This window comes from Burkholderia sp. BCC1996 (genome assembly GCF_905339955.1).
GTDB lineage: Bacteria > Pseudomonadota > Gammaproteobacteria > Burkholderiales > Burkholderiaceae > Burkholderia.
Window position 1 is genome coordinate 112,850 of the sequence record NZ_CAJPHM010000014.1, and the last position, 94,959, is coordinate 207,808.

Below are 94,959 nucleotides of genomic sequence, written 5' to 3' on the forward strand. Positions count from 1 at the left end.
CGACGACGAAAGGACACCCGCCATGGAATACCGCACGCTCGGCCGCTCCGGCCTCAAGGTTCCCGCGCTGAGCTTCGGCGCAGGCACGTTCGGCGGCACCGGCCCGTTGTTCGGCGCCTGGGGCAACACGGACGTCGACGAAGCGCGCCGGCTGGTCGACATCTGCCTCGAGGCCGGCGTCAACCTGTTCGACACCGCCGACGTGTACTCGGACGGCGCATCCGAGCGCGTGCTCGGCGCCGCGATCCACGGCCGGCGCGACCAGGTACTGATCTCGACCAAGACGGGCCTGCCGACCGGCGATGGCCCGAACGACGCCGGCACGTCGCGCGCACGGCTGATCCGCGCGGTCGACGACGCGCTGCGCCGCCTCGATACCGACTACATCGATCTGCTGCAGCTCCATGCGTTCGACGCGGCCACGCCGGTCGAGGAAGTGATGTCGACGCTGGACGATCTCGTGCGCGCGGGCAAGCTGCGCTACATCGGCGTGTCGAATTTCGCGGGCTGGCAGATCATGAAATCGCTCGCGGTTGCCGACCGGCACGGCTGGTCGCGCTACGTCGCGAATCAGGTCTACTACTCGCTGGTCGGCCGCGACTACGAGTGGGCCCTGATGCCGCTCGGCGCGGACCAGGGCCTCGGCGCGCTGGTGTGGAGCCCGCTCGGCTGGGGCCGGCTCACCGGCAAGATCCGCCGCCACGCGCCGCTGCCCGAACGCAGCCGCCTGCACGACACGGCCGGCTTCGGGCCGCCGGTCGACGACGAACGGCTGTACGACGTGGTCGATGCACTCGACGCGATCGCCGAGGAAACCGGCAGGACCGTGCCGCAGATCGCGTTGAACTGGCTGCTGCAGCGCCCGACCGTGTCGTCGGTGATCATCGGCGCGCGCAACGAGGAACAGTTGCGCCAGAACCTCGGTGCGGTCGGCTGGTCGCTGACCGATGCGCAGGTCGCGAAACTCGATGCGGCGAGTGCGATCGAAGCGCCGTATCCGTACTTCCCGTATCGCCGGCAGGACGCGTTCGCGCGGCTCAATCCGCCGATGCGCGGGTAAGCGGAGCAGCGGACCGTCGCGCTCCGATGCAATGACGCGATGACGTGGCGACGTGGCGACATAGCGACGTGGCGACATAGCGACGTAGCGACGTAGCGACGTAGCGGCCTAGTGACATAGCGGCGTAACGGCATAACGGCGTAGCGACGTAGCGACGACACGGCACAACGACCGTCACCGCGCGGCCAGCACGCGGTCGATCATCTCGCCGATCCGCCGCGCGAGCCCGTCCATCCGCTCGGCCGGCACGCCGCCGTAGCCGAGCACGAGCCCGTTGTAACCCGCCGCGGTGCCCGGCAGGCAGAACGACGACAGCGGCCGCAGGATCAGCCCGTGCGCCTGCGCGACGCGGCTCAGTTCCGTGTCGGCCACCGGCACGTCGAGCCGCGCGGACAGATGCATGCCGCCTGCACCGCCCGACACCGTCAGCCGCGTATGCAGCCGCCGCGCCAGCGCGTCGTGCAGCGCGTCGCGCCGCTCGGCATACACGCGGCGCATGCGCCGCAGATGCCGCGTGAAATGCCCGGCGTCGATGAAATCCGCGAGCGCGCGCTGCTCGACGGCGCGGCCCTGCAGCATCAGCGCGCCCGCCGCGTCGCGCAGCGGCTGCGCAAGCGCGGGCGGCACGACCATGAAGCCGAGCCGCAACGCCGGAAACATCACCTTGCTGAAAGTACCGAGGTAGATCACCGGCGCGTCGTCGGCGAGCCCCTGCACGGCCGCGTGCGGCGTGCCGTGGTGACGGAACTCGCTGTCGTAGTCGTCCTCGACGATCCATGCGCCGGCCGCGCGCGCCTGCGCGACGAGCGCGAGCCGCCGTTCGAGGCTCATCACCGCGCCGAGCGGATATTGGTGCGACGGCGTGATGTAGACGAGCTTCGGCGGACGAGCGCGCCAGTCGTCCGGATGCGGCGCGAGCCCCTGCGCATCGACGCCGATCGGCTCGACGCGAAGGTCGGCCGCGAGAAACGCGTTGCGCGCACCGTGGTAGCCGGGATTCTCGATCCATGCGACATCGCCCGCGTCGGCCAGCGCGCGGGCGCACAGGTCGAGCGCGCCCTGCGTGCCGTCGGTGACGATCACCTGCGCGGCGTCGCAGCGCACACCGCGCGACGCGCGCAGATAGCCGGCAATCGCATCGCGCAGCACCGCGTCGCCTTCCGCGGACTGATAGCCGAGCTGCGCCGGCCCCGCCGAGCGCCATGCGCGCTCGACGCAGCGCCGCCACTGCGCGAGCGGGAAGGCATCGACGGCCGGCACGCCCGGCATGAACGGCAGCGATTCGTCGAGGCCGCTCGTCGCGCGCTCGGCCTGCGCGGCGCGCCGCGACAGCGCCGCCGTAGCGCCGGCGGGCGCCGCGGCGGCGACCTGCGACCCGCGCAGCCCCATCCGGGCGACCACCGTGCCCTGCCGCGTGCCGGCCACGAACCCTTCCGATGCGAGCCGCTCGTACGCGTACAGCACCGAATTGCGCGCGATGCCGAGCTCGTCGGCCAGCGTGCGCGATGCGGCAAGCCGCGTGCCCTCGGCGATCCGGCCGCTCAGGATCGCGTCGCGCAGGCACGCGTACAGCCGCTGCTGCTGCGACATCCGCGTGGCCGCGTGCGGCCCCGCTTCGCGCTCGAAGGTCGACAGCAGCAACGCGTAATCCATCGTGGCTCCAGATTGTGTGGATGTCATGGGTCTACACATGGTGCCACGAACTTTCTATCGTAGAGGTCTGCGCGCGTTTCCGGTCGTGCCGGCAACGCTTCACTCCATCCATCCTCGAAAGGTTCGCGACCATGAACGCTACCGACACCGGCCTGACCGTACGCCCCGTGCGCGAAGACGATTTCGACAACTGGCTGCCGCTGTGGGACGGCTACAACCGCTTCTACGGCCGCTTCGGCGATACCGCGCTGCCGCGCGAGATCACGCGGCTCACGTGGTCGCGCTTCTTCGACGGCTACGAGCCCGTGCATGCGCGTGTCGCGGAACGCGACGGCCGGCTCGTCGGGCTCGCGCACTTCCTGTATCACCGCAGCACGACGCTGGCCGGGCCGACCTGCTATCTGCAGGATCTCTTCACGCTCGAGCGCGAACGCGGCAAGGGCGTGGGCCGCGCGTTGATCGAAGCCGTGTACGACGCCGCGCAGGCGCAGCGCGCCGAACGCGTGTACTGGCAGACGCACGAGACGAACCGCACGGCGATGCGGCTCTACGACACCGTCGCGGAGAAAACCGGATTCGTGATCTACCGGAAGGTCTTGCCGCGCTGATCATGCGGCGTGCCGCAGGCCGCACGCCGCGCGGCCGCGACGGTTTCAATCCAGCGGCCGCGCCTTGATCCACAGGAACAGCGGCACGCGCGACCACTGCTTCAGCGTGTCCGTGTCGGCGCGATCTGGCAGCGGCTCGCGCAGCGACACGATCGCGAAGCCGGCCGCCTCCAGCGCATCCATGTAGGCCTGGAGCGGCAGCGACCAGCCCGCGAAGTGCATCGACAGCCCGTCGCGCGTTTCCACGCCCTCGAAATGCTCGCTGCCGAAATACGTGCCTTCGAGCACGAACGGCGCGTCGGGCTGCGGCCCCGCGAAACGGCCGCGATCGCGGAACGGATGCACGAGCGACACGAACAGCAGCCCGCCCGGCTTCAGCACGCGACGCGCCTCGCGCAACGCGGCCGCCATGTCGTCGAGGTCCATCAGCACGTTGTATGCCATCACGATGTCGAAGCTGGCCGGATCGAACGGCAGCGAGGCGGCATCGGCGAGCGCATAGCGGTGCGCTGATGCCGCGCGACGCGCGGCGTCGAGCATCGCGGGCACCGCGTCGCTCGCGGTCACGTCGTAGCCGAGCGCCTTCAGCTCGCGGCTCACGCGTCCCTCGCCGCAGCCGATCTCCAGTGCGCGGCCGGTGCCGCGGCCGAGGTAGGCTGCCAACCCCTCGCGATACTTCCAGAACGCATCGTGGCCAGGCCGGCCGGCCCAGTCGATCCATTGGTCGGCGACGTGCGTCCAGTGTTCGGTGATGGCTTTGCTGTCGGTCATGTTCGCTCCCGATCGGTGTTCCTCGTGCTGGCCCAGGATGCGCATGGTAAGCCGAAGCGGCGGTGCGCGTGAGCGCGTTGCGCGGCTCGAGGCCGCCGCGGCCGGTTTCCGTTTCCGGCGGCGGCGTTCTACAGTGGTTACGACAGACGACATGCGCCGCCGCACATCGTTCGCGTTCGGCGCGCGTGCCGATACACCCCCGATTCCGAGGAACGTCCATGCCGAGTATCGTCGCCGGCCCCGCCGATCTGCCGCCGAGCCCCGTCGCCGCCGAAACGCGCATGGTGCACGACGTCGCCACGCTGCAGCCGTCGGACTACCGTTCGGCCGACGGTGCATCGTGGGTCATTGCCACCCTCACGCCGGCGCCGGACAGCGGCAAAAACGTGACCGGCAATACCTACTTCGATACCGCGAAACGGCAAACCGTCGCAGTGCCCGACGCGCGTCGGCGTTACGCGAACCGCGGCACCTGGCAGGTTATCGCGAGTTCCAGCCCGGCGGTGCCCGCCACCGGCCGCTACGACTGGCTCACGCTCGCATGGCTGCCGATCAACGGACGGCCGCTGCCACAAACGCCCGAGCATCTGTATTCGCCGTTCATTCGCGGCGGCACGATCGTCTATCGGTGGAATCCGGACGCGCAAGGCGGCGAGCAGTTCGGCAACGTGCGGATGATCTTTCCGGCGTGGCAGCAGCAGGTCGCGGACGTGCTGCGCGCCGCGCCCGGCGACGTCGCGCAGGCGGCGGCGGCGCCCGCATCGGCGCTCGATCGCGTGCAGCAGGACGGCAATCCGATGGCCGCCGTGCTCGACTTCGCCGCCGCGCTGCACGAGGAACCGGCCGACCGGATCGCCGCGCGCCTGCCGGCATTGCTGCGTGCGAGCGACCTGCACGAAGTGTCGGCGATCGTGTTTCAGTGCATCGTCGCATCGCGAGAAGCGGACCGGCCGCGCTTCGTCGAGGCGATCAACGGGTCCGTCACCTCGATCGACGACGGCGCGCGCTTGCTCGCGGTCGCCTACGGCGCATTCGCGGCCGGCAGGGCGAAGCCGCGTCCGTTCAGTGATGCCGAACAGGCCGCGCGCATCAACGATGTGTTCACGGCCTTGAAGCAGCGGACGTCGGCACTGGGCATGCCGGCCGGACAGGGTTCACCGTGGTACGAATTCTTTACCGCGTACCGGCTTGGCGGTGCGCCTTCCGGCTCGCGCGGAAGCAGGCAGTAATTACCGGGCCTGCGCGATCGTCGGTCGGCCTGATGCGTCGCGAGACTTCGACGAAAACGACGTCGTCCTGAATGCCGGCGCCCGGCATGCGATTCGCACGCGTCGGGCGGTACATGCGCTCGGTCACCAAGGGAACCCGTGTGCGTCCCGTAGGGTCGAAACGTCACATGACCGTCGACGGCATCGCGTTCGCCGGTCGATCCACGATCCCCGCACCCTTTTCTCCCCATGTTGAGCATCGGTCCCTTCTCGATCCGCGTCGTCGCGGTAGCCGCCGCCGCGCTGCTGGCGTGGCTCGTTGCCCGCTTCATCCAGCGCCGCCCGCCCGATGGACATCACAAGAGCGCGTCGAGCCTGATCCTCGACGTGCTGCTGCTCGGGCTGGTCGCCGCGCGTATCGGCTATGTCGCGCAATGGTGGCGCGACTACGCGACTACGCCGCGATCCATCGTCGCGCTCGGTGACGGCGGCTTCGACTGGCGCATCGGCATCGCTGCCGCGCTGGCGTTCGCCGTCTGGCGGCTGCGTCGCCTGCCCGCGCTGCGCAAACCCGTGGCGGCCGGCATCGTCGCGGGCCTCGCCGCGTGGGGCATCGCGCAAGGCACGCTGGCGACACTGCAGCGCACCGCGCCGCCGTTCGCCGCGCTGCAGCTCGAAACGCTCGATGCGACGCCCGTCCTGCCGCGACGCTTCGCAGGCAAGCCGGTCGTGGTGAACCTGTGGGCGACGTGGTGCGCACCGTGCCGGCGCGAGATGCCGCTCCTCGAACAGGCGCAACGCGATCATCCGGGCATCACGGTGCTGATGCTCAACCAGGGGGAAAACGCACAGGCCGTGCGCGCGTTCCTCGAACAGCAGGGGCTGCGCTTCGACAACGTGCTGCTCGATCCGTCGTTGCATGCGATGCATGCGTACGGATCGCGCGGGCTGCCCACGACGCTGTTCTTCAATGCGAAAGGCGAACTCGTCGAATCGCACATGGGCGAGCTCACCGCCGCGCGATTGAAGGATGCGGTGGCGCAGCGTTTCGGTCAGTGATGCCGTCGGCCGCCTGCTCGACGCCACGATCGATCGTCGATGGCAGCGCGCGTTCCCGCAGCCGCGGCTGACTCGATCGCCGACACGCCGGCACTTCGACCGCCATCGGCTACGCTTACGGCCTCGACAACACCATCACCCGCCCCGACACGCGCTGAAGCTTCAGCCACCCCGTGTCGGCGGTAAACCTGAGCTGCTGCAACGGGAAATCGAATCCCGCCTTCTGCGCGGCGCTGACCACCGCATCGGCAATCCAGCGAATCAGTTCCTTTCCTTCGTCGGTCGTCTGGTGACCGTTCTGGACACCATAGAAATAGCGGTTCCCTGCGTTGACCTCGTTCTGCAGCTGCATCCAGTGCCCCGGGAGGCCGGGCAGGGTCCTGAACAGGTCGGCCACGCGCTGCGTCGTCAGGCCGCGCGCCCACAACGCGCCGTTCACGGCGGGCCGCGCCAGGTTGTGACGGTCTGCGTCCTGTGCCTGTCCCTTGATCTCGCCTTTCAGACTATCGGGTTTCGTCATCGCACTGTCCTCGTGAGGGCCCGGTAAAGGGCCAATTGAATGAATAAATCCGCCGAATAGCGAGCGCACGCGCGTCTTGCACGATACCGCCAATCTCGGAATTGATCGCCTGTCAGGTATATCAGGCCGCGCTTGGCAATGTCGCGCGCAAAAATCAGCCGCGTCCGATAGGCGTCGCGACAGCAGGCCGATATGCTTCGTCGGGTGCGGTGCCGGTGAAATGCCCTGTTCAAGTTCGGAGTAAGCCGGTCATTGAGCTTCGTCGGCGCCGCACCCCGCTTCGTTGCGAGCCGGCTTCGGCGCGGGCGCCCGAAGGTGGCCGTGGGCGCGGCCACGACAGGGAAAGACGATGTCGAAACAACACGCTGCCCTAAGCGAACGCCGAGCGTCTGCGTAGGAACCGCAACTTCCCGCCATTCCCGTCATTCCCGCCTGCACACCCCGCCATTATTCAAAAAAGCGCGACACGCATCGATATAATTTCCGAGATATATCGAACGACGCTCCATTGAATATTCACCATTAAATCGAACTGTTTCGGTTTCCGATTTTCTGAACAATTCCCATTCCCGGTCGAATATTTTTTCATTTATTTTTCGCCATGCTGACTGAACCGTGTTTGAAACTGCAAGCGTTTGCGAGACACGGTGAAGTGCCTTATCCATCGACTTCCAGGAGGAAAGCATGGCCGAAACTCAAACGTCCTCGAATCGCGCCGGCGAGTTTTCGATTCCGCCGAACACCGACTTCCGCGCGATTTTCTTCGCGAATGCTGCCGAGCAGCAGCACATCAAGCTCTTCATCGGCGACAGCAAGGAACCGGCCGCTTATCACAAGCTGACCACGCGCGACGGCCCGCGCGAAGCCACGCTGAATTCGGGCAACGGCAAGCTGCGCTTCGAAGTGACGGTAAACGGCAAGACGTCGGCCACCGATGCGCGCCTCGCGCCGATCAGCGGCAAGAAATCGGACGGTTCGCCGTTCACCGTCAACTTCGGGATCGTCGTGTCGGAAGACGGTCACGACAGCGACTACAACGACGGCATCGTCGTGCTGCAATGGCCGATCGGCTGACCTGACGCACGATCGGCGGCCGCGCCGTGCCGGCCCGCCGTCGTCTGGCCGGCCAGCGGTTCGCGCTCATCAAGCGGGCCTCACGCAGCCCCCCAATCCAAAACAGCGTTATCACAGGAGACTTCCATGCCGCTTCTTTCGGCTTCGATCAACAGCGCACCCGTCGTCACGTCCGAGACGTACGTCGACATCCCCGGCCTGCATATCGACATCGCCAACGCAGAGATTCGCGACGGGAAACTGCAGGTCATCCTCAACGTGCCGACGCCGTACGCGACCGGCAACAATTTCCCCGGCATCTATTTCGCGATCGCGACGGACAAAGGCGTCGTCGCGGACGGCTGCTTCACCTATTCGTCGAAGGTGCCCGAAAGCACCGGGCGCATGCCGTTCACGCTCGTCGCGACGATCGACGTCGGCAGCGGCGTCACGTTCGTGAAAGGGCAGTGGAAAAGCGTGCGCGGCAGCGCGATGCATATCGATTCGTACGCGAGCATTTCCGCGATCGGCGACACGGCCGCGCAATCGTCGTCGCAAGGCGGCGGGAATCAGGGCACCGAAACCGGCGGCGGTGCCGGCAACATCGGCGGCGGCGGCGAACGCGACGGCACGTTCAACCTGCCGCCGAACATCAAGTTCGGCGTGACCGCACTCACCAACGCGGCAAACGACCAGACGATCGACATCTACATCGACGACAACCCGAAGCCGGCCGCCACGTTCAAGGGCGCGGGCGTGCAGGACCAGAACCTCGGCACGAAGGTGCTCGACTCCGGCAAGGGGCGCGTACGCGTGATCGTGACGGCGAACGGCAAGCCGTCGCGCATCGGCTCGCGGCAAATCGATCTCTTCAAGAAGTCGTACTTCGGAATCGTCGGCTCGGAAGACGGCACCGACGACGACTACAACGACGGCATCGTGTTCCTGAACTGGCCGCTGGGCTGAACCCGACGATGCGCGGGGCGGCAACGCGTGCGCGCCGCCGTCGAACGCGCAATGGCGACGGGGTCAACCGCCCCAGCCACCCGTTGCAAATCGATTCACTCGAGCAGTCATTTGCAGTCCCACGCCGCGCTCCGCGCGCGACGACGGCGAGATCCGCTCACCGGCCGCGCGATGCGAGACATTCCATCAAGACGAGGAAGACATGTCACAACCGTTTACCCATGACGATCTGTACGCCCTGCTGCAACTCGGCGGCAACGATGCAACCGCCGTGCAATCGAACGGCGATCAGGCCGTGCTCGACCGGATGCGTCAGTTCATGACCGCGCAGCTCGTGGAGAAGCTGCCGCAATACGATGTGTTCGTCGACATTGCAACGATCCCGTACAGCTTCGACGTCGGCAGCTGGCAGAACAAGGTAAAGGCCGATGCGGCCGGGCAGGTGATCGCCTGCACGGTGACGTGGGCCGGCGCGCCCGGCGTGCTGCCCGGCGCGGCAGCGAAGTTCGGTGTTGGTGCGGTGGTCAATTACTTCTCGAAGGCGACGCCGCAACCGCAACCCACGCAGCCGGGCACCACGACGACCGGCGGCGGCGAACGCGACGGCATCTTCAACCTGCCGCCGAACATTGCATTCGGCGTGACGGCGCTCGTCAATTCGTCCGCGCAGCAGACGATCGAAGTCTTCGTCGACGACAACCCGAAACCGACCGCAACGTTCCAGGGCGCCGGCACGCAGGACGCGAACCTGAACACGCAGATCGTGAACTCGGGCAAGGGGAAGGTGCGCGTGGTCGTGACGGCGAACGGCAAGCCGTCGAAGATCGGCTCGCGCCAGGTCGACATCTTCAAGAAGACCTATTTCGGACTGGTCGGCTCTGAAGACGGTACGGACGGCGACTACAACGACGGCATCGCGATCCTGAACTGGCCGCTGGGTTGACGGGCTGACCGTTAAACGGAAGGCAAGCGCCGGGCGCTGGTTCGCCCGGCGCTTGCCTTTATTGCTTCCGATGCCCGCCGGGAATACCGTGCACGCGCGTGATGAGCACCGGATGGATAGCCTGAAACATCACGTCGTCGTGCCTGCACACGGTACGCCGGGCGAGCACGCGCGACGTCGCGACATCAGCCGTCGTGCCGGGCGCCACGTTGTGACATCGCGAGCGGCGCCGTCAAGCTGGCCGCGGCCAACTGCGTGCGCGCGGCGTAGGCCACGCGGTTGAACGCGACACGCTGCTCACCCTTCAGTTTCGCTGCCTTCGACGCCTGCACGAGGCCGATCGGATCGACAAGACGACCGTGTCGGCGGACCTCGAAGTGCAGATGCGGGCCGGTCGCGGTCCCGGTACTGCCGACCGCGCCCACCCGTTGACCGCGGGCGACCCGCGCACCGGTTCGCAGCGTGGGCTCGAACGCCGACAAGTGCGCGTAGTACGACGCATAGCCACCGTCATGACGGATCACCACATACTTGCCGTAACCGCGCGGCTCGGTGCCGATGAACGTCACGACGCCGCGCTCGGAGGCATGGACGGCGCGCCCTGTCGGCGCGGCGAGATCGACGCCCGAATGCACGTGGCGCGCGCCGGTCACCGGATGCACGCGCGTGCCGAAGCGCGAACTGGTGCGTGTCGACCGGACCGGCATCGCGAACCGGGTGCCTTCGAACGGCATGCCGTCGAGATCGTAATAGGCGCCCGGCACCCCCGCTCCGGGGGCGAACCACACGGCCGCGACGCGCCGGCCGCGAAAGCGGAGGTCGAGCGCCGTCACGCGCACGCCGCCCGGCAGCGCCGCATCGTCATCGGGTTCGAATGCGACACGGAAGGTGTCGCCGGTCGCGCCGTGCAGCTTCGGGTCGATACGACCGGCCAACATGCGCGCCAGTTGCGCCACGACACCGTCGGGCAAGTCGGCACGCGCCAGCGACGCACGCAGGCTGCCGGTGATCGCACCGGCCCGCGTGCCGCTCTCCTGCTCCGCAAGCACGAACGGTTGCGCGGACGCCAGATCGACACGACGCGATGCGAATGCCGAAGGCGCGCCGATCGCGGGCAGATGCGATGCAAACCCATAATCGAAACGCCCTGCGTAACCGCGCTCGATCGCACCCCGGGCCGCATCGCAAAGGACAACGTACGGCGCACAGGCGCCGGCACGCACGACGAACATGCCGGGATAGGCCTCCGCACGCACACGCACCGCCTGCGAATCCGCCACGATGCGCGGAACCACCGTCGACGCAAGCAAGCCGCCCCAGACGGTGCGGGCGGAATTGAAGAAAGGCACGTCGACAAGGTCGGCCGCTTGCGCCGCCACGGGCGCGGACGGCTCGGCACCGGAGGATGCCAGCGCCATCGCGCCCTGTGTGCCGGCAAGCCACGCCGCCGCAACGACACCGCGCAGCAGCGCGCGGCGAATCGGAAAGCGGATGGCGCCGCGTTGCGCGGACCGACCTCGTTCGCGTGCGAGACGTAAACACAGGTCGAACCGCATCGCGTCGTCACTCGCTATCTATGAAAACTGGAAATGAACCGGGTATCGCGGAGGAAAGAGCGTCGCGATCCGGAAGCCTGGAGGCGAGTGTACTGGCGCGACCAACACCGCTGAATAGGACCGATCCGATTTGGTCAGATGTTGTCTTAGTACATGAACGAAAGATAAAAGTCGCCGCAAAAAATGCGCGGGATGCGCCCCTTCGGTCGTGTGACACCGCGCATGGCTGTACAGTCGAGGGTTGCCCGCGCACGCGCGCATGCCCGCCCGGCCACGGCGGGTGCGCCGCCCGTCGCGCCTTCTGTCCTCAACCCGGAATCCCGTCATGTTTCTCGATCATCTTCATCCGGAACGCTGGACGTTCCTGTGGAACGCGTTGTCCACGCTGTCGCTCAGGCTCTGCGCCGCCCTCGCGCTGCTCGTCGCGGGCTGGTGGCTGTCGAAACGCATCGGCAACTGGCTGAGCCGGCTGCTCGCGAACAAGGAGCGCGTCGACGACACGCTGCGGCCGATCCTCTGCGACGTCGCCGTGTGGGGCATCCGCATCGTCGCGATCGTCGGCGCGCTGTCGCAGCTGGGCATCGAAACCGCGAGCATCGTCGCGGTGCTCGGCGCGGCCGGCCTCGCGATCGGGCTCGCCTTGCAGGGCACGATGCAGAACATCGCGGCCGGCATCATGCTGTTGCTGCTGCGGCCGTTCAAGGTGGGCGACTACATCGACGGCGGCTCGAGCGTCGCGGGGACGGTGGACGAAGTCGGCCTCTTCATGACGCGGCTGACGAAGCCGGACGGCATCTGCGAATACGTGCCGAACAGCGCGCTGTGGGGCAGCGCGATCCGCAATTACACGCGCAATCCGACGCGCCGTCTCGATCTCGAGGTGGAAGTGTCGGTGCACGACGACATCGATCGTGCGCTCGACGCGCTGCGCGCGCTGGCCGAAGCCGATCCCGACGTGCTGACGGAACCGGCACCGGACGTGATGGTGATGCGCTTCGACGACAGCACGGCGATCGCGAACATGCGCGTGTGGACGCACACCGACAAGTTCTGGGCGATGCGCTGGCGCCTCGCGCGCCAGGTGCGCAAGACGCTCGCCGATGCGGACTGCGCGTTGCCGATCCGCACGCGCGAACTGCACATCGTGCATGAAGCCGAACAGCAGCGCCGGTCCGACCCGCGCCGCGTACAGGCGTCGTAACACGCCGGGGCGCACGAGCGCGCACGGCGCGCTGCTTCGTGCGCCCCGCTCGCGTCACATCCTGACGATATCGAGCAGCGCCTTCTTGCCGCTCTTGTACGTGAATACCGAGATCGCACCGTGCTTCAGGTCGCCCTGCGGCGTGAAGCTCGTTTCGCCGATCACGCCGCGATAGTCGGTCGCCGGCATCGCGGCCAGCACCTTCGCCGGCTCCGTGGAGTTCGCGCGCTTCATCGCGTCGACGATGATGTACACCGCGTCGTACGAGAACGGCGCATACACCTGCATCGGCTGGCGATAGCGCGCCTCGTAACGCTTCACGAACGCCGCGCCGCCCGGCATCTTCTCGAGCGCGATGCCGGCTTCCGAGCACACGACGTTGTCCGATGCCGGACCCGCGAGCTTCGGCAGGTCGGTCGAGCACACGCCGTCGCCGGCGAGGATCTTCGCGCGCATGCCGAGCTGGCGCGCCTGCTTCGCGAGCGGACCGCCCGTCGCGTCCATCCCGCCGTACATGATCGCGTCGGGGTTCTCGCCCTTGATCTTCGTGAGGATCGCGCGGAAGTCGATCGCCTTGTCGTTGGTCGCATCGCGCGAGACGATCTTCATCCCGGCCGCTTTCGCCGCCTTTTCGAATTCGGTCGCGAGGCCCTGCCCGTACGCGGTCGAATCGTCGACCACGGCGACCGTCCTGATGCCCAGGTGCTTCGCCGCGTACATCGCGAGCGCGGGCCCTTGCTGCGCATCGGTCGCGACGACGCGATAGGTCGTCTTGAAGCCCTGCTGCGTGTAGGTCGGGTTGGTCGCGGCCTGCGAGATCTGCACGACGCCGCCGTCGCGATAGACGCGCGATGCGGGAATCGACGTACCCGAGTTGTGATGGCCGACGACGCCGACCACCTTGTCGTCGACGAGACGCTGCGCGACCTGCGTCGCGGTGCGCGGGTCGCCCGCGTCGTCCTGCGCGTCGAGCTGCAGCGTGACCTTCCTGCCGCCGATCACGAGCCCCTTCGCGTTGATTTCCTCGACCGCGAGCCGCGCGCCGTTCTCGCTGTCCTTGCCGAGGTGCGCGATCGCGCCGGTCAGCGGCGCGACGTGCCCGATGCGCACGATCTCGTCCGCGTGCGCGGACAGCGCGAATAGTGCACACGCCAGCGCGACCGCGCATGCCGTCTTGTTCTGATGCCTATTCCGATTCATGTTCGTCTCCTTCCTTGTCGCTGTTGGTTCGTGATCCATACCATCGTCGATTGCAGGCAAAGCGATGCGGTCACGCGCGCCCTTCGAAGCCGAGCAGCACGTTCACCGCGTTGATACCGATTTCCTCGACCATGTAGCCGCCTTCCATCACGAACAGCGTTGGCAGGTTCAGGCGCGCGAGCGCTTCGCCGATCCGCAGGTAGTCGGGCGAGCGCAGCTTGAAATGGCTGATCGGATCGTGCTCGAACGTGTCGACGCCGAGCGACACGACGAGCAGGTCGGGCGCGTGCTTCGCGATCGCGGCAGTGGCCTGGCCGAGCGCCGCCGAGTAGGTGTCCCACTGCGTGCCCTTCGGCAGCGGCAGGTTCAGGTTGAAGCCTTCGCCCGCGCCCGCGCCGCGCTCGTCGGCATGGCCCGAGAAGTACGGATACGACACCGCCGGCTCGCCGTGCAGCGACGCGAACAACACGTCCGAACGCTCGTAGAAGATGTCCTGCGTGCCGTTGCCATGATGGAAGTCGACGTCCAGCACCGCGACGCGCGCCGCACCGCTCGCGATGCCGTGCTGCGCGGCGATCGCCGCGTTGTTCAGGTAGCAGTAGCCGCCCATGTACTCGCGGCCCGCGTGGTGGCCGGGCGGGCGGCACAGCGCGAACGCCGCGCGCATGCCGCCGTTCGACAGCAGGTCGGCGCCGGTGAGCGCCGAGTTCGCGCTCGCGCGCACCGCGTCCCACGTGCCGGCGTTGATCGGCGCACCGGCATCCATCGCGAAGAAGCCGAGCTTGCCGTCGATGAAGTCGGGCAGCGTCGCCGCCGACGGCATCGCGCGCACCGGCCACACGAGCGGCAGCGCCTGGCAGGTGCGGCCGGTCGCGGCCCATTCGTCCCATGCGCCGGCGAGAAAGTCGACATAGCGCGCGCTGTGCGCGCCGGCATAGCTCGCGCGGTCGAACGCGCGCGGCGCGATCACGTCGCCGAGGCCGGCCGCGCGGACCTGCGCGAGCACCGTTTCGGCGCGAAGGGGGTTCTCGAACGAATCGGTGATCGCGCCGTCCTTCAGTTCGACGCCGCGATGCAGATAGTGATCGCTGCTGTAGACCGTGAGCATGGTTGACCGTTGCAGTGAAGGCTGTGAGGGGTGGCAACAGTCTATTGAGGCCAGCCGGCAATAACTTTGCTTTTCAACTCTTCGTTTCGTACAATTTTGAGAAAACCGTCTACGGAGACCCGGAAATGAGCAAAAATCGCGCTTCGGTGGAGCTGGACGGCGTCGATCGCGCGATGCTCCGCCTGCTGCAGGAAGACGGCGCGCTGTCCAACGCGACGCTCGGCGAACGGTTGGCGCTGAGCGTCACGCCGTGCTGGCGGCGGCGCAAGCGGCTCGAGGACGAAGGCGTGATCACCGGCTACCAGGCGAACCTCGACCGCCGCGCGCTCGGCATGAACGTATTCGCGTTCGTGCAGGTCACGTTCAACATGCATTCGGACCAGGATTCGGATCACTTCGAGGACGTGATGCGGCGTCACGATGAAGTGACGTCGTGCCACAAGATCACCGGCGCGGCCGACTACATCCTGCAGGTCGTGGCCGCCGATCTCGACACGTATGCGGAATTCGTCGAACGCGTGCTGCGAAAGCAGGCTGGCGTGTCGTCGATCCAGTCGAGCCTCGCGCTGCGCGAGGTCAAGTTCTCGTCGCGCGTGCCGGTGCCGGACGCGTGATCGATCAAGCGCCCGCGCACGGGCATCCGCTGTCGACCTTCATCCCATGGAGCGCTACCGCATGAAACATTGCATTCCTTCCGCGCCGCTTGCCGCCGCGATCGCTCTCGCGTTTGCATTGGGCGCGTGCGCGACGCAACCGCCTGCCCCGCTTCCGCCCAATGTCGCCGGGCAGGACACGCAAGGCACGCAGACCGCCCAGGCTACCGAAGCCGCCCCGCCAATGGTCGGCGGCGATCGCGACGCGCACGGCTGCATCGGCTCGGCCGGCTATGCGTGGTGCGAAACGACCCGACAATGCGAGCGCCCGTGGGAACTCGCGAAGGCGCATGGTTTCGCGAACTCGGCGCAGGGGTACGAGCAGTTCTGCCGGAACGGCGCAGCGAAGTGAAGGAATGCGATGTGACCGGGTCGCGATGCAACGTCGCGCCCCGATGAAGCGCGAGCGCGATGCGCGCCATGCCCGTCGCGCGCGTTTCGCCCCGCTGATCCCGCCTTTTTTCCCGTTCCGCGCACCGTCATTCCGGAAACCCGGACACACAAAAAACCCCACGAAATCAGGGATATTCCGCGCGAGCGACACGGCAATCGAGTTCGGTTATATTACGCGCCCCTTGCCATCCCGCCCCGCGGAACGCATTGCGCGCGGCCGCTTTCGACGCGGCCTGAAACGCCTTCCGGCGAGGCCCGCAGCAAGGGCCTGCGCGCCCGTCGCACGACCGTGAAGCAGCTGATTGCGCGAGCACATGAAGCCGATCCGAAGGTGTCCTTCGCAACGGCTTCGCGTGCGCAAATGCAACGGTGAACATGGTCGGTCCGGAATTCCGGATTCGCGGTCCGGATCTCCGGATGCGCGATCCGGTTGCGAATCCGCACCGGCCGGGCGGCATGGCAAACCGATGCATCCAAGTTGAAAAAGGGATCTGCTGTGATCAAAACGTTACGGGTAATACTGTCGGCGCTCGCGCTGTGCGTCGCGACGTCGTCCGCGCATGCTGCCGATACGAAGAAGGTCGACGTCCTGCTGGTGGGCGGCGGCATCATGAGCTCGACGCTCGGCGTGTGGCTGCACGAGCTGCAGCCCGACTGGTCGATGACGATGGTCGAGCGCCTCGACGGCGTCGCACTGGAAAGCTCGAACGGCTGGAACAACGCGGGCACCGGCCACTCGGCGCTCGCCGAGCTGAACTACACGCCGGAGAAGGCGGACGGCAAGATCGACATCTCGAAGGCGATCGAAATCAACGAGTCGTTCCAGATCTCGCGCCAGTTCTGGGCCTGGCAGGTCCGGCAGGGCGTGCTGAAGAACCCGCACTCGTTCATCAACTCGACGCCGCACATGAGCTTCGTGTGGGGCGACGACAACGTCCGCTTCCTGAAGAAGCGCTACGACGCGCTGCAGGCGAGCCCGCTGTTCCGCGGCATGCAGTATTCGGAAGACTACGACCAGATCAAGCAGTGGGTGCCGCTGATGATGGAAGGCCGCGACCGCAACCAGAAGGTCGCGGCAACGTGGACGCCGATCGGCACCGACGTGAACTTCGGCGAGATCACGCGCCAGTTCGTCGGCTACCTGAAGACGCAGCCGAACTTCACGCTGTCGCTGTCGAGCGAAGTGCGCGAGATCTCGCGCAACGCGGACGGCACGTGGCACGTGTCGTGGGTGAAGCTGCATTCGGATGAACCGCCGCAGGCCGTCGACGCGAAGTTCGTGTTCATCGGCGCGGGCGGCGGTGCGCTGCACCTGCTGCAGGCGTCGGGCATCCCCGAGGCGAAGGACTACGGCGCGTTTCCCGTGGGCGGCTCGTTCCTCGTGACCGACAACCCCGAGGTCGTGAAGCGCCACCTCGCGAAGGCGTACGGCAAGGCGTCGGTCGGCTCGCCGCCGATGTCGGTGCCGCACCTCGACACGCGCATCATCGACGGCAAGAAGATCATCCTGTTCGGGCCGTTCGCGACGTTCTCGACCAAGTTCCTGAAGAACGGCTCGTACTTCGACCTCGCGAAGAGCACCAACCTGCACAACGTCGCGCCGATGATGCGCGTGGGCGTCGACGAATTCCCGCTCGTCGAGTATCTCGCCGGCCAACTGATGCTGTCCGACGACGACCGCTTCAACGCGCTGAAGGAATACTTCCCGGACGCGAAGAAGGAAGACTGGCGCCTGTGGCAGGCCGGCCAGCGCGTGCAGATCATCAAGCGCGACCCGAAGAAGGGCGGCGTGCTGAAGCTCGGCACCGAGATCGTCAGCTCGCAGGACGGCAGCATCGCGGGCCTGCTCGGCGCATCGCCGGGCGCGTCGACGGCCGCGCCGATCATGCTGAGCCTGTTGCAGAAGGTGTTCAAGGACAAGGTCGCGACGCCCGAATGGCAGCAGAAGCTCCGCCAGATCGTGCCGAGCTACGGCACGAAGCTGAACGACAGCCCGGCGAAGGTCGTCGAGGAATGGACCTATACGAGCGGCGTGCTGCAGCTGTCGCCGCCGCCGAAGATCGACCTGACGGCGCCGTCGCAGGCGACGGGCACGGCTCCGGCGCGTCCCGCGAAGGCGGCGGCCGACATGGCGCTGTAACGCGTCCGGTCCCGTTTCGCCGCATCGCACGGCCGCCCTTCGGGGCGGCCGTTTTGCTTGGCGGACGCGGACGGCGCGGCGTGCTCCGTCCTGCGGAGACTTCCGGCTGCTGCTCTGCCCGTCGCACCGCTGCCGATTGTCCGCTGCTGGTCGTTCGTTGCTGGTCGTTCGTTGCTGGTCGTTCGCTGCTGGTCGTTCGCTGCTGGTCGTTCGCCACCGGTCGTTCGCTGCCAGCCGAACCGCAGGCGATCGCGCCCGCTACCGGCCAAGCGCGGCCGTTCGTCCCCAGCCGCCCTCCCGCATCCGCTAGAATTGCGGGCACGCGCGACACTGTCGCCACCGATCCACCATCCGCATCGACGCGGTCCACGCGACCGCCGGTGCGGCCCGCGCCCGAGCCGCGCGAGCGCCGCACTTCGTTGCCGCGCCCGCCCGGGCGCGCCACCAACCGAATTCAGCTGGAGAAAGACCGTGTTTACTTGCCGAAACCAGAGCTGCGGCACGCAGTGGGAAACGTCCGACGTCGTCATCAAGGACGAAGGCCAGGGGCTGCTGTTCCGCTGCCCGCTGTGCGGCGCGCGCAACTATCTCGAGCGCTTCGAGGACGATGAAGGCAACGTCGCCTACGAACAGATGGAAGGCAAGCCTTACCTCGGAGACCTCGAATGACGCAGCCGACCGCCACGCCCTTCAGCGCGCTGCCGCTGACGCCCGCCACGCTCGCGAACCTCGCGCAGCTCGGCTATGTCGACATGACGCCGATCCAGGCCGCGAGCCTGCCGATCGCGCTGGCCGGCCAGGACCTGATCGCGCAGGCGAAGACGGGCAGCGGCAAGACCGCCGCGTTCTCGCTCGCGCTGCTGGCGCGCCTCGACGCGCGCCGCTTCGACGTGCAGGCGATGATCCTGTGCCCGACCCGCGAGCTCGCCGACCAGGTCGCGCAGGAGGTGCGCCGCCTCGCGCGCGCCGAGGAAAACGTGAAGGTGCTGACGCTGTGCGGCGGCACGCCGATGCGCCCGCAGGCGCAGAGCCTCGAGCACGGCGCGCACATCGTCGTCGGCACGCCGGGCCGCATCATGGATCACCTCGACCGCGGCAACCTGAAGCTCGACGCGCTGAACACGCTCGTGCTCGACGAAGCCGACCGCATGCTCGACATGGGCTTCTTCGACGACATCGCGAAAGTCGCGCGCATGTGCCCGACGACGCGCCAGACGCTGCTGTTCTCGGCGACCTACCCCTACGGCATCGCGAAGCTGAGCCAGCAGTTCCTGCGCAATCCGAAGGAATTGAAGCTCGAGGAGCGCCATGACGACAGCAAGATCCGCCAGCGCTTCTACGAAGTGACGGAAACCGAGCGGCTGCACGCGGTCGGCCAGTTGCTGAACCACTACCGGCCGGTGAGCACGATCGCGTTCTGCAACACCAAGCAGCAATGCCGCGACCTGCTCGACGTGCTGCACGCGCAGGGCTTCCACGCGCTCGCGCTGCACGGCGAGCTCGAACAGCGCGAACGCGACCAGGTGCTGATCCAGTTCGCGAACCGCAGTTGCTCGGTGCTGGTCGCGACCGACGTGGCCGCGCGCGGGCTCGACATCGCGCAACTCGAGGCCGTGATCAACGTCGACGTGACGCCCGACCCCGAAGTGCACGTGCACCGTATCGGCCGCACCGGCCGCGCGGACCAGGAAGGCTGGGCGCTGAGCCTCGCCAGCATGGACGAGATGGGCCGCGTCGGCGCGATCGAGCAGGCGCAGAAGCGCGACGTCGAATGGCATCCGCTCGCGGAACTGAAGCCGGCCGGCAACGACACGCTGCTGCCGCCGATGGAAACGCTGCAGATCCTCGGCGGACGCAAGGACAAGATCCGCCCGGGCGACGTGCTCGGCGCGCTGACCGGCGATGCGGGGTTCGACGGCAAGCAGATCGGCAAGATCAACGTGACCGAGTTCTCGACCTATGTCGCGGTCGAGCGCGGCGTCGCGCGCGACGCGCTGCGCAAGCTCAATGCGGGGAAGATCAAGGGCAAGCGGGTCAAGGTCCGGTTGATGGACGAAGAGTGACCTGAAGTGGCGCGGCTGTCACGGCAGCCGCGCCACCGCATCACGCCAGCTCGGGATACCCGTGCGCGGCCGCGTCCCGCGCGAACCCGGCAATCGTGTCGTACGCGCCCGGCGGCAGGCGCTCGAATCCCTTCAGCCGCAGTGCGCTCGCCCGCGCCGGATCGAGCGCGACCGCGTGATCGAGCGCATCCTGCAACGCCTCCACGAGCCGCCCTTCCAGCGCTTTCGACGCGATCAACGGCAACCCCGGCGCCGACGCCGTCATGCCGATGATCCGGATCTCTTTCAACAACTCGGGCAGCGCGTCACGCACGTACGCGAAGGTCACGCAATCGATCGCCGCGCAATCGGCAACACCTGCCGCCAGCGCGCGCAGCACGTTCAGGTGCGAGCCGAACGGCACGACCGAACCGAAGAAACGCCCGTCGTGCGCGTGCGGCGCGACCGCGTGCCGGAACGCGTTCATCCCGCTGTGCGAATCCGCGCCGTTGAAGGCGGCTCGCAATCCGCGACACGCGGCCAGCATCGTCGCGCCGCCCGCATGCACGCGCGCCGACGCGACCAGCACGCTGCTGTAGCGCGCGCCGTCGCAGCCGGGGGCATCGAAGGCCGGTGTCGCGATCAGGTGCGCGGTATCGCGCAATCCGAGCATCCGGTACGGATAACCGCACGTCTGCGACAACAGCAGGTCGTTGCGGCGCCACAGCGCGTGCAGATCCCCGAACGGCTCGTCGAGCAACGCGACGCCGGCCGGCCCGCCGGCGCGCGCGAACGCATCGAGCGCGTCATGCAGCAGCGCGCGCCACAGCGCGGCGTGGCGCGGCGTCACGTTGTACATCGGCAGTCCGGCGATCCATTGGCTCATGCGGGCATTCTACGCATTGGCGGCGCCCTGGAGAAAGCCCGTTCGCCCGGGCGTCGCCGGGGTCCGGCACGCGGCCGGGGCCGGGGCCGGGGCGGCCAATGCTTATCGGCCGCGCAGCGATAAGCAAATCCGAATTGCTTGGTTGGCCTGACTACGCGGCCCGGTTAGCGTTCCAGTGTCGCGACGCCAGCGCATGCCGCTTCAGCGGCTGACCGCGAGCCGCGGCGCCTGTCGGCCAACCGCATCGCAGCCCGCACCGGCGCGATCGTCCGCTACCGGTTATCCGTATATCGCCCGCTTCACCCGCTTCATCCGCCCCAGCACCATGGCCGAATACTTCGACGTCGACCACGCGCGCGCGATCGCCGCACTCGACGCCCGCTTCACTGCCCGTACCGAGTGGCCGACCTGGCTGCTGGTCGTCGCGATCTACGGCGGCTGGCTCGCCGTGCTGCTGCTCGTGCGTGCCGAGCGCCTGTCGCTCGCGGCCGCGACGCCGCCGCTGATCCTGCTCGGCGCGTGGCACATGTCGCTGCAGCACGAACTGCTGCACGGCCATCCGACGCGCTCCGCGTTCGTGAACCGGCTGCTCGGCTATCCGCCGCTGACGATCTGGTACCCGTACACGCTCTATCGCGACACGCACCTCGACCATCACCGCGACGAGGACCTGACCGTGCCGGGCGTCGACCCGGAAACGAACTACGTGTCGCGCGAGCAGTGGGCGCGGCTGCCGCGCTGGCGTCGCGCGCTGACGGTTGCGCGCACCACCTTCGTCGGACGTCTCGTGTTCGGGCCGCCGACGAGCATCGCCGCGATGTTCGCCGACGCGTTCGCCGCGTTCCGGCGCGGCGACTTCCGCTATCTGCCGATGTGGGCGACGCACGCCGCCTGCGTGGTCGCGCTGCTCGCGTGGCTGCAGTGGGCGATCGGCGTGCCGTGGTGGTACTACCTGCTGGCGGTGACGTGGCCCGCGCTGTCGCTCGCGATGATCCGTTCGCTGTTCGAGCACCGCGCCGCGCGGCATCCGAAGGCGCGCATCGCGATCAACGAGGCCGGTTTTGCGATGCGGCTGCTGTACCTGAACAACAACTACCACCTCGTGCATCACGACCTGCCGAGGCTGCCGTGGTACGACCTGCCGCGCGCGTACCGGATGCGGCGCGACGCCTATGCGGAGAAATGCGGCGGCTTCGTGATCCGCGGCGGGTATCGCGAACTGCTGGCGCGCCATGCGTGGACGCCGACCGACACGCCCGTGCACCCGTTCGACCAGGGCACGGCATCGCTGTCGACGGGCGGCGGTGCGAAGGTCGCCGCGGTCGACGGGTATCTTCAGATCAGTACGTGACGCGCGAGCGGGGCCGCGCTCCGCCGTGAAGCCGCCCGATCCGACGACGCGACGACACGCGCGCAAGGCCGCCCCGGCGCGCATTCATTACAAAAAGCCGACAACGCCGAGCTTCATCGGCGAATTGCTAATTCCACCGGCAATGTCCAGAATGACGGCTCGTCCGGGGCTTCCAACAATCATTCGCCCCGGCTCAGCCTCCCGGCCGCGCGCCGCACTCCCTACGACGATGCAACCGAACACCTCGCCGGGCGCGATCCGCTCGATCGGCAACGACTGGTCCGTCTCCGCGGTCACCGCGGGCTTTCTCGCGGTGCTGATTTCCTACGCGGGCCCGCTCGCGATCTTCTTCCAGGCGTCGCAGGCCGCGCATGCGTCCAACGAGATGGTGGCTTCGTGGGTCTGGGCGATCTCGATCGGCGCGGGCGTGTCGGGGCTGTTCGCGAGCTGGAAACTGAAGGTGCCGGTCGTGACCGCGTGGTCGGCACCCGGCACCGCGCTGCTCGTCGGCCTCTTTCCGCAACTGACGCTGAACCAGGCCGTCGGCGCGTACATCACGGCCGCGCTGATCATTCTCGTGATCGGCATCACCGGCTATTTCGACCGGCTCGTGCGCCATATTCCGCGCGGCATCGCGTGCGGGATGATGGCCGGCATCCTGCTGCCGTTCGGCATGCGCGCGTTCTCCGCCGCGACCGCGCAGCCGGTGCTCGGGTTCGGGATGATCGCCGCGTACGTGATCTTCAAGCGCCTGCTGCCGCGCTACAGCATCGTGCTCGTGCTGCTGACGGGCGCCGCGCTCGCGACGCTGCTCGGGATGGCGCATCTCGGCAACGTGTCGCCGAGCATCGCGCGCCCGGTCTTCATCGCCCCCGAATGGACGCTCGGCACGACGCTCAGCCTCGCGCTGCCGCTCGTCGTCGTCAGTCTCACCGGCCAGTTCCTGCCGGGGATGACGATCCTGCGCGTGTCGGGCTACCACACGAGCGCGCGGCCGATCATCACGGCAACCAGCGTGATGTCGCTCGCGGTCGCGTGCTTCGGCGGGATCACGATCGTGGTCGCGGCGATCACCGCGGCGCTATGCACCGGCAAGGACGCGCACGAGGATCCGGACCGGCGTTATATCGCGGGCATCGCGAACGGCGTGATCTACCTGATCGGCGGGCTCTTTGCCGGCACCATCGTCACGCTGTTCTTCGCGCTGCCGAAGGCGTTCGTCGCGATCCTCGCGGGGCTCGCGCTGATCGGTGCGATCGGCGCGAACGTGCACGGGATCTTCGAGGACGAGGCCCATCGCGAAGCGTCGGTGATCACGTTCCTCGCGACCGCTTCGGGGATGACGTGGCTCGGGCTCGGATCGGCGTTCTGGGGGATCGTGATCGGGTCGATCGCGTATGCGGTGTCCGGCAGGGCGCGGCGGCAGGCGTAACGCGCATCCTTTCAGCCGCCACCCGGCTCACCCCGCGTGCACGCGCACCAGCGTCGCGAGCGCCTCCGCCAGTGTCGTCGTGCCATACGCGTGCTCCGACACGCCGGCCTCGACATCGATCTGCCCCGCGTTGTGCACGTCGTACAGATCGACGATCAATTGCGCATGCCGTTCGCTGAGCCCCGCGCGCAACAGCGTCGCGGTCCATGCTTCGCGCGGCAGTTCGCGCGCGACGATCTCGCGGTCGGCCGCCGCGCCGAGCGTATCCGCGATGTCCCGCACGCTCGCGCGCTGCGGCCCTTCGATGCTGACGATATGCGGCCCGTTGCCGGTTTCGGCGGCATCGAGCAGCAACCGCGCCGCCGCGACACCCACATCGGGCGCCCAGACCGTCGGGAACACCTTGTCGACCGGATGGTGAAAGCTCGGCAGCACACCGGTTGCGAGCGCGACGGGCAACACGCGCGTCCAGTTCTGCAGGTGCTCGGCCGAGCGCAGCAGCGTGAGCCGCGTCGGAACCGTCTTCACCGCTTCTTCCAGACGATGAAAGAGCCGCGTGATGCCCGTGTTGCCTTCACGCTCCGCGCCGTAGTCCGACAGCGCAAGCAGCGCCGGCGGCGGATTCGCGGCAAGTGCGCCGGTCACGATGTCGATCGTCCGCTCCATCGTTGCCGCAGGGTCGCTGTCGGCGACCGGAACCGGACACAGCATCTGCACGGCTTGCGCGCCATCGAGCGCCGCCGCAACCGCGCGTGCGTCGGTCAGGTCGGCAATCGCGACGTCGCAGCCGAGTTGCGCGAAACGATCGCGCCGGCGTGCGTCGCGCAGCACCGCGCGCACGGGATGGCCTGCCTCGCGCAGCGTCGTTATGGTTGCAAGGCCGACGTTGCCTGATGCGCCGAAAATCACGAACACGATCCGCTCCTGGGGGATGAAGGTGATGTGATTGTCGGTGCGCATCGCCGACGTGACGCGCACGGACGGATGACGCGAGCAGGAAAGGATGACGGATCAGGCGCGTGCCGGGTTCGTCCGCTGCATGGCAGGAACCGGACGTTGTACGGCTCGGTGTCGAACGCCAGCGGTCGCGGCTCGCATGGTGCCGCCAGCCACGCTCATGCAGTCGAAACGAAGCAGCGTCCGCGCGTGACGAACCGGGCACTCGCCGATCGTCGTCGCGCACGCGCGGACATTGAGCCACCGCGCTCGATCAACGGTCGTCGCCGTCATAAGCGAGCCTCAGCCCACCCCGCGCCCCTGACCGCGCGATCTCCGTCGGCGTCGCGCCCAGCACGCGATTCATCCAGTTCGCCATGTGGCTCTGATGCGCAAACCCGGCTTCGAGCGCGATCTGGCTGATGCTGAGCCGGCCTTCGAGCAGCAACGCCTTCGCACGCTCGACCCGCCGCCGCACCACGTACTGATGCACCGGCATCCCGAGCGTCTCGCGAAACAGCACCTTGAAATGCGGCACGCTGATCGACACGAGCGCCGCGAGTTCGGCGAGCGTCATGCGTCGCTCGAGGTTCGCCTCGACATAGTCGATCACGCGGGCCGCCGCCTTCGGCGCAAGCGTACGCCGGCGCTCGCGGAACGCCGGCTGGCTGTCGACCAGCCGCGCGACGAGCGCCGTGCACAGGCTCTCCGCATAGAGCGGGTCCGACGCGTCTTCCGCCTCGAGTTCGGCGGCCATCGCCCACGCGATGTGCTGCAGGCGCGGATCGCGCACCTGCAGCCGCCGGCGGATCTGCGCCTGCGACGGCTTCAGTTCGAGTTGCTCGAACGTGCGCCGCACGAACGTGTCGCTGAGCGCGATGTGCAGGATCCGGCAGTCGGCGCTGTCGGTCCACCGGCCCGGCAGGCCGGCGGGAATCACGTCGACGTCGCCGTGCGCCTGGATGTGCGACACGCGTTCGCCGTCGCACACGCAATCCGCGCGCACGGGCGAACCGATATGCACGCCGATGCGGTGATGCTCGGCGGCCGGAATCCGGTACGTACCCGCGCGAATCTCCAGCAGCGACGCGCCGAAGCCGCGCCAGCCGAGCCCGCGGCTGGAGCGCAGGCTGACCGGCACGCCGTTGTCGGTCGGCGCGGCGAGAATCGGATCGCTCATGGTTCCCCTCCACCAGATCGGGTGTCGAACGCGCATTGTGACGCTTTTCCGCGGTGCTTGCCGGGCCTGAACGCCCGTTCCCGCAGCGCGCGGAAAAAGATCATCCGTTTCTGCTCAAACCGATCCGCGCCTGCGCGCCGGCAAGCGCCGACACGCCTACGATCGCCTCATCCGACACCTACGGAGCCCGTCATGCCCGATTGCCGCCCGTTTCGCGCGACGTTCGCCGCGCCGCCGTCCGGGGCCACCCGCGTTGCTTCCCGCCGCGCTTCTCGCCCTGCTTCCTGCCCCGCTTCTCGCGCTGTTTCCCGTCCTCGCTCCGGCAGTATCCGCGCGACACTCGCCGCACGCTGCCTGCGCATGATCGGCTGGTATCGGCTCGAGCGACTGCTCGCGTCGATTCCCGACAGCAACGACGACTTCGGGATCGTATAACCGCCGCGACACAGGCACACACGCCGCCCGCGTCGGCCTACTTGCGCCGCCGCTCGTGCGGCGCGACGGTCGCGCCGTCGATCACCGGCGCGCCCTGCTTGATCAGGAAATCGCGAAACAGCCCCGTCACCTGCGAGATCCGCCGGTCGGCGAGCGTGACCACATACCATTCGCGCTCGATCGGGTTGCCCGGAAACGGCAACTGCCCGAGCAGCCCGGTGCGCAACTCGAGTGCACACGCGTGCAACGAAAGGAACGCGACGCCGAGCCCCGCTTCGGCCATCTGCTTGATCGCCTCGTTGCTCGACAGCTCGGAGCCCACGTGGAAGCGGTAGCCGGCCGTCTTGAACAGGCTCTCGACCGTGGAACGCGTGCCCGCGCCGCGTTCGCGCACGAGCAGGTGCGCGGATTCGAGATCCTTCAGCGCGACACGCTTGCGCTGCATCAGCGGATGGCCGGGCGCCGCGACGAACACCATCGGATGCTTCGCGAACTCGACCGCGTGCGTGCGCAGCTCCTTCGGCGCGCTGCCCATCACCGCGAGATCGATTTCATGCGTCGCGAGCATGCGGATGATGTCGTCGCGATTGCCGACCTTGAAATAGGTCTTCACGTGCGGACGCGTCGCGGTGAATTTCACCAGCAGCGGCGGGATCAGGTACTCGGCCGTCGTGATCGCGCCGATCCGCAGCGTGCCGCCGAGATCGCCCGTCAGCGCGGCCACTTCGTCGCCGGCCTCGCTCCACAGATGCAGGATCTCGCGCGCATAGCGCGACACGATTTCACCGGCGGCGGTCAGCTGCACGCCGCGCCCCACCCGCTGCAGCAGCGCGGCGCCCACCGCCTCCTCGAGCAGGCGCACCTGCAGCGACACGGCCGGCTGCGTCAGGTTCAGCTCCTCGGCCGCGCGCGACACGCTGCCGAGCCGCGCAATCATGTCCAGCGCCTTCAGCTGCCGGAACGTCGCGGTCTTTCCTATAAGTGAATACATATGAGTCGCTTATAAACATTAAATTGTTCGCGTAGGTTCAAAACTATATCGTCGGTTCTTGAGCAATGTCATCCGAATCGTCATCAGCGGGAGCCACAATATGGACACCATCACGCCTACCCTTGCAACGGATCGCGCACCGCGCGTGCCGCGCATCGTGATCGTCGGCGGCGGCGCCGGCGGCCTGCAGCTCGCCACGCGCCTCGGCGACACGGTCGGCCGCCGCGGGCAAGCCGACGTCGTGCTCGTCGACCGCTATCCGACGCACTTCTGGAAGCCGCTGCTGCACGAAGCCGCGTCCGGCCATCGCGATCCGGCCTCGCACACGATCGAATACGCGGCGCAGGCGAAGCGCCACGGCTTCCGCTTCGTGCAGGGCGCGCTGCAGCGGGTCGACCGCGCGGCACGCACGGCGACGATCGCCGCGGTGCAGGACGCGGACGGCACGGAGATCCTGCCGCAGCGCGAGCTCGGCTACGACGATCTGGTGCTGGCCGTCGGCAGCGTGACGAATTTCTTCAACGTGCCGGGCGCCGCGCGCCACGCGTTGCCGCTCGAAAACCTCGACCAGGCCGAGGACTTCCGCCGCAAGTTCCTCGCCGCGTGCACGAAGGCGAACCACCTGGCCGAGCAGCAGCCGGCGCGGCGCGCCGCGCCGATCTGCATCAACGTGATCGGCGCGGGCGCGACGGGCGTCGAACTGGCCGCGGCGCTGCGCCATGCGATCCAGCAGTTGACCACGTATCGCTTCAAGGCGCTGGTGTCCGCACGCGACGTGCACATCCGGCTGATCGAAGGCGGCCCGCGCATCCTGCCGGCGCTCGACGCAAGGCTGTCGGCCAAGATGCACGCGCAACTGCGCACGCTGAACGTCGACGTGCTGACGGACACGCGCGTCGCGGAGGTCGGCGCGGACGCGGTCACGACCGCGGCCGGCGAGCGGCTCGCGAGCGACATCACGATCTGGGCGGCCGGCGTCGCGGGCCCCGCGATGCTGCGGGAACTCGGCGACATCGCGCTCAACCGGTCGAACCAGGTGATCGTGACCGAGACGCTGCAGACGCCCGACGATCCGCACGTGTACGCGTTCGGCGACTGCGCCGCGTGCCCGTCGGCCGACGCGGGCGGCTTCCTGCCGCCGCGCGCGCAGGTCGCGCACCAGCAGGCCGTGTACCTGGGCGAAGCGCTCGCGCGGCGCCTCGCCGGCAAGCCGGTGGCGGGCTTCACGTTCCGCGACGCGGGCACCGTCGTGTCGCTCGGCCAGGCCGGTGCCGTCTATCAGGCCGACCTCGGCGTGCGTTCGCGCTCGCTGATCGTCGACGGGCTCGCCGCGATCGGGCTGTACAAGTTCCTGTACCGCAAGCACCTGTTCAGCGTGTACGGACTGAAGCGCGCGCTGTTCCAGTCGCTGAGCCACTGGCTGCAAAGCCGCAACCAGCCGTCGATCAAGCTGCACTGAGCGTCGACGGCCACGCGGCATCGCAAGACGGCGTATCGGGCGCACCTCGCCCGATACGCCGTTTTTTCATGTGCACACATCCGGTGCATTCATATCGCGCACGCGTCGGGTGCGTCACATCGAACGCCATCGATACGATGCCATTCGTCCCGAACGTATGGATCGCGTGCATCCCGCGCCGGTACTGGCTCGCCGCCCGATTCATCAGTCAAACCCTATGAGTCGGCTATAAATATTAATTGGTTGCAATTTCCGGATCGACGCTAAGGTGTCGGGCATTCCCGTCCGCGAACGGACCGTCACGTCTCAGGAGAGGAATCACCGTGGTCATCGAAGCCATCGTCACCCGTCTCGACGCCGCATTCGCGCAGATCGAAGCGACACCGGATTCGCACGAATCGCGCAACCAGCGCGATGCGATCATCCAGTGGCTCGACAGCGCGTCGGAGCAAGGATATCGACTCGGTCTCGTCACGACGCTGCCGGCCGCCCGGCTCAGCGACATGTTCGAAGGCCAGTTCGGCCGCGCGAACCTCGACCGCTTCTCGGTCGTCGTGACCGACGCCAATCAGCAGGACTCCGTAGCAAATCAGCATCCGTTCGACGTCGCGCTGCAAGCGCTGGGCGTGCCGCCCGAGCGCGCGGTGGCCGTCGCGAGCAGCGAACCGGAACGCCGCGAAGCCGAGACGTTCGGCCTGTCGCGTTGCGTGCGCATCACCGACACGATGCGCTCGATCGCATCGGCAGGCGTGCACTGAGCCGAGCACCGCATACGGGCCGGCTCGCGCCGGTCGGTCGCGATCCGGCGCGATGCCGACGATTGCCCGACCGAATTCCGACATTCCGCCGTCAAGGCGGCCTGCAACACTTCCCGGCTCGACCGATCCTGCCCGGCGACCGGATGTCGGCGATGGCCGCGAAACTGCGATGGGACGTGTATCGCAATGGCTCGCGGCATCATCGTGAAGATGATGCTTGTACAACGAGCGCGAGATGGAATTCCACGCGGCGTGCGACGGCGCGAAGATCGCCGCGGGCAGTCACTTCTACGACTACGCGGTACGCGGAATTGAAGCGCCGTTACGGGTATCCGTGACGCGCCGTCAGTCCACCGGGTAATCGAGATCGTGCCAGCGCTTGGCCGATTTCCCGCCGGAGCCGAGGTGACCGCCGGGGAAGCGCATCACGGCGATCGCGTGCAGCGCTTTCGTGTCGAGCGCGGGGTCGCCGCAGCTGCGCCGGACCTTGAGATCGCGGACGCGCCCCTGCTCGTCGAGCCAGACCCGCACGATCACGCGCCTTCTCGACGCGGGAGTCTGCACGCCGCGTGACAACAGGCGATCCATCAGCGACATGAAGTTCTCCCCGATCGTCGAATGCTACGGTTATCGCCGCGTGCATCGATGAACGACGCACGCCGGTGTGCGCGCCGCGTCAATGCCGGGCGGCTGTGCTCATGTGTGCCGGCGCGGCCTTCGGCTTCGCGGCGACATGCGCCTTCGGCTCGGCGCCGGCCGCATGTTGAACCTTGCCGGTCTTCGCGGGGGCCGCGTGTGCTTTCGGCGCAGGTTTCGCGCCGGCATGCGCCGCGACCGGCGCCTTCGACTGCGACTGCGACTGCGACTGTGATTGCGAACGAACGGTTTGCCGCCCCGGCTTCACGGCCGCCGCGCTGCTCGCCGCCACGGGCGGATGCTTGACCTGCTGCGCGTACGCGTTGACGTCGTGATCGCTCATCCAGGATTCCGTGTAGGCCGCCGACGCGGGATGAGCCAGGTTGAGATACGCGACCGATGCGACGAGAAAGGCACGAACATGCGTGCGACGATTGAATGCGGTAATGACGAATGCTCCTTTGCGAACTGGCTCGACGCCCTGTATCGGCGCCGTCGTGGCGGCACGATAAATGAGCGCATTCCGCACCGCAAGCGTCTGCCGGAGATCCAAACGATTCTTGACGTTTGAACGATCGATCCGGTGCGGGCGAGCTCGAACCGGCGCGGCAGCCGCGCGGTCGCTTCGGCATGCACATGTCGTCGCGCACGGGGCCGGAACGCTGAAAGCCAATCCCCCCCGACGACGCCGAACTAGGATTCGCCGACGGTGTCGAACGTGCATCGCCGGAGATTCACATGAAACGCGCCACCCCGTTCGCCCTCCTGATCCTGCTCGCCGCCGCCAGCTTGCCGGCACTCGCCGGCAGCGCCGCGTCGCCGGTCCCGCAGCAAGCGAAAAACTGCGTACCGTCCTCCACGTCCGGCGGCACGGCGCCCGGCTCCCGCGCCGCATCAAAAGCGCCGCCGATTCGCGTGTGCGTCGGCGACTCCGACACGCAGCTGAACCTGCCGTGGTTCCTGACCGACGTCCTCACCGCCGTGGACACGCATCAATCTCCCCGCGACCTGCTCCACAAGATGCGCGACGATTTCTGAAGCGCTGCTGTCGCCGATGCACGCGCTGGAACAGCCCGCAGCACGCGGGCTGGACCTCGTTCAAGGCGCGCCGATGCCTGGATCGCCGGAGATGACGCGCGATGCAAATATTTCCCCGCAAGCACCAATTAAGAAATTACGCGATTTTTGAATATCAATATTTCGTAATCGAGGGCTGCACGCCTTATACTTGCCGCGCACCATCCTCGTGCCAAGAGAAGGTGTCTTCTGTCCCGGCCGCTCACCGATGCGGCCGGTTTTTTTTCGTGTGCGATACCGATATACATGCGTGGTCGGGGTATGTTACGGAGAAGCGCCTCGAATCCAGCGCCCCGCCGCGATGCCGCTTCGTGCGTTTCGCGAGCGTAGAATCGCTTTGCGTCCCGATATCGGCGCGAGCCGCGGTGCCCCGGCCGGGCACGGCGAACGCATCGCGTCTAACCATCGACCGGTTCGATCTGCATTCTCATGCGTACAACAACAAGTACGACCCGAGGACCTGCCGCGCCCGCACTGCCCCCGAAGCCCGCATTCCAGCGCAGCGGCGCGTGGCCGCACGTCGTTTTCCCGTTTGCCCTGATCGTCTGCATCCTCGTGTTCGTGGTCGCGCTCGTCGTTGCCGGGCGCCTGGCACGCGACGCGATCGCGCAGCACGAACGCGTCGTCGCGAACGACATCGTGATATCGGTCGACCGCGTTCTCGACGGAATTCGCTCGCGTCACCCGGCCGAGCTGGACGCGCTGGTCGGGCGACCCTGCATGACGATCTTCAGGACGCTCGCCGAAGTAGGCACTCACCTGCGCTATCTTCGGGCCGTCGGGCTGGCGAACGACGGTCGCGTCACATGCTCGTCGGCACTGGGCGCGATCGACGTCCCGCTCGCCGCATACATTCACGCGCCCGAGCCGGGGATGACGGCCATCACGCTGCTTCGGCAAACGCCGTTTCAGCATCGCGTTCCGGTGCTGACGGCGTTTCGTGCGACCGCGCCCGAATCCGGCGTCCTCTATGTGGTCGAAGGCGACTATCTGGCGGACATGCTCGCGCACGGCACCCGCTTCGGGGCGGAAACGGCCACGCTGTCGATCGAAGGCGCCGGAAGCATCGATCAGCATGGCGCGTTCGTGCCGCCGTTCGGCGCGGCGCCGCCCACCGGCAGCACGATCGCGTCGAGCGCCTGGCCGTTCACGGTCTCCGTCACCTCGTCGGAACCCTACGTTTCGCAGGTGCAGCGGCGCTACGGACTGATCTGCGTGACGATCGCGCTGCTGGTCAACGGCCTCGTCGCGGCCGCGTACCTGCTCGCGATGGCGCCGCGCCGGCTGTTGCTGAAGGCCGTTCGCAATGCGCTGAAGCGCAACGAGTTTCATGTCGTCTATCAGACTATCGTCGATGTCGAAACGCGCAGGACCGTCGGCGTCGAGGCGCTGCTGCGCTGGCAGCATCCGAAATGGGGGCCCATCAGTCCGGCGGTGTTCGTCCCGCAGGTGGAATCGAGCACGATCCTGCCGAAGGTGACCGAATTCGTGCTGCGCACGGCCATCTCGGAACTGTCCGCGCTCGCGCCGTCGATGCCGCTGCATGTCGCGATCAACGTCGCGCCGAAGGATCTCGAACGCGCGCGCTTCGTGTCCGTCGTCGAAGACGCGATCCGCCGGCTTCCGCCGGGCTGCACGCTGGTGCTCGAAGTCACCGAGCGCATCCTGCTCGAGAAGAATCCGCGCACCACCGAGATGTTCGCCACGCTGCGCGCGAAAGGCGCGAAGTTCGCGATCGACGACTTCGGCACGCATCACAGCAACCTCGACATGCTGTCGCGCTTTCCGTTCGACTACGTGAAGATCGATCGACAGTTCATCTCCCGGCTGACGACGGGCAACGCGAAACTGATCGAAGGGATCGCCGCCGTCGCGCACCACTACGGCCTGAAGATCATTGCGGAGGGCGTGGAGACGGAAGAGCAGCATCGCGCGTTGCATGCGGTCGGGATTCAGTATGCGCAGGGCTATCTGTACCAGCGACCGCAGCGACCGGAAGACCTGAAACGGGAATTCGCGCCGATGCCGGCCTAGGGCCTGCGCTGCGGCAACGCTGCCGCAACTGCCGGCCGACGCGCTCGCGCACTCGACAGACGAATGCGTGCCGCACGAACGTCATCCGGCCTGCGCGCGACGCCGATTGCTTCACGCGGCCGATGCAACGCGCACCACGTGGCGGATCCGGCGCCGCGTCCTGCCACCCGATGCCAGTGGCGCCGCTTCGGCGGGAACCGCGCGAGAAGCGCTAAAATCCGCCGCCTGGGCATCCACGACGAGCAAGTGTTTTGACTGCGTTCGAGCAGGGTTTCATCCTCACCCGCCACTGGCGGGACACCGCGTCCGGCATCGAGATCGAGTTCTGGCTGGCAACCGAACACGGTCCGCGCCGCGTGCGGCTGCGCCCGCAGGAAGCCGTCGCGTTCGTGCCGGCCGAGCAACAGGCGCTCGCCGAACGCACGCTGGCCGGCGAGCGCGATGCCGAACTGCGCCCGCTCGCGCTGCGCGACTTCCGCCAGCGCGCGGTGGCCGGCCTCTACTGCCGCCGCTACCGCCATTTGTCCGGACTCCAGAAACGCCTCGCCGCGGCCGGCGTCGACGTCTACGAAGCCGACGTGCAGCCGCCCGACCGCTATACGATGGAGCGCTTCATCACAGCGCCCGTGCAGTTTCGCGGCACGGCCGGCCGCGACGGCACGCTGACCGACGGCGAACTGAAGCCCGCGACCGGCTATCGTCCCGCGCTGCGCTGCGTATCGCTCGACATCGAGACGAGCGTCCACGGCGAGCTGTATTCGATCGCGCTCGAAGGCTGCGGGCAGCGGCAGGTCTACATGCTCGGCCCGCCGAACGGCGACGCGCGCGCCGCGGACTTCAAGCTCGACTACTGCGACAGCCGGCCCGACATGCTCGCGCGGCTCAACGACTGGTTCGACGAACACGATCCCGATGCGGTGATCGGCTGGAACCTCGTGCAGTTCGACCTGCGCATCCTGCATGCGCACGCGGAGCAATACGGCGTGCCGCTGAAGCTCGGGCGCGGCGGCAGCGTGCTCGAGTGGCGCGCGCACGGGCAGCAGCCCGACCATTTCTTCGCGGGCGCGGCCGGCCGCCTGATCCTCGACGGCATCGACATGCTGAAATCGGCGACGTGGACGTTCCCGTCGTTCAGCCTCGAATACGTATCGCAGTCGCTGCTCGGCGAAGGCAAGTCGATCGACAATCCGTATCAGCGGATGGACGAGATCCAGCGCCGCTTCGACCACGACAAGCCCGCGCTCGCGCACTACAACCTGAAGGACTGCGAACTCGTCACGCGCATCTTCGACAAGGCCGACCTGCTGTCCTTCGCGCTCGAACGCGCGACCGTCACGGGCCTCGCGGCCGATCGCACCGGCGGCTCGGTCGCCGCGTTCACGCACCTGTACCTGCCGCGCATGCACCGGCTCGGCTACGTCGCGCCGAACCTCGGCGACGTAACCGGCCAGAACAGCCCCGGCGGCTTCGTGATGGATTCGCGACCCGGCCTGTACGACTCGGTGCTCGTGTTCGACTACAAGAGCCTTTATCCGTCGATCATCCGCACGTTCCTGATCGATCCGGCCGGGCTGATCGAAGGGCTCGCGCATCCGGGCGACGACACGTCGGTGCCCGGCTTTCTCGGCGCGCGCTTCTCGCGCACCGCGCATTGCCTGCCCGACATCGTGCGGCGCGTGTCGGAAGGCCGCGACGAAGCGAAACGCCAGCGCAACGCGCCGTTGTCGCAGGCGCTGAAGATCATCATGAATTCGTTCTACGGCGTGCTCGGCTCGACGGGCTGCCGGTTCTTCGATCCGCGCCTCGCGTCGTCGATCACGATGCGCGGCCACGAGATCATGCACCGCACGCGCGAGCTGATCGAGGCGCAGGGTTACGAAGTCATCTACGGCGATACCGATTCGACCTTCGTGTGGCTCGGACGCGAGCACGACGACGACGCGGCCGGCGCGAAGGGCCGCGCGCTCGTCGAGCACGTGAACCGCTGGTGGCAGGCGCACCTGCGCGATCGCTTCGGGCTCGAAAGCGCGCTCGAACTGCAGTACGAGCGGCATTACCGGCGCTTCCTGATGCCGACCGTGCGCGGCGCGGAAGAAGGCAGCAAGAAGCGCTATGCGGGCCTCGCGCGCGCGGCGGACGGCGGCGAGGACCTCGTGTTCAAGGGGCTCGAAACGGTGCGCACCGACTGGACGCCGCTCGCGCAGGCATTCCAGCGCGAACTCTACCGGCGGGTGTTCAAGCGCGAGCCGTACCAGGATTTCATTCGCGACTACGTGCGGCGCACGCTCGCCGGCGAATACGATGCGCAACTGATCTATCGCAAGCGCGTGCGCCGGCCGTTGAGCGAATATCAGCGCAACGTGCCGCCGCACGTGCGCGCCGCGCGGATCGCCGACGAATTCAACCAGGCGCGCGGCAGGCCGCTGCAGTATCAGCGCGGCGGCTGGATCAGCTACGTGATGACGACGGCCGGCCCCGAACCGCTCGAAACGATGCGCTCGCCGATCGACTACGCGTTCTACGTGAGCCGCCAGCTGCAGCCGGTCGCCGATGCGATCCTGCCGTTCCTGCGCGACGATTTCGAACGCGTGATTTCCGGGCAGGGGCAATTGTTCTGAGTAACCGTGTAGCGATGCGCGGCGAGCGCGGCTGCCCGCGCCGACCGTCTCGCCACCGGACCCGGCGATGCCGGCTAAAATACCGGCCTGCCGCGCCTCCCGCCGCGGCCGGAGGACCTTCATCATGACCGCACGTCGCGGTGCCGCGGTCGCCATCGCGCCCGGTCACGAGACAGCCAGCCTGTCCAAAGCCCAGCAAACCTTCAATACGCTCGTCAAGCACATCGAAAAGCGGCGCGAGCGTCTGGGCGCATGGGAAGCCGTCACGCCGGCCTTCCAGAAGAAATTCGTCGACGGGCTGTTGCCGCTCGAACAGGAAGCGACGGCGCTGCGGATCAGGCTGATGCATCTGCTCGACGACGCGTTCCTGCAGAAGGGACTGAGCAAGGCCGAGCAGCGCATGCTGTCCGACCTGATCGCCGACATGGCGCGCGACTTGCTGAACGTCAGCGACGACGCGGCGCTGAAGGTCATTTACAACCGCCATCGCGCATCCGACGACGCCGGCAGCGCCGCGGCCGACCCCGAGCCGATGAAGCGGGAGCCGAAGCCGATGCCCGCCGCGGAACCGGCCGACGATCTCGACATGCTGTCACCCGACGAGCTCGCCGAGCGCATGCAGGCCGAACTCGACGCCCAGTTCGAGCGAGACATGGCCGCTCACGCGGCCCGCGAGGCCCAGCGCGCGAAGCGCAAGAAAGCGCCGAAGCAGTCGGCCGCGCAGGCGAAGCGCGAGGCCGAGCAGGCCGAATCGAGCAAGTCGATCCGAGAGATCTTTCGCAAGCTGGCCAGCGCGCTGCATCCCGATCGCGAAACCGATCCGCAGGAACAGCAGCGCAAGACCGTGCTGATGCAGCGGGTCAACCACGCGTATGCGAAAGGCAATCTGCTGCAACTGCTGGAACTGCAGCTGGAGATCGAACAGATTGACCGACGCGCGATCGACGGCCTGAGCGAAGCACGGCTCACGCGCTACAACGGCATCCTGGAGGAACAGCTGCGCGAGCTCGATCAGGAGATCCGGCACGTCGAGAACGATTTCCGGCGTACTTACGGCATCGCGTCGTCCGTCAAGATCGCGCCCGATACCGTGATCCGCATGCTCGCGCGCGACATCGCCGGCATGCAGCGCGGCAACCAGGACCTGACCATCGCGCTGCGCGAGTTCGAGGATCCGGACTACGTCAGGGACTGGTTGAAGGACATGAAACGCCGGCCGGTATCGTCGCGCTTCGACGACGATTCGTTTTGAGCGAAGCCGGCGCGGGCCGGCGCACGGCGCGCACGCGTCGTCACATCACGGCGACTCGCCGATCCCGCCCATCAGCGTCATCAGCTGCTCTCGCAGCCACTGGCTGCCCTGATCCTGATCGGCGCTGCGATGCCAGTAGCAGAAATATTCGAGCCCCGGCATCTCGAACGGCAGTTCGAGAATCCGCGCCGGATAGCGCTGCAGCAACCGAAGCGGCGCCGTCAGCGCGAGGTCGCCGCGCATCGCGATCAGCGGCGCGACCATGTAGTGCTGCACGCGCATCTGGATGTTGCGGCGCAGCCCGAGCCGCGTCAGTTCGGCATCGACGTGCCCGCTGCCCTTGCGGCGGCTCGACACGTGGATGTGCCCCATCGACAGGTAGTCGTCCAGGGTCAGCGTGTCGCCCTTGAACGGGTGGTCGTCGCGGATCATGCACGCGTAGCGGTCGCGCACGAGCAGCGCCTGGTGCAGGTGCGGGTCGCCGATCAGCGGCGCGTCGATCGCGATGTCGACCGAACCGTTCGCGAGCGCGGTCGCCACTTCGCGGCGGTCCATCGTGTAGCTGCGCACGTGCATGCCGGGCGCATGCGTCTGCAGCAGTTCGCCGAGCGCGGGCAGCAGCAGCGCTTCGGTCAGGTCGCTCATGCTCAACCGGAACACGCGCTCGGACGAAGCGGGGTCGAACACGTCGCCTTCGTGCGCGCTCGAATCGAGCAGCTGCAGCGCCTCGCGCACGCGGCCGACGATGTTCTCGGCCAGCGGCGTCGGCATCATCCCGGCCGGCGTGCTGACGAACAGCGGATCGTTCAGCGTCTTGCGCAGCCGCGCCAGCGCGTTGCTGACGGCCGGCTGCGTGAGGTTCAGCACCTCGGCCGCGCGCGTCAGGTTGCGCTTGTTGTAGATCGCCTCGAATACGACGAACAGGTTCAGATCAATCTTCGAAAGGCGCATCGCCGGATCTCCTTGCCGGCATCTTAATACGGCGTGCGTCTCCCGTTCGCCCACGTCGCTGGCTCGCGCGGTGCGCCGCTCAGCCGCGCGGCGGCCGCGTCAGGTACGGTTCGGTCGAGCCGCGCACGGCGTCCTTGATCTCCATGCGCGCGATCGCCTGCAGGTGCACCTCGTCCGGACCGTCGGCGAAGCGCAGCGCGCGGCCCCAGGTCCACAGGTCGGCGAGCGGCGTGTCGGGGCTCAGGCCCGCCGCGCCGAACACCTGCATCGCGCGGTCGCACACGTTCGTGTACACGGTCGGCACGAGCGCCTTGATCATCGAGATTTCCTTGCGCGCCGCCTTCGCGCCGACCTTGTCGATCATCCACGCGGCCTTCAGCACCAGGAGGCGCGCCTGGTCGATCTCGATGCGCGAACGCGCGATCCATTCGCCGATCGTGCCGTGCCGGTTCAGCGGCTTGCCGAACGCCTCGCGCGACTGCGCGCGGTCGATCATCAGTTCCAGCGCGAGCTCGGCCGCGCCGATCGAACGCATGCAGTGGTGGATGCGGCCCGGCCCGAGGCGCGCCTGCGCGAGCGCGAAGCCGCTGCCTTCCTCGCCGAGCAGGTTGCGCGCCGGCACGCGCACGTTGTCGAACGTGATCTCGCAGTGCCCTTCGGGCGCGTAGTGATTGACCACCGTGATGTTGCGCACGATCGTCACGCCTGGCGTGTCGCGCGGCACGAGGATCATGCTCTGCTGCTGGTGCGATTCCGCTTCGGGATCGGTCTTGCCCATCACGATGAAGATCTTGCAGTTCGGGTGCGCGGCGTTCGTGATGAACCACTTGCGGCCGTTGATCACGTACTCGTCGCCCACGCGCTCGATGCGTGTCGTGATGTTGGTCGCGTCCGACGATGCGACGTCGGGCTCCGTCATCGCGAACGCCGAACGGATCTCGCCGCGCAAGAGCGGCAGCAGCCACTGTTCGCGCTGCTCGGGCGTCGCGAACATGTGCAGCAATTCCATGTTGCCGGTGTCCGGCGCGTTGCAGTTGAATACCTCCGACGCCCAGCTCACGCGCCCCATGATCTCGGCGAGCGGCGCGTATTCGAGGTTCGTCAGGGCCGTGCCCGGCTCGTCGGCCTTCAGGTGCGGCAGGAACAGGTTCCACAGGCCTTCGGCCTTCGCGCGCTCCTTCAGCGCCTCCATGAACGACACGGGATACTGCCCGGCATGCACTTCTTCGTTCCACTGACGAATGCGCGGCACGATGTGCGCGTCCATGAACGCGCGCACGCGTTCGCGCAATTCTTCCACTTTCGGGGTGTAGCCAAAGTCCATGATCGACTCCTCGAGATTCCGGTTTCCGTTCGTTCGGTTCAGAAGGCCGAGACACCGCCGTCGACGGCGACGGCCTGCCCGGTCAGATAGGTGTTTTCCTTCGCGCACAGCGTGAGCATCGTCGCGACGATTTCCTCGGGCCGGCCGAGCCGCTTCATCGGCGAGCCCTGCGCGAGAAAGTCCTGGCGCGCGCCGAGGTCGCTGTCGGTGACCATCGGCGTCGCGCTGTAGAACGGGCACACCGCGTTCACGCGAATGCCGTGGCGCGCGTATTCAAGCGCGGCCGTCTTCGTGAGCCCGACCACCGCGTGTTTCGACGCCGCATAGGCGGCCAGCTTCGGCGCGCCGCCGAGCCCTGCCATCGACGCGACGTTCAGGATCACGCCTTCGCGTTGCGCGAGCATCTGGCGAATCTGGTGCTTCATCGCAAAGAACACGCCCTTCGCGTTCACCGCGAAGCTCAGGTCGAGATCGGCTTCGTCGGTATCGATCAGCGCCTTCATCGGCGGGGCGATGCCGGCATTGTTGATGCCGACGTCGAGCCGTTCGAAGCCCGCGACCGCCGCCTGGACCAGCAACGCGACGTCGGCTTCGACGCGCACGTCGCAGCGCTGCGCGATCACGTCGGCGCCGGCTGCGCGCAGCCCCGCGGCCACGCGTTCGAGCGCCGCTTCGTTCAGGTCGCCGAGCGCGAGCCGCGCGCCCATCGCGGCCAGCTCGCTCGCGAGCAGCGCACCGAAGCCGCTCGCGGCGCCGGTGATCATCACGCTCTGCCCGGCATAGCTGTCGATTTTCATCGCGCGCTCAGATCGTCAGGCCGCCGTCGACGACGATGCATCCGCCGTTCGTGTAGCTCGCCGCATCGGACACGAGATACAGCACCGTGCCGGCCATCTCGCGCGGCTCCGCGTGGCGGCGCAGCGGGATCTTCGTCATCCAGGTTTCGTAGATGTCCTTGTCGGCGAACAGCGCGCCCGCGAACTTCGTCTTGGTGAGGCCCGGCAGCAGCGCGTTCACGCGGATGCCGAACGGCCCGCACTCCTTCGCGAACGCCTTCGTCATGTTGACGACCGCGGCCTTCGTGATCGAGTAGATGCCTTGCCGGTCGCCCGGCTGCAGCGCATTCACCGACGCGGTGTTGACGATCGCGCCGCCGCCCTGCGCCTTCATCAGCTTGCCGGCCTCGACCGACATGAAGAAGTAGCCGCGGATGTTCACGTCGACGGTCTTTTCGTACGCGGCGAGATCGGTGTCGAGGATGTGCCCGAAATACGGATTCGCAGCCGCGTTGTTCACGAGGATGTCGAGCCGACCATGCTTGCCGCGGATCGTCTCGAACGTCGCGGCGATGTCCTCCAGCCGCCCGACGTGGCACGCCAGCGCTTCGGCGCGGCCGCCCGCCGCGACGATTTCGTCCGCCACCGCCTGGCAGTCGTCGAGCTTGCGGCTCGACACGATCACGTGCGCGCCCTGCTGCGCGAGCAGCTTCGCGATTTCCTCGCCGATGCCGCGGCTCGCGCCCGTCACCAGCGCGATCTTGCCCGTCAGGTCGAACAGATTCGTTGCCATGTTGCTGTGCTCCTCCATTGATGTGTTGTCGTGCCGCCGCGCGGCGCTTCCGTCGCGGTCAGCGCGGCGCGCCGATCACGTCGACGGCCATCTCGGCCAGCCGGCCGGCCATCGCGCCGACGCGCAGCGCCTGCTCGCTCGACGCGTTGCCCTGCAGCGCGCGCGCCTTCACGCCCTGCGCGATCGCCGCGAGCCGGAAGAAACTGAACGCGAGATAGAAATGCCAGTCGCGGATCGGCTCGATGCCGCGCAGCTCGCAATAGCGCGCGACGATCGCCGCTTCGTCAGGAATGCCGAGTTCCGCACGATCCTGGCCCGCGAGCCCGCGCACCTGGCCGCCCGACGGCAGCCGCAGGCACATGCAGAAATACGCGAGATCGGCGAGCGGGTTGCCGAGCGTCGACAGTTCCCAGTCGAGCACGGCCTGCACGCGATAGCCGTCGCGCGCGAACATCAGGTTGTCGATCCGAAAATCGCCGTGCACCAGCGCGGGCCGGCCGGTGTCCGCCGGGCACGCCTTCGGCAGCCACTCGATCAGCGTCTCCATCGCGTCGAGGCGCTCGGTTTCCGCCGCGCGATACTGCTTCGTCCAGACGCCGATCTGGCGCTCGAAGTAGTTGCCGGGGCGGCCGTAGTCGGCAAGGCCCACCGCGTCGACGTCCACGTCGTGCAGCGCGGCCATCGTGCGCAGCAGCGCGTCGTAGCAGGTCGCGCGCTCGGCCTTCGGCAGCTCCGGCAGCGCCGGATCCCAGAAGATCCGGCCGTCCTCGAAGCTCATCACGTAGAACAGGCTGCCGATCACGTCGCGGTCTTCGCAGAGGTGATATGGATGCGCGACCGGCACCGCGGTGCCCGACAGCGCACTCAGCACGCGGAATTCGCGATCGACCGCATGCGCGGATTTCAGCAGCTCGCCGGGCGGCTGGCGGCGCAGCACGTAACGGCCGCTCTTCGCATGCAGCAGGAAGGTCGGGTTCGACTGGCCGCCGGCAAACTTCTCCATGTCGAGCGGGCCTTCGAAACCCGGCACGTGCGCTTCCAGATAGCGCGTGAGGCGGGCTACGTCGAGGGGCTGGGAAGGATTCGTCATCGTCGCGATCGTTCGTGGGGTCAGCCGTAGGTGCGCCACGTGTGCCGTTCGGGATCCTCGAGATGCGGGATGCCGTTGAACGACGCAAGGTGGAACGCTTCGGCGTTGAAGAAAAACTGCGAAAGACTGCTGTTGCGGATCTGCAGGTTCAGCGCGATCGCGCTCGATGGCGGTGCGGCGAGCACCTGCTGCACGGTCACCGCGATCGGGCCGCCGGAGCTCACCGCGAGCACGCGCTGGCTGCCGCCGCCGCGGATCGCGGCGCGCGCGTCGGCGACGCGCTGCTGGAAATGCGCCCAGGTTTCGGGCGCGGTGTCGCCGAGCTTGTCGTCGGCCCACAGGTGCAGCACCTGCCGCAGCGCGCGAAAGTGCTCCTTCATCGAGCCGGCCGCGAGCCGCGCGATCTCCGGATAGTCGTTCGCCGCCGCCGCGAACAGCCCGTGGAAGTCGTATTCGTTCAGGCCGGGATGGCGGTCGACCACCACGCCGTCGCGGCCCATTCCGCGCAGGATCGCGGCGACCGTCTGCGCATGCCGGTTCATCGTGCCGCAGATCACGCGATCGAACGTCAGGCCCTGCCGCGCGAAGTATTCGCCGAGCCAGACGCCCTGCTGCTCGCCCGCGGCGGACAGCCGGTCGTAGTCGTCCGTGCCGAACGACGCCTGCCCGTGCCGTACCAGAAAGAGTTCAGCCATTGCCTGTTCCGCCTGAATGAAACCGAAGGATCAGCATAGCGACCGGGTCCGCATTTTTGAAATTTATTTTCTGAATCGGACGCTATTCATCTCATGAATTCCGGTATCCAAACAGTGCGCTTTCGCCGGGTTGCGCCGATGGGCGTGCATCGCGGCACGGGAATTGCGCCAGCAGGCACCGTCATGTCGAACAAATTCAGGAGGGGCACGATGCTCGGTACAATCCTTATCATCGTTCTGATTCTGCTGCTGATCGGGGCGTTTCCAGCGTGGCCGCACAGCCGAAGCTGGGGCTACTGGCCATCGGGCTCTCTCGGGCTGATCGTCGTCGTCGTCGTGATACTCGTGCTGCTGGGCCACATCTGAGTGTGACGACGCGTGCCGGTTCAACAGGCACGCGTCGTTCGGTCCGCGCGCCGTGGCTTCTTTACAAACGCCCGCGATGAACACCAAGCCGGCAATGGCGAGCCGATAGATCGCTCGGCCGCCTGCTTGGTACGCGCCTTCACGAGCGCGCGCGCCGGCGCGGACGGCACCAGCCATTCGCGCTTCGCGCCGTAATACCCTGCGATCCCGAGGAACAGCGTCATCGCACCGCTCACGATGAGCGCGCTGAACAGCGCGTCGAGCATCACGCACACGAACTCGAGCACGAACACGGCAAGCAGCGGAATCAGCAGCAGCCGGAACGAATAGCCGTCGCGGCCGTGCCCCTGGATCCACCATTTCACCGGCTGGAGTTGCCAGAAGCGGTTGTCCCGGTGGCGTGAAAGTCGTTGTTCCATGTCCGTCCATTCCCGACTGTGCGATTGCGCCGCGTCACTGCATCATGACCGCACCGGCGTCGAAACGCGTTCGACCCATGCCGTGCGTCGTGTCCGTGCGCGGCCATCCCGCATCATGCCGCAACCGTTCGTGGAAAACCCGCACGGCGCCCCGAGCCGGCACCCGAATGCGGCGAAACCGAACACCGCAGGTTATCGATTGATCCAAAAGATTCAGTAGACGATGCCTCCTCCGGCGCGCGATGCTGGCCCGGCCAGTGAACGCGGCGTCATTGCAACGACGCGCACAAGAATGGAGTGAGACACATGCCGACCGATCACCGTCAACGACGCCACACGCTGTGGCTGCTGTGCGCGCTTTCGTTCATCCTCTACGTCGACCGCGTGAACCTCGCGACCGCGGCCGGTGCGATCAAGGCCGAACTCGGGCTGTCGAACACCGAACTCGGCATCGCGTTCTCCGCGTTCGCGTATTCGTACGCGATCTGCCAGATCTTCGGCGGCTGGATCGCCGACCGCTTCGGCGCCCGCATCACGCTGATCGGCTGCGGGCTGATCTGGGTCGCGTCGACCTTCATGACCGGGCTCGTGCACAGCCTCGCGCTGCTGTTCGCCGCGCGCCTGCTGCTCGGGATCGGCGAAGGCGCGACGCTGCCCGCGCAGGCCCGCGCGATCACGCACTGGTTCACGCGCGAACGGCGCGGCGTCGTGCAGGGCTTCACGCATTCGTTCTCGCGGCTCGGCAACGCGGTCACGCCGCCGATCGTCGCCGCGCTGATGACGTGGCTGTCGTGGCGCGCGGCGTTCTTCGTGATCGGCGCGGTGACGCTGGTGTGGCTCGTGTGGTGGATCGTCGGCTTTCGCGAGTATCCGGTCGGCGACGGCGGCGACCACGACGCGCACCGCGCACGCGCCACCGCCGCCGCCACCATCGCCGCCCGGCCGGCACCGGCGCCGGGTCCGACGCCGTGGGGCCCGCTGTTCCGCCGGATGGCGCCGACGATCTTCGTGTACTTCTGCTACGGCTGGACCGCCTGGCTGTTCTTCACGTGGCTGCCGACGTTCTTCCTGAACGGCAAGGGCCTCGACCTGAAGTCCACCGCGCTGTTCGCGTCCGGCGTGTTCTTCGCGGGCGTCGTCGGCGACACGCTCGGCGGCTGGCTGTGCGACCGCATCTACCGCAAGACCGGCAACCTCGCGCTGTCGCGCCAGAGCGTGATCGTCGCGAGCTTCACCGGCGCGCTCGCCTGCATGCTGCCGCTCGCGTTCGTGCATTCGACGGCCGGCATCGCGCTGTGCCTGTCCGGGTCGTTCCTGTGCCTCGAACTGACGATCGGGCCGATCTGGGCCGTGCCGAGCGACATCGCGCCGACGCACGCGGGCATCGCGAGCGGGATGATGAATGCGGGTTCCGCAATCGCGGGGATCCTGTCGCCGATCCTGTTCGGCTATCTCGTCGACCACACCGGCAGCTGGACGGTGCCGTTCGTCGGGTCGGTCGCGATGCTGCTGATCGGCATCGTCGCCGCGCTGCGGATCCGGCCGGATCGCGCGTTGTCGGCATCGACGCCGTCGCTCGCCGAAGCGCCGGCCGCGCCGTCGGCACGCTGAAGCGGGGTGGCGGCGGTGCGCCGCGCGGTATCTGGCTTGGTCCGGCTCGGCGTGGATTGTCCCGACCTGCCCTGATCGCCGTCATCACGCACCGCGAGCGAAGCTCGCCGGTGCGTGACGCCACAACGTAGCCGCCCCGCCTTCCATCAATCGCCCGCGCCCTGGCCGCCTTCCCGATGGAACAGCGCCAGAAACTGCTGCGCCGGAATGCTCAGCGGCCGATCACGCCGCACGAGGCTGCCATACGACGGCAGCTTCTGGTCGAGTTCGTAATCGAGGATCGCAACCAGCCTGTGCTCCGCGTTGCGCTGCGCGACGGTCAACGGAATCACGCCGAGCATCCGCGAACGGTCGACGAGGTTCATCGTCGTCAGGATCGACCCCGTTTCGACGAGCCCGCGCGGCATCGGCTGGTGACGCGCGCGGAACTCGCGCTCGACCACCTCGCGCGCCGGGCTGCCGGCCGGCTGCAGGATCCACGTGTACTCGAGCAGCGCGTCGAATTCGACCGGCCCCGCGCCCGCGAGCGGATGGTCGCGGCCCGCGATGATCGCGAGCGCCTCGTCGTCCACCACGCGGAAGTCGCAATCGGTGCCGACGTTGCGGCCGATCACCACCTCGAGCACGCCTTCGCGCAACTGCGGCATCAGCCGGTCGCTGGTATCGACCGCGATGTCGATCGCCAGCAGCGGATAGCGCGCCTTCAGCTGCACCAGCGCCTCGGTGAGCCGCCCCGGCGACGCCGCCATGATGCTGCCGATCGCGAGCCGCCCCGCGCTGCCGAGCTGCAGTTCGCCGAGCTCGCGATTGAGCGCCTCCATGCTGCCGCGAATCCCGCGGAAATAGCCGAGCACGCGCTCGCCGGCCGGATTCAGCACGAGCCCGCGCCCGACGCGATCGAAGAGGCGCTGGCCGAGCGCGCTTTCCAGTTCGGCCAGCATCTTCGTCGCGGCCGGCTGCGTGAGGCCGAGCTGCCCGGCGGCCGCGCGCAGCGTCGAGCATTCATCCACCGCGAGCAGCAGCGCGATCTGCCGCATCCGCAGCCGGTTCAGCAATTGGGGAGTCGAGTCTCGTCGATCGATCGAGCCCATTTCGATTACTCCAGGTTATCGATTCATCAAGAGTTTTCAATTTACCGACTCATTCCGTCTACCTAGCATGAACCCCATACACCAACGGCCACACGCCGCCACCGGAGACACCGCATGAACATGCAACCGCCCGCCGCCCGCCACGGAGACGCCGCATGACGACCGCCGCCGCCGTGCCCGCCGCTGCACTGCCCGCCGCTTCACTGCCCGTCGTCGCGCTGACCCTCGGCGACCCCGCCGGCATCGGCGCCGAACTGATCGCGAAACTGCTCGCGCGGCCCGACGCGACGTCCCGCGCCAACCTCGTGCTGATCGGCGACCGCTGGCTGTGGGAAGCCGGCCAGCGCGTCGCCGGCGTGACGGTCGACGTCGAACCCGTCGCATCGCTCGCCGCCGTGCGCGGCCGACCGTCCACCGCGCGCGCCGCGTTCGTCGCGCTCGACACGATCGATCGCGCGCAGGTCACCGTCGGCCAGCCCGGCGCGGCCGGCGGCCGCTCGACGCTGACCGTGCTCGACCGGTGCCTCGACGCCGCGCTCGCCGGCGACATCGACGCGATCTGCTTTGCGCCGCTGAACAAGTACGCGATGAAGCTCGGCGGGCTCCGGCACGACGACGAGCTGCACCACTTCGCCGCCGCGCTCGGCGTGACCGGCTACTTCTGCGAATTCAACACGCTCGGCGAGCTGTGGACCGCGCGCATCTCGTCGCATATTCCGCTGAAGGATGCGGCGGCCCAGCTGAGTGTCGCGCGAATCGAACAGGCATCCGAACTGATCTACCGGTCGCTGCTCGCGAACGGCGTCGCGGCGCCGAAGGTCGCGATCGCCGCGTTCAACCCGCACGGCGGCGACGGCGGCAGCTGCGGCCGCGAGGAAGTCGACATCATCGAGCCGGCCGTGCGCAAGCTGCAGTCGCGCGACTGGCCGACCGACGCGCCGTTCCACGGCCCGTTCCCTGCCGACACGATCTTCCTGAAGGCGCAGGCCGGCGACTACCAGGCGATCGTCACGATGTACCACGACCAGGGGCAGATCGCGATCAAGCTGCTCGGCTTCTCGCGCGGCGTGACCGTGCAGGGCGGGCTGCCCGTGCCGATCACGACGCCCGCGCACGGCACCGCGTACGACATCGCGGGCCGTGGCACGGCCGACGTCGGCGCGACCTGGCAGGCGCTGCAGATCGCTTGCCGCATGGGCGCCGCGCGCCGCACCCGCACCGTTTCGGCGTGACGCTCGCGCGCCAGCCGCACACGACACACACACGACAACATCGATTCCAGGAGACACCAACATGAAGATCCGCTCCGTGCGCGCCCGCGTATTCCAGTGGAAAGGCAAGACCGTTCCGCCGCAGGGCAACTTCTGCTCGAACGCGATGGACCTGCTGTACGCGCCGCAGGAAACCATGAGCACGTTCCGCTTCCATGCGTGGACGGTCGTGGAAGTCGAGACCGACGACGGCATCGTCGGCCTCGGCAACGTCGCGCTCGCGCCGCACGTCGCGAAGGCGATCATCGACCAGTACCTCGCGCCGCTCGTGATCGGCCAGGACCCGTGGGACTACGAGTACCTGAACCAGCGGATGTACCGCGCGACCCACGCCTGGGGCCGCAAGGGCATCGGCATGGCGGCGATCTCGGCGGTCGACATCGCGATCTGGGACATCCTCGGCAAGAGCGTCGGCAAGCCGGTGTTCAAGCTGCTCGGCGGCCGCACCAAGGAGCGGATCCCCTGCTACTACTCGAAGCTCTACCGCACCGACCTGAAGGCGATGCAGGAGGAAGCGCAGCAATACCTGAAGGAAGGCTTCCGCGCGTTCAAGATGCGCTTCGGCTACGGGCCCGCGCACGGCCAGCAGGGCGTGGTGGAGAACCTGAAGTCGGTCGCGGCGATCCGCGAGGTGATCGGCTACGACAACGACCTGATGCTCGAGTGCTACATGGGCTGGAACCTCGAGTATGCGAAGCGCATCCTGCCGAAGCTCGAGAAGTACCAGCCGCGCTGGCTCGAGGAGCCGGTGATCGCCGACGACATCGACGGCTACGCGGAGCTGAACCGGCTGACGAGCATTCCGATCTCGGGCGGCGAGCACGAGTTCTCGCTGTACGGCTTCAAGCAGCTGCTCGACCGCAAGGCCGTGTCGGTCGTGCAGTACGACACGAACCGCGTCGGCGGGATCACGATGGCGCACAAGATCAACGCGCTGTGCGAGGCGTACAGCGTGCCGGTGATTCCGCATGCGGGCCAGATGCACAACTATCACCTGACGATGAGCACGCTCGCGTCGCCGATGAGCGAGTACTTCCCGATGTTCGACGTGGAAGTCGGCAACGAGCTGTTCTATTACATCTTCGATGGCGAGCCGGTGGCCGAGAACGGCTTCCTGCAGCTGCGCGACGACGTCCCGGGCCTCGGTCTCACGCTGAAGACCGAGTTCCTCGACCAGTTCGACATCGTCGAGTGAGGCCGCCCATGCACGCACGCTACCAGGGCGTCTTTCCGGTTGCGCCGACGATCTTCGACGCGCACGGCGCGCTCGACCTCGACGGCCAGCGCCGCTGCCTCGACTTCATGATCGATGCCGGCTCGCAAGGCATCTGCATCCACGCGAACTACTCGGAGCAGTTCGCGCTCGGCGACGACGAACGCGACCTCATCACGCGCACGACGCTCGAGCACGTCGCCGGCCGCGTGCCGGTGATCGTCACGACGTCGCACTTCAGCGCGCGGATCTGCGCGGAACGCAACCGCCGCGCACAGGCACTCGGTGCCGCGATGGTGATGGTGATGCCGCCGTACCACGGCGCGACGTTCCGCGTGCCCGACGCATCGATCCGCGCGTTCTTCCGCGAAGTCGCCGACGGCCTCGACATTCCGCTGATGATCCAGGACGCGCCCGCGAGCGGCGTCGCGCTGCCGGCGTCGCTGCTCGCGACGCTCGCACGCGAGATCGACGCCGTGTCGTACTTCAAGATCGAGACGCCCGGCGCCGCGTCGAAGCTGCGCGAGCTGATCGCGCTCGGCGGCGACGCGATCGAAGGGCCGTGGGACGGCGAGGAAGGCATCACGCTGCTCGCCGACCTCGATGCCGGCGCGACCGGCGCGATGACGGGCGGCGGTTATCCGGACGGCATCCGCCGCATCACCGACGCGTATTTCGCCGGACGCCGCGACGAAGCGTGCGAGCAATACGCGCGCTGGCTGCCGCTGATCAACTACGAGAACCGCCAGTCGGGCTTCCTGACCGCGAAGGCGCTGCTGAAGGAAGGCGGCGTGATCGCGTGCGACCGGCCGCGCGCCCCCTGGCCCGAACTGCATCCGCAGGTGCGTGCAGGCCTGCTCGACGCGGCACGGCGGCTCGATCCGCTCGTGCTGCGCTGGGGCCGCTAGCCATCGTTTCGTACCCGCAACGCGCGTTGCGTTGCGCATCGGCGTGACGGCGGCCCGACAGAAGGCCGCCGCCGCTCATCACATGGATCGGAGACACCATGACTCTGCTGAACCCCGCCACCCCGGCCTATGAAGCCGGCGATGCCATTCCGCGCCGCCGCTGGCTGCGCGTGATTCCGCCGCTGCTGCTCGCCTGCATCGTTTCGTACATGGACCGCGTGAACATCGCGTTCGCGATGCCGGGCGGGATGAACGCCGAACTCGGCATGAACGCGACGATGGCCGGCCTCGCCGGCGGCATCTTCTTCTTCGGCTACCTGTTCCTGCAGATTCCGGGGGGCCGGCGCGCCGCGCTCGGCAGCGGCAAGAAGCTCATCGCGTGGTCGCTCGTGAGCTGGGCCGTGCTGTCGGTGCTGACCGGGCTCGTCACCCATACGTGGCAACTTTTGGCGCTGCGCTTCCTGCTCGGCGTGGCGGAAGGCGGGATGCTGCCGGTCGTGCTGACGATGGTCAGCCACTGGTTTCCCGACCGCGAACGCGGCCGCGCGAACGCGATGGTCATCATGTTCGTGCCGCTCGCCGGCATGATCACCGCGCCGCTGTCCGGCTTCATCCTCGCTGCTTACGACTGGCGTCACCTGTTCTACAGCGCCGGCGCGCTGTCGCTGCTGTGCCTGTTCGCGTGGCTGATGTTCGCCGACGACAGCCCGGAAACCGCGCGCTGGGTGTCGCCGCGCGAGAAGGCGTACATCCTCGACGCGCTGCGCGACGAACAGGCGCGCAAGCAGGCCGCCGGCACGCCGGCCGCCGCGTCGTTCGGCGCGATACTGCGCAACCCGACGATCTGGCTGCTGATCGCGATCAACTTCTGCTATCAGGTCGGCATCTACGGCTATACGATGTGGTTGCCGACCCTGCTTAAAAACCTCACGCACGGCGGGATGGGCAAGGTCGGCCTGCTCGCGATGCTGCCGTATGTCGCGATGGTGATCGGGATGTTCGCCACGTCGTATTTGTCGGACCGGACCGGCAAGCGCCGCCTGTTCGTGCTGCTGCCGCTCGTCGGCTTTGCCGCGTGCCTCGCGCTGTCGGTGCTCACGCATGGGTCGATGATCGTGTCGTTCGCGTTCCTGATCGGTTGCGGCTTCTTCCTGCAGGCGGCGGCCGGCGTGTTCTGGGCGATTCCGCCGAAGCTGTGCAGCGTCGAGACGGCCGGCAGCGCGCGCGGCCTGATCAACGCGCTCGGCAACCTCGGCGGCTTCTGCGGCCCGTATGCGGTCGGCGTGCTGACCCAGCACGTGAGCGCGGCCGCCGGCGTGTACAGCCTCGCCGTCACGATCGCGGTGGCCGGTCTGCTCGCGCTGACGCTGCCCAGGCGCTGCGAAGACTGACCGGACACGCACCGACACCGACGCGCGCACGCGCGAACGAATCAACGGAGACACACCATGAACGACATCCTGTTGCTGGTGCAGAAATGCGCCCACACCTTCAGCTTCTACGACCTCGAGACGAAAGCCGCGCTCAAGCACATCGTGCTGCCGAACTTCCCGCACGAGTTCACCGTCGACGTGAACGACCGCTTCGCGTACGTCGGCATCTTCGGGATCGAGACCGCGTGGTCGCGCGGCCATGAAGGCGATCACCGGATCGCCGAGATCGATCTCGTCGAGCGCACGCACACGCGCATGCTGGACCTGTGGCCGTACTACCGGCCGCACGGGATGGCGGCCGATCGCGACGGCCGGCTGTACGCGATGAGCGAGGCGCACGACATGCTGCTCGTGTTCGACGCGCCGACCCGGCAGGCCGTGCCGAACATGGCCGTGCCGTCCGGCGGCGTGAAGACGCACCTCGTGACGCTCACGCGCGATGCGAGCCGCGCCTACGGCGTGCACCTGCTGTCGAACACGGTCACGCAATTCCATCCGCGCGACGCGACCGTCGCGCCGCGTGCGGTGATGCCCGGCCCGCGTCCCGAAGGCAATGCGCTGTCGAGCGACGAGCGCACGCTGTTCGTCGCGAATCGCGGCGACGACACGCTCGTCGAGATCGACACCGACACGATGACCTGCGGCCGCCGCGTGAAGACCCGCAGCGATCCCAACCGCATCTACCGCACCACCGCGCCGGACGGCCGCGACCTGCTGCTGCTGACCAATTCCGGCGAGCGGTCGATCTCGGTGTTCGATGCGCGGCAGCTCGAAGAGATCGAACGCGTCGCGCTGCCCGCGAACCCGACCGCGCTGTCGTTCCATCCGTCGCGGCGCGTCGCGTACGTGTCGTTCCAGGACGACTACGTGCGCGAGCTCGATCTCGATGCGTGGCGGTTCGTCGGTGCATTGCCGACGCTGCGCGAACCGGATGCGTCGTATGTGCTCGCCGGCACGCGCTGAGCGGCGCGACGACGCACCGCCGCCCGACGCGATGCCGGCGGCGCTCGTCGACGCGCATCACCACCTTTGGCAGCTCGGCGCGGGCGCGCACTACCCGTGGCTGCAGGACCGGTACGATCCGGCGCACTTCATGTTCGGCGACTACGCGGCGCTGTGCCGCGATTTCGGCGTGGACGACTACCGGCACGCCGCGCAACGCGCGCCGCTCGTCGCGAGCGTGCACGTCGAGGCCGAACGGGCGCGCGACGAGGCGCTCGCGGAGACACGCTGGCTGCACGAGGTCGCGGCCGCGCACGGGCTGCCGTCGGCCGTCGTCGCGTGGGTCGACCTGCTGGCCGACGACGCGCACGAGCGGCTCGCCGAACAGGCCGCATGGCCACGCGTGCGCGGCGTGCGGTTCAAGCCGCGCACCGCTGCGTCGCCGGACGCGGCCGTCGACGGGCCCGGCACGCTGCGCGACCCGCGCTGGCCGGCCGCGCTGGAACGCCTGGCCGCGCATGGCCTGAGCTGGGACCTGCGCGTGCCGTTCTGGCATCTCGGCGACGCGGCCGCGCTGCTGGCCGACGCGCCCGGCGTCGACGTCGTGCTCGAACATGCCGGGCTGCCGTGGGACCGTTCGGACGCGGGGCTCGCGCGCTGGCGCAGCGGCATGGAAGCGCTCGCCGCTTCGCCGCGCGTGACAGTCAAGATCTCCGAACTCGGCTTGCGCGATGCGGCGTGGAACGACGCGGACAACGCGCGGATCATCCGCGACACGATCGCGATATTCGGCTTGCAGCGCTGCCTGTTCGCGAGCAATTTTCCGGTGGCGGGGTTGCGGGTGTCGTATCCGGCGCTGCTGCGCACGTTCGCCCGCGCGATGGCGGACCTCGACGATGCGGCGCGCCGCGCGATCTGGCATGACAACGCGATGCGTGTGTACCGGATCGCGTGAGCGGGCTTGACGCATCGGCCGGATGGCCAGAATCGTACGTATCCGGTTGACCGCAGGATGATTCGAAAGGTATACGAAAGCATTGCGCTTCGCGCGTCGATGGCCTTTCGAGTCAACCCATCCGGCATGATCAACCGCAACGGAAACACGGCCGGCTTCGCCGCGGCCGGTACACTTGGCGACATGAGCCACTTTCGCATTACCTATGACGGGCCGGCACTCGAATCGTCCGAAATGGACGTGCGGGAACTCGCGCCCGCCCTTCTCGCCGTCGGCGACTTGCTCGAGGCCTCGGCCAAGGCGCTCTGCGGAGACCAGGTTCGGCCACAGGTGAACGTCCGGGGCAGCTTCAAGACCGGCAGCTTCGACATCGACTTCACGCTCGCGACCTCGCTCCTCGGCAGAATGCACGACATGCTGAGCGGCAGCGAAGGCGCGGCACTCGCCAATGCCGTCACGATTCTGACCGCGCTCGGCATTGCCGGTCCGAAAGTCGGAACGGGCCTGTTCGCGGTACTCAAGTGGTTACGCGGCCGCCCGATCCAGCGCGTTCGGATGAACGAACGCACCGCCGTGCTGCACGTCGATGGCGAAACGCTCGAGATCGAACTGTCCGTCCTCACCCTGCTGCGGGACGTGAGTGTCCGGGAGGCGACCACCCGTGCGCTCATGCCGCTTTCGCGCGACGGCGTGACGATTTTCTCGGCCGGCACCGACACGGACGTGTTCGAGACCGTCACCCGGGACGAGGTCGACTGGTTCCGCGTACCCGAGCAAGCCAACGTACCGATCCTCGACGAGCATCGCAAGATGGCGTTTTCGATCGTGTCGCTCGCGTTCAAGGACGACAACAAATGGCGTCTCTACGACGGTGCCGCCACGATCCACGCCGCGATCACCGATGCGAATTTCCTGACGCGCGTGGACAACAACCAGATCAGCTTCAGCAAGGGCGACGTACTCGTCTGCAGCGTGCGCGTACAGCAGTGGCAGACCGCCGACGGAGCCAAGACCGAATACGAGGTCACGAACGTCCTCGAGCATCGTCCGGCCGCGCGGCAAATCCAGTTGCCCGGCCTTTGACCGGCATGCCGCGCTCGTGAATCATGCGCTGCATGCCATCGAACCCGCTCTCGAACGCGCTCCGACCATGCCCCCTGCGATCCGCCTGCGCCCGGCGTCTGCCGCCGACCTGCCGTTCCTGCTGAGGCTCCGCCGGCTCACGATGACCGAGCATCTGCAACGCGTCGGCGCACCCACCGACGACGCAGCGCACCACCAGCGCATCGCGGCGAATTTCGACGATGCGATGATCGTCTGCGAAGGCACGGATGCCGATGCCGACTCGATCGGCTTGCTGAAGGTGACGCGCGCCGCCGGCGAATGGCACGTCCACCAGATCCAGATTCTCCCGTCGCGACAAGGCCGAGGCATCGGCGAAGCCGTGCTGCGCGAACTGCTGAGCGAAGCCGCGCGCGAGCCCGTGCCCGTATCGCTCAGCGTGCTGCACGGCAACCCGGCGCGGCGCCTCTACGAACGGCTCGGGTTCCGGCTCCTTTCCGAAACGGACAGCAGCGCGAACCTGATATGGCACGCATGACGCCGCGCGGCCCGGCCGGCCGCACACGTGGCGCACCGAATGCCGCCGACGCAGCCCCTCGCCGCACACCTCGCAAAAAAACACGGGCCCTCCCGCCGGGAGGGCCCGCTTGCAGACCGTCCAGCCGGACGATCAGTCGTCGTCGCGGCTCGCGACCTTCTGCGTCACGCCCCTGAGCTTCGGATACGGCTGCGATCCCATCATGCCCTTCCACAACACGCGGTTGAACTGATCCGCCGGCACCTCGTCGGCATCGTCGAAATCGAACTTCGCCGTCACCTTCGCCCAGTACGCCGCGTCATGCTTCGACGTGACGTCCGGCCCGGCCGCGTAGTGCAGCAGGTTCTCGCCCGCCCCTTCGGCCAGGCGCAGCCCGGTGCCCTTCAGCGCCGTCGACGCGACGGCCGTGTAGGTCCACGACGCCGGGCCGTGCACGTCGAACACGTCGGTCATCGGCCGCTGGTACGCGGTATTCAGGTTCATGTGCTGCGTGCCGAGCACGTCCTCGATGGTGCGCAGCGCATTGACCTGGCTGTAGCGCGTCCGGATCACCGCGCCCTGCTTCACGTACGGCCCGACGATGTACGCGGGCCCGCGATGCGAATCCACGTGGTCGGGGCCGTCCTGCACGTCGTCCTCGGTCACGACGATCAGCGTGTCGTTCGCATACGGGCTCTTCGCGACGGCTTCGACCAGCCGGCCGACCGCCAGGTCGTTGTCCGCCTGCTGCGTCTCCGGCGTGTTCACGCCGGCGAGCGCCGTGCCGAACGCCCCCATGTGATCGTGCGACAGGCGCACCAGCGACAGCGTCGGCAGGTTGCCGCCCGCGACGTACTGGTCGAACTCGCGTTTCCACTCGTCGAGGCGCCACTGGTCCGGATAGTTCTGGTCGAACCCGCGGAAATACACGTCCGTCATCGACGCGAGCCGCGGGTCGAGCGCCGCGGCCTGGACGACGCCGGCCGCGTGCGGATCGACGATCGGGTTCGCGGCCGTGCCGATGCTGCCGATGTTGTTCACGAGGAAACCGTAGTTGCGGACCGTGCCGCCGCCGGCCAGCACCGCGTCGAAGATGTAGCCGCGCTGGCGGCCGAACGGCGCGTCGGACGACGCATGGTTGCCGGTGCCGGGCAGCAGGTTCGCCGCGCCGCCCGGCAGGGCGGCGGCCGCGTTGCTGTAGTTCGTGGTGCCGGCAGGGCCGGCCGCCGCATCGCGCTGCTGCACCGTCTCCCAGTTCACCGGCACGTTGCGGTTCGTGCCCTCGCTCTCGTACGACAGGCCGCGATTGACCGCCGCGTAGTTGATCTGCTGGGTGATCGTCTCGGTGTTGGTGACGCGCCCCTGCAGCGCCCACGACCAGCCGTCCATGCTGCCGTCGCCCGGGTTCATGAAGTTGTCGAGCGTCACGAACTGGCTCGCCAGGCGATGGAAGTTCGGCGTGATGTTCCGGCCGAACTGGGCGAGCTTCGGATCGCCGTTGGCGCCGTTGCCGATGTCGCCGAGCACCTGGTCGAACGTGCGGTTCTCCTTCACGACGTAGATCACGTGCTTGATGTGACGGCGCAGGAAGCCCATCACTTCGTTGTCCCTGTCGTTGTCTTCCGGGCGATAGAAGTTGTTGCGCGCGGCCTGCTGCGTCAGCGTCGGCAGCTCGTGGGCCGCCGGTACCGGCGCGCTCACGAGCGACGCGCGCTCGAGCTGGAACTGGTATTCGTTCGACGCGCGCGACGCGGCGGCCTGCGCCGGCGTCGCGCCGAACAGGTGGTCCGGGTTCGGGCCGGTGGTGCTCTTGCCGTTCACCACGTACATCCACGTGCCGTCGGCGCTGAACGTCACGTCGTGCGGCTCGAACGCGGTCGGAATCAGGCCGGTGACGCGATACGCGCGCTCGCCGACGAGCGGGATCACGGCGATTTCGTTCGCGCCGGCATTGGTCGCATACAGCGTGCGGCCATCGCGCGACAGCGTGACCGCGTACGTCGCCGCGCCCGTGTGCGCCTGGCCGTGCGCCAGCACGCCGGCCGGCGCGCGCGCGTCGATCCGGGTCACGACCGCGTTGGTGTTCGTGTCGATCACCGCGACCTGGTCGGCGTTGTCCTGCGCGACGAACAGCCTCGATTGCGACGCGTCGAGCGTCATGCCGAGCGCATTGCCGTCCAGCTTGATGCGCTTGAGCAGGCGGCCGCGGGACGGCGACGACACGTCGATCGCGACGATCTCGCGATCGCGATCCGACGACACGTACGCGACGCCGTTGCCCTTCATCGCGACCGCGAACGGGAACGTGCCGCCGGCATCGCCGCTGCGGCCTTCGTTGCCGGAGAAGAACGGCCGCAGGTCGTGCTCGTAGCGCACGTTGCGGGTCGCGGTATCGATCACGCTGATCGAGTCGTTGTAGTTGTTCGCGACGACGAGCGTCTTGCCGTCGGCCGACAGCGCGAGCCCGGCCGCGTTCGGCTGCACGCGAATGCCGACGCCCTTGCCGGCGTGGCCGAGCGCGATCGTCGTCGACAGCGCCCACGCGCCGCCCTGCTGCGCGTAGACGTAGACCGCATCGTCGCTGCCGCCGGTCGCATAGAGCGTGCTTCCGTCATGCGAAAACGCCAGGCCGACGAACGCGTTGGTCTGCTGAAGCACCTGCCTGAGCACCGGGCGCGTCTTGTTCGCGCCCGCGACGTCGTACAGGAAGATGAATTGCGTCGAGGCCGCGGTGTCGACCGAACCGTCCGGCTTGTACAGCGAGTTCTGGCCGGCGGTGATGATCGCCAGCGTCTTGCCGTCCGGGCTCAGTTGCGAGCGCACGGCTTCTCCCGCGACGAAATGCGGATAGGCCGGCAGCCCGGGATTCAGGAATTGCTGGACTGCGCCGCGCACGGCGAGCGGCGTGACGAACTGACCGCTCGGCACGCGGGCGGCATCGGCGGCGTCGAAACCGTCCGCATGCGCGTGCGACGCAAGCAACACGGCCGACATGACGGCTCCGAGCCGGAGCGCGCGCTTGACCTGGCTATTTTTCATAGGAATCCTCTGTACTGATGGGGCGATTACCGTCTGACGAGTCCGGCATGATCCTGGCGTTGTCTGCCCGTGTCGCGCGGCGGCGAGGGCCCTTGCCAATCGATCGAGTGCATTGCGTCGACGATCGCCGACGTGCCGGCATTACATCGCCGCCCAATGTCAAGCGGATGACCGGCTCCGTTGCGGGCCGGCTTCTTACACATCGTTACAGCGAAGGCATTTCGATGACAGCCATCGCGGTGTCATCGTGGCCGTGAGGGCTCGCTCTCAAGGCGTCCACCGGTAAACGGTGATGCTGTTCCCTTTCACGTTGTTCTTCGTCACCACGTACTCGCCGTTCGCGCGACGGTATGCACGCACGCTGTACATCGCATCGATCGCGCTGCTGGTATCCACGGTCGCCGGGCTCGCGTTGACGAGCGTCGTGTCGAGATTGCCGGTGTCGAGATTGAATGCGTCGATGTTCGGCCACAGCGGCCCGCTGCTGCTGAACCAGTAGCCGACGAACAGGTGGTTGCCGGCCGCATCGATCGACTTCGCGCCGCTGTGCGGCAGCGTGATCACCGGGTTCGGCTTCGTCGTGTTGCCCGCGCGCCAGCCGTGATACACCTCGATGCGCGTGCCGATCGACGTCCAGTCGGTACTGCCGACGACGCCCTGCGCGAGCACCATCGTGTCGCTGTCGGCGAGATAGACGATGCGCGTGAGCGGATGGATGCTGGCCGGCACCGGCGTCGGCACGCCCGGCCCCCACGACGGCTTGCCGCTCGCATCGAAACCGGTCAGCGGATAGTGATAAATGGCGCCGGTCTTGTCGAGGCCGGCCCATACGCCGCCGTTGCTGTCGAGGCTGAAGCCGGCCGACACGCGCCGGGTCGTGTTGAACGCGGGCCCGGGGATCGATCCGTCCGGAATCGCGACGTAGCCGCTGGCCGCGTTGAAGTGGAAGAAATAGTAGACCGGCGGATTCTGCCCCGCCGCGACGAGGATCCGGTTCGCGCCGACCGACGTCAGCAGCCCGAAGTGCTCGTCGCGCTGCGTGTCGCCCATATTGATGCGTGGATCCGACGGATACGTGAACGGATCGACGGTGTTCGCGACGAAGGCGCCGCCCGCGGTGCCGCTGTACACGTGCGTGCCGCTGTAGAACAGCGCGCCGTCGGTGACCGGGTCCGGCGCGGCGATGCCTTCGAAGTTGAGCGACTGCAGCGTCCACCGCAGGCTGCCGGTGCTGCCGTACGCGTGAATGTCGGTCGCGCCGTTGCGGCCGAGATCCCAGCTGCCGCCCCACGGGTTGTTGAGCACGTACAGGTTGCCGGCCGTATCCTTGCCGATGCCGGCCACGCGGGTGAAGCGCTGCGCGCCGACTTGCCCCTTGGTGCCCGTCGTCGTGTCGAGATAACCGCCGCGCACGCCGAACGTGCCGGCCAGCGCGGGCCGGCCCGCGACGGTATAGCGCTTGATGTTCATGTCGGGGCCTTCGTCGCCGACCATCAGCTGCCCCGTCGCCGCATCGAAACAGAGCGCCGACGGCTGCGACCCGGCGGCCAGCCGGATCGTGTTCAGCAGCGCACCGGCCGGGCTGAATTCGACGACCGCGCCCGCGCTCTTCTGCGCGACCCAGACGTTGCCCGCACCGTCGACGGCGAGCGCGCCCGGCGCCGATACGCCGATGTCGCGCTGCCACACGCCGTCGGTCGTGAACACCCGCACGCGATTGCCGTAGAAGTCGCTCGCATAGAGCAGCGAGCCGGCCGTGGCGAGCCCGGTGACGACGTCGATGCGCGGCTGGTCGGTCGCCGTCGTGACCTGAATCAGCTTGTCGCGGAACCGCGTCGCGCGGTTGTAGCGCCCGACCGCGCCGCTGCCGTATCCGTTGCCGGGCTGCAGCGCGACGAACAGCGACGTCGCGTTGCCCGTGATCGCGCTGCCCTGGAATTCCGAGTGCGTGCCGATCGAGCCGACGCTCTTGCCGTTCTGGTAGATCGCGACGCCGCCCTCGTCCTCGTCCCACATCGACGCGGTGTAGATCACGCCTTCGGGCGCGACCCACATCGAACGCGCGACGTTGCCGACGTGCGCGGCGAGCGTGCCGTACGTGTTCGCCAGCCAGTCGGTGGTGTTGCCCGCGTATCCGGCCGGCGCAATCGAGGCGATCGCGGCGGCGAGCAGCACGGCCTGAATCGGTTTTCCGGCGACCATGGCTGATGCTCTCCTGAATGGTGGAATCATTCACATGATGGGGCGGCCGGATGGTTTGAAATCGGCAGTGCGTAAATACTGCCGCCTAAATCATCCGGTGCAGTCGGTATTACATCGCGCGCGCATTCGATAATCGGCTGCAGCGAGAATAGCGTTATATAAATCGAAAAAAATTGCGGACCGCTGGCGCAGACGGCGCGCGCGATTGCGCGAGAGTGAATGACCACTTACGCGCGTACCTTGATATCGAGGAAATCCGGCGTTCGCCGACGGGAGTTTCACCGCGTGTCGGAATGCGGCGTATCGGGAATGGGGAGGTTTTTCGGCGAATCGGGAAAATCGCCGGAGGCAGGTAAAGGAACAACTGCCGGCGGGTAATGCCGGCAGGTATTGCACCGGCCTGTATCCAGGTCGAATCCAGGCCGGCGCGGATCATTTCATTTGAAACAGGGAAATCACGCGGACGTCGCCGTCTCCCGCGCCTCCACCTGCTTGATCTCGCCGTCGCCGTCCGGATCCGTGTCGTCGCGCGAATCGCCGAGCTGGCCTTCCCACTTCGCGACCACCGCAGCCGCGATCGAGTTGCCGACCGCGTTGGTCGCCGAGCGCCCCATGTCGAGGAACATGTCGACGCCCATGATCAGCAGCAGTCCGGCTTCCGGCAGATGGAACTGGCCGAGCGTCGCCGCGATCACGACGAGCGATGCGCGCGGCACGCCCGCCATCCCCTTCGACGTCACCATCAGCATCAACAGCATCGTGATCTGCGTGCCGAGCGGCAGGTCGATCCCGTACACCTGCGAGATGAACAGCACCGCGAACGTGCAGTACATCATCGAGCCGTCGAGGTTGAACGAGTATCCGATCGGCAGCACGAAGCTCGAGATCCTGCGATTCACGCCGAACCGGTCGAGCGCGTCGAGCAGCTTCGGATACGCGGCCTCGGAGCTCGCCGTCGCGAACGACAGCAGGAACGGCTCGCGGATCAGGCGGATCAGCGTGAACGCGCGCTTGCCGAGGAACGCCACGCCGGCGAGCGTCAGCACGCCCCACAGCAGCGCCAGCGCCAGGTAGAAGCTCGCCATGAACTTCGCGAACGTGAGCAGGATGCCGAGCCCTTCCGTCGTGATCGTCGACGCCAGCGCCGCGAACACCGCGACCGGCGCGAACCACATCACCGCGCCCGTCACCTTGAGCATGACCTGCGCGAGATCGTCGATCACGCCGGTCAGGCGCTTGCCGGCGTCGCCGAGCGCGGACAGCGCGGTGCCGAAGAAGATCGAGAACACGACGATCTGCAGGATCTCGTTGTTCGCCATCGCCTCGGCGATCGATTTCGGCACCAGGTGGACGACGAAATCCTTCAGCGTGAATGCGCCCGTCTTCAGGTTGAGCGCCGCATCGGCGGCCGGCAGCGGCAGGCTCAGGTGGCTGCCCGGCTTCAGGATCGTCGCGGTGATCAGGCCGAGCAGCAGCGACGTGAACGACGCGATGAAGAACCAGCCGAACGCCTTCACACCGACGCGGCCGACCGACCCGCTGTCGCCCATCTGCGCGATGCCGACGGTCAGCGTCGCGAACACCAGCGGCGCGATGATCATCTTGATCAGGCGCAGGAACACGTCGGACAGCAGCGACACATAGCCGGCGACTTCCCTGGCCATTTTCGGGTCGGGAAACGCGCTATGACAGGCGTAGCCCACGGCAATGCCAAGCACCATCGCGATGACGATGTACTTGGTGATGTTGTGCTTCTTCTTCATTAGCAATCCAAATTACAGAACGGGTGTTTCCAACGGCAGGTCGATCGCCGGCATTGAAACGGGGATGGAATTCCGCGAGCGCGGTGCGCGCCGTTTTCGAATGCCGGAGCCCGTCCGTGGGCATGGCCACGGCGAACAGGGGAGGCATTCTATCGCAAACGCCGGACAATCTTTCAAATCTGAAAGCTAAGGGCGGAACGCGACGCGGGGAACTAGGCGGAGTGGGCCTTCGCCGGTCTGGGGCTTCGGGCTTCGGGCTTCGGGCTTCGGGCTTCGGGCTTCGGGCTTCAGGCTTCGGGCTTCAGGCTTCGGGCCGGGTGCCGGTAGCCAGTGCGCCGACGGGCGGCGCCCCGGCTTCGATCTTCGGGCACCGTCGCGCCCGCCCGTCAGTTCGGCCTTGCGCGGGCGTCGGCGAACCCGCGGCGTGACGCATCACGCCGGCGACGTGCCGGGTCGCGGCATGAACCGGCACAGGCACAGCGGCACCACGACCAGCGCCGCGCCGGCGAGAAACGTGGCCGACGCGCCGAAACGCGCCCACAGCGCGCCGGCGATGCTGCTCGCGAGCAGCATGCAGATGCCGCTCACCAGGTTGAACACGCCGAACGCGGTCCCGCGCAGCGTGGCCGGCGAGGTTTCCGACACCATCGCGGCGAGGATGCCCTGCGTGAAGCCCATGTGCAGCCCCCACACGGCCACGCCGGCGAACATCGAGAGCGTCGACGTGCCGATGCCGAGCAGCAGGTCGGCCGCGATCAGCAGCACCATGCCGGCCGCGAGCAGTACGCGGCGATCGAGCCGGTCCGACAAAATGCCGACCGGCCAGGCGGACGCCGAATAAGCGACGCTCATCGCGACCATCACGCCCGGAATCCACGCCGCATCGAGCCCCGTCTGCTGCGCACGCAGCACCAGGAATGCCTCGCTGAAGCGCGCGAGCGTAAACGTCGCGCCGGCCGCGACGACGAACCAGTAACCGCGGGGAAACTCGCGCAGCGCGTTCCAGCGTAACGGCGAGCGAAAGCGCCGGTCCGGTTTCGACTGCTCCGGCTCACGTACGCCGAAGACGATCAATGCGATCGCGACGAACGCCGGCACCACGGCGAACCACAGCACGGTCCGGATGCGGTCCTCGAACCAGAGCATCAGCACGATCGCGAGCATCGGCCCGAGAAACGCGCCCACGGTATCCATCGACTGACGCAGGCCGAAGCAGGCGCCGCGGATTTCGGGCGGTGCGACGTCGGCCACGAGCGCGTCGCGCGGCGCGCCGCGTATTCCCTTGCCGACGCGGTCGAGCAGACGGGCCGTCACGACCACGGCCGGCGTGGACGCCAGCGGAAACAACGGCTTGGTCAGCGCCGCGAGGCCATAGCCGATCAACAGCAGCCCCTTGCGGCGCCCGAGCCAGTCGCTGATCGCGCCGGAGAACACCTTGACGATCATCGCCGTCGCTTCGGCCGCCCCTTCGAGCACGCCGAGCGCGGCGACGCTCATGCCCATCGTCGACACCAGATAGATCGGCAACAGCGCATGGATCAGTTCGGACGACAGGTCCATGAAGAGGCTCACGAGGCCCAGGGCCCACACGGTCCGTGGAATCGCAGGCTTGCCGGCAATCGGGGTTGGAGCGCTCATGATCGATCTGCATCGAGGTTGCGGGCGGTGCGACTTGCCACGGGGTTCCCTGTCCCGACAGGACAGGCGCGCCGCGGCGCGGGAACACGTCAGCGCCGGTAATCGGCACACCGCACGGCAGGACTCGCGTGACTGTGCCGATTGCCCGGCCGTCCGCCACCTCGACACGCGGCGCGGCCGCTGACCGTTCCGTCAGGCCGCGCACGCCGGCAGTATCCGACCGGTTCGTGACACCGATCGTGACGAGATGTCACGGCCGCCGGAAAGTCTCAGGATACAGCGCGCCATGCCAGACCGGCACGCGCGCCGCCCCGCCGGTCACCACCTCGTAGTCGGATCGACAGAGTCGCAACACCGAACGGTTCGATGACCGTGCCGGATCAATCCCGACGAACCTCCCCGCGCGACGCGCCCCGCTGGCGCTTCAGTCGCCGTCATTGCCTGGCCGCACGCCGTGCTCGTCCGGATCCGGCACGAACGCATCCTTCGGCGTCAGCAAACATCAGACAAAAACAAGAATCCCGGTTATCGCGCAACACTTGTTGACCCTTACTTCCTTTCAAATGATAATGCGTCGCGTTTCGAGATTACGAATCATTACACATGGCAGGTTGGGAAATGAAACACGTGTTGCACCCGGCGCGACGGGCCATTCTGGCCGCCATCGCGTGCCAGCCGATCATGGTCGGCGCGGCCTTCGCACAGGAAAACGCAAGTGCACCGACCAACACGGCCACCGACGTGTTGCCGGCGGTATCGGTGAACGCCAGCGCGCTCCGCGATCCGGGCGAAGGCTACAACCCGACGAACGCGGTCAGCGCCACCAGGATCGACGCGCCGCTGCGCGATATCCCGCAGACGGTTAACGTGGTCACGGCCGAAGTGATGCGCGACCAGCATGCGAACTCGCTGCAGGACGTGCTGAAGAACGTCGCGGGCGTCGGGTTCTCGACCGGCGACGGTCAGCGCGACCAGGTCACCATTCGCGGCTTCTCCGCGATTGCCGACCAGTTCGTCGACGGCATTCGCGACGATGCCCTGTATTTCCGGGATCTCTCGAACGTCGACCGGGTGGAAGTGGTCAAGGGCCCGGCTGCCGTTCTTTACGGCCGCGGATCGTCAGGTGGACTGATCAATCGCGTGACGAAAAAACCCGGGATCGACGTGACCAACTTCGGGGTCAGCTACGGTTCGTGGGCCGATCGCCGAGTTGAAGCCGACGTCGGGCGCGTCCTCGCGAACGGCGCGGCCGCCTTCCGGATCACCGGGGCACACGAGGAAGCGAAGAGCTATCGCTCGCAACAGTTCCTGAATCGCACGGCGGTCGCGCCGTCGTTCGAGTTTCGCATCGCGCCGAAGACGACGGTCCTGCTGCAGGCGGACTACCTCGAAGATCGTCGCGTGACGGACTTCGGCATTCCGGCCTATCACGGACGACCGGTCGACGTGCCGGCATCCGCGTATTACGGCGCGGCGAACGCCGGCGACGTGGACTATACGCGATCGCGGGTCTATTCGAGTACCGCGACGATCAAGCACGAGTTCAACGACCAATGGTCGATCCGGAACGCCACCCGCTACTATCACTACTCGCTCGACCGGAACAACACGCTGGTCGGCAGCGTCAACGAGGCGGCGCGGACGTTCACGCTGAATCACGGCAACGTCTATCGCGAGGAACACGGCTGGTTCAACCAGACCGATCTCACGCAGAAGGCCACGTTGTTCGGCATGAAGCACGAATTGCTGTACGGGATGGAATTCGGCCAGCAGAACAAGGATCTCGTCAGCTACTCGGCGCCCGTCACCGGCGCGAACGGCAAGCCGATGAATTTCGACCTGTTCGCGCCCGCCCTTCCGACGCTGCCGCTGCACACGTCGACCACGCCGACGGCCAACAACCTCGGCATCTTCAAGACCCTCGGGTTCTACACGCAGGACCTAATCAGCTTCAACGAGCAGTGGAAGGCGCTGCTCGGCATCCGCTACGATCGCTTCGAGCAGGAGACGCTCGACCGCCGTCCGAAGCAGCCGGGCCTGTCGCGCACCGATACGGCGTGGAGCCCGCGCGTGGGTCTCGTCTGGCAGCCCACCCGAACGCAGTCGTATTACGTGTCGTGGAGCCGCTCGTTCCAGCCTTCCGGCGAAGCGTTCTCGCTGGCGGCCAACAATGCCGAACTCGCTCCGGAAACCACGACCAACACCGAGATCGGCGCGAAGTACGACTGGCTCGGCGGCAAGGCCACCACGACGATCTCGGTGTTCCGGCTGGACCGCAGCAACATCAAGGTCGCCAATGCAAGCAACACGGCGCTGATTCCGATCGGCGAGCAGCGGACCGACGGCGTGGAACTCAGCGGGGCTGCGGAACTCGGCCACGGCTGGCGCGTGCTCGCGGGCTATGCCTACCTCGATGCGACCGTCACCCAGTCGACGGCCGCGTTGCAGGGCAAGCGCGCTACCCTGACCCCGCGCCACTCCGGCAACCTGTGGCTCACCAAGAATCTCGGCAGCGGCTTCGGCGTTGGCGGCGGCCTGAACCTCGTCGGCGCGCGCATGGCCGATCCGCAGAACACGGTGACGCTGCCGGGTTACGTGACGGCCGACATGATGGCCTGGTATGCGCACGGGCCGATGTCGCTCCAGTTGAACCTCTACAACCTGTTCAACAAGGGCTACATCGTGTCGGCCCACGGCTCGAACCCGAACCTCAACATGCCGGGGGCGCCGCGCAGCGTCATGGCGACGTTGCGATACGAGATGTAGAAGCGGCGCAGTCCCGACGAGGCGTGCCGGGCGGATCGACGACCGTCACCGACCGCCGCCTCGGCAATACCGGATCACAAGCGTCCTGATCCGCGTGACGGCACGCGGACGGCGTACATCGTCCGGCAAACGCGTTCGTCGGGAATGCACCGGCGTGGCGGGACCGGTTGATGCAAGCGACGCGGTCGGCACGCGCAACGACACACGCGTACCGCGCACGCGCGACTTCGCGCATACCTCGACTTCAAGCCCGCGTCAGCTTCGCATGCCGCCGCGCGCGGTCGTTCACGATTTGATGGCGCCGGTGATCCGTCATCTTCTTCCAGTCGCGCGCTTCGTCGCGCGTTCGCAGGCATGCCACGCAATAGCCGGTCCGGCCGTCGAACGAACACACGTCGACGCAAGGGGACTTGACCGCCATGCTCATCGCCCTCGCGTCGCGGGCACGACTTCGACGGTCACGTGCGACAGGTTCCTGAACCGCTGCAGCACGCCGTGATAGAAGCGCGCATCGCGCTTCGGATCGTCCGTCACCACCGACACGACCGCGCTCATGTGTCCCGGCCCGAGCCGCCACACATGCAGGTCGCCGACCCGGTCGCCCGTGCCTTCGATCGCACCGCGCACGTTGTCCGTCAGGCGGCGATCCGAATTCATGTCGAGCAGGATCCCGCCCGTATCGCGCATCAGGCCGTACGACCAGTTCGCGATCACCAGCGCGCCGATGATGCCGGCCAGCGGATCCATCCAGACCCAGCCGAACGCCCGCGCGAGCAGCAGCCCGACGATCGTCAGGACGGAGACGGCCGCGTCGGCGATCACGTGGATGTACGCGGAGCGCATGTTGTGATCGCGCGCCGCCACCGCGGACGTGCCGTGGTCGTGCTCCTCGAACGCCAGTTCGTGCTCGCGGCCGTTCAGCCGGACGATCGCGTTGAATTCATGCGGTTCGGGAATGGCTTCGGTCGACTCCAGATAGCCGCCGCGACTTTGCATCGCGAACACCTGACGGCTGCCGTCCGGGCGGATCGTCGTCACCGACACCGCGCTCGCATCGATGAGCTTCGTCTCGTGCGTCGCAGGCGCGACGCGGAACACCGGCGGAACGCCCTCCTCGAACACCGACACGACGAATACGCCCTGCTGATCGAAGATCTGGTGCGCTTCCGCTTCGTGGTCGTGCGCGTGATCGTCGTGATCGTCATGACCATGCCCGTGATGATGACCGTGATGATGACCATGACCGTGGCCATGATGGTCGCCGCTCAGCAGCCACACGCTCGCGATGTTGACGAGCAAGCCTGCCACCGCGATCGGAATCGCCTCGCCGAAATGAATCGGGACCGGGGCGAGCAGGCGTGCGACCGCCTCGTACCCGATCAGCAGCGCGATCATCGCGAGCACGATCGCGCTCGTGAAACCCGCGAGATCGCCGAGCTTGCCCGTGCCGAACACGAAGCGCGGGTCGCGCGCATGCTTGCGCGCGTACGTATAGGCGAGCGCGGCGATCAGCATCGCGCCCGCGTGCGTCGACATGTGCAGGCCGTCCGCGATCAGTGCCAGCGAACCGAACAGTGACCCGCCGACAATCTCCGCCACCATCATCGCCGCGCACAGCGCGATGACCATCCAGGTCCGGCGTTCGTTCTGCTCGTGCGCGGCGCCGAGAAAGATGTGGTCATGCCCTGCGCCGAAGGCGTCATTGCTGAAGCTGTTCATTCCGCCTCCGGTTACTTGAAGTAGCTGTGCACGACTTCGATCAGCTGTTCGGTCGCGCTGCCTTCGTCGTCGTGACCTTCGGCGTCGACCAGATGGCTGCGGATGTGATCCTCGAGCACGACCGCGAGCAGGCCGTTCATTGCGCCGCGACCGCTCGTGATGAGGCGGAGGATTTCGTTGCAACCGCGCTCGTCCTCGAGCGCGCGTTCGATCGCTTCGACCTGCCCTTTGATCCGGCGGACACGGTTCAGCAGCTTCTGCTTTTCCTGGATGGTGTGGCTCATGGTGATCCCTTCATATACCGGGGGGGACTATATATCAAATCGCGTTTCCATATAGGGGGAGGGGGTATTTTCCGGAAAAAAACCAGACGAATGACGCGCGCCTCGCAGGCCGCCCCGCGGCCAGTCACCGCAGCCGCCGCCAAAGTTAACTTGTAGAAGTCGTAACGCATGAGTAGCATTTGCTACATGAATTCACTCACGACCTGGTCGCTCCTCGTGCTGACCCTTCCCACGCAGAACGCGACGGCTCGCATGCGGTTCTGGCGCGCGCTCAAGGCAAAAGGCTGCGCGGTGCTGCGCGACGGCGTCTACCTGCTGCCCCAGTCGGAAGCGCATGAACGGATGCTGCGCGAGCTCGCGGACGCGATTGCCGACAGCGGCGGCAGCGCTCACCTGTTGCGCGCGCCGAGTCTCGATGCGTCGCAGGAGCGGGAATTCCGCGCGCTCTTCGATCGCGGGGAAGATGACGCCGCCTTTATCCAGGCCCTTGCGGACGCCCGCAAGACCCTCGCCGGACAGTCGGCCTCGGAACTGACGCGCTTGCTGCGCCGCATGCGCAAGGATTTCGACGCCATCCGTGCGATCGACTATTTCCCGGGCGACTCGGCCACCCGCGCCGAAGTCGCGCTGCAGGATTTCGTCGCGCTGGTCGACACCGTGCTGTCGCCGGGTGAACCGCACGCCGCGGACCGCGCGATCCGGCCGCTGGCGATCGGCGAATTTCAGGGCCGCACCTGGGCGACGCGGCAGCGAATGTGGGTCGATCGCGTCGCCAGTGCCTGGCTGATCCGCCGCTTCATCGACGCACGCGCCCGCTTCGTCTGGCTCGCGTCGCCGGCGGATTGCCCGGCCGACGCGCTGGGCTTCGATTTCGACGGCGCGACGTTTACGCATGTCGGCGAGCGCGTGACGTTCGAGGTGCTGCTGGCGAGTTTCGGGCTCGACAACGACCCCGCGCTGATGCGGCTCGGCGAAATCGTGAATGCGCTCGACGTGGGCGGCCCCGCGGCGCCCGAAGCGATCGGCTTCGAGGCCGTGATGGCCGGCACGCGCCAGCAGGCAGAGAACGACGACCGGTTGCTCGAGCAGATGGGCGCCGTGCTCGACGCCCTGTACGCACACTTCACGTCGAACGGCAAAAACCACACCGCGGCCAGATCATGACCACCTCCCTCGCCACCACCGAACCGACCTACTCGCTTGGCCAGCTGGTCGCCTACATGCTGCGTCTCGGCACGTTCGGCTTCGGCGGGCCGGTCGCGCTCGCAGGCTACATGCGTCGCGACCTGGTCGAGCGTCGCGGCTGGATCACGGAAGCCGACTACAAGGAAGGGCTCACGCTGGCCCAGCTCGCACCGGGGCCGATGGCGGCCCAGCTCGCGATCTATCTGGGCTTCGTGCACTACCGCCTGCTCGGCGCGACGCTCGTCGGCTTCGCGTTCGTGCTGCCGTCGTTCCTGATGGTGGTTGCGCTCGGCTTCGCGTACTCACATTTCGGCGGGCTGTCCTGGATGCAGGCCGTCTTCTACGGCGTCGGCGCCGCGGTGGTCGGCATCATCGCGATGAGCGCCTACAAGCTCACGACGAAAACCGTCGGCCACGACAAGCTGCTCTGGGCGATCTTCGTCACGCTTGCCGCCGTGACCTTCATCACGGAATCGGAAATCGCGTGGCTGTTCGTGGTCGCGGGCCTGGTCGGCTGGCTGTGGCGTGCCCCGCCCAAGTGGCTGCAGCGCGGCGGGCTGAACGCGGTTGCCGCCGCCAACCTGCCGGCAGCCAGCGGCATATTGAGCGGCATCGACCTGCCGCAGCTCGTTCAGATCGGCGCGTTCTTCATGAAGGCCGGCGCGTTCGTGTTCGGCTCCGGGCTGGCGATCGTGCCGTTCCTTTATGGCGGCGTCGTCACCGAACATCACTGGCTGAACGACAAGCAGTTCGTGGATGCCGTGGCGGTCGCGATGATCACGCCCGGCCCGGTCGTGATCACGGTCGGCTTCATCGGGTATCTGGTGGCGGGCTTCCCGGGCGCACTCGTCGCCGCACTCGGCACGTTCCTGCCTTGCTATCTGTTCACGGTCATCCCCGCACCTTACGTGAAGAAGTACGGGCACCGTCCGGGCGTCAAGGCGTTCGTCGACGGCATCACCGCCGCAGCCGTCGGGGCGATCACCGGCTCCGTCCTCGTCATCGCGAAACGCTCGATCGTCGACCTGCCGACCGCGCTGCTCGCGGTCGCGACCGTGCTGCTGCTGTGGCGTTTCAAGAAGTTGCAGGAGCCGGTCGTCGTCACGGCTGCCGCGCTGGTCGGGCTCGTGGCCTACCCGCTGCTCCATCATTGAGCCGCATTTCCGGGAGGCGGCCATGACGCATCGGACGACGTTCGTCCGCCATACAGGAGGCGTGCCGTGAAATGGATTACGCGCGAACGGCCGAAGGTCGACCGCATCGCATGTCCGTGGCTGATTGCGCGGTTCATCGACGATGCGCCGGAATTTCTCTACGTCCCGGGTCCGGACGTCCTGCGACTGGCGGACGAAACGGGCGCGGTGCCCTACGACGTGCCGGGCGTCGAGCTGGGCCACCATGGTGAACGCTGCAGCTTCGATGCGTTTCTCGACCGCTACCGGCTCGACGCCCCGGCGCTGCTCAAGCTCGCCGCGATCGTGCGCGGCGCCGATACCGGACGGCTCGATCTTGCGCCGGAATCGGCCGGGCTGTACGCGATCTCGATCGGCCTGTCCGGACACTTCGCCGACGATCACGAGCAACTGCGGCACGGCATGGTGATGTACGACGCGCTCTACGCGTGGTGCCGGCGTGATGCACGTCCCTAGCAGCCGCCGCGCGTCGACGCTCGCCAGCCGGATGCTGCCGGCGGGCGCGGACGAGGCCGCATGGCTGATCCTCGCCAGCCGCGGCATGCGCGGTTTCTGCGATGGATTCATTGCCGTGCTGCTGCCCGCGTATCTGCTGTCGCTCGGGCTGTCGCAACTGGATGTCGGCCTGATCGGCACCACGACGTTGACGGGTTCCGCGATCGCGACGATCGCGGTCGGCATGCTCGCGAGCCGCTTCACGCAGCGCCGCATGCTGACGCTCGCGGCGGCACTGATGGCGGCGACGGGCATCGGCTTCGCGAGCGTCTCCACGTGGTGGCCGCTGTTCGTCATCGCCTTCGCCGGCACGCTCAATCCGAGTTCCGGCGACGTCAGCGTGTTTCTGCCGCTCGAGCAGTCGCGCCTGGCGCAAGCCGCCGACGGCGACGCTCGCACGGCGCTGTTCGCCCGCTACAGCCTCGTCGGCGCCGTATCGGCAGCGGTCGGATCCCTCGCGGCAGGCCTGCCGATCGCGGTTGCGTCACATACCGGAATCTCGACGCTGGGCGCGATGCGCGGCATGTTTCTGGTCTATGCGGCCACCGGTGTCGTCGTCTGCATGCTGTATCGGCGGCTGCCGCGCCAGGCAGTTCGCGCTGCGCAGGCAGCGCCCCCGCTCGGCCCGTCACGCCCGATCGTCGTGCGGCTGGCGATGCTGTTCAGCGTCGACGCATTCGCGGGCGGTCTCGTCGTCAACTCGCTGCTGTCGCTGTGGTTGATGCAGCGCTTCGGGCTCTCGATCGCGGCTGCCGGCCAGTTCTTCTTCTGGGCGGGCCTGCTCTCGGCCGGCTCGCAGCTCGCGGCCGCGCCGCTGTCGCGCAGGATCGGCCTGCTGAACACGATGGTGTTCACGCATATTCCGTCGAGCGTCTGCCTGATCGGCGCCGCGCTCGCGCCGTCGTTGCCGCTGACGTTGACGCTGTTGCTGATGCGAAGCGCGCTGTCGCAAATGGATGTCCCGACCCGAACCGCCTATGTGATGGCGGTCGTCACGCCGGCGGAGCGACCGGCAGCGGCCAGTTTTACATCCGTCCCGCGCAGCCTCGCGGCCGCTGTCGCGCCGACCTTGGCCGGCGGCCTGTTCGGCCTCGGCTGGCTCGGTGCGCCGTTGGTCGCATGCGGCGCGCTGAAGATCGCGTACGACCTTTCGCTGCTGGCAGCGTTTCGCCACGTCGAACCGGACGACGGCCGGGCACGGTAATCGCGGCCACGGTCGAACAGCAGACGAGCGGGGGAACCATGCAAAGCGATGCCGCCGCCGTGCCAATGCGGTGGCGGCCGTCGCGGGAGGCAATCATGAAGGATCCTGGACGCTGGCGCTACGGCCTGCCGCTGCTCGTCGCGCTATTAGGCGGGCTCGGCACGTCGGGCCTGCCGATTCACCGGGTCTTCGCCGCGGGCGAAGGCGCCTCGACCGGCGCCCTGCCGCTGAAGCATGTCGCGGACATCGCGTTGCCGGGCCGCGCGACACGACTCGACTACGCAAGCCTGGACCCGAGCCGCAACCTGCTCTTCATCGCTCACCTCGGCGACGGCGAAGTGATCGCTTTCGATACGCATGCATCGCGCGTGACCGCCCGGATCGCGGACGTATCGTCGGTACATGGCGTGCTTGCCGTGCCGGCGCTGTCGCGCATCTACGCGTCTGCGACCGGCTCCGACGAGATCGTCGCGATCGACGCCGCGACGCTGAAAATCGTCGCGCGCATGCCGGGCGGGCATTATCCCGACGGCATGGCCTATGCGGCCGACGCGCACAAGCTGTACGTATCCGACGAATACGGAAAAACGGAGACGGTCATCGATGTCCGCAGCAACCGGCGCGTCGCGACGATCCCGCTCGACGGCGAGGCCGGCAACACGCAGTACGACCCGGTTTCCCGACACATCTTCGTGAACGTTCAGACGCGGAGCCAGCTCGTCGAAATCGATCCGGCGACGGACCGTGTCGTCGACCGGTTCGACTTGCCGGGTGCGAAAGGCAATCACGGATTGCTGATCGAGCCGCGCGCCGGCCTCGCCTTCATCGCGTGCGAGGACAACGACGCGCTCCTCGTCTTCGATATGCGCGCACGGCACGTCGTCCGCACGTTCGACCTCGGCGGCGGCCCGGATGTGCTGGCGTTCGATTCGGCGTCGGACGTGCTCTATGTTGCGGGTGAAGCCGGCATCGTTTCGATGTTCAGCGTCCGGGGCCGGAGCGCTGCCAAGATCGGCGAAGGCCGGCTCGGGCCGAACGCGCACGTCGTCGCTGTCGATCCGGGCACGCATCGCTCGTATTTCCCGCTGAAGGATGTCGGCGGCCGGCCGGTGCTGCGCGTGATGGAAGCCGCGAGCGTGGCAAAACCGGCCGGCACGGTGCCGCCGGGTGCAGGAACGTAACGGGCGAGCATGATCGGCGACATCCGTCGTCGCGCAGTATCTCGTACCGTTCGATGTGACGCGATCCGCGGCCGGTCGGTCGTCAGCGGCGCCGCCGCGCGTCACGCCGAACCGATTCACGCCGGCACGCCGCCCACGATCCGGTCGCGGCGTTCTCCGTCGAACGAAAACACGTCGCGCTCGGCCAGGCCGATCGTTGCCCGCCGGCGGGACGACGCATCGCCCCGCCGGCCGACACTCGCCGGACGCATTCGCCCGGCTGCCTGTTACCGGTCGTACTCGAAGGCCTCGGTGAAGAGCGTGTCGACCGGGTCGGACCAGCTCAAGTTCACGAACGAGAAGTCCGCGCTGCCCGTCCAGCCGGCCACCGACGGGAACGCGACGCCCTGGTCGCCCGGCACGTTGAGCGTGACCGAGGCGCCCGGCTGGACCGGCGACGCCGATGCCGAACCGTTGACGAACGTCGCCGCCGGCTGCCCGGCCGCGGTTGCGCGAATCTGCACGTTGCCGCGTTTGACGAACGGCAGACCCGATTTCGACGTCCAGCCCAGCGGGAAGGTCGCGCCGCCCGCGAACGTGTTGGCGGAGCCCGGCGTCAGCTTGTCGCGCGTGGACTGCGCCAGATCGTGCCACGCGTACTGGCGCAGCGCGTCGGGCGACGGCGACGGCGTACGCAGCCGGACCGTGTAGTGCCGAGCCGGCGTCGACGTGTTGCCGTTCTGGTAGATGTCGATCGTATAGGCGCTGAACGGCTTGATGTCGGCCAGCTCCGCGGTGCTCAGTTGCGGCTTCGCCCATGCGGTATTGTTGCGCGGCGCGTCGCCGGGCCACGTGAACAGGCCCTGGTTGGCCGGATCCTGCGCGACGCCGGCCAGACGGAAGTTGTTGCGGCACTGCGGGTTCTTCGCCAGTGCGGCGAGTTGCGCCGGCGTCTGCCCGCTTGCGATCTGCGCGCGGATGTTCAGCGTGTCGCAGGTCCCGCTCGACGGCTGGAGAAACACGCCGTTGCGCAAGCCGGGGCCGTTGACGATCGCGAAGTCCACCGCGGTGCCGGCCGCGTCGACGGCACCCACCTGCAGGTTGAGCGAATCGACGAACGCGTTGGTCCCCGTCGACGGATTGGCCGGATTCAGCCAGTCCCACTTCTGTGCGTTCGCATTGACCTTGCTCAGCACCGCGCGCTGATTGCCGACCACGCGCCAGCCGGTATCGCCGTTCGCGAGACTGCCCGCCCGCACTGCAAGCTGTACATGCTGCTGCATGCCGTCGCGAATCCCGTCGCTGCGCGTCCACGCGAGCTTGACCCACATCGTGTCGCTGGCAACGACGCGGATGACTTCCGGCAGGCTGAAGCTCGCGTTGTTCATCGCATCGTCGGCCACGATGCCCGGCGTGCCGCCTGCCGGCGCGCCGAACTCCTGGTCGACCGACATCCCGTTGTTGAGGTACGCGGAAGGCACGCCTGCATTCAGCGCGCCGGACGCGACGTCGTCGACGAAGATCCGGCCGCATGCCGATACGCTGCCGCCCGTGCGCGCAGCGCCGGTCGAACCGGCGAAGCACTGGTTGAGCGCGCTCTGCAATGCCGCCAGATCGCTGGCGCTCGGCAGGTTCGACACCACCGCGCCATTGATGGTCGCGGCGGCCGGCAGGCTGGCCTTGTCGCTCGCCTGCGGCGCGACGCCGGGCGCGAGCTGAAGCTGCACCGGCGTATCGCTGGACGCGCCCGCCACCGAGCTGATCTGGACGCCGCCATCCGGCAGGACGTTGATCTTGATCTGGTCGAGCAGCCGGTCGAGACCCGGCGCGCCCGCCGTCAACGGGCCGGAAATCAGGTCGACGCCCGCATTGCCGGTGGCGGCCAGCAGGTCGGCCAGCGCCGACGAATAGGCCTGCACCGTGCTGGCGACGGCCTGGGCCGTGACCTTGCTTTGCAGCAAACCGGTGTCGGCCAGCAGCTTGGTCGGGTTGTCGCCGACGATCGTGGCGGCAATCGCGTTCGTGATCGGCGTGATGTTGATCGTCTGCGTGCCGGCCGTGGCGCTAAGTGCGATCAGCGTGGCCTGCGAGTCGGCGACGTTGCCGTATGCGGACAACGCGAAAGGCGCGGTCAGGCCGGTCACCGTGCAATGAAACGCGCCGGTCGACGCATCGGCCGGGCAGTCGACCGCTTTGCCGGTCGCATCGACCAGTTTCACGGTGGCGGCCTGCATCGCGGCGCCGGCGGCCGCGACCCCGCTGACCGTCTGCGCGGTGGGCGGTGCGGGTGGCGAGGAGGAATCGCTGCCGCCGCCACAAGCCGACAGGACAAGCACTGCAATACCGGATACGACAGGTGTGAGTTTCATTGCGTTTCCCCCGAGCCCCTTCTGGTTGACGCGTGTCACATACATTGCGCGTGCACGCTGAATGGCGAGGATTCTCGCAAAGACGATTTTCTCGATCATCATTCAGGTGGATGAAAATCGGGAAATAACAGGGCATGAAATGCAAATAACCTGTGTTAGCCTGAAAAAAATTCGGTATTCGAAGCAATATCGTCAGACAAAATCAGAATACGAAGATCGCGAAGCGACGGGGTGAACACATGCAACGAGACCAACTCATCGGGGACCTCTATGAGGCCGCGCTGCATCCGGACGGTTTTCTGGAAGTTTTTCACCGGGTATCCGAATCGCTCGGCGCAGACGTATTTCACATGTTCAGTTGGGACGTCGCGCGCAATGCCCCGAAATTCTCGATCTATTCGCCGCGCGCGGAATTCGACGAGATCATCGCGCTCTACGATCAGTATTACGGCGCGCTCGATCCGCGCCGCGGCTTCGTCGAAAACGCACCGCTCGGCGAATTCGTTTGTTGTCAGGATCACCTGACCGAGCGCGACGTCGAACGCAGCGAGTTCTTCCAGGACTATCAGATTCCGTCGGGATTTCGCTACCTGATGGGGATTCGCTTCGCGCGCCCCGGCAGCGACAACATTCTGCTCGGGTTACTGCGCGCGCACGGCCGCACACCCTATTCTTCAGAAGAACGCGCGACCCTGACCGGTATGGCCGGGCATCTGCAGCGCTCGATCAACCTGTGGCAAGACGCGCGAGTGCTGCATCGCGACGCCACGCTCGGCGCCGAACTGATGGAGGAGCTGGGCCTCGCCGTCTTTGCGCTGGACCGGCACGCGCGCGTCCAGTTCGTCAACCGGGCGGCCGAGTCGATGCTGCGCGCCACCACCTGCCTCAAGCTCGAGAACGGGCACCTGAGCGCGACGAGCGCGCCCCAGAACGACGCGCTCAAGGCGGCGCTGGCGCGCGTCGCGAAGACCCGCAAGAGCGAGAGCCTTGCCATTTCCGGCACGTTGGCCGCGGCGCACGAGATTTTTCTCGGCATCGCGGCATTGTCCGGACAGGCGCTCCATGCCACGTTCGGCGATGCGACGATACTGATCACGGTCAGGCGACGCAGCGGCGCCCCGCTCGTCGTCGCACAACAGCTGCGGCAATCGTTCGGCTTGTCGAGCGCCGAAGCCGCGGTCGCGGAAGCGTTGATCAGCGGCAAGACGCCCGACGAATGTGCGGCGAGCGCCGGCGTGTCGCTTGCGACGGTTCGCAGCCAGTTGCGTGCGATCTATGAAAAGACCCACTCGCGGAATCAGGCTGAAGCGGTCGGTCGGATGCTGTGGGTCCTACCGCAACACAAGCTCACGAATTGATACGTCGAAAACGGCGAGCGGGGCAGCGGTCAAAACGCTTTGGCATTTTTTAAGACGGGTGCACTTTGCCGGTCTCGGAAAATCGTCCGTTACGAAAATTCCCGGAAAAACCGTCTTTGGAAGATCCCGATCGCCGCCAGTGCGTCTCGTGCAGAAAGTGGCGAGAGACAGCGCATCGGCGTGACGCTTGTCGGTGGAGGACATACGCGTTCCTTGAGCAGGATCTTGGCTGAACCCGATGAGAATTCGTCGGAACTCGGTGGTGCTGCTCAATCATTGGCGGCTATACGATGGACGCGATACTTCCTCGTCCCATGCAATTTGCATGGTTCGTTAGCCCCGGCAAGTTTCACGGCCATTGTCGGGGCCTTTTTTGATTTCAGTTCCTGTCCCATTCGCTCGCCGACGCGGCCATGCCGAGCTCCGATCGGCTGTCGCGGAGCGCGACGGCGAGACGGCAGGCGCACGACTGGATCGGCCCGCATCCAGCGTACGCTCCGCCGCGCCGCCGCCCTTGCTCCGGCCCGCCACACCAATCGACACGCAATGGAGGCACGAACAATGGCGAGCTATTCAATCGGAGGGGATATTCCCTTCCCGACATAGCAGGCAATCGCCTCCAGCATGCCGAGGTCGAGGTCTTGCACGCGGTCGGCACCGAAATAGGTCAGCCACTTGTGCGCAAGCTCCGTCTGCGTTGTCGTGTGCCCGGTTGCGGCAAGGGCATACAGGTTTTCCAGTGCTGAACGCTGATCCATGTCTTCTCCGTGGATGCCGATGGTCGGAACGTTGCCGGCCGCTCTCGGTATCAGGACGCCGTCAGACGGCTTCCAGGGCAAGGGCGATGCCCTGACCGCCGCCAATGCACAAAGTCACGATGCCGCGCTTCACGCCATCACGACGCATCGAATGCGCAAGACGGGCCGTCAAGACGGCACCGGTCGCACCAATGGCATGACCGTGCGCGATCGCTCCGCCTTCGACATTCACCCGCTGCTCGTCGATGCCGAGCTCCCGAATGACCGCGATCGGCACGGCGGCAAAAGCCTCGTTGATCTCGAAACGCTCCACGTCGTTCAACGACCATCCGGCGCGCGCGAGCGCCATCTTGACTGCCGGCACGGGCCCGAGTCCGAACATGCCTGGCTCGACCGCACCCACGCCGTAGGAAACGAGCGTTGCGATCGGCTCGATTCCACGTGCCTCGGCATACTGTCGCTCCGCCACGACCATCGCCGCCGCACCGCTGTTCAATCCCGGCGCATTGCCGGCCGTGATGGTGCCGTCGGACCGGAACGCGGGTTTCAATTTGGCAAGCGACTCGATCGTCGTGTCCGGTCGCACCTGCTCGTCGCGCTCGAATCTGACGGGTTGTTTCCGCCCCTCGATATCGACCGCGACAAGCTCGGCGTCGAACGCCCCGCGCCCTTGAGCCTGCGCGAAGCGCTTCTGCGAACGTTCCGCCCAACGGTCCTGTTGCTCGCGCGTCATTCCCATCCTCGCAACGAGATCTTCCGTATGCCATCCGGAATGGCGGTTGGAAAACGCGTCGACGAGGCCGTCCGCGAGCATGCTGTCGACGATCTCGGCATTCCCCATGCGATGACCCCATCGACCACTTTCCAGCAGATACGGGGCACGGTCCATGTTTTCCATGCCACCCGCCACCGCGACCTCACCGAATCCAAGCCAGATTTCCTGGGCCGCACTCACGATGGCCTGAGCACCCGAGCCGCACACGCGATTCACCGTCAGCGCAGGCACGTCCACCGGAATGCCGCCCCCGACGGCTGCCTGACGCGCGGGATTCATCTTGTTGCCGGCCTGAATGACGTTGCCCATCACGACCGAAGCCAACGCTGCCGGATCGACCTTGCTGCGGCGGACCGCTTCGCGCACTGCGACTGCGCCCAGCGCCGTCGCGGCAACGTCCTTCAACGCACCGCCAAACGCCCCGATGGGCGTTCTTACAGGACTGCAGATCACTACTTGTCGAGCAACCATTTTCAACACTCCATTCAAAGTTCAGTTCCGCGTGAACGGACGCCACCGTACCGGCGCGACCTGCCTGCCGAAAGGCATGCGACTACGCACTACGTGCCGGCGACCACCTCGCGACCCACGGGCTGCCTGCGTGCGGGGCAGGCACCGCAGGGATCGCGTCAGATCGACACCATTTCGAAATCTTCCTTGCCGACGCCGCACTCCGGACACTTCCATTTCGCGGGAATGTCTTCCCAGCGCGTACCCGGCGCAATGCCGTCGTCCGGCGCACCGTTTTCTTCCGAGTAAATCCAGCCGCACACCAGACACATCAATGTGCGCATCTCCGTTGCTGTCGTGCTCATCTCGCCAACTCTCCAAAATTCGACATCTGTCGCGTCACAAATTCGCGCACCTGCTCGCGCACCCTCGCATCCGACAGGATCCGCCCGTGCCCCGTGCCCGGCGCCGGCCACAGGGTCGCGTCGGGCAGCCCCGCCACGACCCGCTGTGCCTCGCAGTACGGCACCACGGGATCGGCCGGATCGTGCACGACCAGCACCGGGACATCGAGCGACGCGCCGCGCGCGAGAATGTCCCAGTGGCTGACCGGCACGCCGTTGCGCAGCTGCAGCTCCGCATAGATGCGCTCGACCACCGGACGCGGGAACGCCATGTCGCGGCTCGCCCAGCGCTCCAGCACCTCGGTCAGCGCGCCCGTCGGCGCGAGCAGCACGATGCAGCGCAACGACGCACGGCGCGAGCGCTCCGCGAGCGCCGAGATCGCCGCGATCGACCCGAGCGAATGCGCGATCACCACTTGCGCGCCTTCGATCGCATCCAGCACCGCGCCCGTCGCCCGGGTGAACTGCGTCATCGTCGTATGCTTGCCCGGCGAACGGCCGTGCGCCGGTGCGTCGAACGTCGCCACCGAGAAGCCCAGCGCCTGCATCGGCTTCACGAAGCCCAGCATGCTGCTGCTGTCGGTGCCCCAGCCGTGCACGAGCAGCGCCCGCGCCGCGCCGCCCTCCCAGTAATACGCCCGGTCGAGGTCCGCATTGCCCTCGATCGGCGTCACCTTCGCGCCGAGCGGTACACGATCGCTGACAGGCAGCCCATAGCCGCGCGTGAAGCCGAACGCGTCTGCCGCGCGCCGCCCGGCGGCGCGCGGCGCGAAGGTGTTCAGCAACCGGAACGCGCGGCGGCGAAGCCGCACGCTCAACGATGGCGCTTTCGCCCTCCGCCGTGTGATCGGCGAAACTTCGGTTTCCTTCACGGTTGCCATCACCGGCCCTCCGTCGCCGCGCGTGCGCCGACGGGCACTGCCTCCCGGGACAGGCTCCGGTAATAGCCTGACTCGGTGTCGTAGAAGTGGCAGTGACGGATCACGTGCCACAGATCGCCGAACGTGAAGTCCTTTTCGCGGATCATCCCCGGAAACGCTTCCTTGAGCGCCGCCTGCGCCTTCGGCAGGTTGTAGAACGGCACGATCGGCGCGACGTGGTGCGCCGTGTGCACCGAAATGTTGTGAGTCATGAAGTGCAGCCACTTCGGATACCGGTAGTCGGTCGTCACCAGCAGGCGACTCGCGTTCGGCGTCCAGTGCTGCGAGGGCAGGAACGGGATGTCGTCCGACGTGTGGTGCATCAGCGTCGTGGCGCTGAACCACGCATGAATCATGAGCCATGGCGCGACGAAGTACAGGAACAGGCCCGTGATGCCGGTGAAGTAGATCAGCGCCGGGAAATAGAGCGCCGACACGATCGCCACGAAGCCGATCGAGCGCTTCACGTCGCGTCGCATCTCGCGCTTCGGATAGAAGCCGGGACGGAAGCCCGATTCCTTCCAGTAGCTCACCGTGCCCACCCAGAACAGCCACTTGCGGGTACCGGCGTACTCGAGGCGCTTGAGCAGCGACATGCGGTCGTAAAGCGGCGCGGGAATCGGCCGCCAGTCGGTGTCGAGCTCGAGGTTGTTGGTGTTCGCGTGGTGCAGGTTGTGCGTGTGGCGCCAGGCGTGGAACGGATACAGCAGCGGCAGAAGCGACAGGTGCCCGATCACCAGGTTGAACCGACGCGAGCGGGAGAACGAGTTGTGCCCGCAATCGTGCGCGATGCAATGCAATCCCCAGCCGCCCAGACCTGCGACGAGCCACAACGGAATGTAGAGCAGCCAGTGCGGCGCATACGCAATGCCGACGATCGCCCCGATGTACGCCGCATAGCTCACCACGAAGCCGAGAACGCCGCGCCACGCACGCGGCTCGTACAGCGACTTCGGGATCGCGTCGGTCAGCCGCACGCCCTCGAGCGCCTTGGACTTCTGCAGGAATTCGTCGAAACGCGCGGGCGGCGCGCTCGGAACGGTGTAAGTTTTCGCCATGTCGATCTCCCGCTTATGCAGCCTGCAGACCGAGCTCGGTCGAGAGGTGGTGCGCCAACTCGTTGATGCTGTTGTATTCGAACAGCAGCGCCGGGGACAGCCGCTGCTCGACGACCTTCTCCAGATCGCCCGACACCTGCACCGCGACGATCGAATCGAGCCCGTACTCGTCGAAGCGCTTGGCGGGATCGATGGCCGCCCGGTCCACCTTCAACTGCTTGGCGAGCCGGTCGACCAGCCAGCTGCGGATCGACGCTTCCGTCAGCGGGCCGACGTCGGCGGCCACCGCTTTCTTGCGGCCGAACAGGCCGCCCAGGAATCCAGCTTCAGACATGATGAATGATCCTTCTATACAAGGGTGTTGAACGAAATCACGACGGCAACTTTCAATACGGTTTCTTGGCGAGCTTGCGGATCGCCTCCGGCCCCGGCAAGCGCAGGTCCCAGACGACGCCCGCCTTGCCGAGCGTCCAGAGCACCCACGCGCTGAGATCCGGCTCGTACCACTTCACCGAGTGGCGATACGACGCGGGGAACGCGTGGTGGTTGTTCTGCAGGCCTTCGCCGAACGTGAGCACGGCGACCGTCCAGTTGTTCGCGCTGTTGTCGTCGGTCTTGAACGGCCGTCCGCCGAACATGTGGCAAATCGAACCCACGCACCACGCGGCCTGATTGGCCAGGAATATTCGCGCGAAGCCGCCGAACAGCAGGCCGTTCCACGCGCCGTGCCAGGAGCCGCTGACGGCGCCGCCGATCGCGGCGGGCAGCACGAGGCCGAGCACGATCCACCAGGCGTAGGTGCGGTGATAGAAAAACAGGCGGCGATCGCGCAACACGTCCGGGGCAAAGAACGTCCAGCCCGATACGTCAGGGGCCAGCATCCACGGCATGTGCGCGTACCAGAGGCCGCGCAGCTTCGCGAACAGGCCCGCGCCGGCCTGGTTCGGCGAATGCGGATCGCCCTTTTGGTCGCTGTACAGGTGATGACGGCGATGCGTCGTCACCCAGAACATGATCGGTCCTTGCGCAGCCATCGAACCGCAGATCAGCAGCAGCCCCTCGAACCACTTCGATGTCCGGAACGTCTTGTGCGCAAGATACCGATGGAAACCCATCGTGATCCCGCCCATGTGCAGAAAATAGAACACCGCGAACAGCACGAGATCGGTGACGGCGAAGTCACCCAGCGCGAGTTGACGCACCGCCAGCGCAAACCCGGCAAGCGGCACCAGCATCACGGCCAGGGCGGTATAGCGTTTGACGCGAGCTCCACTGCCCTTTAGCGGCGAAACGCCGGGGATCTGCCCGTCGGCGGCCGACAGCCCGCCCGCGGCAGTCACGCCGGGTGCAACCTGAATCGATGAATTCATAGGATTCTCCAAACGCTAATGAGGATTACGGCGAGATTGACGGAGCCGCAGCGCCGCGCTTCGGGGCATAGCGCACCTCCGTGACAAGACCCAGCGCGTCGAGCAGGCGGATGATCCACGCGGAGGGATCGAGCTGCCAGAACGCGTGATCGTTGTTGGCGAAGGCCGGCTGCGCATGATGGTTGTTGTGCCATGCGCCGCCCACCGAAACGATCGCGAGCAGGCCCAGGTTGCGGCTGTGGTCGCGCGTCGCGTGCGGACGGGTGCCGATGGTGTGGCACAGCGAATTGACGGCCCAGGTCGACTGATCGAGCAGGAAGATCCGCGCGAGTCCGCCCCACAGGAAGCCGCCGGAGGCCCCGAGCCAGGCCTGCCCGGCGGGTGCGAGCAACGCGCCGGCGAGCGCGGGAATCGCGAGGCCGAGCAGCACCCACCACCCGTAGCGCAGATTGAGATTGACGATCAGGCGGTCGCGCAGCAGGTCCGCGGCATACGCGCTCCAGTTCTCGCGGCGCACCGTGAACAGCCAGCCCACGTGGCCGTGCCAAAGTCCCGCGAACCGGCTCAGCTTGCCGTGCCGGTTCGCGCGCGGGCGCGGCGAATGAGGATCGCCGTCCTGATCGGTGAACGCGTGATGCATCCGATGCGTGGCTGCCCAGAACAGGATCGGCCCCTGGGCGGCCATGCTGCCGAGCACGCCGAGCATCACGGTGACGGCCGGTCGCCCCTTGAACGAGCGGTGCGAGAAATACCGGTGCATGCCGGTTTCGACGCCGATCGCGGTCGAGAAATACATGACCGCCAGCAGCACGAAGTCGGTTGCGCGCACCCCGTATATCCACGTGTAGGCAATCGCCAGTGCGAAACCGAGCGCGGGTATGCCCACGGTCAGATAAGCGAGCCGGCGTGCGCGCACGTCGGTGTCGGCTTCCGCCGCAAAGGCGGCCGCCGGTGTTCGCGAAGACAAAGAATCCGCTTCAGCCATGACTGACTCCGAAGAAAGACAGCGACAATGAAAATCGAGGATGCAGTTCGTGCGAACCGCTTACGCGCGCGCCTCGAGCATGCTCAAGCTGCCTTGCTGGAACGCTTGCTTGCACGCTTGCCGGCGCACCTTGCCGCTCGTGGTGAGCGGAATCGCGCCGGTCGGCCCAAGGTGCACCACCGTCGGCGCAACCCCGTGGTCGCGCGTGACCGCCAGCGTGATTGCTGCTCGCACCTCGCGCATTTGGTCCGGATTCAGACGGCGCGAGCGCTTGAGTTCCGCGACGATGACGAGCGACTCCCTGGCGCCGCCGTCGATCGAAAATGCCACCACGCCGTTCGTGCGAATCGCCTCGTGCGCCGATTGCACCGACTCCTCGATGTCGGTCGGATAGAGATTGCGTCCGGCGACGATCACGACGTCCTTGATCCGGCCCGTCACGAACAGCTCGCCGCGCTCCAGAAAGCCGAGGTCCCCGGTGCGCAGGTAACGGTCCGAATCGTCGTCGCCGTCTCCGTCGCCGATCGTCGCCGCGAAGATGTCGTCGCTGTCCGCGCGGTTCAGATAGCCGGCTGCGACGTTCGGGCCGCTGAACCAGATTTCGCCGATCGCCCGCTCCGGCAGCACGCGCTTCGTCTCGGGATCGACGATCAGCAGTCGATGGCCGACCGCCACCGGCCCGCAGCCGACCAGCGTGGTACGTGCGCGCACGTCGGATTCCGGGTTGTGCGGCATGCACAGGCCGCGAGCAAGTGCATCCTTGTCGACCTCGATCAGCGTGACCGGCGAACGGCCCACTTTGCCGGATACGTAGAGCGTCGCCTCCGCCATTCCGTAGCAGGGCACCACGGCACGGCGCTCGAAGCCATGCCGGCCGAAGCGCGCGAAGAAGCGTTCGAGCGTCGCGTGGTTCACCGGCTCGGCGCCGCAGAATACGTGCTGCAGCGAGCCGAGATCGAGCGTAGCCGCTTCTTCTTCGCTGATGTTGTCGACGCACAGGTCGAACGCGAAATTCGGTGCGACGCTCGTGGTCACGCGGTAGTCGGTGATCGCCTTGAGCCAGCGATACGGACGCTGGACGAAATGCTGCGGCGACAGGATCACGAGCGGAAAGCCGCTGAACACCGCGAGCAGCAGCGCGCCCATCAACCCCATGTCGTGATACGGCGGCAGCCACGTGCAGCCGACGCGGTCCTGATCGATGCCGAGCCGTTCGGCGATCACCGCGCAGTTGCTGACGAGATTCTCGTGCGTGACGACCACGCCCTTGGGCTCGCCCGTCGATCCCGACGTGTACTGGAGCAGCGCTGGCCGATCCAGGCCGACACCCTGCTCCGGCAGGTTCCGGACGTCGTCCGCCGATGCTTCGATATCGTCGAAGGCGCTTTCGTCGATCGTCAGCAACGCAGGCGCGGCACGCTGGCCGCCGTAGAGCGCGTCGAGCTGTGGCTGCAGCGAGCGGTGAAGCTTGCCGGCAATGACCACATCGGGATCGGCGTCGCGACAGATCGATGCGAAGCGTGCAACCGCGCGAGAGCCGACAGGCGGAAACGAAGGCACCGCGGTGGCGCCCGCCAGCAGGATCCCGAACAGCGCGGCGACGTAACTCAGACCGGGTTCGAGCAGCAGCAAAACGCGCCGTTCGTGCAACGGGTGCTGCAGCACCCTGTCTCGCATCTGGATGGCAGCGGCAGCGAGCTGACCATATGACCAGCTCACGACATCGTCCTCGCCGTCGCGAAGAAAATGGAATGCGATCCGCTCCGGCGTTTGCTCGGCACGCTCTCGAAGAATATCGAGCAGGGACAAGGTCCTGCGCTCCGCCGGCAGGGCGGTGGGGGAAAGGCTACCGGCCATCATGAGACCCTCGGATTGTCAGTTTTGTTTTGATGAAAATTTCATGCGCGAACAGGCGCTGAACGCCACGCGGCCATGAATGCGCCGCCGCGGGGGCAAGCGCTCTCGGTCGCGTATCCACCGGCGCGCCCGAGATGCGGTGGCCAGGTCGAGCGCAATCCGCAGGTAGCAAACGGCATGGAATCCGGCCAGGCGCACTATCGCGTTACCTGTTATCGCGACCGTCAGCGCCACGCCGAACACCGCCCCCATCTGGCGTATCGCCTGGTTCACGGCAGAGCCCACGCCGAATCGCGCCGGCGGCAGATGCGCAACGGCGGCCGCCGACAGCGAAGGCGTGACCATGCCCACAGCCAGCCCGGTGCGCATTGCCCCCCGGAAGCCACGCGTGCACATAGTCAGGATCGCCCCGGGCACCAGCGCGAACCAGATGCCCGCCGCCGTGGATATCAGGCTCCGGTCACCAGCAGACGAGGAACTCCGCCCCACTTGCGATACGGAAAACCGGCCACCGCGAGATGGCACTCGACTGCGCGTGCAAAGCCGGCGTGCGGCGTCCGTTCAGGTACTTTCGCCAAGCTGAGGCGGCGTCACGCCGTCGCCCGATTCGGATTCGAAATACGACGCATCGAGAAACGGGAGCGTTCGCGCCCGCATCCGCGCTTGAAACAGCGCAACGACGGGCCAAGGACGCATCGCCATTGCCATGACCTTGGCATTCCGGGCATCTTCCCAGTGGATGACGTTCGCCACTTCCAGCGGCAACCCGCCGACCTCCCCTGTCCAGAGGCTCAGCGTCGTGGCACCGGCCGACAGACGCGGCCCGCTCGCGCGGCCCCCGTAGACCGCGATCGAGTGGCCGCAAACGCGTTCGACGTCGGCGCGGCCACGAATCGGCTTGCAGGCCACCGGACTGGTCATAAACATCTCGTCGGCGAGGCCGAACGGCAACTTGGCGTCCAGCACTTCGTCGTCGGGTATCGGCGGCAACGCGGTATCGATCTCCGGCGGCAGCGTCCACGCGTCGACGTCGACGAGATCCCGACTCGCGTCGTACAGCGCCCGGCGAACCGGCGCGGGAAACGAGCCGAGGAAGATGTCGACCTGTACGCGCTTGCCCGACCGGCGCGCCACCGTCACGCCGCGAATCTGGCGGTCCTTGAAGCGGCCGTACCATTCGCGCCCGACGATATCGGCGCCGCTCCACGCGTGTTTCGGCTCGACCTCGGAGAAGATGCTCTCGGCCGCAGCCGCGAGGCGCTCGACCCGGCCGCGACCGACGATTTCTCCGAACGTCATCGGATGCCGCAAACCGACCTCGTCCTGCTCCGACGTCTCAAGCTCGCGCAGCAACTCGCCGACATAGAGACCGGCGTGTCCTTGGTGATTCATCGTCGTTTCCTTCTCTGTCATCGTCGTTTCTGCCTCTGCACGCGGCAGGCTTGCCGTCTCGACGTGCGTCATACGGCCGCTCGAATGGATGCGTTCGCGCCCATTCGCTCCAATATCCGCCGCGCGGCAAACGCCGGTCGATCGAGCTGGATGTCGATCATCGGCGCCGTCGGGCTCCAGTTCGCCTGAAGGCTCTCCGCGACGTCCTTGTCCTCCATGACCGTCGCGAACACTTCCTTCGCTGTGAATTCGGTAAACCGATGGTTGTCGACGTCGAAATCGCGGTGCATGCCCACGAAGACATGAGTCGTGGCGTCCGTGGCCGGCGTGAAGATCGTCGTCGTGTAGACGTGGAAGACCTGGCCGCTGGCATCGTCACAGGCGTGGGCCCTCGTTTCGACCCGCGTGTTGCCGATGGGCCAGTAAACGACCTCCTGGAAGCGGTCGATGTAGTCGAGCTTCAGGATATGGGTGTAGAGCGGCGGCGTCTTCTCGCGGCGCAGGTAGCGGCGCACGCGCACTTCGTCGTCGTTGATCACGATTTCGGGCGGCGTCTCGACGATGTCGAGCGAACCCAGCGTCTTCGCGTGCACGAAGGCGGCGTGCGAGATGTCGAGAATGTTGTCGATGCCGAACAGGTAGCTACAGGCGATGGTGCAGTAGCTCATCGTCCCCGCAAGCTCGGGTGCCGAACACACCCAATGGTTCGGGATCGTCGCCTCGTCGGCCTGGTTCGGCTCGCCGGCCCACAGCCAGATGAAGCCGTATTTCTCGACGGCAGGGAACGTCCGCACGCGAGCGCCCTTCGGGATCGTGTTCTGGCTCGGAATACTGACGCACTCGCCCGAGCAGTTGTACCTGAGCCCGTGGTACCAGCACTGGATCTCGTCGCCGACAACGCGTCCCCGGGACAACGGAACCTGTCGATGCGGGCATCGATCCTCAAGCGCGACGATCTGGTTCGCCGACGTACGGTACATGACGATCTTCTGGTTCAGGATCGTCCGGGCGAAGGGCTCCCTCTGGACTTCCGCGGAAAGTGCTGCTGCGTACCACGCATTCTCGATAAACATTGTTCCTCACTTTGCTACATGGGCGGCGTTGTGGCACACCCGACGCGAGCTCGAGCGGGCGTGTGCCTTCTGGATCGTTTCTACTTGCGCGCGACAGCGACCAACGCGTCTTCGTCCCGGGCCTCCGCCGCGGACGCTTCGCGATCGAGACGACCCTCTGCCATCTGCTCGAGAAAGTCGTCGGTCGCGGACTGCAGATTGACGCAGGGATACTGGAAGCGCCCCGTCGTATAACGCAGCGCGCCAAGGAAGGACGGCTCGACCGGCGCGCCTGCCGCCTCGAGCAGCCCGTGCGACGCCAGGTACGCGTGGAGCGCGGGCAACCGGTAACACGGCACCGCCGGATACTGGTGGTGTTCAAGGTGGAAGTTGCTGCCGAAGAACAGCGCGGTATAGATCGGCGACGTGTAGCTGCGACTATCGCGATATCGCCCCGGCACGGTATCCGTGTGCTCGATGTACGCGCGGATGGTGCTGAACACGTACACCCCGATATACGGAATCAACATGACCGTGAAACCGAGCCACAACGAGCGATGCCAGATGAACCCGTAGGCCGTCACCGCGCACAGGCTCAGCGCGATGTTGATCCGGGAGATCCAGCGCATTTCGCGCTGGCTGAAGGGCAAACGCGTGTTCTCCGGCCAGGGCAGACCCGCCGCCATCCGCACGGCGTTCTTCGTGTAAATCCGCACGCCCTTGGAGCGCGCGAGAAAAAAGCGCGACCAGAAGGTGCGGTACTGCGAATAGATCTGGACATCCGGGTCGATGTCTTGACCGGTGAAGCGATGGTGCTTCCAGTGGGTCATGCTGAATCCCACGATCAGGAAGCCGGGCACCAGTGACGAGCAGATGAGCGCCAGCGCGGCGCTCACGTACTTGTTACGATGCAGGTTCGTGTGCATCCCCTCATGCCCGACGAAGGTCAGCAGGTGCATGCCATGCCCGCCGATCAAGCCCAGGACGATCGCCATTGCGATACGAGTTGGCGTCGACGCCGGTATATCGACGACGGCGAACGCCACCGCGGCCGGGATCAGGAAGAATGCGAGCGCGTGCGCCAGATAGAGGATCGTGGCGACGGAGCTGATCCGATGAAAGTGTCGTGGCAGCTTGAGCCGCGAGAATGCGACGTCGCTGTCCAACGGGGCTTCGATGGTCATAGCCTCTCTCCTCGGTTTACGCGGCGCAGGGCCGGTGATTGGCGGACGCGCTCCGCCACGGCTTGAAAGCCAGAACGCGCGTACCTGCGCGCGCCAGATGAATCGCGAGCGCGGCGCTCGCGCAGCTGGCACCTGCGATGAGGGTGTCTAACACGGAAAGATTCCCTTTGGATAACGACTGGAACTCGGATTGCACATGACGCGACTCACCATCGAACCGATGGAGCGCCGGCGGCGCCATGGCATGGCGCCGAACGCCTACGATTCGTGCTACTTATGAAATCAGCAGCGTGTGCGAACCCTGTTGATGTGCAGTCAATGCGACCCTGCTGATCTATCCGGCGGGTAGCGTTTAAACAGCACCGATGCATTGACGCCGCCAAACCCGAACCCGTTGGACAGTGCGATCTCGACGGGAACGCGCCGTGCGGAAGGCCCGATCAGGTCAAGTCCGGCCGCGGCTTCGTCGGGGTGCTCGAGATTCAGCGTTCCGGGCAACACGCCATCCCGGAGCGCGAGAATGGAAAACGCCGCTTCGATGGCGCCCGCCGCCCCGAGCAAATGCCCGGTTGCCGACTTGGTCGAGGAAATCGCCGGGCCTGCGCCCACGCCGAAGACAGTCTTCAGCGCCTCGATTTCGCCGGCGTCGCCGACCGGCGTCGATGTCGCATGCGCATTGACGTAGTCGACCTGCTCCGGGGCGATTTCGCCCATCGCCAGGGCCAGCTTCATCGCTCGCATCGCGCCGGATCCGTCGTCGGGACCGGCGGTCATGTGATAGGCGTCCGCCGTGGTTCCGTACCCGATGATTTCCGCGATCGGTCGGGCGCCACGTGCGAGGGCATGGTCCAGGGACTCGACCACGAGCATGGCCGCTCCCTCGCCCATGACAAATCCGTCACGATCGCGGTCGAACGGGCGCGAAGCGCGAATCGGCTGATCGCCGAAGCCGGTCGACAACGCTCGCGCCGCCGCGAATCCGCCCAGGCTGACCTTGTCGAATGCGGCTTCGGCACCGCCCGCCAGCACGACATCGGCCTCACCGGTCCGGATCATGCGCATCGCGTCGCCGATCGCCTGCACGCTCGCCGCACAGGCCGTCACCGGACAGCCGAGGGGCCCACGGAACTGATGCTTGATCGAAATCTGGCCGGCCGCCAGATTCGAGAGAAAGAACGGAATGGTGAACGGCGACAACCGCCGCACGCCACGCGTCTCGCCGATCCTGACCGCCTCCGCCAGCCCGGGAAACCCACCGATGCCCGACGCTACGACCGTCGCTGTCCGCTCGCGCTGATGCTCGGCTTGCGGAGCCCATCCGGCTTCCGTGAGCGCCTCGTCTGCCGCAACCATCGCCATCTGGATGAAGCGGTCCATCTTCCTCAGTTCCTTGTTCGGCACCGAGAGTTCCGGATCGAAACCGCCGTCGGGATCGTCGGCCTTCCCCTGGACGGTCCCGCCGACCTTGGCGGACAGTTCACCGACGATGTCGTCACCGAGCCGGCGAAGCCCGGAGCCGCCTCCGATCAGGCGCTGCCACACCAATTCCTTACCGCAACCCAGCGGGGACACAATGCCAATACCGGTTACCACCACTCGAAGCGTCATTTCACCTTCCCCTCACGGACCAGGACCAGCTGACCCACATCGTTAAAGCCGTTCATCTTCAGGCACACCTTTAGTAATGCTGTATTGCGCCGAGCCACTTCAGGAGAGAGCCGGGGCCGCCCGACTCGCGGCGGACCCTGGACCTTCCCGATGCGCGTCGCGAATTCGCTGCGCTCGTCAGAACGCGTGCGACACATGCACACTGCGCGACATGTTGAGCGGCACGCCGTACTCCAACACGTCGAGGCTCAGCGCTGCGCGCGTTTGTTGATCTATCTCGATCCAGAACGGCAAGGTCGGCTTGCCTTCGATCATTTGCGGTGGCGCAGCGCGATGCACATTGACGCCCATGCGCTTCAGAAGCCGTTCGTTGCCGAGCACCGAGAATGCAATGAGACGGTCGGCGCCATGTGCATGCGCGACACGGACGATTTCGGACATCAGGGAGCGCGTGTTTTGCCACGATTCTTCCGCCGTCAACGGCTCGCCGCTCGGCATGCTCATCGCGAAGCGGGACAGTTCCCACACATTGCGCGTACTGGGAAGGGAGGCACCACCCATCAAATCCGGAAAAACCTCACCCAGCAGATAAGGCTCGTCGGTCGGCAACAACCGGCCGCAACCGACGATTTCGTCGCTGCGGTCGAAAGCGACGACATAAAGGGTGTCCGCGTGATCGAAGTCGTCAAATTCGATGCCATCGTCGGTGGGCAACGACCAGCCGAGTTCCTGTATGAAGACCTTATGCCGAAACTTCGCAAGTCGATACATCGTCTCGCGACTCAAATCAGCGCTTTTTCCCGACAATAAAGTCAGCATCGCGAATGCCCTCTCTCTTATCTTCAGAATTGTTAGGCGCGATTGGACCCGAAATTGAAAAGACAAAAAAGCTGCCCGAATGGGCAGGGGGGGCAGGCGTCTGGACGAGACTCGTCGCGCCGAGTGCGACGGGACACTGCGACGGACAAACGGGGTTTTTTGGAATTCGACCGGCGATCGCTACGCGAGTCGGACGGAGGGACGATTCGGAGCGCGCTTGATCAGCGACGGCCCGAAGCAACCATCCCGAGCCACGGCGTCACGGCATAAATGATCGTAGCGGACATCGCGCCATTGCCAGTCCGATCAGGAAGATCAACGGAAATTGGCGGCGGCGCGGCACACAAGATTTGTCACGACGCGTAGGCCTTTTTAATCTAGTTATATTCACTGAACACGAAATCAGTGACCGGCGAAGATGGCCGATTCAAGTTCGCGTTGACGCCTTCCCGAGCACAGCCAGTTCTGGATCAACTCTTGGCTGTATTGCGCGCCGTAATCGTCACCGTTCATGTTGAGAAGCATGACGTTGCTGCTGACGTCGTCCTTCCCGACCTTCACCTCAGACTGGCCCACGGCCACATGCCATACGCAGCCGACGCTCACGGCCGGCCGCGTTTCGGTGCAGACCAGCTCGTAGTAGCCGGCATTGACGGCGCTAATGCCCTCGCCCCATAAATCATGCAACAAGTTCAGGGCTTGCTGGCACATATGTTGATGGAAGCGCAGCGCGTAGAACGCGGGCAAAGTCAATCGTACGTATCCGTCGTTCAGTTTTTTAGGCATGTCCGTTCTCTCGATGTGGCACCTGTTAAAATTGATACCGCATAGTTTGGCAAGATTCGCGGCGACCGGCTAGGCGCACACCCTTCCAACACTCGTGGCATGCCTGCTTGTGATTTGTGATAGCCGGTAGATCACGCGCCTGTTTTTTACGAATATCACAATCACCCGGAGAACACCATCGCATTATCAAGATGACGTACGGCCCCGTGAGCGGTGATTGCCTGACGGTGCTCGATCATTGTGCAATTCCAGGATTTTCGGACTCGTCGCAATTTTCGGCATCGAAACCTGGCTGATGTACGAATACGCATGCCGACATGCAAATTCCCCAACTCAATCGATCAATGGCGAGCGCGGACGCCACCTCGAAATCCCGCCGCCAGATAACAATTCAGTATCCGACACCATGCTTGCCGCTCGATATCTCAAATATTGACGACGATCCTTGAATAATTTATAAAAAATCGATCAGCGCACCAACCACGAAATACAGCCCCTTTAGGGACAAGATTGACCAAAAAGGTAATGATATGCAGGCCTGGAGAGAGAAGTATCTGAATGGATACGCCGAGGCAAAATCCGTGGCTGACGTGTTTCTGGAGTTCACGGCAGACGTGCGAGCACTTGGATTCGAGTACTGTTCGTTCGGTCTGCGCGTTCCGTTGCCGGTGAGTCATCCGCGGTTCATGCTGCAGTCCAACTATCCGGAGACGTGGGTCGAGCGCTATGTGAGCCAAAACTATTTTGCCGTCGATCCGACGGTCCGGCATGGGCTCAGTCAGCTGACACCCCTGATCTGGCGCGCCGACAGCCAGACACAAAACGTCGAATTCTGGGACGAAGCGGAGCACTTCGGCTTGCGCCACGGCTGGTGCATGCCATCCATCAGCCGCACCGGGGCGATCGGACTCGTGACCATGGTGCGATCGGGCGAGCCGATCGAGGAGAGTGAACTCGCGGAAAAGGGATACCAGATGTCATGGCTCGCGAACACCGCCAACTGCGCGATGAGCATGCATCTGCTCGCGCAGCTTGCGCCCGAATATGCCGTCGAGTTGACGGCACGCGAGCGCGAGGCGTTGCAATGGTCCGCCGCGGGGAAAACCTACTCCGAGATTGGCAAGATCATGTCTGTCGACGAGCGGACCGTGAAATTTCACCTCGTCAATGCGATGCGCAAATTGAATTCGGCCAACAAGACCGAGGCCGCGGTCAAGGCGGCAATGCTGGGGCTCTTGTTCTGACGTCATTTGCTTCGTCGCTCATGCGCTGAATGGCGAGGCAACTCGGTGCGAGTACTGAAATCTCCGTCGATCGACTCACCGGGCCGACAGTGTGACCGCAATCTCCGCGGCCAGCGTTTCAGCGCCCGAGTTCGACTGGATGCAGGTGACCGGCGCGGCGCCGCAAGCGTCGATGCCAGTCGCCAGTTTCACATAGTGTTCGTCGGGACATAGATTGTTCGCCGGATCGAAGCCGATCCAACCGAGATGGTCGACGTAGACTTCAGCCCACGCATGATCAATTGCCTGGATTCCGTCGTCGTCGCCTATCAGATAGCCCGAAGCGAAGCGCGCGGGAATGCCGAGCCGACGCGCCACGGCGATGAATACATGAGCATGATCGCGACAGGTCCCGTGGGAACTGATCCACGCAGCTTCTGCATCGGTGGCGTCGTCGCAATTCTCCGGCCCGGGTGCGAGACGATCGTGCACGATGTCCATCAACTCGTGTAGTTGCAGAAGACGGTTTTGCGTGCTCTTCAGAGCGGAGGCAAGCTCCATCAGCGAGTCTCCGGGACGTGTGAGAGGCGACTCGCGCAGGAACAGCCACGGATTCGTACGATCGTCTGCAGTGCCGAGCACACCATCCTTGTTGTGCGTCGTCACTTCGCCGCGTGAAACGATGACGATCTCCTTGTGGTCGTTTGAGTGACACACAAGGTCGACATGGTTGCCGAATCCGTCGATGTACGACAATTCCGGCTGCATGTCGTTTGCAAGCAATTCCCAGTACCCGACCGTCTGACCGGGATTCGACGACGGTCGCAGTCGAAGGCGCTGCAATACCTGCTGCAACGGCTCGTCGAGGGTATAACGCAGGGTATGGGTGATCCCGATATGCATTGCAGTGCTCAATCGAAGTTGTAGGCCTGGGCGATTTCGAGCCCCAGTCGCTGGTTGCGCAGAATGAAGCCGGTCAGGAACTCGTGCAGGCCGTTCTTGAAGACTCGTTCGATCGTACTGTCGGAAAGCATCGTGAGCGTCTGTGCGGCGGTGCCGTGGCACGCGTGAGCGATGCCATGCTCTTTCACGAGCAAGTTGAGACTCGACATGACGCGCCCATAGCAATAGCGCAGCGAGCGCGGCATGCGGCCGTTCAGGACCAGGTAGTCGGCGATGTTCAGCGGCTTGTACTGCACACCGTACACCCAGCGGTACGAGTTGTTTGCCTCGACCGACCGCAGGATCGATTCCCAGTGGTTGGTATCGAGGATCGTGCCCACGTGCGACACCGACGGCAGCAGCAGATGGTATTTCACGTCGAGGATCCGCGCGGTGTTGTCGGCC

At 66.6% G+C, this 94,959-nt stretch carries 86 protein-coding genes and 2 pseudogenes; 41 read left to right on the plus strand and 47 right to left on the minus strand.

The features are described from left to right. Positions 1-22 precede the first annotated feature (22 nt). A complete protein-coding gene (locus U4Z64_RS21275; RefSeq protein WP_321820995.1) occupies positions 23-1,060 on the plus strand; it encodes an aldo/keto reductase in 1,038 nt (345 codons plus the stop codon). A gap of 174 nt (positions 1,061-1,234) precedes the next feature. On the opposite strand, the gene U4Z64_RS21280 is transcribed toward U4Z64_RS21275, so the two are convergent. Further along, positions 1,235-2,713, minus strand: coding sequence for a PLP-dependent aminotransferase family protein (locus U4Z64_RS21280; RefSeq protein ID WP_321820996.1), 1,479 nt, complete (start codon positions 2,711-2,713; stop codon positions 1,235-1,237). A 131-nt stretch (positions 2,714-2,844) separates the two neighbouring features. Between U4Z64_RS21280 and U4Z64_RS21285 the strand changes: the two genes are divergently transcribed. Then, positions 2,845-3,321 carry a GNAT family N-acetyltransferase gene (locus U4Z64_RS21285; RefSeq protein WP_321820997.1) on the plus strand — a complete coding sequence of 159 codons (477 nt, stop codon included), beginning with the start codon at positions 2,845-2,847 and terminating at the stop codon, positions 3,319-3,321. A gap of 45 nt (positions 3,322-3,366) precedes the next feature. On the opposite strand, the gene U4Z64_RS21290 is transcribed toward U4Z64_RS21285, so the two are convergent. Beyond that, the gene (locus U4Z64_RS21290; protein WP_321820998.1) at positions 3,367-4,092 is read right to left on the minus strand and encodes a class I SAM-dependent methyltransferase; all 726 of its coding nucleotides are present in this window, start codon (positions 4,090-4,092) and stop codon (positions 3,367-3,369) included. A 218-nt stretch (positions 4,093-4,310) separates the two neighbouring features. On the opposite strand from U4Z64_RS21290, the gene U4Z64_RS21295 reads away from it, so the two are divergent. Next, a complete protein-coding gene (locus U4Z64_RS21295) occupies positions 4,311-5,321 on the plus strand; it encodes a hypothetical protein (RefSeq protein WP_321820999.1) in 1,011 nt (336 codons plus the stop codon). Between the two features lie 228 nt (positions 5,322-5,549). After that, complete coding sequence (locus U4Z64_RS21300; protein WP_321821000.1) at positions 5,550-6,359, plus strand: TlpA disulfide reductase family protein; 810 nt, start codon at positions 5,550-5,552, stop codon at positions 6,357-6,359. Between the two features lie 115 nt (positions 6,360-6,474). Here U4Z64_RS21300 and U4Z64_RS21305 read toward each other — a convergent pair whose 3' ends face one another. Both U4Z64_RS21305 and U4Z64_RS21310 read right to left on the minus strand, forming a co-directional pair. Further along, a complete protein-coding gene (locus tag U4Z64_RS21305) occupies positions 6,475-6,879 on the minus strand; it encodes a hypothetical protein (RefSeq protein ID WP_044845438.1) in 405 nt (134 codons plus the stop codon). 422 nt (positions 6,880-7,301) lie between these two features. Next, the gene (locus U4Z64_RS21310) at positions 7,302-7,565 is read right to left on the minus strand and encodes a hypothetical protein (RefSeq protein ID WP_321821001.1); all 264 of its coding nucleotides are present in this window, start codon (positions 7,563-7,565) and stop codon (positions 7,302-7,304) included. Here U4Z64_RS21310 and U4Z64_RS21315 point away from each other — a divergent pair. From U4Z64_RS21315 to U4Z64_RS21325, 3 genes are all read left to right on the plus strand, one after another. Further along, complete coding sequence (locus U4Z64_RS21315; RefSeq protein WP_124487078.1) at positions 7,564-7,953, plus strand: fucose-binding lectin II; 390 nt, start codon at positions 7,564-7,566, stop codon at positions 7,951-7,953. The two genes, U4Z64_RS21310 and U4Z64_RS21315, sit on opposite strands and share 2 nt — an antisense overlap. A 126-nt stretch (positions 7,954-8,079) precedes the next feature. Beyond that, positions 8,080-8,898 (plus strand): fucose-binding lectin II, encoded by an 819-nt coding sequence (locus U4Z64_RS21320; protein WP_321796156.1) that lies wholly within the window; start codon positions 8,080-8,082, stop codon positions 8,896-8,898. Positions 8,899-9,100: 202 nt separating this feature from the next. Continuing rightward, positions 9,101-9,841 carry a fucose-binding lectin II gene (locus U4Z64_RS21325; protein WP_321821002.1) on the plus strand — a complete coding sequence of 247 codons (741 nt, stop codon included), beginning with the start codon at positions 9,101-9,103 and terminating at the stop codon, positions 9,839-9,841. A gap of 185 nt (positions 9,842-10,026) precedes the next feature. Here U4Z64_RS21325 and U4Z64_RS21330 read toward each other — a convergent pair whose 3' ends face one another. Beyond that, a complete protein-coding gene (locus tag U4Z64_RS21330; protein ID WP_321821003.1) occupies positions 10,027-11,397 on the minus strand; it encodes a M23 family metallopeptidase in 1,371 nt (456 codons plus the stop codon). Between the two features lie 325 nt (positions 11,398-11,722). Between U4Z64_RS21330 and U4Z64_RS21335 the strand changes: the two genes are divergently transcribed. Continuing rightward, positions 11,723-12,598 carry a mechanosensitive ion channel family protein gene (locus tag U4Z64_RS21335; RefSeq protein ID WP_044845443.1) on the plus strand — a complete coding sequence of 292 codons (876 nt, stop codon included), beginning with the start codon at positions 11,723-11,725 and terminating at the stop codon, positions 12,596-12,598. A gap of 54 nt (positions 12,599-12,652) precedes the next feature. Here U4Z64_RS21335 and U4Z64_RS21340 read toward each other — a convergent pair whose 3' ends face one another. Together U4Z64_RS21340 and U4Z64_RS21345 are read right to left on the minus strand one after the other, a co-directional pair. Beyond that, positions 12,653-13,798 carry a branched-chain amino acid ABC transporter substrate-binding protein gene (locus U4Z64_RS21340; RefSeq protein WP_321821004.1) on the minus strand — a complete coding sequence of 382 codons (1,146 nt, stop codon included), beginning with the start codon at positions 13,796-13,798 and terminating at the stop codon, positions 12,653-12,655. Between the two features lie 70 nt (positions 13,799-13,868). Then, complete coding sequence (locus tag U4Z64_RS21345) at positions 13,869-14,906, minus strand: histone deacetylase family protein (RefSeq protein WP_321821005.1); 1,038 nt, start codon at positions 14,904-14,906, stop codon at positions 13,869-13,871. 125 nt (positions 14,907-15,031) lie between these two features. Between U4Z64_RS21345 and U4Z64_RS21350 the strand changes: the two genes are divergently transcribed. From U4Z64_RS21350 to dbpA, 5 genes are all read left to right on the plus strand, one after another. Continuing rightward, positions 15,032-15,520 carry an Lrp/AsnC family transcriptional regulator gene (locus U4Z64_RS21350; RefSeq protein WP_124487083.1) on the plus strand — a complete coding sequence of 163 codons (489 nt, stop codon included), beginning with the start codon at positions 15,032-15,034 and terminating at the stop codon, positions 15,518-15,520. 61 nt (positions 15,521-15,581) lie between these two features. Continuing rightward, positions 15,582-15,911 carry a hypothetical protein gene (locus U4Z64_RS21355; RefSeq protein ID WP_321821006.1) on the plus strand — a complete coding sequence of 110 codons (330 nt, stop codon included), beginning with the start codon at positions 15,582-15,584 and terminating at the stop codon, positions 15,909-15,911. Positions 15,912-16,448: 537 nt separating this feature from the next. After that, positions 16,449-18,092, plus strand: coding sequence for a malate dehydrogenase (quinone) (gene mqo, locus U4Z64_RS21360; RefSeq protein WP_321821007.1), 1,644 nt, complete (start codon positions 16,449-16,451; stop codon positions 18,090-18,092). A gap of 471 nt (positions 18,093-18,563) precedes the next feature. Then, positions 18,564-18,761, plus strand: coding sequence for a hypothetical protein (locus U4Z64_RS21365; RefSeq protein ID WP_044845448.1), 198 nt, complete (start codon positions 18,564-18,566; stop codon positions 18,759-18,761). Continuing rightward, positions 18,758-20,155, plus strand: coding sequence for an ATP-dependent RNA helicase DbpA (gene dbpA / locus U4Z64_RS21370; protein WP_321821008.1), 1,398 nt, complete (start codon positions 18,758-18,760; stop codon positions 20,153-20,155). The genes U4Z64_RS21365 and dbpA overlap by 4 nt, the downstream gene beginning before the upstream one ends. Before the next feature lie 40 nt (positions 20,156-20,195). Here the strand turns inward: dbpA and U4Z64_RS21375 are convergent, their stop codons facing one another. Then, entirely contained in the window at positions 20,196-21,020 is an 825-nt protein-coding gene (locus tag U4Z64_RS21375; RefSeq protein WP_321821009.1) for a phosphate/phosphite/phosphonate ABC transporter substrate-binding protein, read from the minus strand. Positions 21,021-21,345: 325 nt separating this feature from the next. On the opposite strand from U4Z64_RS21375, the gene U4Z64_RS21380 reads away from it, so the two are divergent. Further along, complete coding sequence (locus U4Z64_RS21380) at positions 21,346-22,371, plus strand: fatty acid desaturase (protein ID WP_257774350.1); 1,026 nt, start codon at positions 21,346-21,348, stop codon at positions 22,369-22,371. Positions 22,372-22,600: 229 nt separating this feature from the next. After that, positions 22,601-23,803, plus strand: a complete 1,203-nt coding sequence (locus tag U4Z64_RS21385) for a benzoate/H(+) symporter BenE family transporter (RefSeq protein ID WP_321810587.1) — start codon at positions 22,601-22,603, stop codon at positions 23,801-23,803. Positions 23,804-23,830: 27 nt separating this feature from the next. On the opposite strand, the gene U4Z64_RS21390 is transcribed toward U4Z64_RS21385, so the two are convergent. From U4Z64_RS21390 to U4Z64_RS21400, 3 genes are all read right to left on the minus strand, one after another. Further along, complete coding sequence (locus U4Z64_RS21390; RefSeq protein WP_321821053.1) at positions 23,831-24,718, minus strand: NAD(P)H-binding protein; 888 nt, start codon at positions 24,716-24,718, stop codon at positions 23,831-23,833. Positions 24,719-25,013: 295 nt separating this feature from the next. After that, a complete protein-coding gene (locus U4Z64_RS21395; protein ID WP_321821010.1) occupies positions 25,014-25,919 on the minus strand; it encodes an AraC family transcriptional regulator in 906 nt (301 codons plus the stop codon). 472 nt (positions 25,920-26,391) lie between these two features. After that, entirely contained in the window at positions 26,392-27,345 is a 954-nt protein-coding gene (locus tag U4Z64_RS21400; protein ID WP_124487108.1) for a LysR family transcriptional regulator, read from the minus strand. Positions 27,346-27,445: 100 nt separating this feature from the next. Here U4Z64_RS21400 and U4Z64_RS21405 point away from each other — a divergent pair, with 100 nt between their 5' ends. From U4Z64_RS21405 to U4Z64_RS21415, 3 genes and pseudogenes are all read left to right on the plus strand, one after another. Further along, positions 27,446-28,804 carry an NAD(P)/FAD-dependent oxidoreductase gene (locus U4Z64_RS21405; protein ID WP_124487109.1) on the plus strand — a complete coding sequence of 453 codons (1,359 nt, stop codon included), beginning with the start codon at positions 27,446-27,448 and terminating at the stop codon, positions 28,802-28,804. 323 nt (positions 28,805-29,127) lie between these two features. After that, the gene (locus U4Z64_RS21410; protein WP_044845476.1) at positions 29,128-29,562 is read left to right on the plus strand and encodes a hypothetical protein; all 435 of its coding nucleotides are present in this window, start codon (positions 29,128-29,130) and stop codon (positions 29,560-29,562) included. Between the two features lie 134 nt (positions 29,563-29,696). Continuing rightward, positions 29,697-29,923: pseudogene (locus U4Z64_RS21415) on the plus strand (hypothetical protein); the annotation flags it as partial. Here the strand turns inward: U4Z64_RS21415 and U4Z64_RS21420 are convergent. Continuing rightward, on the minus strand, positions 29,908-30,159 hold the full coding sequence (locus U4Z64_RS21420) for an energy transducer TonB (protein WP_124487111.1): 252 nt from the start codon (positions 30,157-30,159) through the stop codon (positions 29,908-29,910). The pseudogene U4Z64_RS21415 and the gene U4Z64_RS21420 overlap by 16 nt on opposite strands. Positions 30,160-30,238: 79 nt before the next feature. Further along, a complete protein-coding gene (locus U4Z64_RS21425; RefSeq protein WP_321821011.1) occupies positions 30,239-30,541 on the minus strand; it encodes a transcriptional regulator in 303 nt (100 codons plus the stop codon). A gap of 30 nt (positions 30,542-30,571) precedes the next feature. Between U4Z64_RS21425 and U4Z64_RS21430 the strand changes: the two genes are divergently transcribed. The 5 genes from U4Z64_RS21430 (at position 30,572) to U4Z64_RS21450 (ending at position 37,179) form a co-directional block, all read left to right on the plus strand. Next, on the plus strand, positions 30,572-30,769 hold the full coding sequence (locus U4Z64_RS21430; RefSeq protein WP_124667408.1) for a hypothetical protein: 198 nt from the start codon (positions 30,572-30,574) through the stop codon (positions 30,767-30,769). 167 nt (positions 30,770-30,936) lie between these two features. After that, positions 30,937-31,236 (plus strand): hypothetical protein, encoded by a 300-nt coding sequence (locus tag U4Z64_RS21435; protein ID WP_044845478.1) that lies wholly within the window; start codon positions 30,937-30,939, stop codon positions 31,234-31,236. A 468-nt stretch (positions 31,237-31,704) separates the two neighbouring features. Next, the gene (locus U4Z64_RS21440) at positions 31,705-33,309 is read left to right on the plus strand and encodes an EAL domain-containing protein (protein ID WP_321821012.1); all 1,605 of its coding nucleotides are present in this window, start codon (positions 31,705-31,707) and stop codon (positions 33,307-33,309) included. A gap of 251 nt (positions 33,310-33,560) precedes the next feature. Beyond that, positions 33,561-35,927 carry a DNA polymerase II gene (locus U4Z64_RS21445; protein ID WP_321821013.1) on the plus strand — a complete coding sequence of 789 codons (2,367 nt, stop codon included), beginning with the start codon at positions 33,561-33,563 and terminating at the stop codon, positions 35,925-35,927. 124 nt (positions 35,928-36,051) lie between these two features. Continuing rightward, complete coding sequence (locus U4Z64_RS21450; protein WP_321821014.1) at positions 36,052-37,179, plus strand: molecular chaperone DnaJ; 1,128 nt, start codon at positions 36,052-36,054, stop codon at positions 37,177-37,179. Positions 37,180-37,224: 45 nt separating this feature from the next. Here U4Z64_RS21450 and U4Z64_RS21455 read toward each other — a convergent pair whose 3' ends face one another. From U4Z64_RS21455 to U4Z64_RS21480, 6 genes are all read right to left on the minus strand, one after another. After that, entirely contained in the window at positions 37,225-38,130 is a 906-nt protein-coding gene (locus tag U4Z64_RS21455) for a LysR family transcriptional regulator (protein ID WP_044848816.1), read from the minus strand. 79 nt (positions 38,131-38,209) lie between these two features. After that, positions 38,210-39,454, minus strand: coding sequence for an acyl-CoA dehydrogenase family protein (locus U4Z64_RS21460; protein ID WP_044848815.1), 1,245 nt, complete (start codon positions 39,452-39,454; stop codon positions 38,210-38,212). Between the two features lie 38 nt (positions 39,455-39,492). Beyond that, complete coding sequence (locus tag U4Z64_RS21465; protein WP_321821015.1) at positions 39,493-40,251, minus strand: glucose 1-dehydrogenase; 759 nt, start codon at positions 40,249-40,251, stop codon at positions 39,493-39,495. 7 nt (positions 40,252-40,258) lie between these two features. Continuing rightward, on the minus strand, positions 40,259-41,023 hold the full coding sequence (locus U4Z64_RS21470; protein WP_321821016.1) for an SDR family oxidoreductase: 765 nt from the start codon (positions 41,021-41,023) through the stop codon (positions 40,259-40,261). Positions 41,024-41,081: 58 nt separating this feature from the next. Then, on the minus strand, positions 41,082-42,113 hold the full coding sequence (locus U4Z64_RS21475) for a phosphotransferase (protein ID WP_321821017.1): 1,032 nt from the start codon (positions 42,111-42,113) through the stop codon (positions 41,082-41,084). 20 nt (positions 42,114-42,133) lie between these two features. Then, entirely contained in the window at positions 42,134-42,808 is a 675-nt protein-coding gene (locus U4Z64_RS21480) for a histidine phosphatase family protein (RefSeq protein ID WP_321821018.1), read from the minus strand. A gap of 210 nt (positions 42,809-43,018) precedes the next feature. Between U4Z64_RS21480 and U4Z64_RS21485 the strand changes: the two genes are divergently transcribed. Beyond that, the gene (locus tag U4Z64_RS21485) at positions 43,019-43,174 is read left to right on the plus strand and encodes a DUF3309 family protein (RefSeq protein ID WP_124520972.1); all 156 of its coding nucleotides are present in this window, start codon (positions 43,019-43,021) and stop codon (positions 43,172-43,174) included. Positions 43,175-43,284: 110 nt separating this feature from the next. On the opposite strand, the pseudogene U4Z64_RS21490 reads toward U4Z64_RS21485, so the two are convergent. Continuing rightward, positions 43,285-43,593, minus strand: a pseudogene (locus tag U4Z64_RS21490) (hypothetical protein); the annotation flags it as partial. Between the two features lie 306 nt (positions 43,594-43,899). Between U4Z64_RS21490 and U4Z64_RS21495 the strand changes: the two are divergent. Beyond that, positions 43,900-45,204: an MFS transporter gene (locus tag U4Z64_RS21495; RefSeq protein WP_321796075.1), complete on the plus strand. Its 1,305-nt coding sequence runs from the start codon at positions 43,900-43,902 to the stop codon at positions 45,202-45,204. A 146-nt stretch (positions 45,205-45,350) separates the two neighbouring features. Here the strand turns inward: U4Z64_RS21495 and U4Z64_RS21500 are convergent, their stop codons facing one another. Beyond that, positions 45,351-46,295 carry a LysR family transcriptional regulator gene (locus U4Z64_RS21500; RefSeq protein ID WP_321821019.1) on the minus strand — a complete coding sequence of 315 codons (945 nt, stop codon included), beginning with the start codon at positions 46,293-46,295 and terminating at the stop codon, positions 45,351-45,353. 155 nt (positions 46,296-46,450) lie between these two features. Here U4Z64_RS21500 and U4Z64_RS21505 point away from each other — a divergent pair, with 155 nt between their 5' ends. From U4Z64_RS21505 to U4Z64_RS21540, 8 genes are all read left to right on the plus strand, one after another. Beyond that, positions 46,451-47,527 carry a 4-hydroxythreonine-4-phosphate dehydrogenase PdxA gene (locus U4Z64_RS21505; protein WP_321821020.1) on the plus strand — a complete coding sequence of 359 codons (1,077 nt, stop codon included), beginning with the start codon at positions 46,451-46,453 and terminating at the stop codon, positions 47,525-47,527. A 61-nt stretch (positions 47,528-47,588) separates the two neighbouring features. Further along, positions 47,589-48,761: an L-rhamnonate dehydratase gene (locus U4Z64_RS21510; protein ID WP_321821021.1), complete on the plus strand. Its 1,173-nt coding sequence runs from the start codon at positions 47,589-47,591 to the stop codon at positions 48,759-48,761. 8 nt (positions 48,762-48,769) lie between these two features. Next, complete coding sequence (locus tag U4Z64_RS21515) at positions 48,770-49,687, plus strand: dihydrodipicolinate synthase family protein (RefSeq protein ID WP_124487124.1); 918 nt, start codon at positions 48,770-48,772, stop codon at positions 49,685-49,687. A gap of 98 nt (positions 49,688-49,785) precedes the next feature. Beyond that, complete coding sequence (locus U4Z64_RS21520; protein ID WP_321821022.1) at positions 49,786-51,078, plus strand: MFS transporter; 1,293 nt, start codon at positions 49,786-49,788, stop codon at positions 51,076-51,078. Positions 51,079-51,135: 57 nt separating this feature from the next. After that, a complete protein-coding gene (locus U4Z64_RS21525; RefSeq protein ID WP_044847506.1) occupies positions 51,136-52,083 on the plus strand; it encodes a YncE family protein in 948 nt (315 codons plus the stop codon). After that, positions 52,061-53,017 carry an amidohydrolase family protein gene (locus tag U4Z64_RS21530; RefSeq protein WP_321821023.1) on the plus strand — a complete coding sequence of 319 codons (957 nt, stop codon included), beginning with the start codon at positions 52,061-52,063 and terminating at the stop codon, positions 53,015-53,017. Before U4Z64_RS21525 ends, U4Z64_RS21530 begins: the two co-directional genes overlap by 23 nt. Positions 53,018-53,143: 126 nt before the next feature. Continuing rightward, a complete protein-coding gene (locus U4Z64_RS21535; protein WP_321821024.1) occupies positions 53,144-54,100 on the plus strand; it encodes a hypothetical protein in 957 nt (318 codons plus the stop codon). A gap of 67 nt (positions 54,101-54,167) precedes the next feature. Next, positions 54,168-54,617 (plus strand): GNAT family N-acetyltransferase, encoded by a 450-nt coding sequence (locus U4Z64_RS21540; protein ID WP_321821025.1) that lies wholly within the window; start codon positions 54,168-54,170, stop codon positions 54,615-54,617. A 132-nt stretch (positions 54,618-54,749) separates the two neighbouring features. Here U4Z64_RS21540 and U4Z64_RS21545 read toward each other — a convergent pair whose 3' ends face one another. From U4Z64_RS21545 to U4Z64_RS21560, 4 genes are all read right to left on the minus strand, one after another. After that, positions 54,750-57,635, minus strand: coding sequence for a bifunctional YncE family protein/alkaline phosphatase family protein (locus U4Z64_RS21545; protein ID WP_321821026.1), 2,886 nt, complete (start codon positions 57,633-57,635; stop codon positions 54,750-54,752). A gap of 267 nt (positions 57,636-57,902) precedes the next feature. After that, positions 57,903-59,837 carry an SMP-30/gluconolactonase/LRE family protein gene (locus U4Z64_RS21550; RefSeq protein ID WP_321821027.1) on the minus strand — a complete coding sequence of 645 codons (1,935 nt, stop codon included), beginning with the start codon at positions 59,835-59,837 and terminating at the stop codon, positions 57,903-57,905. A 455-nt stretch (positions 59,838-60,292) separates the two neighbouring features. Further along, on the minus strand, positions 60,293-61,600 hold the full coding sequence (locus U4Z64_RS21555; RefSeq protein ID WP_321821028.1) for a dicarboxylate/amino acid:cation symporter: 1,308 nt from the start codon (positions 61,598-61,600) through the stop codon (positions 60,293-60,295). A gap of 432 nt (positions 61,601-62,032) precedes the next feature. Beyond that, complete coding sequence (locus U4Z64_RS21560; protein WP_044847510.1) at positions 62,033-63,238, minus strand: MFS transporter; 1,206 nt, start codon at positions 63,236-63,238, stop codon at positions 62,033-62,035. A gap of 618 nt (positions 63,239-63,856) precedes the next feature. Between U4Z64_RS21560 and U4Z64_RS21565 the strand changes: the two genes are divergently transcribed. Continuing rightward, complete coding sequence (locus U4Z64_RS21565) at positions 63,857-66,004, plus strand: TonB-dependent siderophore receptor (protein WP_321821029.1); 2,148 nt, start codon at positions 63,857-63,859, stop codon at positions 66,002-66,004. Between the two features lie 244 nt (positions 66,005-66,248). Here the strand turns inward: U4Z64_RS21565 and U4Z64_RS21570 are convergent, their stop codons facing one another. From U4Z64_RS21570 to U4Z64_RS21580, 3 genes are read right to left on the minus strand one after another with little or no spacing between them, the layout of a single operon-like run. Next, a complete protein-coding gene (locus U4Z64_RS21570) occupies positions 66,249-66,425 on the minus strand; it encodes a DUF1289 domain-containing protein (RefSeq protein ID WP_185500436.1) in 177 nt (58 codons plus the stop codon). A 2-nt stretch (positions 66,426-66,427) separates the two neighbouring features. Beyond that, positions 66,428-67,723 (minus strand): CDF family Co(II)/Ni(II) efflux transporter DmeF, encoded by a 1,296-nt coding sequence (gene dmeF / locus U4Z64_RS21575; protein ID WP_321821030.1) that lies wholly within the window; start codon positions 67,721-67,723, stop codon positions 66,428-66,430. Positions 67,724-67,734: 11 nt separating this feature from the next. After that, complete coding sequence (locus U4Z64_RS21580; RefSeq protein WP_044847515.1) at positions 67,735-68,007, minus strand: metal/formaldehyde-sensitive transcriptional repressor; 273 nt, start codon at positions 68,005-68,007, stop codon at positions 67,735-67,737. Between the two features lie 186 nt (positions 68,008-68,193). On the opposite strand from U4Z64_RS21580, the gene U4Z64_RS21585 reads away from it, so the two are divergent. From U4Z64_RS21585 to U4Z64_RS21605, 5 genes are all read left to right on the plus strand, one after another. Further along, entirely contained in the window at positions 68,194-69,171 is a 978-nt protein-coding gene (locus U4Z64_RS21585; RefSeq protein ID WP_321821031.1) for a chromate resistance protein ChrB domain-containing protein, read from the plus strand. Next, entirely contained in the window at positions 69,168-70,346 is a 1,179-nt protein-coding gene (locus tag U4Z64_RS21590; protein ID WP_321821032.1) for a chromate transporter, read from the plus strand. The genes U4Z64_RS21585 and U4Z64_RS21590 overlap by 4 nt, the downstream gene beginning before the upstream one ends. A 66-nt stretch (positions 70,347-70,412) precedes the next feature. After that, positions 70,413-70,841: a chromate resistance protein ChrB domain-containing protein gene (locus tag U4Z64_RS21595; RefSeq protein ID WP_044847518.1), complete on the plus strand. Its 429-nt coding sequence runs from the start codon at positions 70,413-70,415 to the stop codon at positions 70,839-70,841. Then, the gene (locus U4Z64_RS21600) at positions 70,828-72,084 is read left to right on the plus strand and encodes an MFS transporter (RefSeq protein WP_321821054.1); all 1,257 of its coding nucleotides are present in this window, start codon (positions 70,828-70,830) and stop codon (positions 72,082-72,084) included. Before U4Z64_RS21595 ends, U4Z64_RS21600 begins: the two co-directional genes overlap by 14 nt. A 95-nt stretch (positions 72,085-72,179) precedes the next feature. Beyond that, positions 72,180-73,265, plus strand: a complete 1,086-nt coding sequence (locus U4Z64_RS21605) for a YncE family protein (RefSeq protein WP_321821033.1) — start codon at positions 72,180-72,182, stop codon at positions 73,263-73,265. A 266-nt stretch (positions 73,266-73,531) separates the two neighbouring features. On the opposite strand, the gene U4Z64_RS21610 is transcribed toward U4Z64_RS21605, so the two are convergent. Next, positions 73,532-75,613: a hypothetical protein gene (locus U4Z64_RS21610; protein ID WP_321821034.1), complete on the minus strand. Its 2,082-nt coding sequence runs from the start codon at positions 75,611-75,613 to the stop codon at positions 73,532-73,534. A gap of 239 nt (positions 75,614-75,852) precedes the next feature. On the opposite strand from U4Z64_RS21610, the gene U4Z64_RS21615 reads away from it, so the two are divergent. Next, positions 75,853-76,971 carry a helix-turn-helix transcriptional regulator gene (locus U4Z64_RS21615; RefSeq protein ID WP_321821035.1) on the plus strand — a complete coding sequence of 373 codons (1,119 nt, stop codon included), beginning with the start codon at positions 75,853-75,855 and terminating at the stop codon, positions 76,969-76,971. 569 nt (positions 76,972-77,540) lie between these two features. On the opposite strand, the gene U4Z64_RS21620 is transcribed toward U4Z64_RS21615, so the two are convergent. The 16 genes from U4Z64_RS21620 to U4Z64_RS21695 all read right to left on the minus strand — a co-directional run bounded on the left by U4Z64_RS21620 (position 77,541) and on the right by U4Z64_RS21695 (position 92,389). Next, on the minus strand, positions 77,541-77,729 hold the full coding sequence (locus U4Z64_RS21620) for a hypothetical protein (protein WP_321821036.1): 189 nt from the start codon (positions 77,727-77,729) through the stop codon (positions 77,541-77,543). Between the two features lie 61 nt (positions 77,730-77,790). Beyond that, the gene (locus U4Z64_RS21625) at positions 77,791-78,975 is read right to left on the minus strand and encodes an acetyl-CoA C-acyltransferase (RefSeq protein WP_321810556.1); all 1,185 of its coding nucleotides are present in this window, start codon (positions 78,973-78,975) and stop codon (positions 77,791-77,793) included. Positions 78,976-79,133: 158 nt separating this feature from the next. Continuing rightward, positions 79,134-79,319, minus strand: coding sequence for a rubredoxin (locus U4Z64_RS21630; protein ID WP_124668497.1), 186 nt, complete (start codon positions 79,317-79,319; stop codon positions 79,134-79,136). Further along, a complete protein-coding gene (locus U4Z64_RS21635; RefSeq protein WP_321821055.1) occupies positions 79,316-80,170 on the minus strand; it encodes an alpha/beta fold hydrolase in 855 nt (284 codons plus the stop codon). Before U4Z64_RS21635 ends, U4Z64_RS21630 begins: the two co-directional genes overlap by 4 nt. Positions 80,171-80,238: 68 nt before the next feature. Beyond that, positions 80,239-81,336: a fatty acid desaturase gene (locus tag U4Z64_RS21640; RefSeq protein ID WP_124668495.1), complete on the minus strand. Its 1,098-nt coding sequence runs from the start codon at positions 81,334-81,336 to the stop codon at positions 80,239-80,241. Between the two features lie 13 nt (positions 81,337-81,349). Next, positions 81,350-81,670 (minus strand): acyl carrier protein, encoded by a 321-nt coding sequence (locus tag U4Z64_RS21645; protein ID WP_124668494.1) that lies wholly within the window; start codon positions 81,668-81,670, stop codon positions 81,350-81,352. 52 nt (positions 81,671-81,722) lie between these two features. Beyond that, the gene (locus tag U4Z64_RS21650; protein WP_321821037.1) at positions 81,723-82,706 is read right to left on the minus strand and encodes an acyl-CoA desaturase; all 984 of its coding nucleotides are present in this window, start codon (positions 82,704-82,706) and stop codon (positions 81,723-81,725) included. A 25-nt stretch (positions 82,707-82,731) separates the two neighbouring features. Continuing rightward, positions 82,732-83,673 carry an acyl-CoA desaturase gene (locus tag U4Z64_RS21655; RefSeq protein ID WP_321821038.1) on the minus strand — a complete coding sequence of 314 codons (942 nt, stop codon included), beginning with the start codon at positions 83,671-83,673 and terminating at the stop codon, positions 82,732-82,734. A 78-nt stretch (positions 83,674-83,751) separates the two neighbouring features. Beyond that, entirely contained in the window at positions 83,752-85,500 is a 1,749-nt protein-coding gene (locus tag U4Z64_RS21660; RefSeq protein WP_321821039.1) for a fatty acyl-AMP ligase, read from the minus strand. A gap of 66 nt (positions 85,501-85,566) precedes the next feature. Next, positions 85,567-85,917, minus strand: a complete 351-nt coding sequence (locus U4Z64_RS21665) for a hypothetical protein (protein WP_321821040.1) — start codon at positions 85,915-85,917, stop codon at positions 85,567-85,569. 192 nt (positions 85,918-86,109) lie between these two features. Further along, positions 86,110-87,012 carry a hypothetical protein gene (locus tag U4Z64_RS21670; RefSeq protein WP_321821041.1) on the minus strand — a complete coding sequence of 301 codons (903 nt, stop codon included), beginning with the start codon at positions 87,010-87,012 and terminating at the stop codon, positions 86,110-86,112. Next, entirely contained in the window at positions 87,009-88,013 is a 1,005-nt protein-coding gene (locus U4Z64_RS21675; protein WP_321803105.1) for an aromatic ring-hydroxylating dioxygenase subunit alpha, read from the minus strand. Before U4Z64_RS21675 ends, U4Z64_RS21670 begins: the two co-directional genes overlap by 4 nt. An 80-nt stretch (positions 88,014-88,093) precedes the next feature. Next, positions 88,094-89,176, minus strand: coding sequence for a fatty acid desaturase (locus U4Z64_RS21680; RefSeq protein WP_321821042.1), 1,083 nt, complete (start codon positions 89,174-89,176; stop codon positions 88,094-88,096). A gap of 315 nt (positions 89,177-89,491) precedes the next feature. Next, positions 89,492-90,784 (minus strand): beta-ketoacyl-ACP synthase II, encoded by a 1,293-nt coding sequence (gene fabF / locus U4Z64_RS21685; RefSeq protein ID WP_124668488.1) that lies wholly within the window; start codon positions 90,782-90,784, stop codon positions 89,492-89,494. A 177-nt stretch (positions 90,785-90,961) separates the two neighbouring features. Next, positions 90,962-91,603 (minus strand): acyl-homoserine-lactone synthase, encoded by a 642-nt coding sequence (locus U4Z64_RS21690; RefSeq protein ID WP_321821043.1) that lies wholly within the window; start codon positions 91,601-91,603, stop codon positions 90,962-90,964. A gap of 402 nt (positions 91,604-92,005) precedes the next feature. Further along, positions 92,006-92,389, minus strand: coding sequence for a DUF4902 domain-containing protein (locus U4Z64_RS21695; RefSeq protein ID WP_321821044.1), 384 nt, complete (start codon positions 92,387-92,389; stop codon positions 92,006-92,008). A gap of 581 nt (positions 92,390-92,970) precedes the next feature. Here U4Z64_RS21695 and U4Z64_RS21700 point away from each other — a divergent pair. Then, the gene (locus U4Z64_RS21700) at positions 92,971-93,633 is read left to right on the plus strand and encodes a LuxR family transcriptional regulator (RefSeq protein WP_321796022.1); all 663 of its coding nucleotides are present in this window, start codon (positions 92,971-92,973) and stop codon (positions 93,631-93,633) included. A 75-nt stretch (positions 93,634-93,708) separates the two neighbouring features. Here U4Z64_RS21700 and U4Z64_RS21705 read toward each other — a convergent pair whose 3' ends face one another. Together U4Z64_RS21705 and U4Z64_RS21710 are read right to left on the minus strand one after the other, a co-directional pair. After that, positions 93,709-94,515 carry a transglutaminase family protein gene (locus U4Z64_RS21705; protein ID WP_321821045.1) on the minus strand — a complete coding sequence of 269 codons (807 nt, stop codon included), beginning with the start codon at positions 94,513-94,515 and terminating at the stop codon, positions 93,709-93,711. An 8-nt stretch (positions 94,516-94,523) separates the two neighbouring features. Then, the coding region (locus U4Z64_RS21710) for an alpha-E domain-containing protein (RefSeq protein ID WP_321821046.1) at positions 94,524-94,959 on the minus strand (436 nt) is incomplete at its 5' end.

What these genes read in the sequence shown, in the direction of transcription:
- U4Z64_RS21625 (WP_321810556.1), bottom strand. Translation starts at nt 78,975, where the DNA reads ATGGTTGCTCGACAAGTAGTGATCTGCAGTCCTGTAAGAACGCCCATC.
- U4Z64_RS21380 (WP_257774350.1), top strand. Translation starts at nt 21,346, where the DNA reads ATGGCCGAATACTTCGACGTCGACCACGCGCGCGCGATCGCCGCACTC.
- U4Z64_RS21350 (WP_124487083.1), top strand. Translation starts at nt 15,032, where the DNA reads ATGAGCAAAAATCGCGCTTCGGTGGAGCTGGACGGCGTCGATCGCGCG.
- U4Z64_RS21515 (WP_124487124.1), top strand. Translation starts at nt 48,770, where the DNA reads ATGCACGCACGCTACCAGGGCGTCTTTCCGGTTGCGCCGACGATCTTC.
- U4Z64_RS21670 (WP_321821041.1), bottom strand. Translation starts at nt 87,012, where the DNA reads ATGACGCACGTCGAGACGGCAAGCCTGCCGCGTGCAGAGGCAGAAACG.
- U4Z64_RS21580 (WP_044847515.1), bottom strand. Translation starts at nt 68,007, where the DNA reads ATGAGCCACACCATCCAGGAAAAGCAGAAGCTGCTGAACCGTGTCCGC.
- U4Z64_RS21520 (WP_321821022.1), top strand. Translation starts at nt 49,786, where the DNA reads ATGACTCTGCTGAACCCCGCCACCCCGGCCTATGAAGCCGGCGATGCC.
- U4Z64_RS21450 (WP_321821014.1), top strand. Translation starts at nt 36,052, where the DNA reads ATGACCGCACGTCGCGGTGCCGCGGTCGCCATCGCGCCCGGTCACGAG.
- U4Z64_RS21300 (WP_321821000.1), top strand. Translation starts at nt 5,550, where the DNA reads ATGTTGAGCATCGGTCCCTTCTCGATCCGCGTCGTCGCGGTAGCCGCC.
- dbpA (WP_321821008.1), top strand. Translation starts at nt 18,758, where the DNA reads ATGACGCAGCCGACCGCCACGCCCTTCAGCGCGCTGCCGCTGACGCCC.
- U4Z64_RS21510 (WP_321821021.1), top strand. Translation starts at nt 47,589, where the DNA reads ATGAAGATCCGCTCCGTGCGCGCCCGCGTATTCCAGTGGAAAGGCAAG.
- U4Z64_RS21325 (WP_321821002.1), top strand. Translation starts at nt 9,101, where the DNA reads ATGTCACAACCGTTTACCCATGACGATCTGTACGCCCTGCTGCAACTC.
- U4Z64_RS21550 (WP_321821027.1), bottom strand. Translation starts at nt 59,837, where the DNA reads ATGGTCGCCGGAAAACCGATTCAGGCCGTGCTGCTCGCCGCCGCGATC.
- U4Z64_RS21645 (WP_124668494.1), bottom strand. Translation starts at nt 81,670, where the DNA reads ATGTCTGAAGCTGGATTCCTGGGCGGCCTGTTCGGCCGCAAGAAAGCG.
- U4Z64_RS21430 (WP_124667408.1), top strand. Translation starts at nt 30,572, where the DNA reads ATGAGCCAGGTTGAGATACGCGACCGATGCGACGAGAAAGGCACGAAC.
- U4Z64_RS21495 (WP_321796075.1), top strand. Translation starts at nt 43,900, where the DNA reads ATGCCGACCGATCACCGTCAACGACGCCACACGCTGTGGCTGCTGTGC.
- U4Z64_RS21640 (WP_124668495.1), bottom strand. Translation starts at nt 81,336, where the DNA reads ATGGCGAAAACTTACACCGTTCCGAGCGCGCCGCCCGCGCGTTTCGAC.
- U4Z64_RS21460 (WP_044848815.1), bottom strand. Translation starts at nt 39,454, where the DNA reads ATGGACTTTGGCTACACCCCGAAAGTGGAAGAATTGCGCGAACGCGTG.
- U4Z64_RS21400 (WP_124487108.1), bottom strand. Translation starts at nt 27,345, where the DNA reads ATGTATTCACTTATAGGAAAGACCGCGACGTTCCGGCAGCTGAAGGCG.
- U4Z64_RS21570 (WP_185500436.1), bottom strand. Translation starts at nt 66,425, where the DNA reads ATGGCGGTCAAGTCCCCTTGCGTCGACGTGTGTTCGTTCGACGGCCGG.
- U4Z64_RS21620 (WP_321821036.1), bottom strand. Translation starts at nt 77,729, where the DNA reads ATGGATCAGCGTTCAGCACTGGAAAACCTGTATGCCCTTGCCGCAACC.
- U4Z64_RS21395 (WP_321821010.1), bottom strand. Translation starts at nt 25,919, where the DNA reads ATGAGCGATCCGATTCTCGCCGCGCCGACCGACAACGGCGTGCCGGTC.
- U4Z64_RS21630 (WP_124668497.1), bottom strand. Translation starts at nt 79,319, where the DNA reads ATGAGCACGACAGCAACGGAGATGCGCACATTGATGTGTCTGGTGTGC.
- U4Z64_RS21505 (WP_321821020.1), top strand. Translation starts at nt 46,451, where the DNA reads ATGACGACCGCCGCCGCCGTGCCCGCCGCTGCACTGCCCGCCGCTTCA.
- U4Z64_RS21585 (WP_321821031.1), top strand. Translation starts at nt 68,194, where the DNA reads ATGAATTCACTCACGACCTGGTCGCTCCTCGTGCTGACCCTTCCCACG.
- U4Z64_RS21665 (WP_321821040.1), bottom strand. Translation starts at nt 85,917, where the DNA reads ATGCGCACCGGGCTGGCTGTGGGCATGGTCACGCCTTCGCTGTCGGCG.
- U4Z64_RS21335 (WP_044845443.1), top strand. Translation starts at nt 11,723, where the DNA reads ATGTTTCTCGATCATCTTCATCCGGAACGCTGGACGTTCCTGTGGAAC.
- U4Z64_RS21465 (WP_321821015.1), bottom strand. Translation starts at nt 40,251, where the DNA reads ATGAAAATCGACAGCTATGCCGGGCAGAGCGTGATGATCACCGGCGCC.
- U4Z64_RS21615 (WP_321821035.1), top strand. Translation starts at nt 75,853, where the DNA reads ATGCAACGAGACCAACTCATCGGGGACCTCTATGAGGCCGCGCTGCAT.
- U4Z64_RS21310 (WP_321821001.1), bottom strand. Translation starts at nt 7,565, where the DNA reads ATGCTTTCCTCCTGGAAGTCGATGGATAAGGCACTTCACCGTGTCTCG.
- fabF (WP_124668488.1), bottom strand. Translation starts at nt 90,784, where the DNA reads ATGACGCTTCGAGTGGTGGTAACCGGTATTGGCATTGTGTCCCCGCTG.
- U4Z64_RS21320 (WP_321796156.1), top strand. Translation starts at nt 8,080, where the DNA reads ATGCCGCTTCTTTCGGCTTCGATCAACAGCGCACCCGTCGTCACGTCC.
- U4Z64_RS21285 (WP_321820997.1), top strand. Translation starts at nt 2,845, where the DNA reads ATGAACGCTACCGACACCGGCCTGACCGTACGCCCCGTGCGCGAAGAC.
- U4Z64_RS21560 (WP_044847510.1), bottom strand. Translation starts at nt 63,238, where the DNA reads ATGAGCGCTCCAACCCCGATTGCCGGCAAGCCTGCGATTCCACGGACC.
- U4Z64_RS21440 (WP_321821012.1), top strand. Translation starts at nt 31,705, where the DNA reads ATGCGTACAACAACAAGTACGACCCGAGGACCTGCCGCGCCCGCACTG.
- U4Z64_RS21695 (WP_321821044.1), bottom strand. Translation starts at nt 92,389, where the DNA reads ATGCCTAAAAAACTGAACGACGGATACGTACGATTGACTTTGCCCGCG.
- U4Z64_RS21435 (WP_044845478.1), top strand. Translation starts at nt 30,937, where the DNA reads ATGAAACGCGCCACCCCGTTCGCCCTCCTGATCCTGCTCGCCGCCGCC.
- U4Z64_RS21525 (WP_044847506.1), top strand. Translation starts at nt 51,136, where the DNA reads ATGAACGACATCCTGTTGCTGGTGCAGAAATGCGCCCACACCTTCAGC.
- U4Z64_RS21340 (WP_321821004.1), bottom strand. Translation starts at nt 13,798, where the DNA reads ATGAATCGGAATAGGCATCAGAACAAGACGGCATGCGCGGTCGCGCTG.
- U4Z64_RS21565 (WP_321821029.1), top strand. Translation starts at nt 63,857, where the DNA reads ATGAAACACGTGTTGCACCCGGCGCGACGGGCCATTCTGGCCGCCATC.
- U4Z64_RS21355 (WP_321821006.1), top strand. Translation starts at nt 15,582, where the DNA reads ATGAAACATTGCATTCCTTCCGCGCCGCTTGCCGCCGCGATCGCTCTC.
- U4Z64_RS21420 (WP_124487111.1), bottom strand. Translation starts at nt 30,159, where the DNA reads ATGTCGCTGATGGATCGCCTGTTGTCACGCGGCGTGCAGACTCCCGCG.
- U4Z64_RS21295 (WP_321820999.1), top strand. Translation starts at nt 4,311, where the DNA reads ATGCCGAGTATCGTCGCCGGCCCCGCCGATCTGCCGCCGAGCCCCGTC.
- U4Z64_RS21680 (WP_321821042.1), bottom strand. Translation starts at nt 89,176, where the DNA reads ATGACCATCGAAGCCCCGTTGGACAGCGACGTCGCATTCTCGCGGCTC.
- U4Z64_RS21535 (WP_321821024.1), top strand. Translation starts at nt 53,144, where the DNA reads ATGATCAACCGCAACGGAAACACGGCCGGCTTCGCCGCGGCCGGTACA.
- U4Z64_RS21280 (WP_321820996.1), bottom strand. Translation starts at nt 2,713, where the DNA reads ATGGATTACGCGTTGCTGCTGTCGACCTTCGAGCGCGAAGCGGGGCCG.
- U4Z64_RS21375 (WP_321821009.1), bottom strand. Translation starts at nt 21,020, where the DNA reads ATGAGCCAATGGATCGCCGGACTGCCGATGTACAACGTGACGCCGCGC.
- U4Z64_RS21650 (WP_321821037.1), bottom strand. Translation starts at nt 82,706, where the DNA reads ATGAATTCATCGATTCAGGTTGCACCCGGCGTGACTGCCGCGGGCGGG.
- U4Z64_RS21485 (WP_124520972.1), top strand. Translation starts at nt 43,019, where the DNA reads ATGCTCGGTACAATCCTTATCATCGTTCTGATTCTGCTGCTGATCGGG.
- U4Z64_RS21475 (WP_321821017.1), bottom strand. Translation starts at nt 42,113, where the DNA reads ATGACGAATCCTTCCCAGCCCCTCGACGTAGCCCGCCTCACGCGCTAT.
- U4Z64_RS21330 (WP_321821003.1), bottom strand. Translation starts at nt 11,397, where the DNA reads ATGCGGTTCGACCTGTGTTTACGTCTCGCACGCGAACGAGGTCGGTCC.
- U4Z64_RS21605 (WP_321821033.1), top strand. Translation starts at nt 72,180, where the DNA reads ATGAAGGATCCTGGACGCTGGCGCTACGGCCTGCCGCTGCTCGTCGCG.
- U4Z64_RS21705 (WP_321821045.1), bottom strand. Translation starts at nt 94,515, where the DNA reads ATGCATATCGGGATCACCCATACCCTGCGTTATACCCTCGACGAGCCG.
- U4Z64_RS21600 (WP_321821054.1), top strand. Translation starts at nt 70,828, where the DNA reads ATGCACGTCCCTAGCAGCCGCCGCGCGTCGACGCTCGCCAGCCGGATG.
- U4Z64_RS21480 (WP_321821018.1), bottom strand. Translation starts at nt 42,808, where the DNA reads ATGGCTGAACTCTTTCTGGTACGGCACGGGCAGGCGTCGTTCGGCACG.
- U4Z64_RS21275 (WP_321820995.1), top strand. Translation starts at nt 23, where the DNA reads ATGGAATACCGCACGCTCGGCCGCTCCGGCCTCAAGGTTCCCGCGCTG.
- U4Z64_RS21610 (WP_321821034.1), bottom strand. Translation starts at nt 75,613, where the DNA reads ATGAAACTCACACCTGTCGTATCCGGTATTGCAGTGCTTGTCCTGTCG.
- U4Z64_RS21425 (WP_321821011.1), bottom strand. Translation starts at nt 30,541, where the DNA reads ATGAGCGATCACGACGTCAACGCGTACGCGCAGCAGGTCAAGCATCCG.
- U4Z64_RS21305 (WP_044845438.1), bottom strand. Translation starts at nt 6,879, where the DNA reads ATGACGAAACCCGATAGTCTGAAAGGCGAGATCAAGGGACAGGCACAG.
- U4Z64_RS21690 (WP_321821043.1), bottom strand. Translation starts at nt 91,603, where the DNA reads ATGCTGACTTTATTGTCGGGAAAAAGCGCTGATTTGAGTCGCGAGACG.
- U4Z64_RS21545 (WP_321821026.1), bottom strand. Translation starts at nt 57,635, where the DNA reads ATGAAAAATAGCCAGGTCAAGCGCGCGCTCCGGCTCGGAGCCGTCATG.
- U4Z64_RS21385 (WP_321810587.1), top strand. Translation starts at nt 22,601, where the DNA reads ATGCAACCGAACACCTCGCCGGGCGCGATCCGCTCGATCGGCAACGAC.
- U4Z64_RS21315 (WP_124487078.1), top strand. Translation starts at nt 7,564, where the DNA reads ATGGCCGAAACTCAAACGTCCTCGAATCGCGCCGGCGAGTTTTCGATT.
- U4Z64_RS21455 (WP_044848816.1), bottom strand. Translation starts at nt 38,130, where the DNA reads ATGCGCCTTTCGAAGATTGATCTGAACCTGTTCGTCGTATTCGAGGCG.
- U4Z64_RS21530 (WP_321821023.1), top strand. Translation starts at nt 52,061, where the DNA reads ATGTGCTCGCCGGCACGCGCTGAGCGGCGCGACGACGCACCGCCGCCC.
- U4Z64_RS21555 (WP_321821028.1), bottom strand. Translation starts at nt 61,600, where the DNA reads ATGAAGAAGAAGCACAACATCACCAAGTACATCGTCATCGCGATGGTG.
- U4Z64_RS21675 (WP_321803105.1), bottom strand. Translation starts at nt 88,013, where the DNA reads ATGTTTATCGAGAATGCGTGGTACGCAGCAGCACTTTCCGCGGAAGTC.
- U4Z64_RS21590 (WP_321821032.1), top strand. Translation starts at nt 69,168, where the DNA reads ATGACCACCTCCCTCGCCACCACCGAACCGACCTACTCGCTTGGCCAG.
- U4Z64_RS21290 (WP_321820998.1), bottom strand. Translation starts at nt 4,092, where the DNA reads ATGACCGACAGCAAAGCCATCACCGAACACTGGACGCACGTCGCCGAC.
- U4Z64_RS21345 (WP_321821005.1), bottom strand. Translation starts at nt 14,906, where the DNA reads ATGCTCACGGTCTACAGCAGCGATCACTATCTGCATCGCGGCGTCGAA.
- U4Z64_RS21405 (WP_124487109.1), top strand. Translation starts at nt 27,446, where the DNA reads ATGGACACCATCACGCCTACCCTTGCAACGGATCGCGCACCGCGCGTG.
- U4Z64_RS21470 (WP_321821016.1), bottom strand. Translation starts at nt 41,023, where the DNA reads ATGGCAACGAATCTGTTCGACCTGACGGGCAAGATCGCGCTGGTGACG.
- dmeF (WP_321821030.1), bottom strand. Translation starts at nt 67,723, where the DNA reads ATGAACAGCTTCAGCAATGACGCCTTCGGCGCAGGGCATGACCACATC.
- U4Z64_RS21500 (WP_321821019.1), bottom strand. Translation starts at nt 46,295, where the DNA reads ATGGGCTCGATCGATCGACGAGACTCGACTCCCCAATTGCTGAACCGG.
- U4Z64_RS21540 (WP_321821025.1), top strand. Translation starts at nt 54,168, where the DNA reads ATGCCCCCTGCGATCCGCCTGCGCCCGGCGTCTGCCGCCGACCTGCCG.